The organism is Cytobacillus horneckiae (genome assembly GCF_002835735.1).
Lineage (GTDB): Bacteria > Bacillota > Bacilli > Bacillales > Cytobacillaceae > Cytobacillus > Cytobacillus horneckiae.
Genome location: NZ_PISD01000008.1, coordinates 1 through 115,343 on the forward strand (window position 1 = coordinate 1; position 115,343 = coordinate 115,343).

The window sequence follows — 115,343 nt, forward strand, 5'->3', positions numbered from 1 at the left end:
TGTTTTTCTTTTTTTTATTTTCATTCGTCAAAAGAACAAACGCAGCGCTATCAAGCGTTTAATAGAAATACGGTATTAAATCTCTATGATATAATTAGAGAATTGGTTTTCCATGAATAAAAGAAATACTTAGTAAAATGAAGGGAGAGGTCAATGTTTAAGGAAAGTATAAGATTCCCATTAATATATTTTTTAGTATCAACTGTCTGGCATTTCATTTCTAATAAGGAGATAGCCTGGATAGAGAACATAATAATTTGCTTTATAATGTTCTTAATGATTATGTTTTTTCGTTGGGCAAACACACCCTTTGATTGGAAAAAGAATAATACTTAATGTTTAATATGTAAAAAGAGGCAATACTCCAATAGCGATATTGCATATATCTTATTGAACAAAAGTGATTTAGGCAAGTGGTGTATTTATTTTTAAAAATGAATTGTATGTTAACTCACGAGCTTTACCTATACATGTTATAAACTTGATTATTCACCGTTTATAGTACCGGCACTTTATATGGCATCAAAATTAGCGATAGGCAGCACTGGCTTTAATCATCTATACTCGCCTCAAATCAAGCGAAGGGGAAAAATATGATTTTTCACTTAAGAGGTTTGGCGAACTCTATAGACTATATTTTTAGCAAAGTCACATAAAGTCATTGCGCGCAGCAACTATAGAGGGTAGCTCTCTAGACAACCGTCCCGCATTTCGGTGTTCCGATTATCAAAGTTTTATAATATATTAGTACCTATATAGGAAATCATGCGAAAATCGGATAGAATAAGTAGTAAATTGATGGGACAAGGGGATTTTTTTATGGTTCAAACAGTGGAACAACAGATAGATCGTATCGAATTATTGCAAAGGGCGACTGCCTTGCATACTTTTTTTGTGAAGAATGGCGATAATCAGGCTGCTGAAAGGGCAAAGGATCTCGTTTTGAAATTGCGTGATTCAGAATTTTCGATCGCCTTTTGCGGCCATTTTTCTGCGGGGAAATCCAGTATGATTAATCAGATTGTCGGCGATGATTTATTGCCGTCCAGTCCTATTCCAACAAGCGCCAATCTTGTAAGAGTTAAAGCAGGGGATGATTATGCAAAGGTTTTCTTTAAAGAAGGAAGGCCAAAATTGTATCCGGCGCCATATGATTACGAACGGATAAAGAAATATAGTAAAGATGGCGACCAAATTCGAACAGTAGAAATTAGCCATTCTCATACAACATTGCCGTTAAATACTGTCATTATGGATACACCAGGCATTGATTCTACTGATGATGCTCACCGGATAGCGACGGAATCCGCTCTTCACCTTGCTGATCTCGTATTTTATGTGATGGATTATAACCATGTTCAATCAGAGTTAAACTTCCTTTTTACAAAGGAATTGACTGCTGCTGGGAAGAAGGTTTATTTGATCATTAACCAAATTGATAAACATCGTGATGACGAGTTAAGTTTTTCACAATTTACAGAGAGTGTTCGTGATTCATTTGCCTCTTGGGGAGTCAACCCAGAACGGATTTTTTACACTTCATTAAAACAGAAAGACCATCGTCATAATGAATTTTCTGCGTTGCAAACATTTATGCAAGAAATGATAAATAACAAGGAAGAGCTGCTGCCGCAGTCTGTTTATCATTCATTGAACAAACTGACAGAAGAGCATCATGTTTATTTGGAAGAACAGCAGGTGGAAAAAGCGGAAAAATACGAATCGATTGTGAGCGTTTTATCGGAGGATGAGCGCGCGCTCGTATTTGAAAATGTGAAAAACTTGCAATCCGAATTGCTGGAGATTAAGCGCCTCATCGATCAAACGGAAATTGGGTTGAATAATGATATTGATGAAATTTTAAAGAATGCTTATTTAATGCCTTTTCAAACGAGAGAACTTGCTGAAAGCTATTTGGCATCACGACAATCAGATTTCAAAATGGGTCTGTTTTTTGCTAAGGCAAAAACAGAACAAGAGAGACAATCCCGCCTCCAAAGTTTATATGAGGATTTTACTGAAAAGGTACAATCCCAGATTGTATGGCATATGAAGGAATTATTCCTAAATAAGTTTAAGGAACATGAAATACATGATCCTGCTCTCATTGCGTCTGCGCAAAATTTGGAAATAAAAGTAGATTCTAAAGTGTTGTCTGACACAGTTAAAGATGGGGCTAGACTTTCTGGTGATTATGTCCTGCAATATACAAATGATGTGTCGGAAGCGGTTAAGAGAATAACGAAAACGACCTTAGCTCCTTTAAAAGAAAAGTTTATGTCCATTTTAAAAGATAAGAAAAAAACGGAGCAATTAAAAATTCAGCAGCAGCTTGAGAAACTTGAACAATATGCTGATGCAATAGTGAAGCTCAACGAACTAGCACAAAAACTTGAAAAATACAAAGTTGAATTACAGCAATTTTTAACAGGAAATTATCAGCATGATTTGTATAAGAGAGAAATGGAGCAGCTGCTTTTAGACACAGCGGAAGAAGTAGATATCGTTCGTCAAGGGGAAGAAGAGACAATTGAACAAACCACAAATGTAATCAGCGATGACACAATAGAGGAAGCCGCAGCTGCCGGAGGAGTGAATGAAGAAACAACAGCTCACTTAATTAGCAAATTAAGATTCACTTCAAAATCAATTAGTGGTATTCCAGGCTTTAAAAAGATTTCTGAGGAGCTGATTGAGAAGGCAGATAGACTGGAGAATCGTCAATTTACTGTTGCCTTATTTGGTGCTTTCAGTGCGGGTAAATCATCGTTTGCTAATGCATTAATTGGGGAGAAGCTATTACCTGTGTCTCCCAATCCTACAACCGCTGCAATAAATAAAATAATGCCAGTAACTGATAATAATCAGCATGGAACTGTGCGCGTCTATGTGAAGGAATCCGCTGTTATGTTTGCAGATCTTAATCGCTCCTTGAGCGTTTTTAACAAGCAGGCTGCAAGCTTTGATGAAGCGAAGGCGAAAATAAAAAGCATTCTTGAGGGCAAACACGATTTTGATGCAAATGAAAAAACGCACTATGCCTTTTTAGCAGCGTTTTCTAGAGGCTATGATGATTTTAAGGATACGCTCGGTACAGTGATTGTAACAGACCTCAAGCAATTCACAGACTATGTTGCCAAAGAGGAAAAGTCATGCTTTGTTGAGATGATTGAAGTGTACTATGATTGTGCGTTAACTAGAAAAGGCATCACTCTTGTTGACACGCCGGGTGCAGATTCAATCAATGCCCGCCATACTGGTGTTGCGTTTGATTATATTAAAAATTCAGATGCGATTTTATTTGTCACCTATTATAATCATGCTTTTTCAAAAGCAGATCGTGAATTTTTAATCCAGTTAGGTCGTGTGAAAGATTCATTCGAGCTCGATAAAATGTTTTTTGTCGTAAATGCGATTGATTTAGCAAATAATGATGATGAAAAAAACGACGTATTACAATATGTGAATGAACAGTTAATTCAATATGGTATAAGAAAGCCCAGCTTATTCGGACTGTCAAGTTTACAAGCGCTCCAGGAAAAATTGGGCAAGGCAAGCGGACAATCGGGCATTCAAGCATTTGAAAACAGCTTCTATTCCTTTATTAATCAAGACTTAATGTCTATATCTGTATCTGCTGCTGAGCTTGAATGGCAGCGTGTGCTTTCTCAGCTGCAAGCCTTTATTATCTCTTCTCAAGAAAGCAAAGAAGAAAAAGAAGCGAAAAGAAGACAGTTATTATTAGAGCAAGATGAAGTGAAGCAATTAATCCAGAAAGATGATGTGAATTTACTTGTTCAAAGCCTTCATCAAGAAGCGGATGAACTCGTTTTTTACATTAAACAGCGTGTGTTTTTACGTTTTGGCGATTTTCTTAAAGAAGCCTTCAACCCTGCACAGCTGAAAGATGATGGCAGAGATTTAAAGAAAGCATTGCAAGTGGCATTAAATGACTTTTTACAAAGCTTTGGCTTTGATTTTGCACAAGAGCTGCGGGCAACGACGCTGCGTCTTGAGGTTTATATTGGCAAACAACAGCAGCAGGCCTATGAGCGATTAACGAATATTGTGCAAGAAGTCAACCGTCAGATTACTTTTAGCAACCACGAGGTTATCCAAGTGGATGTGCTTGAATTTGAGACAGCATTTATCAACGAAAATAGAGCAAATTTCAAAAAAGCCATGTCTTTCTTCAAAAATCCGAAAGCATTTTTTGAGAAAAACGAAAGAAGATTGCTGGCTGAGGAGCTCGAAAAAGCGCTACAGCAGCCTGCTGATGATTATTTGCAAAAAGCCAATATCCTTTTAAAGGATTACTATGAAAGCATGCTGAAACAAGAACATGAAAGATTAATCGCCTCATTCGTCCAGCAATTGGATGAATATTATGAAGGAATGACAGCTGCATTAACGGCTGACTTCCCAATTGAAACGATTATTTCATTAGAAGAACGCTTGAAAGCTTACTAAATAATGGAAGGAGTGTACAGAATGGATACGGATCGTTTCCATGTATGTGCAACCTGTGTAAACTTCCTAGCGGTAAAAAAAGAAAATCGCATGTTTTATTTTTGTGATCGGTTAGGCTATGAAACAAAGCCGAACTATAAGTTTAATTGCTGGACACCGAAAGAACATGTGAAAAATTTGATGCGTAAACGGATGGAGGAGGACATTGATGAAGAATCTAGTTGATGCCGCATGGGTGAAGGAACATATTGAAGAAATTAGAGTAGTTGATTGCCGCTTTAATTTGGCAAATCGTGCAGAAGGGCAAGAAAAGTATAGGCAAGACCATATTCCCGGCGCCGTGTATTTTCATCTTGAAGAGGATTTGTCAGGCACAGTCTCAATACATGGTGGCCGTCATCCCCTTCCATCTGTCGAGCAGCTAACTGCCTCACTACAGAAGGCTGGAATTTCCAATGGTACAACCATTGTGGTATATGACGGCGGAGAAGCTTCATTTGCCTCACGTTTTTGGTGGCTATTAAAATATGTAGGACATGAGAAAGTGTATGTTTTAGATGGGGGCTATAAAGAATGGCTAAAACACGGTTATCCAGTTGACGATATCATCCCTGCATATGATGAATCGAATTATCAGGTACAAGTTGTAAATGATATTTGTGCATCATATGAGGAAGTAAAAGAAGTCTCCTCAAACGAAACAGCTGAAGCTATTTTAATTGATTCCAGAGAAGAGCAGCGATACAAGGGGATCAATGAACCCATCGATAAAAAAGCGGGCCATATTCCTGGTGCGGTGAATAAAGTATGGACAGACGCCCTTTCTGAAGGGCGGTTTAAATCAGGAGAAGAGCAATCTAATAGATTTTCCGAATATGATAAAAATACCCCTTTGATCGTGTACTGCGGTTCAGGTGTGACCGCTTCTCCAAATTTTTTGGCATTAAAGGAAGCGGGCTTTAAAAACGTAAAACTTTATCCGGGAAGCTTCAGCGATTGGATCTCTTACGGTGACAATCCGGTTGGGACAAAAAAATAAAAAAAACTTAGGCTAAAGATAGTCTAATTAATACTTCATTCGATGTGTGGAGCGTACTTAGTCGAAGAAAAGTATTTTATTGCTAATTGTACAATTTTTTGAAGTGCGTCTCTATAAAAGTGGGGGCGCATTTCTTATTTAATTTACGACAGTATGACCCTTACCTCAAAGTTTAGAGGAAACGAAGAAGCAAAGGTGGAGGCTAACTGTCCGTAAAAGCCCGATTGGTTCAACTAACAATCAGTGAAAACCCCCACTGATTGAAGTTTCACTTTATCCTTATGGCTGTCTAAAGCTATAAAGGAAACATTAACCATAGTTGAGCAATTTGTTTAAGGACTAAGTCTACATCTAGCGGAGTCAGGCGAAGCGAGCTCCTCCACTAGGGCAAAAAAGTTCAGCTGACTACGACACAACAAGCAGTTTATTCTAAAATTATCTAGAAAAAGATCTGTGATATAATTTGAGCAATAATAGAATTGGATGAACAGGCGGGGATACATATGAAATTGGAGCGATTGATTTCTATCATCTACAAGCTGCTGAATCACGAAGTTTTGTCTGCCTCCATGCTGGCTGAAGAGTTTCAAGTTTCCCCAAGAACCATCTATCGGGATATCGAAGTGATTTGTGCTGCGGGATTTCCGGTCGTATCGTACCAGGGAACTAATGGCGGATATAGCATGATGGAAGGGTATAAAATGGATAAAAGCCTGCTTGGTTCTTACGATATCAATTCCTTGATTACTGTTCTTAGAAGCCTATCCACTGTCTTTAAAGACGAGCGTGCACAGGGGACCATTGAAAGACTGCAGGCTATTGGTCCGGAGCATCACGTCACGAGTCTGTCTGTGGATTTGGAAACCCGAAGCACGGAGCCAGAAGCGCTTCGTTATTTACGCACAGCCATTAGTGAGCGAAATATCGTCCGCTTTGATTATATCAATGCAAAGAATGAGCGGTCGATCCGTGAAATGGAACCGCTGAGACTTCATTTTAAATATCGTAATTGGTACATTTATGGGTTATGCCGAACACGGCGAGAATATCGGGAGTTCCGGTTGTCTCGGCTGCTGAATTTGTTCGTTACACAGGATACTTTTCAACCACATCAAGAGGTACCGTTAGAAGAGGTTGCCTTATCATGGAAAGATCAGACGGAGGATGTAGTGATTCGGGTAAGGACGGAGGCTTTGGCGGAAGCGATGGATCAATTTCACCTAGTTGAAAAGCAATTTCATGCTGATGGAAGTATGACGATGCGAATTCCTGTTTATAAGCCATTGGAAGCCCGGTGGCTCTGGTCCATTCTGCTAAGCTTTGGAAGTGGGGCCGAAGTTCTGGAGCCCCTACCACTCCGTGTAATCATCAAAGATCAACTTCAAAATGCGCTCAAACTTTATGAAGATGTATGACAGACTGTTGTCATATATCTTTTTTTATTATAAATATAGGAACAAAATCATAAAGTCAAAAGGAGAAGATACGAATGAAGAATTATCCAGTAGAAATGTATAACTACCACATATGGGCCAACCAAACGATACTAGGGAGAATGAAGGAACTTCCGTCCTCTGTGCTAAGCCAAGAAGTGAACAGTTCATTTCCTACTATCGCCCATGCCCTTAGTCATATCTATGCAGTTGATAAGATGTGGTATCTTGTTTTAATAGGCACTGAAATGCCAGAGGCGCTGAAAGCATGCATACCGCTGAATGAACGCATCATGAATACTGTCGATGAATACGACCATATCTTTACCCAATTATCCGAACAATACAGAGAATGGTTCCGAAGCAAGGCCGATTTGGAGCAAACCATTTTGCTTGATAACCCATTCACCGGAATTCGTGAAACACGCTTTTCGGAAATTGTAATGCATCTAGTTAATCACGGGACCTATCACAGAGGCAATGTTTCTACAATGTTGCGTCAGTTGGGCCGAGCATCCATCATGAATGACTATTCTCTTTTTTGGTATCAGGAATGTGATGAATCCATTTAATGCCTGATGCTAAAAGAGGATGAGGCAATGAAATAATCAGTGCAGTTTTCTGTCCTACGGAAGAGAGAGCCTCGATTTAATGAAATAAGGTCATCAGTATTATCTAATGCATCAGTTTGGAATTCGAGATATAGCCTTGGTTATGCACAGGATTTTGCTTTAAATTATTTGATTTTAATAGGTCGATATTTCTAAGAACAGAGAAATCGACCTTTCTATTGATTGTTCATTTTTGGTAAAGTTTATACGCGAACTAAGGTGCTTTTTTTATCATGTATCCTTGCTCATATATTAAATATTGACATAGATTTATATTCATCGTTAGAAAGGAGATGGATTATTATCAATGGAAATTGAAAATCTTATTCGGGTAAAATCGAAAGCCGATTTGAGGACTCGGCTTCATAGAAATGGTAGAAATAAGAAATATTGTTGGGTGGTAGTTAGTGTAACGCCAATTCCTGATACTCTGCTGTATTTGGACGCGGTTGAAGAAGCTTTGTGCTTTGGCTGGATTGATGGGAAACTATCTGAAACCAAACTGGCGCGAGAGACTGTCTCCTAGAAGTTTATGACAGACGAAGGAAGGAGAGTACTTCCTGAAATGGATCATAATTCTTTTAAAATAGATAGGGTTATAGAGCAAAGGCTAAAAATGGACAGGGAAGTATATGAGAATTTTTTGGCTTTTCCAGCTCTTTATAAAAGAGTGCGGATTGATACGATACAAAGCAATAAAAATCAGCAACTATTATTTAATAGCAGACTAGACAAATTTATCGCAAATACTAAGAAAAATAAAATATTCGGCCAATGGAATGATGATGGACGCCTGTTAGATTATTAAGATGCACCGGATGGAGTAAGTGAGGAATTGTTTGTTAAGTTTAATGCTATATGGGTGATAGTTGCCGCACCGATTGGCAGAATAATTACTCATTAGTATAAAGAAATTTGCCCCCCTTCCTCATCATTCACAATTTAAGGGGAGGGGCATCTTATATTTTCATATTCTCAAACTAGCTGGAAAAATAAGGTTGCCGTCTTCATTTAACGAGTGCTTTTCTCATGACTGTGATAACGTCCTTTTGGTATTACTAAAGGAGATTGCGAAATGGGATCTTCTATCACAGTGCAATCAAGCCCAAAAACTTCCTTAACTAGTTTGCTTGTAATTACTTTGGACGGGTTTCCTTCAGCAATGAGCTTTCCTTTTCGGAGTGCAAAAATATGATCTGCGTATCGTGCGGACAAATTTATATCATGAAGAACCATGACAATGGTCGTTCCGTATTTTCGATTAAGGTCTGTCAGCAAGTCTAGTATTTCAACCTGATAGGCAATATCTAGAAATGTGGTCGGTTCATCCAGAAATAATATGTCTGTTTGCTGCGTCAGTGCCATTGCAATCCAGACGCGCTGTCTTTGTCCGCCGGAAAGCTCATCAATATTTCGATTAGCAAGGTCTGTGATATCCATGATTTCCATTGCTTCGGCAACAGCCTCATAATCTTTTTTCGTCCAACTGCTGAACAAGGATTGATGCGGATACCTTCCTCGTCCGACTAAGTCAGTGACTGTAATGCCTTCAGGAACAAGCGGTGACTGAGGGAGAATCCCTAAAACTCGCGCTAGCTTTTTTGGTGGAATTTTGTCAATTGCTTTCCCATCTAAAATAACATTTCCTGATTGTGGCTTAATTAATCTTGCCATCGTTTTGAGCAATGTGGACTTTCCGCATGCGTTTGCCCCAATAATCACGTTCATTCGATTACTAGGAATTTCAACGTTTATACTATGGAGAATCGTTTTATTATCGTATCCGGCTACAATTTCTTCGGTTTGGAACTTATGTGTTGGTTTCATTATAAACTACCCTTTCGATTCATGCGGATAAGTAAGTAGAGCAAATATGGCGCCCCAAGCAAGCCAGTAATGATGCCGACTGGATATCTAACTTCAAAAGCAAATTGCCCAATTAAATCTGCTGCTAAAACTAAATTTACACCAACAAGACCAGCGGGAATAACGTTTGAATAACCAACTCCAACTAATCGTTTTGCGATCGGTCCCGAAAGGAAAGCCACAAATGCGATTGGGCCAGTGGCGGAGGTTGCAATAGCAACCATAAAGACTGAACTTAATATTAGTAATAATCTAGTCAAGCTTGTATTCAGTCCTAGTGAGGTGGCAGATTGTTCTCCTAGCTCCAATATACTTAAGTGTTTTCCTAGCACAATTACAATCGGGGCACAGAGCAACACCGTAATGATCATTGGCAGGAGAGCTGGCATTTGAGCTCCATTAAGGCTACCGCTAAGCCATCTGAGTGCGGTAGGAATATCTTCTTGTGCACCTACCATCAGCAGATAGGAAATCATGGCGCTAAGCATCGCTTGTATACCAATCCCAACGAGAATTAAACGCCCGACAGAAAACGATTTACCTTTCGAGAAGACAAAAATAAGTACGGCTGTAATAAGTCCAGCAATTACCGATGCAATAGAAACGGCCATATTGCTTGTATGCAAAATGAGAATACAAAACAGAGCTGCAACACTTGAACCCGCGGTGATCCCGAGTATATCAGGGTTTGCTAGCGGGTTGCGCAGCATCGTTTGAAACGTATTACCAGCAATCCCAAACGCCAGGCCAGCAAACAGACCTGCAACCAATCTAGGTAACCGTATTGTGTTCACCGCAAAAGACACGCCATTAAGTGATTCTCCCATCAGTGACCTCATCACATCTTGAACGGGGTAAATTGTGCTTCCCAGCATTAGCATTGCGAAACTAAGTATGCAGGCAAGTACCACCAGCAAAGCATTAACAATCATCCATCGACGACGCCTTTGACGTCTGCCATCTTTAATTACTGAAACTAAATTAGTATTATTCATAATGAACGCACTTTCATTTTTATTGCTAGTACTATTAATAAAGGAGCCCCTATAAACGCTGTCACAACACCGGCTTCGAGCTCACCGGGGCTGCCAATCAGCCTGCCGCTAACATCGGATATCGTCAATATGATGGCGCCTGAAATAGCTGACATCGGGATGACAAAGCGAAGATCGGGACCAAGTATGAGCCGTATCACGTGAGTGGCTAATAGCCCAACAAAAGCAATTGGACCCGCCAGTGCAGTTGCAGCTCCGCATAATATAACACCTGCAAAAGCCGCAACAATCCTTAGAATCCCAGTACGAACTCCCTGTCCTGTAGCTACATCATCACCTAATGCCAAAGCATTGAGAGCCGAGGCTGACATAATCGCCAACACGATACCAATGACTAGAAACGGGAGGAAGGTGAGAATGGCATTCCAGTTGGCCGAGCCGACACTGCCCACTTGCCAAAATCTGAATTGATCCATAACGTAGGAACGCGATAGCATAATGGCGCTGACTAATGAGGAAAGAGCTGCGCTTGTGGCTGCTCCGGCTAAAACAAGCTTAAGAGGCGTAGCACCAGCACGCCCCATAGATCCAATTCCGTAAACAAAAATTGCCGTAAGCATCGCTCCTACAATTGCTAACCATATATAATGAGAGGCTGTGCTGATGTTCAAAAACGCAATGCCGCATACTACAAACAATGCCGCACCTGTATTTACACCTAATATACTTGGATCAGCAATGGGGTTTCTGGTGACTGACTGCATAAGCGCTCCAGAAATACCAAGGGCAGCACCGCAAAATAAACTAAAAACGGTTCTTGGAATCCGTTCGCGGACTACACTCGCTCCGTATGATTCAATTTCTGGGTGAAACAAACCGGCTATTAGTTCATCCCATACGACTAATCGAGATCCTAAGGCCAAGGAGGCCAGCATGCATATGCAAAGTAAAACTAAAGAAATAACTAGTACTTTAGTAAAATGCTTTGGCAAATACATGCTTTGCTTTTTGGGCTTTTTAAAAACATTATTCATCAATTTTATCAATTGCATTTGCGATTAATTCAACGTACTCATCAATAGTATAAGAGATTGCAAGTGGATTAGGTGTTCCAGCAGCTGCTAGAGTTGAATTATTGCCTATGAAAACGACAGAACCTCTTTCAATGGCCTTAATTTGACCGAGACGTGAATCCGCTTTAACTGCTTCATATAAACTATCGTCCCCATACCCAATGATTATATCTGCATCGCTGAGCACATCAGCGTTCTCTGCACTTAATTGTAATGAGTAATCAGTATCATTTTCTATCATGTCTGTAATGATTTCAGGGTAATCCATCCCTAATTCTTTTAGAAAAGAAACACGAGGATCAGCAGGTGTATAAAGATGCAGGCCAGACATATCAGTCGCTGAGAAATTCACCCATGCTACTTTTTTGCCTTGCATTTCAGGGTGTTTTTCTGTTTGTTCTTTAATTAGGCTCTCTGTATCTTTAATGAGCTGTTCGCCATCTGCTTTCATGCCCATTCCTGTTGCATTAAGCATCACTTGCTCGCGCCATGAAGTTGTCCAAGGTGAGGTTGGATAAGCTACAACCGGTGCGATTTGGCTTAGAATATCATAGTCTTCCTTTGTTATTCCGGAATAAGAGGCAAGAATTACATCAGGATTGCTGTCTGAGATGGCTTCAAAGTCAAGTCCGTCCGTATCTTGAAACACATTAGGTTTGTCTACACCAAGCTCCTCCAGCTTCTGAGCTGTCCAAGGCAAAAGCCCACTATCATCCTCCACTCCAAAGTTCGCAGCAGAGAAACCTACCGGTACTACACCTAAAGCAAGTACAACATCGTGGTTTGCCCATTGAACGGTAGCTACTCGCTCCGGTTTTTCCTCAATGACCGTTTCGCCAAAAGCATGCTCAATCACAATGGGATATTCGGAGTCTGCTTCTTTAGAAGCAGAAGTCTCTTTCTCTTTCGATTCAGCATCATTTGATGTCGATAACTGGTTTGAACAACCAATTAGTGCAAACATGGCAGTTGAAACAAGTAAAAATAGAAATAAAATCGTCCTCTTTGTATTCATGTTCGTATCCTTTCTTATCTTTATATGATGTGTTTGATATCGTGCTTATGTAGTTAATAACGATAATCATTCTCAATAATTGTATAGCTTCTATGGATTTTTTGTCAATATTTTTTGAATTCTTCCCTTGCTGAATATGTTGCATAGTATAGCCCCGATTTGAGCTATTACATGGTATTATATTGTAAAAAAGTGATTATTAGGCTTTGGTATAAAGGGGGATATGATGTTTTGGCTTAATTTCTTATTATATGTATTGCTAGTTTTTATCTTCATATCATTTGTTAAAACAACTTTAAGCAAAATATTTAATATTGAGAGAGAGAAAAGAAGTTTTTTCTCATATAACCATATAAACCAGTCGCACAAAAAAAACAGCCACCCTTTTTGCTGTACTAGATTATTCAATACGTGCACTATTTGAATGGAAATATTCTCAAAATCCTAAACAATCTATTTTAACAATTAGTGAAATGCTTATATTAATAACTGTTATAGCAATAGTTATTCGATTAGACTTATTAAACATCGTATCTCAGTAGCTGTACATCTCGCATAATTTCAAACTATTAGAGTTAAGATTGTTAGATGATGGAAGCAATAACTGTGTTTATAGCCTAATCTAATTGAAATGAGATGGACTTAAAAATGGAATCTGTAAGAGGATATATTTACGATTTTATAAAAATTAATCAGCATTAAAAAATACTAATAAATATTGAAGCTCGAGGGGATACAATGTTTTGAAGAAGAAAAAGAAAAAATATTCAACTAGAAAAAGTCTGAGTTATTATACTATGATGTTTTTATACCGGAATAAGAGCTTGGTACATCAGGAGCTTTTATTTTTGTAGCACTCATAGGGGAGTAAATAGCACCAAACAAATAACCCGTTATTAGTGTATATTACCTTCTATACAAATGCCGCTTTACTATAAGGTTCATTCATGCAAATTATAAAGTCAAACAGGAAATGTAGTACTTGAATAGGATCAAACAAAGTAAAGTAGAGCTGTGAATATGTTAAAAATAAAGGCATTTCTTCTTTATGAAGAAGTGCCTTATTATTAAATAGTCCTTACAAATTTTATAAAATATAACTCTTCTATATATTTTACACAACAGAAGTTTAAGTTTGTGAGGCCACCTTCATTCCATGGGGTAAGATCTATGACTGGTTTGTATTTTGGATAACTCAAGCACTAACAAAGGTGTTCCTCTATTTTTCTAAAATTACTTTCAGCCCATTTTGAATAAGATTAGATTGAATGTGTGTCTCGCTTGTATGAGCCAATTGTTTTGATAGCTTTGATTTTAGAGGTATTAATTGTTGTTTTACTGCAATCTCTAATAGCTCTAATTGTACTAGCCATTCATCAGGGAACTCATTTAAAATGCGGTCAGTTAATAGTTCAATCTCATGAATAGAAGGCATTTTTTGATTAAGGATAGTCCTCACATCAGCGTATATTTGTTCTAAGGAATTTAATGGTGGAGCTTCTACAGTTTCTACTTCTTCAAGCGTTGCTTCTCCATGAAAATTAGCAAAGTCAGCTACGGTTGGACGAGCTGATAATACCTTTGTTCCTACAATTAAATCGTATGTTCCCCAACTGGTATCAAATAATATTTGTTCATTATACTTTACAAGACATTCTTCTAGCGTAATTAGAACAACCTTGTCGTGATTAAAGACAAAATCAGTAACATGGCCAGCTACTTCGATTCCACTTTCAAAAGTGAATTGAGCGATTTTATTGAATTCTATTCCTAACGCTTTTAATTCCTGTTCAGTTTTATTTTCTAATGAAAGGCCGCCTGTTAAATTTCCAATAGGTGCACTAAATCCATCATGATGAGTAGAAACACCATGTCCTACAATCTCATTGTTTTGAATAGAAAGTGCACTTGGCCCAGATGTTTTAACAAAAATCGCTTCTCCGTTGTCATCCTTCATGACCTCTGAAAAAACGCCAGATAACTGTATGCCAGAATCAAACTCTAAATGTGCTAGCTGACCAGATTGTATCGCTTTTTCAATACCTTCTGTTCCACCTTTTCTAAATGCCATCTTCTGACTAAATGCAGTTACGTCTTTAATCAATTGTTCAAAACTTTCAGCGACAAATAATTGATTTTGCATTGAAGTGACATCGTATTCTGTTGAAATCGCATCTTCAATCGTAAAACGCCGCTTTTTAACTTTATCAGATAAGCTATGCTTACTTTCTCCAACAGAAGATAGTAACCCTGCCCCGAAAATATTAGGATTGTTAACATCACCAATTAGTCCAAATTCGACTGTCCACCAAAAGATTCTAGAGATCAGTTCTGCTTCAGAAATGCCCGTTATTAGTTGCTGTGCTTTTTTCAATTTTTCCTTTGCTAATCTAATATCTTCTTCAGTTGAAGTATCTTTCTCCATCACAATAGATAATTCTCTTGTTGCTTCAAATATTTTATGTTCTTCTTTTGAAGCGAAGGCATTTGCTCCGATGTTTCCAATGATCTTTACAAACTCTGAGTACAATTCATCAAATAAAATAGGAGCATGGCCTGCAGCTTCGTGGATAATATCAGGTGCCGGTGTGTATTCAATATTCGTTTTCTTTCGAATATCGGTTGCTATTGGGAGGATTCCATGGGCTTGAAAGTCAAAAAATGCGGTTCCAGGAATAAGTCCATCAACTATGACAGCTGACCACCCAATACTACTTAACCTGTTCCTCATTTCTTCAACTTCAGGAATCGTATCAATATTAATCCCAGATGATGTTAATCCATCTGTAAATGCTTCATGTGCAACACCTTTAAGAAAATGATGATTCTGCCTCATAACATAACGCCAAACGGCGTGGTCTATTGGACTGTATAAATTGTAATGCTGCTCTGCAACAAATGGTCTCAGGTGTTGAGGTATAAAGGGTTCTTGAATGACTGTTTTCATATTACCTACTCCTTTTATAATTAAACGCTTTTAATCGATAAAGTAATTAGACGCGAAAAAACCTGCTAAATAAAATTATTTAGCAGGGACGAATTAATTTCGCGGTACCACCCTGTTTGTAAGTAAATGTACACTACTTACCACTCATTGAATAACGGTAAAACCGTCTAACTTAAAAAAGTTAGAAGCTCTGGAAACGTAATTCATGATATCTTTTGTACTAGCTCTCAGCACCACTAGCTCTCTTTAACAGGGAAGATGTCACTACTTCAAATCCTTCAAGGCATTTAATATTTTAATGTTCTTTACATCTTAAACGCTTTTAAGCATTAAAGTCAATCCGTTTTTTCTTTAGATTAGGAATGGTTTTTAAGGAACTGCATGCTCTGATGGCAAAAGCAGGAGGTTAAAGCTTCAAAGGACAGCTTGTTTTTTGCTGCTGAAACCTATTTTAATATTGGACTAAAGCAGCAATTAAGCTGAAGAAGGATATCAAACCATATTTGAGAATTAATTAAAATTGAGCTCACAGCCTTTTTGATGGTACGATTTTCCGTTAGTCAATTTTAAATTTAAAAAAGAATGATTGATTGCCTATAATTAATCGAAAATTTCATTAAAAAAAATTGTTAACCTGAATAAATGAGTTGATAACGTGATTGAAATAATTACCAATAAACTTGTAGTATCTTTTCTGCTAGTCCTTTATATGCAGTTCTAATTTGGACATACATCGAAAGTATGTTGTTGGGGAAAAGGTGGATGATACAGGATCCTATGGCCTCTAAGGCTGCAATAAATGATATAAAATCGTAGCAGCAATCAGTTGGTTATGGTCACCTTGTTCCACTTGATCTTTTTGTTTAATTAGATAGTTTTGAAAGAGGAAGTATTAACATCCTTTTATTTTTCTAACCTAAACAATTTGAAATGATTATGCAAATAATTGGATAATAAGGTAATTATTGATGGATAGGGATTGAATGATTGCACTTATGAACTATTTCAAAAGCCTCCCAATTGTGACGGATTACATAAGTTATTAGATATGAAATAAATTGATTACACATTGATATTACCTTACTTTACGTTTATTCAAATTCCTATTAGATGTCAAGTAACACTCTAGAGGAAAGTACTTAAGAGCATTTCTTTTAGACGAGAAATGCATTTTTTTTATTGTGATAAATGAGCATCATTTAGATGGAAATTTCAGAAGAGTTTTACAATATTATAGTTATATAGTTTTAATTTTAAAAAACTTAACACAAACATCCAATTTTTTTGTATAATAACTTTAAATTGAGTATAAATATTTAATTGATTTCTTTTTTAGTATAATATATACTACTAAATAACTGTAACGTATTGGTTATAATTAAGCCCCTTTTAATCAGTTTTTTGCTAAAAACTGAAACGTTAGAGTTTTTTTGTTTTGCTGAAATTTTCTAACAAAAAACTTTTACTAATCATAGAGGTTTAGCAAGATAATCGCATCTATGTATGTATTCTTCCACTAATGGATGAATGTAGCTATTTAGCTACATGCATAATTAGTTGAAGAAGGAAGATGCTAAAGAATGGAAGGGGGGAATTGTAACTATAATAGATTAAATTTTCTCACGATAGTACTTAGTGTTTTAAGTAATAATCTATTAATAATATAAGAATATAGCAATCTATGTTACATCGCTTAATCTTTTATAAGAACGGGGGACCCAATATTTACGGCGGAACTTTCCGCTTGGGGTGAATCCTTAAATGGAAGGGCTTACTGTTTCCCATAGCCCTAACCCGAAAGCTAACCTCGTCAGCGTTTAAGGAAACAAAAGAGTAAATGATATAGTGTGAATTGACACAATCGGTGTCTTTTTTTTGGTCAATTCTCGTTTGTATTCAAATCATCTTTGTTTTCCTTGCCTAAGAACATATGTCTAACTTAAATGAAGGTAGGGTAATTGATGAAAAAATTTAAATTAAGTCTAGCTAATCAAATTTTTATTGGTCTAATTTTAGGTATTATAGTTGGCGGTATTTTCTACGGAAGTGAAACAGCACAAAGTGTGTTACAACCATTTGGTGATCTATTTATTCGTTTGATTAAAATGATTGTTGTGCCAATTGTACTCTCAACGATTATTGTTGCAATTGCTGGTGTGGGGGATTTGAAATCAGTTGGTAAGCTTGGTGGTAAATCATTAGCATATTTTATTGGTATGACAATGGTTGCAATCGTAGTTGGCCTCATTGCTGGTAATGTCATTCAGCCTGGTGCTGGTCTAAATATGGAAAGCCTGCAGCAAGATGATATTTCAAGCTATGTCCAAACAAATGAAGAGCAAGAAGGCAAGTCTATAGTGGATACAATGTTGCATATCGTACCTACAAATCCGGTACAAGCGATGGTTGAAGGCGATATGTTAGCGATCATTTTCTTTGCTGTTGTATTTGGTCTCGGAATTGCAGCAATTGGTGAGAAAGGAAAACCAGTACTGAGATTCTTCGACGGCATGGCAAAGGCTATGTTCTATGTCACAAACCTATTCATGAAATATGCACCAATTGGCGTGTTTGCATTAATTGGTGTAACAATCTCTAAGTACGGTTTTGCATCACTGATTCCTTTAGGTAAGTTAGCTCTTACTGTATATGGGTCAATGATATTTTTTGTTATTGTCATATTAGGTTTAATGGCTAAAATAGTTGGATTTAACATCTTTACATTATTAAAGATGATTAAAGAAGAGCTAATATTGGCATTTTCAACAGCGAGTTCGGAAACAGTGCTTCCAAGAATTATGGACAAAATGGAGAGAGCGGGAAGCCCGAAACACATTGCTTCCTTCGTTATCCCAACGGGTTATTCTTTTAACCTAGATGGGTCGGTTTTATATCAAGCAATTGCATCATTATTTATTGCACAAATGTTTGGTATTGAACTAAGCATCGGACAACAAATTACTTTAATGTTAGTTTTAATGGTTACATCTAAAGGAATGGCTGGCGTACCAGGCGTATCCTTTGTTGTATTACTAGCTACATTTAGTACGATTGGATTACCTGCTGAAGGGTTAGCGTTTATTGCTGGTATCGATCGTATTCTTGATATGGGTCGCACCGCAGTTAACGTGGTAGGGAACTCACTTGCAGCGATTGTTGTTGCTAAGTGGGAAGGTCAATTTAACCCACCATTAAAAGAAAACATTAAACAAGCTTCATAATAAAATTTTATAAACACTAACAAATCTGATGCATTCATTTTTGTTAGTGTTTTTTTTATCCAGATTAACAGGCAGTAAGCCCCCACTTCAAGTTTAGAGGAATCGAAGAAGCATGGGTGGTGGCTAACTGCCCGTAAAAGCCCGATTGGTTCAACTAACAATCAGTGGGGATGAAGGGAAACCAGAACGATTATAAAACTGAGATTGCTCTTTTCGCATTCGACAGGTTAGGTAGCAATAATCTAATATTTGTAAATAAAAATTCATTTTCAAATAACGAAAGCGTAACTTTGTATTTAGAAAACTATACTAATACCCAGATGTTGACTGGACACCGGAAAGTGTCATATAATTATGACACTAAATGGTGACTAATATATAAGAGGGGGGAAGGATTTTGAGCAATACTTACCAAGAGCGTGATGTTTATATAGCCATTGCAGATCCAACAAGACGTAAATTAATACGTTTGTTGGCAGATTCAGAGGAGTTACCCCTTTACGAACTAACTCCTCATTTTCAAATAGGGCGTACGGCTGTTTCTAAACACTTGGCTATTCTTAAGGAAGCTGATTTAGTAACTAACCGTAAAATAGGCAGAGAAACAAGGTATCGACTAAATGCAGCTCCCTTACAGGAAGTTAAAGATTGGTTATCATTTTATGAGAAGTTTTGGAATGAAAGAGCGATATTACTAAAGAATATATTGGAGGAATAAATAATGGCGGATTTATTATTAGATTTTCAATTTAAAAGTCCTATCAATAAGGTATGGAACGCCTTAACCCATTCAGATACTCTTGCACAATGGGTAATGGAAAATAACTTTAAACCAATCGTAGGATACAAATGTCAATTTCGAAATGAAGAAATAGGTTTAATTGTAAATAGTGAAGTATTGGTAGTTGACAAGCCTTATAAGTTATCTTATACGTGGGTAGGTGGCCCGATAAACACAATCGTCACATGGACATTAAAACAGGAGGGTGAAACAACCTACTTACATCTTGAACAATCAGGATTCGCAAAAGAAAATCAAGCGTTCAATGGTGCGAAATATGGCTGGTCAAGTATGGTAGATGAATTAAAAAAATTACTATAAGAACAGTTATACTTGATCAGCTTTGCATCGTAACATCCTAGATCCTATACTGAGCTGTTTATAGTGAAAGACTAATTTTTTTGTTTAAGAGGGAATAAATCAAGATGCCTTTTTACTGAAAGACGAAGCATGCTTTCTAAGTGGGATATTGAAAATGATAAATATTCATGTGGCAGAATATATTTGGAAAATATTTGCCTGTCAGCTGATTGATAAAAGTAAAGAGGTGTGTTCCAAAATGACAAATAGTAGATTGAATCCTAAGGTGGATGAATTTTTAAGTGAAACTAAAAAGTGGAAGGAAGAATTTGAGAACTTGAGAAATATCGTTCTTGAATGTGAGCTGACTGAAGAATTTAAGTGGATGCATCCTTGTTACACGTTTGAGAAAAAAAACATAGTTTTAATACATGGATTTAAAGAATACTGTGCACTACTGTTTCATAAAGGTGAATGGTTAAAGGACCCCAATGGAATTCTAATCCAACAAACGGAGAATGTGCAGGCGGCACGCCAGATTCGGTTCACCAATGTTCAAGAAATAGTTGAACTGGAACCCATCTTGAAAGCCTATATATATGAAGCCATTGAAGTTGAAAAAGCTGGTTTGGAAGTGAAAAAAAAGCATAAAGAAATGATCATTCCGGAAGAACTTCAAAATAAATTCGAAGAAATCCCTGCCTTGAAAACAGCTTTTGAAGCACTGACGCCGGGACGGCAAAGAGCTTACATTCTTTATTTTTCTCAACCGAAACAATCTAAAACTCGAGACTCAAGAATTGAAAAATATATGCAGAAAATTCTCGCTGGAAAGGGATTAAATGATTGCACTTGTGGACTATCTCAAAAGCTGCCCAACTGTGACGGATCGCATAAGTTATTAGATAAGAAAACAAATTAATCAATCTTTAAGTCATCCTTTGCGTTCATTCGACCTCCTGTAAGATGTAAGGCGATACTCTTAATTGGAAAAATAAAAAGTGATTGTTAATGTATAATCAGCCTATCGTATAACAGTCTTACGCATTACGAATTAAGAAAAGAGAAATACTGCATACAAAAGCATGCTCTTTGGCTTTTTGCTGAAGGGTACACTTTTCTATTACTAACGGGGGACATGCATAAAAAAACAGAAGCTCCTTTTCTTCAGATTATCGCTGGCGTTTCTTCATTACGAAGGAACGCTTTTTTTTATGTCATAAACAGTGTCAGGTGACCGCCATTATTATAGAGTTAAAACCGTCAAAGTGTACAATAAGAATCACTAGTATATTTACTAGTTAGTGTGTAGCTTATTATATTAGCGGTGCTCCTTTATTATCAGGAAATGAGGCTGCTAAATTATTTAACGGTATTTATTATAGTAGAATAAAAAAGAGTAAAATGACTGCTACGGATTTTAGTTGTAGGCTCTTAGTTTCTTGTTTTAGGAATAAGTTTAGTTGAACCAGTTGTAGCTCGATCACCTCTTAGCCTTTCGGAGAAAAAAAGATTGTGCTATTATTTAGGAGGTATCTCATTTAGGAGAAGCTTAATCAGAAGGTTCATAAATAAGGAGAAATGATATTTTTCTTTATAACAGTTTTACCTTCATAAATGTAGAAGATAGGCGAGGCGAAATTAAAATGTTAAATGATAAGGTAAGGATTGAAAGCGATTTCTTAGGATCAAAGGAAGTACCTTTAGATGCATATTACGGGGTCCAAACTTTACGTGCAGTCGAAAACTTTCCAATAACAGGCTATCGTATTCATGAAGATTTAATTAAAGCGTTGGCAATTGTTAAAAAAGCAGCTGCATTAGCCAATATGGATACTAAGAGATTGTATGAAGGACTTGGTAAGGTGATCATTCAGGCAGCAGACGAAGTGATTGCTGGCAAATGGCATGACCATTTTATCGTGGATCCAATCCAAGGTGGTGCAGGTACATCCATGAATATGAATGCAAACGAAGTCATTGCAAATCGCGCTTTAGAATTACTTGGGGAAAATAAAGGAGACTATGCTCTCCATTTAAGTCCAAATAGTCATGTGAACATGTCACAATCAACAAACGATGTTTTCCCGACTGCCATTCATATCGCCACACTTAATTTACTCGAAAAATTATTAAATACGATGCAAGATATGCTTGCAACTTTTAAGAAAAAAGCACAACAATTCGACCATGTCATTAAAATGGGTAGGACACATCTCCAAGATGCGGTTCCAATCCGTCTTGGTCAAGAGTTTGAAGCATATAGCCGTGTAATAGCGCGCGATATTAAACGGATACAACAATCTCGCCAGCATTTATATGAAATAAATATGGGCGCAACAGCTGTGGGAACAGGATTGAATGCAGACCCTCGTTATATTGAAAATGTCGTTAAGCATTTGGCGAATATTAGTGGTCTTCCACTCGTTGGGGCAGAGCATCTCGTTGATGCAACACAAAATACAGACGCTTATACAGAAGTCTCTGCTGCATTAAAAGTATGCATGATGAATATGTCTAAAATCGCGAATGACTTGCGTTTAATGGCATCGGGTCCTCGCGCAGGTCTTGCGGAAATTAGCTTGCCTGCTCGTCAGCCAGGCTCATCTATTATGCCAGGGAAAGTCAATCCAGTTATGCCTGAAATGATTAATCAAGTAGCATTCCAAGTCATTGGCAATGATCATACCATATGCCTTGCTTCTGAAGCGGGGCAGCTTGAACTAAATGTTATGGAGCCTGTCCTTGTGTTCAACTTGCTTCAATCAATCAGTATTATGAACAATGCCTTTCGTGCCTTTACAGACTATTGTCTGGCAGGGATTGAAGCTAACGAGGATCGTCTAAAAGATTATGTGGAAAATAGTGCAGGGATTATTACTGCAGTCAATCCGCATATTGGATATGAAGTGGCAGCACGTATCGCAAGGGAAGCGATTATGGAGGGGAAATCCGTACGTGAACTATGCCTGAAGTATGATGTATTAACCGAAGAAGAACTGGACCTTATTTTAAATCCTTATGAAATGACAAATCCTGGTATCTCAGGAGTGTCTCTATTTGACCGGGATTAAATAAGTTTTATCGTAGATTAACGGGCAGTAAGCCTGTATCTAAAAGTTTAGAGGAATCGAAGAAATTTTGGCGGGGGGATAATTGCCCGTAAAAGCCCGCACGTAGCTTAATGATAAAAATTTCTTTTGGAGTCATACTTATATATTTGCTCCTAAAGTTAAAATATCTTATAGAAGTTAATTATAAAGTATTCTCTCCGCTAAGTTTAATGTGTAGACAGTATGGTTACAGAAGAATTATATCTATCTGATAGAGCTGCAGGCAACTGCAGTTCTTTTATGTTAACGTTAGTATTCTTTGTCAGCTTACGCATGTATTTGAATTGAATCAATTTTTTTATTATTCGTCTTTATGGGAGGAGTGAGATAATAGGATACTCTTAAAAGGACTAGAACGAGGGTTCTTCCTTTTTTAGAGTAGCTTAAATGATAAGTGAACGAAAAAACTTATGAAATAACGTTCATTAGTTCATGGTTTTGGTGAAGTGAGACTATTGATTAGAGTTTAGCACCATGCAAATGTGCATTTTTTATGCAGTTTATTCAACATTGACAAGGGTAGGATATAATTGTAGACCAAAAACAAGGAGGATATATTATGGAAAAACAACAATCTTTAGAACAGTGTATCAAATCTTGTTTAGAATGTATGGAGGCATGTAATATTTGCTATGATAGTTGTTTAAAGGAAGAAGACTTAAAAATGATGGTATCTTGTATCCGCTTGGATAGGGAATGTGCAGATATTTGTGCCCTCGCAGTAAAATCTATGCAATCCAATAGTCCATTTGTTAATCAAATTTGTATATTATGTGCTGAAATTTGCGAGGCTTGTGGAAATGAGTGTAAAAATCATCATCATGAACATTGTCAGAAATGTGCTGAAGCTTGCTTTAAATGCGCAGAAGAATGTCGTAAATTTGCTGCTTAATTAGGTGGATTTCATTATATATATTTAGCAAAAACAGACTGCTTTGACTGTTTAAGCTGTAAACACCCCCCATTATGAAATGGGGGGTGTTGGTTTGGTGGAAAAAGATTAAAGGGCATTTTTGCATCATTTCTCGATATTTGTTAACTATGATTATTAAGAGAAATGGATGGCAATGAAAGGAGGTAGCTGTTTTTATTTCTCAGTGAACCTTCAAAGTATTGTTTTATAGCCTGCTGCAACTCTCCATGTTATTTGTTCCTCGCATCAAAGGGGTGTTGCTTTTTTGTCAACTGACTTCGGTTTATCGTAACCAGTCACATCGGTAAGCTTCGAGTTGAACCAGAAATCGGCTATATGTAGGCGCTAACAAAAGAGGAATTCAGAGGATATCTCCTTGGATCATTCTGCTGTATATCAAAGGGTGAAAATATTAAAAGAATATGGTGGGATTTTCATCTGCATTGCGATTACTAACAAGGGAGGAACAAGAAAATGAAAAGAAATATATTGGCAGGAGCAGCCATGTTATTCATATTGACGGGCTGCACAAATTCCGTAAAAGAACAACAATCAGAAGGAGAAACGATGGAGCATGGGGCCATGGAAGGTATGGAGGGGCACATGGACCATGATAATGTCACTCCTCTTCAAGCCTCCGAAGGAACTCAAGAGTTGGTCATTCCGCCTCTATTGGATAAACAGACTGACTCTGACTTCGAATATGAGGTAGTCGCACAAGAGGGCACGACGCAATTCTTTGATGGCTCCATAACCAAAACCTACGGATACAATGGCAATCTGTTGGGACCAACTGTACGGCTGAAGGAAGGGGAGACCGTCAAAGTAAAGGTCCGGAATGAGTTGAACGAACCAACGACTTTCCACTGGCACGGCCTTGAAGTACCGGGATCTGAAGATGGTGGTCCGCATGATGAAATCAAGCCAGGTGAAAGCAAGGTCGTTACCTTAAAGGCTAATCAACCTGCAGCAACACTATGGTACCATCCGCACGCGCATAAGAAGACCTCTGAACAAGTATTCAAAGGACTTGCTGGGATGCTCTATGTGGAAGGAGCGGATCAGGATTCTGCGGGCCTTCCGACAAGCTACGGATTGGATGACATACCACTCATTTTTCAGGACCGTATTTTTGATAAGAACCTTCAACTGAATTATGATGAACTGATGAATAGCGATGGAACCATCGGTGATGTGTCACTCGTAAATGGCACAGTCAATCCGAAACTGACAGTGACTCAACCGGTGATGCGTTTTCGAATCCTTAACGGTGCAAACGCACGAAATTATACTTTACGATTGAGCAATGGTGCCTCATTCACTCAAATTGCTTCGGATGGCGGGTTATTGGAAGAGCCAGTTAAAACGGATGAGATTACACTATCTGCTTCAGAACGTTCAGAAATCCTGATTGATTTCTCCGAAATGGATTCCAATGAGACTGTTGCTATAACCGATGAAGAAGGAACGATTCTGCTTCCATTTGATTTGGCTTTTGAGGGTGAAGCAACGAGAAAATCCGTTGAATCATGGACATCCGATGAACCCTTCCTGACGGAAAAGGAGAAAGACCTCCCAATCTCTAAACAGATTGAATTGTTTGGAATGATGGACATGGTCACAATCAATGGCAAGAAATTCGACCCTGAACGGATTGATTTGAGACAGAAGAAAGGCGTCCCGGAAGTATGGGAAATCTATAATAAACCCGATAATATGGGTGGGATGATTCATCCATTCCATATCCATGGCACTCAGTTCAAAATCATATCACGGGACGGAAAGGAACCGGCACCGAATGAGCAAGGCCTGAAAGACAGTGTACTCATTGAACCGGGCGAACGTGTCAAACTGCTCGTCACCTTTCCTGAAGAAGGCACCTATATGTATCACTGTCATATTTTAGAACATGAAGATAACGGTATGATGGGGCAGGTAGAAGTTTACTAATTTTATCAAAAAAGACTTTACAGAGTGGACAGGCCGAATCCAATAAGACAGCTAACAGAGAGTAAGACCCCACCTCAAAGTTTAGAGGAATCGAAGAAGCTTAGGTGGGGGATAACCATATGCGAATACAGCTATGAATAGGGAACAATGGCTACAACTTGTTAGTCGTCTATGGAAAACGGAGTAGAATTGCCATCATGTATATGTAAATGTAATTACACTAATTAATAAAATTACCCGTCACAAGCAGAAAATGGAGAGCTTACAGCACAGTAAAATGATACTAATGGATATTGATTCGCTAGAAAAGCACCGAAGTAATTTTACTAAAGAGACAACTTAAAAAAATTCAAGTTAAAACAGTTAATAGATGGCGAGAAAAAACAATAGAATGTTATTTTGCCTCTGTGTTAATACTAGAAAAAACTTTTTATGGCATGAAGCCAAGGCTAAAGGTCCGTTGTAATCGGGTATACAAGTATTTTATCTATCAATCCCATTCATACATAACATGATAAACTATAACAGTAGATTTCGTTTTAGGGAGGATTGTATGACAAATCAGCATTGTCCTATTTGTGGTGAACAAAATCGTTGTATGGTAGATAATGAACATCCTTGCTGGTGTTTCGAAGTAGGTGGATTTCCAAAGGAACTATTAAATAAAGTACCTGAAGAAAGTAAAGGAAAACAGTGTATATGTAAAAAATGTCTAGAAGCTTTTAATGAAGGTCAGCCGCAGAGTAAATAATTTATTTACTCCTTTCTTTGTATGTTGGTTTTTGTTGAATTTTCTATCAATTCAGAGTTATTCTTTTGAGTTTAGAGAGTAAACTTGTAGAATAGAAGAGAGGAGTGATAAATGTGGTAGAAAAAATTGCAGGAAATAGCTTATTGGAATCTGTACCTTTTGGTAAAGGTGTGCTCTCTAGCAGAATTGTGATGGCACCAATGACACGAGGTTTTTCACCGGATGGAATACCTGGTGAAAATGTTGCTGAATATTACCGCAAAAGAGCAGAGAATGGTGTTGGTCTGATTATAACAGAGGGGACGGCGATTAATCACCCAGCAGCCGTAGCACACCCTGATATTCCACATTTTTACGGTGAGAAAGCATTAAAGGCATGGTCTAAAGTGGTTAATGATGTCCATCAAGCAGGAGGTAAAATCATTCCGCAATTATGGCATGTGGGGGCAGCGCGAAAAGCTGGCAGTGCTCCAAATGTTGACTCACCCCCTGTAAGTCCTTCAGGTATTACTTTAAAAGGAAAGAAAAATGACAAGATTAAAGCTTTATCGAATCTTGAAGTGAAAGAAATGATCAATGCCTATGCAGAAGCTGCGGCAAATGCAAAGCGAATCGGATTTGATGGTATTGAACTCCATGGTGCACACGGTTATTTAATTGACCAATTTTTATGGGAAGTGACAAATAAGCGCAGTGATGAGTTTGGTGGACATCGCAGTGAGCGTTCAACCTTTGCAGCAGAAATTGTGAGAGCATGTAGAAAAGAAGTGGGCCGTGATTTTCCAATTGTTTTCCGTTTTTCACAGTGGAAGTCAACGGATTACCATGCGAAGCTTGCCAATAATTCAAAGGAGCTTGCAGAAATACTTACACCTTTAGTAGATGCTGGGGTTGATATCTTTCACTGTTCCACTAGAAGAATATGGGAGCCTGAATTTGAGGATGAAGATCCGGCTTTAAATTTAGCAGGATGGACGAAAAAACTTACTAAAAAGCCGACTATTGCTGTTGGGTCAATCGGAATTAATCGTGCATACCTCAGTAATCAGGATAATGGGACTGTCACGATTGAAAAAAACCTAAAAATTGTCGATGACAAAGTTAGAGCAGGTTACTATGACTATGTAGCCGTAGGTCGGGCACTGCTGGCTGACCCTGAGTGGGTTGTAAAATTAAAAGAAGGAAAATTGAACGAGGTAAGGTCATACACGAAAGAGGCTGAAGGTTTTCTTACTTAATTTTAACCTTAAGTGTTAAAAAGCGTAATTGTGAGATGTTTACGATTTTACTTGCTAAAGCTTCATTTATTTTTACCCCCATCTAAAGCAAGACGGGGGTAATTGTATTTTAAGAATTTTTTAGTATGGTAACATCCCTATTACTGCTAGTGACAGCTTTTAATTACGCTCTTCTCCTACACCAAACATTTTAACGAGATAATCTTTTTCTTGTTCTTCACTGGCGATCCCAGTTGCTCTCCCTTCCCAACGTTCTTGCAGCCTCCACATCTCGTTGTGATCATTATCAACTAAATTGAAATTTCCTTCTTTCCATCTGTTTAAAATTGATAAATATTGATCTGCAGTTTCGTATCCATTTTTGTTTTCTTCTACCATTCTAATGAGTGTTTCTATTCTTTCTTGCGTAATCATAATTGATCCTTCTTTTTGATCCGCAATCACCTTTTGATGAGACATTTGTTGTATAACTTCTCGTACTAAATTTTCATGAAATGGTCTTTCTCCGCTTTTCCATTCATCAATCCACCTAGAATGCACAACATTTTCTTCTCCCATTTCTTCATCAATAATTGATTCAAATTCTTTCTTTTTTAATTCAGTTTTAAGTCCATCTATTTCCTTTTTTAGTGTTTCTTTTTCCTCTTGCTCTTTTGCGAATGCTGCTTCATATTCTCCGTTGATTCCTTGAATCCATAGCGCTCCGCTTCCAATGACTACTGCAAAAGCTAATATCCCGCCTATAATTTTATATAGATGCTTTTTTTTCTTCAATTTTATCCCCCCTGTTTTGGATAATATTTGAATTTTTCAAGAGAATATCATAACGATTTGTAAATTGTAAACATTTATTTGTGATAATACCTATCAATAAAAAGCCTCCACCGACAAATTGATAGAAGAACGATAGCTTTCTTCTGGAAAGACATTATTACGTTACCCAATACTTATAGTCAATTGAATGGTGCCTTCTGACTGTTTCTGGTGAGTTTCTTCCTAATTTAAAAAAAATGATAAAAACAACTAACTGAGGAAAACGTAGGATTTTATATTTTTTTTGGCAAAAGTTAATGATTTAAAGTTATGATAAGTAGAGTAATATTCAGAATATACTGTATTTTTTGATATCAAATGAAATCTAGTATTTGTTATAGGGTTATTTCCTTATTCAAATAGATAGAAAGCTTACACAAAAAAATAAGGAGGTGGCTGATCCGCCAATTAGTGAAGAAGTTGTGCTAATTAATATTTTCATATTTAAGGAGGCTATTATGAGAAAAAATCTTTTGAAAAAAATGATGGCATTTGCTGCAATGGTAACGTTATTGCTAATCCCGGTAAGCGGACTGGCTGCTCAAGTCGAGGGGAATAGCAACCATGTGGAGAAGGATTGGATGAGTTACGTAGAACTGGTACAAAAGCTAAATCAAATTAAGGAGGCCAGTTCCGGCAAGGTCGAGGTCGAAGTGATCGGGCAGTCACGCCAAGGACGTGAAATCCACGCTGCCCGTGTAGGGACAGGTGACCAACTGTTGCTGATAAATGGTAACATACACGGTAACGAGAAGAGCGGACCAGAGGCACTTATGCAGATGTTCGAGACCCTAGGAACGAGCGATAGCCCCCTTGCTCAATCTATCCGTGATGAGGTAACCATAGTTGCCGTGCCGCGCCTTAACGTTGATGGTGCCGAGTTAACTCAACGGCAAAACGTATTTCCATGGGACGAGGTTGTTGCAACTTATCCACTACTTGAAGGTGCTGAACCTGCCTGGTACTATCATGCAAGAAACCGCGGCTTTGATATTAACAGAGATTTCAACCCGGATTTGAACTACGAACCATTGCTTGAGGATTTGCCTGGCACTAGTGCTGATCTTGGCTTTTTCCTAACGAATGAGTCACAAATCCTTAGAGACTTATATCTTGATTTAAAGGATGAGTTCGGTGAAGTAGAAGCTTTTGTCGACCTTCATCACATGGGTACGACAAAGACCAATAAAACGGGTGAGGATGTCACGATTGCGATAGACTACCCGCCGCTAGGTCCAGACGACAGCCAAAAATACGCTGATTGGCCGAAATTGGATCAAGATAAGTCCAAGCGCTACGCATTAGCCGCTGCTCTTGGTGTGAAGGAATTGTCGGACAATGAGGAGCCTGGTGTGTCCCAGTATATACACCCGGAGGAACGTGATTTACCTGGTCAGGCTAGGTCGTCATTTGCACTAAATGGAACGGCAACTGTTCTGTTCGAAATGCCCGGTCAACAACCTGCATTTGGCTATGATCAAGAATTGATCGATCGCGTGGAGAACGGGTTATGGGGCATTGCCTCTCGCATGGCAGATGATTCTATCAATCGTCTCAACGGTGATGACTTTCTAAGCCTGCCGAAATATTGGACTGAAAGTGCATCTGACATGAAAGACCTTGTTACGCGCTTCACTAAAGAGGGCATGTTCGAGAGCGATACTGTAGCCAGGTCATTAGCGACTCATTTGACTGTTGTAGAACGTTTTGAAAAGCAGGAGAATGGCGCGAAAGTTGTCAAGCATACTGAAGGCTTTAAATTTTTACTAAATCATTATAAAGAAGAAGGGATGATTGCTCAGGAAGCGTATAACAGGCTCCAGAGCGATGCCAATTATTTGATTGGAAAGTGGTAGAAGTTTTATATCCTTTTAAGATACAGGAATTTGCGGCTATCCAATGTCCTGCATAATGAGTCAATCCTACGAAAACAACTTTATGATTCGTAAAACAAATAGTGGATATGAAAAAAAACAGGATGCGCCATAAAGAGTTTGTCCATTTAGGAAGTCAGCCGGAGTTTTATTCTTACGGGTGGCCTTTTTTTTGTCACTAGCTAATACCCCATGCCCGTTCAATAAGGGAGTTTTTGTAAGGTGTTTCTCCATTCATCAATTCTCAGCTTTTCATGTTATAATATTTCTAGCAAATAGGGATTTTATTGAAATCTATTTAAATGTCACTTGGCATGCGTCAAGTTTTTTAGTGAAATGCGAGGAGGAAATATTTTGAACGAGAAGGAATCGAAGCTACTATTAGTTGATGGAATGGCACTGCTATTTAGAGCCTATTTCGCTACGGCCGTGACAGGGCAATTTATGATAAATTCAAAAGGGGTGCCTACGAACGGTGTTTATGGGTTTGTTAAACACTTTTTGACTGCGGTGAACCACTTTCAGCCAACCCATGTTGCTGTATGCTGGGATATGGGAAGCAAAACGTTTAGAACCGATATGTATGACGGCTATAAATCAAATAGGCCTGAAGCGCCGATTGAGCTAGTTCCTCAATTCGATCTAGTAAAAGAAGTTGTCGAATGCTTTGATATTCCAAATATTGGTCTGCAAGGATATGAAGCAGATGATTGCATCGGCACCATTGCCAAAGCAATGAAGCATGAAACAGAAGTAATGATACTTACTGGTGACCAGGACATTCTCCAATTACTAGAGGACGATATATCGGTTATCCTATTGAAAAAAGGGTTCGGTAATTACTTCGTTCATACACAGCATACCTTTTTTGAAGAAAAAGGGATCACACCGAAACAGATGATTGATCTGAAAGCGTTTATGGGCGATACGAGTGATAATTATCCTGGTGTAAAGGGCATCGGTGAAAAAACAGCATTAAAACTGCTACAAACGTATGAGCATATTGAAGGCGTTCTTGAAAACATAGAGCAGCTTACAAAAGGACAAAAAACTAAAATCGAACAAGATTTAGACATGCTTCATTTAAGCAGGCAGCTCGCTGAAATTAAATGTGATGTTCCAGTCACATGTTCATTAAGTGATTCCATTTTTAATATGAATATCGACAAAGTGATGAAAAAATTTACAGAAGTAGAGCTTCGCGGGATGAGTAAGTTTTTAAGCAACAGCAAAGTAATCGTTTAACGATGTGGAAGAGGTCCGCTGCTTTCATTTAAGCAGCGGGCCTCTTATTTTTTAGAGGGTTATTTCCATTGTCTTCATATGCTCGCTATTTAAAATTCTCGCTGCCTCAGGCTTTATTTCCATTAAAACATAATTAGGATCATCTGCTCCGTTAAACCAGTTGTGAAAAGAATCGTTCCAAAATTCTTCCTTTAAATCTTTGTCTTCACTTATACTGCAAATCCCAGTAACTTCTACATATTCATCATTAGAGCCTTTTTCTACATAGCCTAATAAGGCTGCTACATGAGGGTTATTTTTAATTTCTTCTATTTTCTCTGTATTCTTTTTCGTTGGTGTATAAAGAATAAAGTCTTTCATAAAGAATGTCATGTAGCGCACATGCGGCTTGCTATTTTCTACTGATGAAAGAACGCCGATTTGGTGATTGGAAATAATCTTTTGAACGAGTTTTTTTAAATCTTCCTTATCCATTTGAGTCCACCTTCCTTAATGAAGAGTACCGAATTCCTTCATACAATCCCGAACAACTGTCACACCTTGGCTAAGAGCAGCTCCTCCGCCAAACGCTGCACTGACTGCAACAGCTTCCAAAATTTCTTGTTCGGTGCAGCCTTGGTCAAGGCATCCCTTTGTATGGTAAATCATGCAGTATTCATCCTGTGCCTGGATACTGATGCCTAAAGCAATTAATTGCTTTTGTTTTTGCGATAGTGATCCTTCTTTAAAACACTCTTCTGTAAAAGAATTAAATTTCTCCGCAAAATCTGGCAACGTTGTTGAAAGTTCGCCTAGCCCTTCTTTAAATCTAATTAATGAATTCTCACCATTTGTTTGATATTGATTATCCATAGCATTCTCTCCATTTCGTATTTTTTCGCACATTTTATTATGACCTTAAGTCAATCCTTCTATTTTTCCATAAAAAAAGAATTATATTATCGAATACATTTACACAAAATTTAATTATTAAAAGAATAGAGGTGGCAAGATGGATTACCATGCTGGAGACATTGTTTATGTATTTTATAGAAACCCCCATACTCAGGATGTGGCGAACATCCAAGCAGCTGCAGTCGTCAACAATCCTGAAAATCCTGGTGAGTTAGCGCTATTTTTATACGAAACATATTATCCATTATCGAATGATATGGCGATATACACTTCTGAAGAAGAAGCGAATGAGGCATATTCATACTATTATGGTGATGTGACTGAAGGGATGTTGAACGATTGAAGCCCTTTAATCCGAAATTAGTCTATATTGAGCCTAAAGCGCTCGAATACCCATTAGGTCAAGCTTTAAAAGAAAAGTTTGAAAAGTTGGATGTGGAAATACGCTATACGACATCTCATAACCAAGTCAGAAACTTGCCAGGCGATAATGATTTTCAGAAATATCGCGTAGCTAAATCCACGTTAGTTGTAGGAATCAGGAAAACATTGAAATTTGATACTTCTAAACCTTCGGCAGAGTATGCCATCCCATTTGCAACAGGCTGCATGGGGCATTGTCATTATTGCTATCTTCAAACGACAATGGGAAGCAAGCCATATATTCGCACCTATGTTAATGTAGATGAAATATTGGAGGCCGCAGATCAGTACATGACTGAACGTGCACCGGAAATGACAAGATTTGAAGCTTCATGTACATCTGATATTGTAGGAATTGATCATATTACCCATACATTGAAACGAGCAATTGAACATTTTGGAGAAACCGAATATGGGAAGCTGCGTTTTGTAACGAAGTTCCATCATGTAGACCATTTGCTAGATGCAAAGCATAACGGTAAGACGAGGTTTCGTTTTAGTGTCAATGCGGATTATGTCATTAAAAACTTTGAACCAGGTACTTCCCCATTAGTGAAAAGAATTGAAGCCGCAGGCAAGGTTGCCAGAGCTGGCTACCCTTTAGGATTCATTGTTGCGCCGATTTATTTGCATGAAGGCTGGGAAGAAGGATATTATCAAATGTTTGAGCGCCTTGAAGCAGAGCTGCCTCCTGAAGCAAAGAAAGATTTAACATTTGAATTTATCCAACATCGTTTTACTAAGCCGGCGAAAAGGGTAATAGAGAAGAATTATCCGATGACTAAGCTGGAACTAGACGAAGAAAAAAGAAGAAATAAATGGGGGAAATATGGCATAGGTAAATATATTTATCAAAAGGATGAAGAAGAGAAGATGAAAGCGCATTTATACAGTTATATGGAGAAGTTTTTTCCGGAAGCCAAGTTAGAATATTTCACATAGAATCTAAGTCTTTAGAAGGAGAAAAAAGGTGGAAAGTTGTCGAATAATACGATAAAATTAGACCAAAATGATTGTTGAGGAGAGGAATGGGGCAATCTGTGAAAACGGTAGAGGAATTTTTACTCCATTTACAGGGGAAAGGCTTTCAATTCGAAGAGGATAGCGTAGGGTTTATATACTTTGGGAAGCATTATACGAACGCCCCAGATGAGCTTGTGAACGTGGCCATTGAAGTGACCTTAAAAGCACAGAAGACTTTTGATGGAAGTTTTTACGTTTCGTTTTTGGAAAATCTGATGTCAAATAAAATTATTGGCCGTAAAGCTGCCATTAAATATGCGAAGGAAACATTGCTGATTTCAATATAAAAAGCTGCTTACAAAGCTAAAGGTTATTTGATTAATGTTTTATAGTGACAAATATGGCGCAGTTAGAGTGATTCGTCATTTTAACTGAGGTTTAAAGTGATGAATAATGCCCGAGAAGAGCGATTTGTCACTTTAATTGGGATTTAAAGTGACAAACAGTACCAGCATAGAGTAATTCGTCATTTTAACTGAAGTTTAAAGTGACAAACAAGACCAGCAAAGAACAATCTGTTATTTTAACTAATAATTAAAGTGACAAACAGTATCCGTATAAGCATTCGGAAACTCCATTCATAGGCAATTTGCCATCAGGCTAAGACGTGTAATGTTATACACGTCTTTTTCTAACTCAGATAGCTGATATCCTTTTTCTAGAAGGCAATTCTGCAAGAACCATTCCGATAAAAATAAAAGCACATCCTAAAACAGCACTATACGAAAGGCGGTCACCTGCCCAAGCAAAGCCTGTGATGGCGGCAAATACTGGCTCCATGGCAAATATGAGAGCGACCCTTGTAGGAGAAGTGTATTTTTGAAAATAGGTTTGTGCTAAGAAGGCAAGAGCTGTTGCAAAAACGGAAGTAATGATGAGTGCCATGATTACCTCACTGGAAAATAAAATCTCTTGCCGCACAGCTGCTTGCCAATCTTCCAATAAGAATGCAAAGGTGGTCGATAACACAGCGACGGTTGTAACTTGAATGACTGTTAATAGCAAGGCTGGGTATTTAGAAGCGTATTTGCCAGTAAAAATAATATGTAAAGCAAAACCAAAAGCGCACACAAATACAAAAGCATCGCCTTTATTAAGAGAAACCATATCAGTCATAGTTAATAAATATAATCCTATTGTTGCAATGCTCACGCCGATTATTGCGTTTAAGCGTAATCTTACTTTTAAAAATAGCAGGGCAATAAGCGGCACAAGTATGACGCTTAAACCAGTGATGAATCCAGCCTTTGATGAAGAAGTATATAAAAGCCCCAATGTTTGAAATGCATAGCCGATAAATAACCATACGCCGATTAAAATACCGGCAAGTAATATTTTTATATTTAATTGCTTTAGTTGTCCTTTTTGGAAGATGATTAAAAAGCTGCCTAAAAGGATGGCTGCAATAAAAAAGCGAAACCCGTTAAAAGAGAATGGTTCAAGAAATGCAATCGCATTTTGTACAAGGACAAAGGTGACTCCCCAAGTAAAGGCAATAAATAGAAGGCTGATATCAGCTAGAAGTTTCGATTTATTCATTGTATGATTCCTTTTCTATCGGTTTTTTCTGATGGCTGCTCGAGCCAGTTCATCTGCTGCTTTATTTTCAGAACTTGGTATCCACTTCATAAAAAATAGATCTAGCTGCTGACTAAGAGTCAATGCTTCTGAAAGGAGTGGAGCAAACTTTTTATTCTTTGCAAATTCCTTTTCAACTGCAGAATTGACAGCCTGTGAATCTGTGCGAAAAGATGCGGTTTTATATCCTTTGTCAATACAAATATGAAGTCCATGAATGAGTGCGCGATATTCCGCTTCGTGATTTTCCATTATTCCAAGTGGAATGGAGTGACGTTCTACTTCTCCGTTGATTTTTATAAAAATACCGGCACCGCTAGGACCAGGGTTGCCTGCACTTGCTCCATCTATATACACTTCAATCATTGTCAGCCTCCTTATTCATATATAATTTAATTGTTTTCTACATATCATGAAGGAAATAAACTAAAAGTAAGTGTATCATAATTATAAAAAGATGCGGTACATAATTATACATTTAGGAAGGTTGTAAAAACATGAAATATAAACTGGAATGGAATTATAAACTAAAAGGAAAAGAAGAAATTAGTGTTTCTTCTGACTGGATAGATGGGGAGTTAGCTATTCTCCTTGGGGAAGATATCGAAATGTCAGGCAAATCAAAGGAGCTTATATACTACGACGAAACAGGAACCTCATGGACTTTAAAGGAAATGAAGAAGCTTCTTACTGAAATTGAAGAAGAGCCTCATGATATAATTGTTTTCTTTGATGGCGGTTATAATAATACGAATCAACAATCAGGACTTGGAGCGGTTGTCTATTATAAACAAGGAAAGAAAAAGTTTAGAATTCGAGCAAATGAAGTTTTCCATGAGCTTGAATCAAATAATGAAGCGGAATATGCAGCGATGTATTTTGCTGTCGGTTTATTAGAAGAATTAGGAATTGGACGTATGACTTGTGAATTTAAAGGAGATGCCCAAGGGGTTTTAAAGCAGATTGCAGGAGAGTGGCCTTGCTATGAAGAAACCTTGAGTAATTGGCTGGACAAAATAGAAGAAAAAATCGAGGCATTAAGAATTCACGCGACGTTTACACCTATTCCGAGAAATGATAATAAGGAAGCGCATAAGCTAGCTGCTCAAAGCTTAGAAGGAAAGAGGATTCATAGTAAAATGCAGTTGTTATAAGGAAAGGGAGTCGGTAATGGAGAAGAAAAAAATAGTGCAGGAAGTAGAGAGCATAATGGATCAATATTGTGACGAATGCTTTTTATATAAATACCACCGCAAAGAAAAAGGAAGAAATTTTGCCCATCGGTTTTGTATTACTCAGTGTACAGTCGGCTTAAAAATAAAATCAATTGGTAAAGAGCTAAATTAAACAAATAAAAGGCTGGCATTTGCCAGCCTTGTTTATTATAGGATTAAAGTTTTACAACGTTTGCAGCTTGTGGTCCGCGGTTTCCTTCAACGATTTCAAAAGAAACTTCTTGACCTTCTTCTAAAGATTTGAAGCCTTCGCCAGTGATAGCTGTGAAGTGTACGAATACATCGTCTCCACCTTCAACTTCGATAAAACCGAAACCTTTTTCATTGTTAAACCATTTTACTTTACCGTTTTGCATATTAACTTATCCTCCTAAACCTTTGAAGACCATTTGCCTTCAGAAAAAATTTTCATCCAACATAAACATACTGCAATATTATTATGGAATATAGGAAATATATTCTGTTAAATGATGTTTATAATATACAATAACGACATCATTCAGTCAAGAAATCTGAATGTTTTTTCTATAAATATTGTAAAAATTATAATAAAGAGGATTTCTAGTATCATAATTTTCTGCTTTTTTCCAAATGACTGGATAATGAAAAGCGTACATAATTATCGTTATTTTTCATAATTATATGTAAATTGAAGAAAGGGTGAGAATATGTATCGATTCTCAATCAATCATCATGAATGGATTCTTCGATTTTCAGTCAATGTAATAATTGAAAAACAAGAGAGGCAAAGGATATGTAAAGCAATCATTCAAATGGGAAAAGAGCTTATCCATTACTCGCATGGAGATTCATTTATTATTTTAGACAATGAACAAGGCATCATCGTTTTTAATATAGAAACAATACCTTCATTTATATTAACCGTCTCCAATGTCATTCCAAAAGAGGACTGGTACTCATATGACGGATTCAATATTTCACAGCATGATGGGTAGTGAATGGAATTTCCTTTATTAGGGAAATGCTGACGATTGCGTCGAGCTGCTTTGTCACTTATTTCTGCTTGTCTTTTGAATGACTCGCATCTCCATCAGGATCCGAGGGACATCTCTCTGAACTTATTTTTTACTTTCTCAACACTCTGCGAAGCTAAATATGATTAGCTTCTTTTTTTGTTTCAAAATTTCTATATAAAATATGTTGACGAATTTTTTTATTAAGTATAAAATGTTGCACAAGGGAAACTTTTATTGCTCGGTATAAAAAACATGTCCGAAGGTAACATATATGCATCATTCAAAAAAAGGTGCATATACTCACTTTAAAGGACTATCTTTTGAGGAGATGGTAATGAAATGAAAAAATGGTTTGTTCTCTTTACAATTTTGCCTTTACTTTTATTAACAGCTTGTTCTAATGAAAGCTCATCGGCAAATAATGAAAATGAAAAACTAAAAGTAACAACAACGATCGCGCAAATCGCGGACGGAGTTAACAATATTGGCGGCGAGATGGTTGAAGTTCAAAGTTTGATGGGTCCGGGAACTGACCCCCATTTGTATAAAGCGACCCAAAGTGATATCGCTAAATTACAAGATGCAGATGTGATTTTTTATAACGGTTTAAATTTGGAAGGCAAGATGCACGATATTTTGGATAAAATGAATGATCAAAAACCAACATATGCGATTTCCGAATCCATTAAAGAAGAAGACTTGTTAGATGATGAAGATGATAAAAACGCAGTGGACCCCCACGTTTGGTTCGATATCGATTTATGGAAGCATGCTTTGGAAGAGGTTAAATCTGGACTCATTGAGGCAGATCCAGCTAACAAAGAGTACTATGAGAAAAATGCAGACGAATATTTTAAGAAGTTAGATGATCTTAAAGTTTATGCAAGTGAGCAGCTGAAAACGATTCCGGAAGATCAGCGTGTACTTGTAACCGCACATGATGCATTTGGATATTTCGGCGCAGCTTATGAGATGGAAGTGTTAGGACTACAAGGGTTAAGCACAGATGCAGAATATGGATTAGGAGATGTTCAACATCTAGTAGATACACTTGTAAACAGGGAGATTAAAGCAGTATTTGTAGAATCAAGTATTTCAGAACGATCAATCAATGCAGTGATAGAAGGAGCTCAGCAAAAGGGGCATGAAGTGGGCATTGGCGGCGAACTATACTCTGACGCAATGGGCGAAGAAGGAACAGAGGAAGGCACCTATATCGGAATGTATAAGCATAATATAGATACGGTTACAAAAGCATTAAAGTAACAAAGTGAGGTGGCTCTAGCATCGGTTTATAACCAAGATGCTTAGTCACCTCGATATTAGTTTTAGGAGTGGTTATGTTGAATCCAGTAGATGTGAAAAACTTAACAGTCGCTTATCAAAAAAAGGCGGTGCTGAAAAATGTCACCTTTACAGTACCTGAAGGGAAGTTAATCGGAATCATAGGACCAAACGGTGCCGGCAAATCGACCTTGATTAAAGCTGTTCTCGGTCTCATTCCAAAGGCATCCGGTGAAGTGAAAATATACAATAAAAAGTATCGGGCAAAGGATAGAATTGTTGGATATGTTCCACAAAGAGGTTCAGTAGATTGGGATTTTCCTACAAGTGCCTTAGATGTTGTGCTTATGGGAAGATATGGGCATGTTGGATGGTTTAAGCGACCAAGTAAACAAGATAACCAGATTGCAAGAGAGTGTTTGGAGAAAGTTGGCATGGAGGGGTATGCTGACCGCCAAATAAGCCAATTATCCGGAGGCCAGCAGCAACGTGTTTTCCTTGCAAGAGCTTTAGCGCAGGATGCTAAAGTGTATTTCATGGATGAACCTTTTGTTGGTGTGGATGCAGCAACAGAGAGAGCGATAATTGATCTTCTTAATGAGCTGAAAAGCCAAGGGAAAACAGTCCTTGTCGTCCATCATGATTTACAAACAGTTAAAGATTATTTTGATGATTGCCTATTATTAAATGTTGAGACCATCGCCTCAGGTCCAACTGAACAAGTATTTACTATGGAAAATTTGCATCAAACATACGGTGGGAAACTTGCCTTCTTAGAGCAAGGTAAAATGATGGTTGAACAAAAATGAGGTGATTGAAATGAATAGCATTATGCTGATGCTTAGTGATGCAAATACGCAATGGGTTTTGGTCGGGACCCTTTTATTAGGGCTAGCTAGCGGTGTTTTGGGCAGCTTTGCCCTATTAAGAAAACAAAGCTTGATTGGCGATGCTGTTGCCCATGCGGCTTTACCTGGAATATGCATTGCGTTTTTATTAACAGGTGAGAGGTCATTGATTGTTCTCCTAATTGGCGCAACGATTACAGGGCTACTGTCAGCCTACTGTATTCAATACATCGTATCTTCGACAATCATAAAGGAAGATACAGCAATCTGTTTGATTTTATCTGTTTTCTTTGGGTTTGGTATTGTACTATTAACAAAAGTACAGCAGCTACCTTCAGGAAATAAAAGCGGTTTGGATGCATTTATTTTTGGGCAGGCTGCCTCAATTGTCGGCAGTGATGTCAAAGTAATGGCTGGTGCTGCAGCCATATTAGTGTTCATCACCGCGATATTATTTAAAGAATTTAAAGTGATCACATTTGATCCAGAATTCGCAAAGGGCCTCGGATTGCCTATTGGATTTTTAAACTTTTTGTTTATATCATTGCTTGTAGGTGTCGTTGTAGTTGGCATCCAGGCAGTTGGCGTCATCTTGATGGCTGCACTTCTAATTACACCAGCCATTGCAGCACGTTATTGGACAAATTCGCTCAGCAAAATGATAGTGATTTCGGGAATGTTTGGAGCGTTTTCAGGTGTCGTCGGGACGATGATAAGCGCACTAGGGCAAGGATTGCCGACAGGTCCATTTATTGTTGTAACAGCAACCGCTATTTTCGTAATTTCTATGCTATTTGCACCGGAAAGAGGAATCATTGCGAAGAAAATCAAGCAGAAAATTTATTATAAACAATTAAATGAAGCTGGAACAAAGGGGAGGGTGTCATGAGTTATGAAGCGTGGATTCTAATCATCGGTTCAATGGCTGGAATTACTTGTGGAGTGGTAGGCTGCTTTTTAATTTTAAGAAAGCTTTCTATGCTTGCCGATGCGATTAGCCATACTGTACTCCTAGGAATTGTTCTTGCCTTTCTTATAAGCCAAAGCATGAACGGCCTGTATATGTTAATCGGTGCCGCAGCAGTGGGGTTGTTAACAGCAGTTTTCGTACAATTGCTTCATAGCTCCGGAATACAGGAAGATGCCTCCATTGGTGTTGTGTTTACTTTCTTATTTGCAATAGGTGTTATTTTAATAACCATATTTGCTGATAATGTTCACCTTGATGTGGACCATGCTTTAATGGGCGAAATTGCCTTTGTCCCATTTGATCTTGTGCAAATAGGATTCCTACCGCCATTACCGAAAGCATTTCTCATGCTCGCATCAGTATTGATCATTAATTTAGTCATCATCGTTCTTTTTTATAAGGAATTCAAGATTACTTCTTTTGATCCGCAAATGGCTGCTGCAATCGGTATTCCGGTGTTATTGATCCACTATTTATTAATGGGGATGGTATCCATTACGACAGTAGCCTCATTTGACAGTGTTGGCGCAATCCTTGTTGTTGCTATGCTGATTGCACCTGGGGCATCAGCGTATCTATTGACAAATAAATTAAGTGTCATGCTGTTATTAAGCGCTGTATTCGGTGTTATAGCTGCCGTGGTAGGCTATTATGCTGCATCATATATTGATGCATCTATCTCAGGTTGTATGGCAATGATGAATGGAATCATATTTTTGCTTGTATTTCTATTCTCGCCATCTAAAGGCATTCTTTCTAAGAGGCTCCCGCAGAAAAAACTGCATGAACAGATTGGAAAATAAGATCAAAGAACTTTGCCAGCTAAACTTGGCGAAGTTCTTTTTTTATCCCAATAATATAAGCATGATTATAAGTTTTTATTTATATAAATAAAAAAAATTCATTTAAAGCTATTGTTTTTATAAAAAAAACTATATAATTAATATTTATAATTAATAGATTTTTATAATAACTAAAAGATTTCTCTTGATTGTAAATGAAATACGTTATTTAACAGTTATAGGAATATAAGAAATTAATTTTATCATTATAGTTTTGTATGGAGGTAAATGAATGGAATATACACTGCAGCCGTTAGGTGATCAAGCTGTCATTATTGAGCTTGGCGATGAAATCTCAAATGACATTCAAAAAAAAATTCATTTAGTGACAGCTTATTTAGATGCTGAAGCACCCTCTTGGATAATAGAATATATCCCTGCTTTTACGACAATTACAATTTTTTATGAACCTGTGATGCTAGCAAGACTTTGCAATCATCAAGTCTTGCCATATGAATATGCTTGCAAATTAATTGATGACTTGCTTAAGACAATAACGGGCAATAAAGCAGCTGAACCACGTGTGATCAAAATTCCTGTTTGCTACGGTGGAGAATTCGGTCCTGATCTAGAAACAGTAGCAAAGATAAATGGACTGACAACAGATGAAGTAATCCATATTCATGCAGGTGGGGATTATTCTGTTTTTATGATAGGGTTTGCGCCTGGTTTTCCTTTTATCGGGGGAATGTCAGAAAGCATTGCTGCGCCGCGAAGGGATACACCGCGATTAAAAATTCCGGCTAGAACGGTTGGTATTGCAGGTATGCAAACGGGTGTATATCCAATTGAAACGCCAGGTGGATGGCAGCTCATTGGCCGTACGCCGATTGAGCTTTTCCGGCCTGACGATGAAATACCAAGTCTATTGCATGCCGGAGATAAAGTACAATTTTTCCCTATTAGTCTTGAAGAATATAAAGAATGGGAGAATGATAACAATGATAACCATCATTAAACCCGGCCTTCTAACGAGCATTCAAGATTTGGGCAGGTACGGATTTCAAAAATATGGTGTGATTGCAAGCGGGGTTATGGATCAAATCGCTCATCGAGTGGCTAATCTTCTAGTCGGCAATAAGGAAAGCGAATCAACAATCGAAATGACTTTAATAGGACCGACTATACAATTTCATGAAAATACATTAATCGCAATTACCGGGGGAGATCTTTCGCCGGCTATTAATGGCAAGGCGATAGGGACGTGGAAACCAATCTTTGTAAAAAAAGGCAGTGTACTCTCATTTGGCAAGTGCCAAGCAGGCTGTCGTGCTTATCTTGCAGCAGCAGGTGGATTTTCGGTGCCATTTATCATGGGGAGCAAGTCAACCTATTTACGAGCGAAAATCGGCGGAAATGAGGGACGGGCATTAAAGAAACATGATGCTATTCATATAGGAAATCCAAGTAGCATAGCCGTAAAGATGATCCATTTCTATCAGCCTCAATTATCCTCCGATTTCGTTTCAGGGAGATGGGCGGTAGATGCTAGCCTCATTCCTATATATCAAAAAAGAAAGTCTATAAGAGTGTTAAAGGGTAGGCATTACCATTTGTTTACGAAACAGAGCCAACAAAAATTGTATGAAGAAGGCTTTGAAGTTTCATCGCAATCTGACCGCATGGGCTATCGGCTAACAGGGCCAGCCCTTGCTTTGGAAAAACCTGAGGAAATGATTTCTGAAGCAGTCGCATTTGGCACCATTCAAGTTCCGCCCGGAGGAGACCCCATTATATTGCTCGCTGATAGACAAACGACCGGTGGGTATCCAAAGATTGCTCAAATTGCATCAGTTGATTTACCTTTTCTTGCACAGGCAAAGCCGGGAGATACACTTCATTTTACAGAAATCACTCATGATGAAGCTCAGCGTTTAATTCTTGAAAAAGAGAAGGTGCTTCAGGAGCTGAAAGTTGGAATCAAACATAAATTTGCATAGGAGGAGTTAGAGATGGCGATCATTGATTTGAATTGTGATATGGGAGAGAGCTTTGGCGCTTATAAGATGGGGCGTGATGAGGAGATTCTAGATTATGTGACAAGCGCAAATATTGCCTGCGGGTTCCATGCAGGCGACCCCGCAACGATGAGGAAAACAGTGCGCCTCGCTTTAGATAAAAATGTAGCGATTGGCGCACACCCTGGTTTCCAGGACTTAGTAGGCTTTGGAAGAAGAGAAATGAAAGTAACTCCGATGGAGGCATATGACTTAGTAGTCTATCAAATTGGTGCGCTATCGGCTTTTGTGAAATCTGAAGGAGGCAAGCTCCAGCATGTGAAACCGCATGGTGCACTCTTTAATATGGCTGCAAAAGATGCACCTCTTTCTGAAGCAATTGCTGAGGCTGTCTATAAAGTGGATCCGGAACTTATTCTCTTTGGACTGGCAGGTGGAGAATTAGTAAAAGCAGGAGAGAAGATTGGCATACGTTCAGCCAGTGAAGTTTTTTCTGACCGTACTTATCAGGCGGATGGCACATTAACCTCTAGACGTGAAGAGAACGCGCTTATAAAGAATCACGAAACAGCGGTCAATCAAGTCATTCGAATGGTGAAAGAGGGACAAGTATTATCACTTCAAGGAGTAGATGTTTCCATCAAGGCAGATACCGTATGCATTCACGGCGACGGTGCAAACGCGCTGGAATTTGCTAAATATATTTTAACAGCATTGCAGAGAGCAAATATTAAGGTCGCTAAAATCGGTGACTTTCTATAAAACAACCATAAAATCAGGGGGCATTTATGAAAACTCAATCAACTAGAAGCATTATTTTAGGTGCCGCGTTCTTGATGGCAACGTCCGCCATTGGACCGGGATTTCTAACACAGACAACTGTATTCACTGACAAGCTTTTAGCGAGCTTTGGCTTTGTTATTTTAATATCCATTATTATTGATATTGGTGCCCAAACAAATATTTGGCGAATTCTTGCGGTTTCAGAGAAAAAAGCACAAGACATAGCAAATGAAGTTCTCCCTGGTCTAGGCTATTTTTTGGCAGCTCTCATCGTAATGGGAGGCCTGGCCTTTAATATCGGAAATATTGCCGGAGCTGGATTAGGAACAAATGTATTATTTGGTGTATCTCCCGAGCTTGGGGCTCTATTGAGTGGTATTGTTGCAATATGTATCTTTTTAGTGCGAGAAGCAGGTAAAGTAATGGACCGTTTCGCACAAGTAATGGGCTTTGTCATGATCGCTTTAATGGTGTATGTCATGTTTACTGCTCAGCCTCCTTATGGTGAAGCAGTCGTTAAATCATTTGTTCCGGATACTATTGATCTTTTAGCCATAGTTACTTTAGTTGGCGGAACTGTCGGCGGTTATATTACTTTTGCTGGTGGTCACCGATTATTAGATGCTGGAATTAAAGGAAAATCAGCGCTTCCGCAAGTTACGAAAAGTTCAGTGAGTGCAATTGGTATTGCATCCATCATGAGGATATTCTTATTCCTTGCTGCATTAGGAATTGTTTCCCAAGGGCTGGCACTTAACCCTGATAACCCAGCTGCATCAGTTTTCCAACATGCTGCTGGCAATGTTGGCTATAAAATTTTTGGTGTGATTATGTGGGCTGCAGCCGTAACATCTGTAGTAGGAGCAGCTTATACGTCCGTTTCGTTTATTCGTACCTTTAGTTCGTTTATTGATAAAAATGCAAAATGGTTTATTGTTGGTTTCATTGCAGTATCAACAATTATATTTGTATCTATCGGCCAGCCGGTTAAGATTCTAGTGTTGGTTGGATCAGTAAATGGTTTAATCTTGCCAGTCGCACTTGGTGTTATGCTTGTGGCTGCACATAAAGTGAAAATTGTCGGTGACTATAAGCACCCTGTTTGGATGACGATTTTCGGAATCATAATCGTCATTGCAATGGCCATAATGGGAGGATATACATTATTTAATGGCATTCCGCAATTATTCGAATAGATTGGAGGAAATAACAATGTCTGCTCCCGCATTATATAGCCCTGACTTAGCGAGGGATATGATTCGCAAAGGAGAATGGCTAAAGCCCACTTCAGGCGTTTCAAATGGATTTATCCAAGCGAATCTAGCAGTTATTCCTAAAGAGCTAGCTTTTGATTTTTTGCTATTTTGTCAGCGTAACCCAAAGCCTTGTCCAATTATTGACGTTACAGAGCCTGGTTCAGGCATACCTGAACTGGCTGCTCCTACAGGAAATATAAAAACCGATATTCCTAAATATAGAATCTACAGGCATGGTGAATTTGTTGAAGAAAAAACAGATGTAACGGATGTGTGGGATGACAATATGGTCGGATTTTTAATCGGCTGCAGCTTTACGTTTGAGGATGCTCTACTAACTAACGGTGTGCCAATCAGACATATTGAAGAAAATTGCAATGTGCCAATGTATCAAACAAATATCCCTTGTGTAAAAGCGGGGGCATTTGAAGGTCCTATGGTAGTCAGCATGAGACCTATGTCTGAAAAGGATGCAATCAGGGCCGTTCAAGTAACGAGCCGCTTCCCATCTGTCCATGGTGCGCCGATTCATATCGGCAATCCAAGAGCAATTGGAATTAAAAACATCCATCAACCTGAATTTGGAGACCCAGTAACGATAAAAGACGGCGAAGTACCTGTTTTTTGGGCGTGTGGTGTGACACCACAAGCAGTTGCCATGAACGTAAAGCCGGAAATAATGATCACCCATGCTCCGGGTCATATGTTTATAACTGATTTGAAAAACGAACACTTTGCAATCATCTAATCACAGCTGGTTAAGCTCAGCTATAGAGAATCGGATTTTCAGACGCATACCTTTCGCTTCCTGAGCGATGGGAGCGTTAAGCCGCTTCGTCGCTGCGAGCTGAAGATATATTATTTATGCAACAGTAGACTGAGTTTGGTATTTTACCAGACTCAGTCCTTTTAATTTTAGCTTAATCCTTTTATTGATATAGGGAAACCAAAATTTGGTGTACTGGGACCAAAATGAGGTGCGGTCGCGCAGAAAAGGGTCATAGATAGTATAACTGGAACCAAAATGAGTGCGTTCGGGTAGAAAATGGTCATAGAAAGTGTAACTGGAACCAAAAAGGGGTGCAGTCGCGCAGGAAATGGTCATAGAAAGTGTAACTGGAACCAAAATGAGGTGCGTTCGCGCAGAAAAGGGTCATAGAAAGTGTAACTGGAACCAAAATGGGGTGCAGTCAAACAGAAACTGGTTATAGATTGTATAACTGGAACCAAAATAAGGTGCGGTCCCGCAAAAAATGGTCATAGTACGTGTAACTGGAACCAAAATGAGGTGCAGTCAAACAGAAACTGGCCTTCTCATATAATCAGTTTTCATCGTCATCACCGGTAATCGGTCTATTCTTCCAAATGCAACCAGCTCATTTACCGATATAATCTGGACAGCTCTATCTTTTCATTCATAAATCGAGCTACAAAATGAACGTACTTACATAACGCGAAACTCTGCTATATAATATAAGGAGCTCTGGATAAAGATTTGTGTTTTTACCGATAATCGACCTTAATCATCCAACAATTAAATAAAACATTGATAAATAGACATTTATAGAGGAGGGCTAACCATAAATGGGACTTGCATTAATCATTGCAGAAAAGCCGGACCAAGGCTTGACGCTTGCGTCCATTTTTAAAATAAAGAAGCATCAAGGATATGTCGAGATTCTGCCAAATGATGTGTTTCAGGATGGAGCGTATGTGACTTGGGCAGTCGGTCATCTGTGCCAGCTTTCCTCTCCGGAAAAATATGAAGCGAAGTGGAAGAAATGGTCGCTTGAAACATTGCCGATGATTCCGCAGCAGTTTACATACGAAGTGACAAAAGACAAAGCGAAACAATTTCATGTGATAAAAAAGCTTCTAGCTACGCCCGGACTGACAAAAGTCATTCATGCAGGGGATGCAGGGCGAGAAGGGGAATTAATCATTCGGAATATATTAAGATTAACCAATTGTCGCCTTCCAATGAAAAGAATGTGGATTTCTTCCTTAACACCGCATGCCATTAAGGAAGGATTTTTGAATTTATTGGAAGAGGAGAAAACCCGTAATTTATATTATGAAGCATATACGAGAGCCTGTGCTGATTGGATTGTAGGCATGAATGCATCAAGGTTATATAGCTTACTGCTGCAGCAAAAGGGATTCTCAGACGTATTTTCAGTTGGAAGAGTACAGACACCGACACTTGCGCTCATTGTAAAGCGGGAAAATGAAATTGATCAATTTGTATCAGAGCCGTTTTGGGAAGTGCTTGCCAAATTCTCAGTTCAAGGCAAAAAATATACTGGGAAATGGGAAAACAACGGGGAAACAAGGATTAAAACAAAAGAACTTGCAGAAAAAATTGCAGCCTTTTGCAATGGGAAACAGGCAGAAGTAGCTGAGGTACAAAGTGAGAAAAAAGAATATTTACCTCCCCTCTTTTATAATCTGTCTGCGCTGCAGGCTGATGCTAACCGCCGATATAAATTCCCACCTAAAAAAACGTTGGATGTTCTTCAGCAGCTTTACCAGAAAGGGATGGTGTCGTATCCTCGTTCGGATTCAAGACATGTGACCCCAGGGGAAGCGGAAAGTTTTTCACTTATACTGAATAAATTATCACAGCAAGCGGACTATGCAAGCTTTTTTCCGATGCCGATTGAGTCCATTCAGCAAAATAAACGTTATGTGAATGAGAAAAAGGTAACTGATCATTACGCAATTATTCCGACAGAACAAGTGCCTCGATTAGATAAGCTGTCTGCAGACGAGAAAAAAATATATGATATGGTTGCGAAAAGCTTAATCGCTGCACATTATGAAAAAGCGGTGACAGAGTATACAACAGTTAAAACAAAAGTGGATGGCAGAGCTGTATTTATTTCAAAAGGGAAAGTACAGCTGGAAGAAGGGTTTAGAAAGGTGATTCCTCAAGTTGAAAAGGATAAGGAAGACATTCTTCCTATTTTGACCGTTGGGGAAGTCGGCAATACTGATAAAGTGGATGTTAAAGAAAGTAAAACACAGCCACCTAAACGCTATACTGAAGGACAGCTTATTACACTCATGAAAACAGCTGGAAAATATATAGAAGATAAAGAGCTTGAAAAAGTGTTGATGAAGACGGAAGGATTAGGTACGGAAGCAACTAGAGCCGGCATTATCACAATGTTAAAAGATCGCAAATACATTGAAATTCGTAAAAATGTTGTTTTTGCAACATCTAAGGCAAAAATTTTGATAGGTGCAATCGGTGAAGAAATTTTAGCTTCACCGGAAATGACCGCTAAATGGGAGAGACGGTTAAAAGAGATTTCTGAAGGAACGGCTTCACCTAAACAATTTATGGATCAAACGAATAAGATGATATCATATCTTGTACAATCAACAGGGCAAAATGCGGAGGCTTGGTCATTTTCCATAGAAGATCAAGAGAATTTCACACCTAGGGAATATAAAAAGAAACGAACAACCTATTTGGGCAGTTGCATGTTATGTGATGGAAAAGTAATGGATAAAGGCGAGTTTTATGGTTGTTCAAATTATAAAAACGCGAATTGCCGCTTTACATTATCAAAAAAAATGATGGGTAAAAGCATTACTCAAAAACTGATTAAACAACTGCTAAAAGACGGAAAAACAGACATGATTGAAGGCTTTAAGAGCAAAGACAAATCATTTTCAGCCCAGCTTACATGGGATAGAAAAGAAAAAAAGTTGAAATTTCATTTCCCGGACAAGCAATTTTTACCATAGTTCCCAAGTCTACCTTGTCTCCTTCAGTGAATTATAGTATCATTTTTAATGATGGTTAAAAACCAAGTGAATGAATGTGATTAATGATAGGTTTAGCCTATTTTAGAAATAAGATATGTTTAGCAAAGGTACCAATAGGATAAAACATTGGGGAAAGAACCCTTCCGTCTTATGTTTTACCATTTCAGGTTGGTACTTATGCTTTTCTTTATGGGAGGGTCCTCATGCCAACACCAAGTATGGAAGATTATATTGAACAAATTTACTTGTTGATAGAAGAAAAAGGTTATGCCCGAGTATCGGATATTGCGGAAGCGCTATCAGTCCATCCATCTTCGGTTACGAAAATGGTTCAAAAACTGGATAAAGACGAATATCTCGTATATGAGAAATACCGGGGCCTTGTTCTTACTGCAAAAGGGAAGAAAATTGGCAAGAGGCTAGTTTATCGACATGAGTTATTGGAACAAATGCTTAAAATTATCGGTGTAAAAGATGAGCATATTTATGAAGATGTCGAAGGAATAGAGCATCACCTCAGCTGGGATGCGATTGATCGGATTGGAGATTTAGTCCAATATTTTGAAGAAGATAAATCGAGAATAGAAGCGTTAAGAATTGTTCAAAAGAATAATGAAGAATAATAACAGAGCTGTCCAACTAGTCACATGGCTTAATGGATAGCTCTGTTATTGTTTTGTCTATGTTTATGGTTTGACAAAAAAGGTATTTTTATCACAGATTAACGGGCAGTAAGCCCGACCTAAAAGTTTAGAGGGATCGAAGAAGCATAGGTGTGGGATGAAGGAAAACCCCAACTGATTGAAGTTTCACTTTATAAATGTGAAACTTTTTCTTTATAAATATCGTACATATAAAAACGGGAAAATACATAAAGGGTGAAGTTGAATGACACAGTTTGATTGGTCAAAGGCAGCAGAAAAACAATGGGATGAAAGGGCAGATGGCTGGAATGCAAGATCAAGGGAAATGTGGGAAGCCGGCAGCAGAAAGGATATTACTCCACTTTTCTTAAAATACTTAAAACCGCATAGCAAAGTGTGTGATTTAGGGTGCGGGGACGGTTATGGCGCTCTTAAGCTAGCGAAAGCGAATATGGATGTCACCGGAATTGATGTAGCGGAAGAAATGATAGAAAAAGCTAAAGCGATTAATGAAGGATATACAAGTACGTTTTTAAAAGGTGATATTGCTTCCCTGCCTTTTGCGGATGATTGCTTTGATGGTATCTTGGCAATAAATTCGCTTGAATGGACAGAGGATCCTTATCGCGTACTTGAAGAAGTAAAAAGGGTGCTGAAGCGAGATGCATATGCTTGTATTGGCATTTTAGGCCCAACTGCCGGACCAAGGGAAAATAGCTATTCACGGTTATTAGGGAAAAAAGTGATATGCAACACAATGATGCCATGGGAATTTGAAAAGATTTCACTAGCGCTAGGGTTTGAAAAAGTCGATGAATTGGGTGTATATAAAAAGGCAGCAGACCTTCTGCCAAAAGGTGCGTTGCCACTTGAATTAAAACAGTCTTTGTCATTTATGTGGGTGTTTATATTAAAAAATAGAGGGGTGAGGCTATGAACCGCTATTCATTGGAAGAATTTGTTGATGCAACAAGGCAGGAAGATAAAGGGGAAGGATTATTTGAATTAGAAACACCGAGACTGCTAGAGATTAATTTAACGGATCAAATTTGGGCAAAGTCTGGTGCGATGATTTCCTATCAAGGGAACATAAAATTTGCGCGTGAAGGTATTTTGGAACATGGCTTAGGAAAAATGTTCAAAAGAGCATTTTCCGGCGAAGGCTCAGCACTAATGAAGGCTACTGGGAATGGAAAGCTATACGTTGCAGATCAAGGCAAGAAAATTTCAATTATCCGGCTAGCTGGAGAAGCATTTTATGTTAGTGGCAATGACCTGTTAGCTTTTGAGCCTTCGCTTAAATGGGATATTAAACTCATGAGAAAAATTGCTGGCATGTTATCAGGCGGGCTATTTAATATTCGTTTGGAAGGGTATGGAATGGTTGCAATCACGTCGCATTATGAGCCTTTAACATTAGTGGTTTCGCCAAATCAGCCCGTATACACTGATCCAAATGCAACAGTTGCCTGGTCAGGCAATCTTCAGCCTGAATTTGTCGCAGATGTATCTCTTAAGACATTTGTAGGTAGAGGCAGCGGCGACTCGCTGCAAATGAAATTTACAGGTGACGGCTTTGTTGTCGTCCAGCCGTTTGAGGAAGGTTATTTTTCTAACGATTCATAAATAAGTAATCAAAAAAGCAGTGAAGAGCTACTTCACTGCTTTCATTGTATAAGTTAGTCCCATTCAAAAGGTGTTTCCTGATACACATAGTAGTTTAACCAGTTAGAGAAAAGCAGGTGAGCATGAGAGCGCCATGTATTGCGAGGCGTCTTCTCCGGATCATCATTAGGGAAATAGTGGTTTGGGAGTTTAATAGCCAAACCTTTGCTGTGATCACGATAGTATTCCTCTGCAAGTGTCATAGCTTCATATTCAAGATGGCCTGTAATCATAATTTGTTTGCCATTATTTGCACTCATGATAAATGCACCAGCTTCATCCGAAGTTGATAGAACCTTGATTTCAGGATGATTTGTCAGCATTGCCAACGATACATCGGTATGTCTGGAATGCGGCGCAGTATAAAAATCATCAAAGCCCCGCAATAATTTCTCAGACCAGTCATGGACTTTATGGTCAAATACGCCAAAGCATTTATCAGATAATGGATACTTATCAATGCCAAAGTGATGATAAAGAGCAGCCTGAGCTCCCCAGCATATGTGTAAAGTAGAAGTGACATGGCTCTTCGTCCATTCCATAATAGCCATAAGCTCATCCCAGTAATCAACTTGTTCAAATTGAAGAAGCTCAACAGGAGCGCCTGTAATAATCATTCCATCAAATTTACGATCTTTTATTTTCGTAAAGGTGGTATAAAATTGTTCGAGATGAAGCGGACTTGTATTTTTAGATTGATGTGTCTCTGTTTTCAAAAAGGTAATATTGACTTGAAGCGGTGTGTTTCCAAGCAATCTTAATAGATGCGCTTCTGTTTTTTCCTTTTGTGGCATCAAATTTAAAATAAGAATATTTAAAGGGCGGATATCTTGGCATTGTGCACGATTTTCATCCATTATAAATATATTTTCATCCTCCAAAATCTCCCTTGCCGGAAGCCCCTGCGGAATGGTGATAGGCAAATGATCATCTCCTAGTGCGAACTTTCAATAAAGTGAAACTTCCATCAGTGGGGGGTTTCCTTCATCCCCCACTGATGGTTAGTTGAACCAATCGGACTTTTACGGGCAGTTGATCTCCCACTTATCCTTTTTGATTCATTTCCAAAGTCTTCTCGTTAAGAGTCTTACTGCCCGTTAAAGCGGGATAAATTCATTATAAAGACGTTTAACTTATTGGGCAATGATTAAATCTTAAATTTGTTTAATAATTTCCGAATTTAAGCATAATAATATCGCTTTTTTATCATTAGGAAATGATACAATAGGTAATGGTATGAAATTGATTTGTCTACATAGGAGGATAAACCAACATGAATGCAAACTCTGTAAAATCTGATATAGAAATTGCCCAGGCAGCAACCATGAAGCCAATTATGGAAATTGGTGAAAAGGTCGGATTAATGCCAGATGATTTAGAGTTATTTGGAAAATATAAAGCGAAGTTATCAAATGAAGCTTTAAGTCGAATAAATAGAAATGAGAACGGCAAAGTCATTTTAGTCACTGCGATTAATCCTACACCTGCTGGCGAAGGGAAATCTACAGTGACAGTCGGATTAGGTGATGCGCTAAATAGATTAGGTAAAAATGCGATGATTGCCATGCGTGAACCATCTCTTGGTCCTACGATGGGAGTAAAAGGCGGTGCAACCGGCGGCGGTTACGCTCAAGTATTGCCGATGGAGGATATTAATCTTCATTTTACTGGTGATATCCATGCGATTACAACGGCAAACAATGCATTAGCAGCATTAATCGATAATCATCTTCAGCAGGGGAACGAGCTGAAAATTGACCAGCGAAGGATTGTTTGGAAAAGGGTACTGGATTTAAATGACCGTGCGCTACGAAAAGTGATCATCGGTCTTGGAGGCCCTGTTCAGGGAGTGCCAAGGGAGGATGGATTTGATATCACTGTTGCTTCTGAAGTAATGGCTGTTTTATGCTTGGCAAATGATTTACAGGATCTTAAGAAAAAATTAGGTAAGATGGTCATTGCTTATAATATTGATCGTCAGCCTGTCACAGTTTCTGATCTTGGTGCAGAAGGAGCGCTTGCATTACTTTTAAAAGAAGCTGTGAAGCCTAACATAGTCCAAACGCTGGAGCATACGCCAGCTCTCATACATGGCGGTCCGTTTGCAAATATTGCGCATGGCTGCAACAGCGTCATAGCTACGAAAGCTGCGGCTAAGCTGGCGGATTATGTAGTGACCGAAGCTGGTTTTGGCGCAGATTTAGGAGCGGAAAAATTCCTTCATATTAAAGCTAGAAGCGCAGGAATTAAACCAGAAGCAGTTGTTATCGTGGCAACAGTTCGCGCTTTAAAAATGCATGGCGGACTTAGAAAAGATCAATTAGCAACCGAAGATATTGAGGCATTGACAACTGGATTTGCAAACTTGAAAAAGCATGTTGAAACAATCGAAAGCTTTGGTTTGCCGTTTGTTGTCGCAATTAACCGGTTTGTTCATGATACAGACAACGAATTAAAGGTATTGTCGGCATTATGCGACCAATATCAAATTCCTTATGCAATGACAGAAGTATGGGAGCATGGTGGAGAAGGCGGCATTTTACTCGCAGAAAAGGTTTTGAAATTGATTGACAATAAACAATCTAATTTTGAGGCGTTATATAATATTAAGGATTCATTAGAGGAGAAAATTAACGCAATAGCAAAAAAGGTTTACGGTGCTGGACAAGTTGATTTTACCGCAAAAGCAAGAAAGCAAATGCAGGATTTTACTGCCCAAGGATGGAGCAGCTTACCGATCTGTATGGCGAAAACGCAATATTCATTATCTGATGATCCTGCAAAGCTTGGAAGACCGGAAGACTTTTCAATTACTATAAGAGAACTTAAGCCTTCTATTGGTGCAGGATTTATCGTTGCATTGACAGGAGATGTCATGACGATGCCAGGCTTGCCAAAAGCCCCTGCCGCGATGAAAATGGATGTAGATGAAAATGGAAATGCCATTGGATTATTTTAACTAACAATAACTATATTAAAAAGAAGGCATTCGCTAAAAGTACTCGGCGAACGCCTTTTTTAAAAGGATACCAAAGCATAACTTTGAAATTCGAAAACTGTCTAGCTCAAGCGCCATCCCCTCAAGGTCACAAGCCGATACCCTAGAAAGGTAAAGAACGCCTTCACGTAAGGCTCGTGCTTGTCGTGAGTGAGCAAGGCGCTTGCGCTTTTCTTAAAGAGGGAATGAAGCAATGTTTGATCCAACAGCTTTTGAAAATATGAAGGTCGTACTAGAAGGGCATTTATATGATTATGATTTAATTGGAGAAATTAGTATTATTGATAGAAACGATATTGTGAATACATCGAAGTTGTCTCGTCAGTATGAATTAACGTTTATAGAAAGTGATGAGAGACTATATTGTCAGATTGTGTTAAAAGCTGATTTAAAACAATTAGCTGCCGAGCTTTTACCTGTACATAGCAATGAAAATGAAGCGGGCTGCAAGCTGTTCCTCCGCTTTGTCTTGAAGCATAAAGATGACATGAAACTAATGGAAAGCACGAAAGCAGTGGTCTCTAACATTTGGGGAGTATCTAGAACTGTGAACCAAATCATAAAATATAATACGAAAGATAAACATGAAGTTGAAAATGAAATGACTGTTTCATTTAACCGTCTTATCTATGAAGACCAAATGGATGATTTACTTGTGATGGTTGAGCATATGCGCGAAACTTTAAAGCAATTAAGCAAGGTAATCGAATAATCAGTGGTTTAACCAGGTTGCTTGATGTTAAAAATGATATGAGTTTGTCCGCAGTCTAATCTAGGCTGCAGACAAACTCATTCTTTTTAAAAAAGAAGCTCGGATTTTCGCTTCTCTCCCGGAGGAGTCGAGCGGTAAGTCTCTCTAAATTCCATTGAAATTTCGTTCGGTCAATTTGTCAACGGCGCTTTTTTCTGCATTATTAAGATTTAATGAAAATATTCTTCATGTTACAATTAGGTGTTAGAAACAATAAGCAGGTGTTCATGATGAATGAAAAGCAATATATAAAAAGAGCTGAACAGTTTGTGAAAACATTCCACAATCAGGATACAACCGGCCATGATTGGCATCATATCAGCAGGGTGAGAAATTCAGCACTTTACATAAAGGAGCAAGAGCAGAGCGGTAACAAATTTATTATTGAAATGTCTGCATTATTACACGATATTCCTGATGAAAAGCTGAACCAATCGAAAGAGGAAGGGGATCAGCGGCTAAATAATTTTCTTGAATCCCTCCATCTTGAGCAAAAGGTAAAACAGGAAATTATATCTTGTATTTCAACAGTTTCCTTTAAAGGTGGCAAGGCTTATTCTAAGCTAAGCATTGAGGCACAAATCGTTCAAGATGCAGACCGACTGGACGCAATGGGTGCGATAGGGATTGCTAGAGCTTTCGCTTATTCAGGAGCATCAGGTCAAGAGATATATAATCCGGATCTTCCAGTGAGAACTGCAATGAATGAAGCAGAGTACCGGACAGGGAAGTCTTCTGCAATTAATCATTTTTATGAAAAACTTTTAAAGCTAAAAGATTTGCTTCATACAAATACAGCAAAGAGGCTGGCGAATGACCGCCATCTGTTTATGGAAGCTTTTTTAGACGAATTTTTTAAAGAATGGAATGGTCAAAAATGAATATGATCACACTTGAGAATATAGCAAAAACATATGGAGAAAAGGAATTATTCACCGGCATTTCCTTCACGATCGCCGAAAAGGATCGTGTAGGGTTAATTGGTGTAAACGGTACAGGTAAATCCTCGCTATTAAAAATTGTTGCAGGAATAGATACACCTGATTCCGGCGAGATTATTGCTCCAAAAGATTATTCGATTGCTTACTCTGAACAGGAACCTCAATTGGAAGAAAGCTTAACTGTGCTGGAACAGGTTTTTGCCGGGGAAGCGCCAATCCTTGTTTTGCTGAGAGAATATGAACAAACTTTAATTGAGCTTAACACAAATCCAGATCAAAAGAGCATACAAGAAAAGCTATTTGAACTGCAAAAAAAATTGGATGCATCAAATGGCTGGGAAGCAAGTACGAATGCGAAAACAATTCTAACAAAATTGGGCATTACCGATGTGAATAAAAGAATTGGCGAATTGTCTGGTGGACAGAAAAAGCGGGTTGCGCTTGCTCAAAGCTTGATCCAATCGGCTGATCTTCTTATTCTTGATGAGCCTACAAATCATCTTGATTATGAATCGGTGAAATGGCTTGAGGATTACCTGTCAAGATACAGCGGTGCGTTATTGCTAGTAACCCATGATCGCTATTTTCTAGATCGTGTCACTAACCGGATGTTTGAGCTTGATTCCGGCGAGCTGTATAGCTATAAAGGGAATTATGCGGCATTTTTAGAAGCGAAAGCAGTTCGTGAAGAGAATATGGCCGCTACAATCGATAAACAAAGAAACCTATACCGAAGAGAATTAGAATGGATCCGTCGTGGTGCGAAGGCGAGAACGACGAAACAAAAAGCTAGAATTGACAGATTCGAACAATTAGATGATCGCCTCGCAAACGTGAAGCAAGCGGAAAAGCTTGATATGTCTTTAAGCGGAAGCCGATTAGGCAAGCAGGTGTTTGAGTTAAAGGATGCCAATAAAGCGTATCAAAACCAAACGATCCTCGAAGATTATGATTTATTGATTAAGCCTGGAGATCGAATAGGCATCATCGGCCGAAATGGATCAGGCAAATCTACTTTATTGAATATATTAGCAGGGAAAATTCCGCTGGATTCCGGTGAAAGAATTATTGGACAAACAGTCAAGATTGCTTATTACACGCAAGAAAGTGAAGATATGGATGATAATAAGCGAATGATCGAGTATTTAAAAGAGACGGCTGAAGTAGTTGAAACATCAGATGGAAAAACAATCTCTGCAGCGCAAATGCTCGAACGCTTCCTCTTTCCTCCTTATACACACGGCACATTAATAAGAAAGCTGTCAGGAGGAGAAAAACGAAGATTATATTTATTGAAGATTTTAATGTCTTCTCCAAATGTTCTTTTGCTAGATGAGCCGACAAATAATCTGGATACACAGACTCTTACTGTTCTAGAGGATTACTTAGATGATTTTCCCGGAGTAGTCATTACCGTTTCCCATGACCGGTATTTCCTCGATAAAGTGGCAGGCCAGCTTTTAATATTACATGGCGGTGGTAAGATTTCATCATTTTTCGGGAACTATACGGATTATCTGGAGAAGGAAAAGACCGACTCGCAAACTGCTGAGAAAAGTGTCCAGCCTAAACCGGCAAACCAGCCGAAGCAAAAGAAAAAAAGAATGTCCTATAATGAATCACGTGAATGGGAACAGATTGATGAGAAAATATCTTCTGCTGAGGAGAGGCTCGAAGAAATCGCAGCTGAAATGGAGAATATCGGCAGTGATTTTGAAAAAGCGCAAGCATTAATGGATGAGCAAACAAAGCTGAATGAAGAATTGGAACATTTAATCGAGCGCTGGAGTTATCTATCAGATCTGGCAGATGCTTAAAATAAGCTGATTAAATGATACAACGCAACCGGTATGTTAAAATAAGACTATCTTTGAACATATGTAGTAAAGGGTGAGAACAGTGATAATAAAAGCGATAGAGCCTACCCCTAGTCCGAATACGATGAAGGTAATCCTAGATAAGGAATTGCCGATGGGTACAAGCAATAACTATAAAGCGGATAACTGTGAAGGTGCGCCGCAAGTCATTAAAGATATTCTAGAAATTGAAGGAATAAAAGGTGTTTATCACGTTGCTGACTTCCTGGCAGTTGAAAGAAATGCCAGATACGATTGGAAAGAGCTCCTTCCCCAAGTGAGAAGTGCTTTTGGCGAAGATGGAGAAGAAAGCCAAGCCCGTAGTGAAATAGATGAGCACTTTGGAGAAGTGCAAGCTTTTGTGCAAATATATAAAGGTATTCCTATGCAAGTTAAATTAACCGATGGAACAGAAGAGAAACGCTTCGGTTTACCTGACATGTATGTCAAAGCAGTAGCCGAGTCGCAAAACCCTGATGATAATGTGGTCATGGTCAGAAAGTGGAAAGAGCTTGGCGTAAGATATGGAGAGTTTGATCAAGTAGGTAAAGAAGTGATCGATGAATTGTTAGCCGCTTATCCGGAAACTCGGGTAAAAAGCTTAGTTCAAGCAGCAAACAATCCGGAAATTGCTGAAGAAACTAAGCAAAAGCAGCGGTTAAAATTAACTCCTCAAGACTTAGAAGACGAAGACTGGCGCATACGTTATCAAAAGCTTGAACAAATGGACGATCCCACTTTGGAGGATTTGCCCCTGCTTGATAAAGCACTGGAAGATGAAAAAGCTTCAATTAGAAGATTATCAACAGTTTATTTAGGAATGATAGAAGATCCTAAAGTTCTTCCATATCTTTATAAAGCTTTAAAAGATAAAACAGTTACGGTAAGACGTACTGCAGGCGACTGTTTATCTGATTTAGGCTTTAAAGAGGCGATGCCAGAAATGATGGAAGCACTAGCTGATAAAAGCAAACTCGTTCGCTGGAGAGCCGCCATGTTTTTATATGAAGTCGGCGACGAAACCGCTTTGCCAGCATTGAAAGCTGCCGAGAATGATGATGAGTTCGAAGTAAGCCTGCAAATTAAACTGGCTATCGAACGAATCGAACAAGGCGAAGAAGCAAAAGGCTCTGTTTGGAAACAAATGACCGAATCAAGAAAAAACTAAATCATCATGAAGCCCTGCAGGCAAACTGCGGGGTTTTTTACTGTATGGATATATTATTTATGAAAAAAAGTGTATATTCCACTGAACCGAGCATACATCACTCCCAATCGCGTAATAACCCCAATTATTCCGCTGAACCGAGCATCAATCGTTCCCAATCGCGTAATAAACCGCAATTGATTCCACTGAACCGAACACAATCGCTCCCAATCGCAGAATAAAACGGCAATTATTCCGCTGAACAGAACGTCAATCGCCGCCAATTGCCGAATAAAATCAAATACAAGTTTCGACTAAACTAAAACTCTTTCTCCAATCGTATCAACCTATTCAGCATATGACAACGCCGATAAATCCTTTTACAATAAGACGTTTTACCGTTTTAAAGTAAAAAATAATACAAATTTAGCGAAAATTATTGCAAATCACGTAATAAAGGTCTATATTTGAAAGAAAATATTCCGGGGGAGGAACAGATCATGTCGAAAGATTTGAGAACACGCAGCTATGCAATAAGTGAAGATGAAAAAAGAGCACCAAACCGGGCTATGCTAAGAGCGGTAGGTTTTACTGATGAGGATTTCAAGAAGCCTATGATTGGGATTGCAAGCACATGGAGTGAGGTTACACCATGTAATATACATATTAATGAGCTCGCGGTTAAAGCCAAGGAAGGAGCTCGGATTGCCGGCGGGGCACCGATGATTTTCAATACGATTACAGTTTCAGATGGAATTTCCATGGGAACTGAAGGGATGCGCTATTCTTTGCCAAGCCGTGATTTAATTGCTGATTCTATTGAAACAGTTGTCGGGGCGGAATGTCTTGACGGATATGTTGCCATCGGAGGCTGTGATAAAAATATGCCGGGCTGCATGATTGCCATTGCTAGAATGAACTTGCCTTCGTTATTTGTTTATGGAGGGACAATTAAGCCTGGTAAATTAAAAGGAGAAGATATTGATATCGTTTCTGTTTTTGAAGGTGTTGGCCAATATAACGGCGGCAGTATTGACAAGCAAGAATTAACGAAAATAGAATGTCATGCTTGTCCAGGTTCAGGCTCCTGCGGAGGAATGTATACAGCGAATACAATGGCGAGTGCAATTGAAGCGCTTGGCATGAGCTTGCCAGGCAGCTCCTCGAACCCAGCTGAAACAGATGAGAAGCGCAATGACTGCCATGAAGCTGGCAAAGCGGTATATCGCCTAATGGAGCAAGATATAAAGCCACGTGATATATTAACTAAAAAAGCTTTTGAAAATGCCATTACTGTCGTTTACGCACTTGGCGGTTCCACAAATGCTGTTCTACATTTGATGGCCATTGCTCATGCGGCTGAAGTAGATTTGTCACTTGATGACTTTAACCGATTGCAAGAAAAAGTGCCACATTTAGCTGATTTAAAACCAAGCGGTAAATATGTAATGCAGGATCTTCATAATATTGGCGGTGTTCAATCTGTTATGAAAATGCTGCTTAAGGAAGGCTTGCTGCATGGTGATTGCCTAACTGTAACTGGTAAAACACTCGCAGAAAACTTAGAAGAAACGGCTGAACTGCAGGAAGGCCAGGAAATTATTCGTCCAGTTAGCGAGCCGTTAAGAGAAACTGGCCCATTGGTTGTTTTAAAAGGAAACCTTGCACCAAATGGAGCAGTGGCAAAGGTATCGGGATTGAAAGTTAAACGAATGACAGGTCCAGCAAAAGTATTCAACGATGAAGAAACAGCTACAGAAGCGGTGATAAATGGAGAAATTAAAGACGGCGACGTGTTAATCATTAGATATGAAGGGCCAAAAGGCGGGCCGGGTATGCCGGAGATGCTTTCCATCTCAGGAATCTTAGTTGGTAAGGGGCTAGGTGAAACAGTAGCCTTATTAACAGATGGCCGTTTTTCTGGTGGCTCGCACGGCTTTGTAATCGGCCATATTGCACCAGAAGCGCAGGTTGGCGGTCCGATTGCACTGGTCCAGTCAGGAGACAGTGTGACAATTGATAGTGAAACAAAAGAAATTTCAGTTGCGTTATCAGAAGAGGAATTCGCTAAACGACGCGAGGCATGGACACCTCCAGCATTGCCAAGACGAGGCGCATTAGCGAAGTATGCTCGGGTCGTATCATGTGCCTCTAAGGGTGCTGTAACAGATTACTTTGATGATGAAAAAGCAGGTTTACAATCTAACAAAAAAGAATTATTATCTGAGGTTTAATCCTCAGATATTTGCTCCCCTGTTCGATGTAATTGCAAAGCAAGCTTCAATTGTAGTATGCTAACAGTGCAAAAGCTAGAAAGGGAGGTTGATGACGATGTCAATGGCTTATGATGAATATATGAAGCAAGTAGTAAAACCGATGCGTGCGGAGCTAGTTCAAGCTGGCTTTCAGGAGCTGACAACAGATGAAGAAGTTGAACAGTATATGGAAAAAGCAGAAGAGACAACATTAGTTGTTATTAACTCTGTATGTGGCTGTGCGGCAGGATTAGCTAGACCAGCGGTTACTCAAGCGGTGATGAATGCTGAAAAGAAACCTGCTAACCTTGTAACGGTATTTGCCGGTCAAGATAAAGAGGCAACTGCAAAAATGAGAGAGTATTTTGTAGGAATTGAGCCATCTTCTCCATCGATGGCGCTACTTAAAGGCAAAGAAGTTGTTCACTTTATTCCACGTCATGATATTGAAGATCATTCAATGGAAGAAATTATGAACAACTTGCTTGATTCATTTGACAAAAACTTATAAAAACGAAATCAGCTAAGAGTATTTTCTTAGCTGTTTTTTTGTTCAATAAAAGCGATTCTATGATAAACTATCATCAGTCGAATTGAACGAAGTAGGTGTTAATATGTTTGTAACGACATCAGGAAGAACAAATGGAGAGAAAATAAATGAAGCAAAGGAAATCGCACAATCATTTAACGTCCAGTATATAGCGCGCAGAAAAGATTCGATTCTGGAGCTGCAAAGACAACAGGATTCAGACTGCCTTGTCGTAGGAAAAAACCGTCTTGAATTGTATGCTAGGAGAGAGCAGCAGCCGTTCTTTTTTCATCCGAGTTCTGGAATGTTCCGGTTGAAGCGCTTAGAAAGCGGCGGGTATGATCCATTCATTGAAGCCTCAGGTTTAAAAAAGGGGAAGAGTCTGTTGGATTGTACTTTAGGTCTCGCCTCAGATAGTATTGTTGCCAGTTATGCAGTGGGAGCGCAAGGGCTAGTAACAGGAATAGAAGGGAATAAAGTGATTGCTTATATAGTTTCAGAAGGGCTGCAAACATGGGATTGTGGAAATGAAAGCATGAATCAAGCTTTGAGAAGAGTGAATGTGATGAACGCACTTTCCCTTTCATATTTGCAGCAATTGCCTGATCTCAGTTATGATTGTGTATACTTCGATCCTATGTTTGAAACAACGATTACCGAATCTGAAGGAATTCATGCTTTAAGAAGCTATGCGGTTCAAGAAGGCTTAACAGAAAGCATGATGCGGGAAGCAATGCGCGTAGCAAAAGAGCGTGTTGTCTTAAAGGATCATTTTCGCAGCAGCAGATTTGAAAAATTTCCGTTTGAAGTAATAAAAAGAAAATCAGCTAAATTCCATTATGGAATAATAAAAAAAGAATGACGCTATTTAAGCTTCATTCCCAGAATGCCTTCGAAAGTGTTAATAAGAAAATATATTTGGATTTGAAGAGTTGTCCTCTAGCCCCGCGGAAAGCCTCCGAAACTCATATTGTTTTAATATGAGTTTCTCTACAGGCTGAATCATTTTAGCTTCGAAAAGAAGGGTATAGAATTTTTTGAAGCAAAACACTCCAAATCGAACTGAAATGAGCTTTGATAAATGCTCGTTATCATCATATAAGTAATTAAAACCACTCAAGGAAATGACTTGGTGAATCCAAAAGATGTCTAACTTAATCAGCAAATGACAGATAAATAAAGTATGCAAGCAATAAAAGACTTCCAGCAACAACTAACCAGCTTGTATCCACATTCTTCACCATCCTTTACAGTATATATGCCCCAAAAAACATACATTAATCATACTATATTTTAGATAAAATATGGTAGAATAGATGAATAAGAGAGAGAATTGTGAGGAATCGAACATGAATATAAAAATGGCATCGAGAATGCAATCCTTTCAGGAAAGCATCTTTTCAGAACTAGCAGAGATTAAACATTCAAAAATTTCAAAAGGTATTTCAATGATTGACCTAAGTGTAGGTAGTCCTGATCTTCCTCCACCAGCTTTTATTACAGATGCAATGAGCGAAATGGCCGGAAATCCAAGTTTGTATGGTTATACCTTAAAAGGTGTTAATGAATTTCATGAAGCCGTAGCGAAGTATTATCGCCGCAATTATGATGTGAGGCTTGATTCAAAAAAGGAAGTTTCTCTATTAATGGGTTCACAGGATGGGCTCGTGCATCTGCCAATGGTTTTATGTGATCCAGGAGATATTGTCCTCGTGCCTGATCCAGGCTATACAGCATATGAAGCCGGGGTGAATTTAGCAGGCGGGCAATTATATCCCATGCCTTTAAAAGTTGAGAATGACTTTTTGCCAAGGTTTGAAGACATCCCAGCAGAGGTGTGTGCAAAAGCGAAATTAATGGTGCTTAACTATCCCGGTAATCCGGTTCCTGCGCTTGCATCCGCAGCGTTTTTTAAAGAGGCAATTAACTTTGCAAAAGAGCATAATATCGTTATTCTACACGATTTTGCCTACTCAGAATTATATTTTGAGGAAAGGCCGATCAGCTTTCTATCAGTTGAAGGAGCGATCGATGTCGGCATTGAAATGAATTCCTTATCAAAAAGCTTCAATATGGCTGGCTGTCGAGTTGCTTATGCAGCTGGTAATAAAGAAGTGATTTCTCTATTAAGCAACTTAAAATCCAATTTGGATTATGGTGTCTTTTATCCAATCCAGCTTGCTGCTGCGAAAGCGTTAACTGATGAATCGGATTTTTTGGAGAATCTACGGCATGCATATAAAACAAGAAGAGATTTATTTGTAAACGGGCTGAATGAAATCGGCTGGGAAGTTGATATGCCGAAAGGGTCTATGTTTGTTTGGGCGAGACTTCCAGAGGGCTATCAATCAAAACAGTTCGCACTGGATTTAATTGAAAAAGCAAATGTTGTCGTTACTCCAGGAAATGCCTTTGGCGAATGGGGAGAGGGCTACGTGAGAATGGGTATCGTGCAGACAGAAGATACGCTAAGTGAAGTAATTGAGAGAATTAAAGAAAGCGGGATTATAGCAAAGGTATCAAGCTAATTCGTTAAGGGGGTGACTTATATGCCTAAGTGGCTGCGCAAATCAATAGTTGTTATGGTAACCATTTTGACATTTGGAATGGTTACCCCATCACAGGATTTCTTACACGAAAATCAGCAATCAGATAAGTCACCAAAGAAGACAATCTTTGCTGATCATCAATCGGAAAATGAGATCGAAGAAGTTGAACCTTATATTTCCAAGGAGGCATTTATTAGTCAAATGGTAAAAAGTGCAGAGCAGCATTCATTCGATAAATTTGGAATGAAGATTAAGCCAGTAATAGAAGAAGAGTTTAGTGAAGTCATTCTGCCAAATATTGAAAAGGCGATTGAAGAAGTTGCTGTTCAATATCCACAGGAAAGACTAGTAAACTTAAAAATCTCTGAAACTGCAACTGCTGGACTATCTGAAAGAATTTTCCATATTGCGGATGAGACAAAAAATCAAGATGTTATTCGCTTCCATGTAAGAAGGGACAACCCGCCGCAACAAGGGCATTGGTTTAATTTCCATTATCATACTTATTATGACCAATTTCAGGAACATCATAATTTAGGGTCTATATATTGGGATAAAAATACTCCTCCAAAATGGATGAGTTAATAAGTGAAGAAAGTTTTTCTTGAGTAGTGAAACTTTTTATTTTCCATTCCGTATATTACTTATCAAATATATCAATTTCAAAAGTGGCTTCGCTTAAAATACATATAATATGAAAAAAGGGTGGTTTGCCATTCTGTAGATAGTATTTTTGCACATTCGCGAAAAAAAAGTTGTATGAAAGGCAGCCAAAACTTGGTATATTGATATAGATGTTCGAGACAACTGTCTCAGTAAAAATAAATAATCGTGAGCTCAGGAGGAACTTACACGCATGGCAATAATTGATGGTATTATTCATACTTATTCCCAGTTTTTTAATTGGGATATGTGGGTCGAGGCCCTATCTAAGCCAGAAAACTGGTTATTGATCGGGACCTTGGTTATTTTGGAAGGGCTGCTATCAGCAGATAATGCGCTAGTGTTAGCAGTGATGGTTAAGCATCTTCCGCTTGAACAAAGGAAAAAAGCATTATTTTATGGATTAGCAGGCGCTTATTTCTTCCGTTTTCTAGCTATTGGTGTCGGTGTTTATTTAATTAAATTCTGGTGGATTAAAGTATTAGGAGCCGGATATCTAGCATGGCTAGCGATAAAATATTTCATCGATAAGAAGAAAGCAGAAGCAGCAGAAGACGAAGAAGCACTTAAAGGAATTAATCAAAGAGGCCTTCTCATTCGTTTATTCGGAACCTTTTGGGGAACGGTTGTTGCCATTGAATTAATGGACATTGCCTTCTCAATAGATAGTATTCTGGCAGCTCTTGGTGTCAGCCAAGAAATCTGGGTGCTTCTAGTTGGTGGCATGTTAGGTATCATTATGATGCGTGGAGTAGCAGGGGTATTCTTAAAATTAATCGACCGTGTACCTGAATTAGAAACAAGTTCTTATGTGCTCATTTTATTAATTGCACTTAAAATGCTATTAAGTGCTGCAGGCGTTCATATTGATCATATTTATTTCTTTATTGTCCTTGTTATTGTATTTGCAATTACATTTATCATTCATGCAAGAAACAAGAAAAAAGAAGCAACAGGCATTTAATAGGAACATCTTATGGAAAAGGGAACTGACAATTGTCACTCCCTTTTCTTTTATACTAAAGGATATGTTTTTCAGGTAATAAATGGTTCATTAGGAGGGGAGTACGTGAAATTATTCGTTGATCTTTCGGCTGAAGACAAGGAGAAGCTGTTTTTTAAGGAGCCTGAATCATTTGATAAGCATGCTGGTAAAGAGCTATTAGCTTATGCATTGGGCGCGACTCTATATATGCCAGCAACAAGGCCGAACATCCAACAGGATTTAGTGACAAAAAAACATGCTGGATTAACATCAATTGTCATTTGTCTAGAAGACGCCATTGGTGACAATGAGGTGGAAGTAGCTGAGAATCTATTACAAAGTGAATTAAAAAAGCTTGTTTTAGATATTGAAAAAGGCTTCATTACGATTGAGGAGCTGCCGTTATTATTTATCCGCATAAGAGATGGCAGACAATTATTAAGATTGCGCCAGAAATTGGGTGAAGAGTGGAGCTTACTAACTGGTGTAGTCATTCCGAAATTTTCCGCTTCCACAGGAAAATCAATCCTATCTCAACTAATGGAGCTGAAAATGGAGGGCTATCCTCTATATGCGATGCCCATCTTAGAAACAAGAAACGTTATTTATAAAGAAACTAGAATGAAAGAACTCATACATATAAAATCGATACTGGATGAGTTTTACGATATCATTTTAAATGTGAGGATTGGCGCAACCGACTTTTGTGGATTATATGGCATTAGAAGAAATACCGATACAACGGTTTATGATATCGCTATTCTTAATGATTGCATTGCTGACATCTTGAATGTTTTTCTAAGGTCAGATCAACCTTATGTAGTTTCTGGTCCGGTTTGGGAGCATTTTGCTTCAAAAGAAAGAATATTGAAGCCCCAATTAAGAAGAACACCTTTTAGAGAGCATTATGGTGAAGCAGGTGTAAATATTCGTTCGGAATTAATTAATAATCAAATGGACGGTTTAATAAAAGAGATTCTTATGGATATAACGAATGGCATTACCGGAAAAACGATTATTCATCCTACACATATTAAACCGGTTCAGGCGTTAAATGCAGTCTCGTATGAGGAATATCTAGATGCCGCAAATATTATAGAACAGGCCAATGGTGAAAAAGGCGTGTTAAAAAGTGCTTTTCAAAATAAAATGAATGAAATTAAACCGCATTTTTATTGGGCAAATAGAATGATATTAAAATCGAGAATTTATGGGGTGCTTCATGATGAATACACAAACATCGACTTACTACAATCAGTTATATACACTGGACATTCTCAATCAAATGAAAGTTCATATTCAAATTAACGAAAATCCATATGGTATTGATCCTGCGCGACTTTTTAAAATGGCTGCACGAATAAATAAGAAGCGATCCTTCCTTTTTGTTAGTAATGTTTTAGGCAAGCATGTTCCGATTCAACCGCAAAAGGGATTGGCGATCGGACTCATTTTAGCAAGCCGTTATATGGAGGCAGTGCATAACAAAGATACAGACAGAAAGGAACTATTCATACAGTCTCTTTTGAAGGATAATGTTAAATTGAAGGACTCACCTTTTATAGATGAAGAGGTCCATCCTGTCATCATAGGATTTGCAGAAACTGCTACTGCATTAGGCCACTCATTTTATCAATCATTCCACCATGCTGACTTTTTTCATACAACAAGAGAAAATATAAAGGGTTTGCCGTCGATTATAAATTTTGAAGAAGAGCATTCCCATGCCACATCTCACCGTTCATATGTAAATGAGAAATTATTAAATAATCAAAGAGAAATCATCTTAGTGGATGATGAAATCACGACGGGGAAAACAGCAATCAATATCATACGGTCGCTGCATGACAAGTATCCGCGCCAATCGTATACAGTTGTTTCAATCTTAGATTGGCGAACAATGGAACATAAACATCAATTTACATCACTCGAAAAAGAATTAGATATAACCATCAACAATGTAAGCCTGCTTAGCGGAACGATAAAAGTTGACGGTGAGCCGCCAGTAAAAAATCACCACTCCTCATGCAATGAGCCAGCTACCTCTCAGTTAATAGAAGAAATATTTATCGAGTCCGAGTTTCCTCATTTACTGAGTAACGTGAAGTATTCCTCTGAATCACTTAGTGGACAGGAAAATAATATTCCATATTTATATGAAACTGGACGGTTTGGGCTCCATTCCTCTGAGAATCAAATGATACATGAAAAATTAACTGAAATCGCAGCAACATTAAAAGGGCGAAGAAACGGTGGAAAGACGCTATGTCTTGGTACAGGTGAATTCATGTATGTGCCGATGAAACTGGCGGCAATGATGGGAGACGACGTATATTATCAAAGCACGACGAGAAGCCCCATCTACATTGAAGATAAGGCAGGATATGGTGCTAGATTTGGATTATCCTATCCTAATCCAGAAGATGAAGAAATCAGTCATTTTGTTTATAATATTCCTCCTCACGAGTATGAAGACATTTTTATTTTTTTTGAGAGATTCATATCAAAAAGATCCCTTTCCCCTTTATTGGAGGAACTGGCCCATACATTTATCGGTAAAATTAATCTGGTTTATTTTACAGGGGGACCGGCACAATGAATACAATCGGAAAGCAAAAATTCGGATCTTATGACAGGGATGACGTTGTATTCCTGCTTAAGGATTTAAGTGATTACAATCTAGAAGGGGCAACAGAGCAAAGAGAAAAAGCGATTCAAGCTGGTCAGCATTATAGCGAATCGTTGCCGATTGAATATCAGCCGCCTGCTGGGTATCTTCAGCTGTTTTATGAAACACTTCATGAATATAAGCTGAAAGTAGCCTTATGTACTGGAATCGTTTCTGAGCAGATTTACAGGCTGAAAGGTAAAGACACGGTGTTAGTTTCATTAGCACGAGCAGGGACGCCTATTGGCATCATGATCAAGAGGTATATTGCAGCAAAGTATAAAATTGACATTCCACATTACAGTCTTTCTATTATTAGAGATAGAGGAATTGATGAAAATGCCTTATTATATATTTTAAAGAAACATGCTGGAAAGAACATACAATTTGTTGATGGCTGGACCGGAAAAGGGGCTATTTCAATAGAGCTAACTAAAGCATGCAATCGTTTCTATGAAAAACATAAAATATTGCTTGATGATACTTTAGCTGTGCTTGCTGATCCTGGAAATTGTACGTCTCTTTTTGGGACAAGGGAAGACTTTCTTATCCCGAGCGCGTGTTTAAATTCAACGGTCTCAGGTTTAATTAGCCGTACAGTATTAAATGACAGGATGATTTCTGAGCACGATTTTCATGGCGCAAAATTTTATAAGAATTTACAAAAAAATGATGTTTCGAATGAGTTTCTAGATATCATTACACAAGAATTTTCTGGCGTCTATGAGCTAGCAGAAGAAGGGGCTGAGAATCTAATCAATGCTGAACAAATCATATCATTCAAAGGTATGGAAGAAGTGAAAAAAATTCAACATGATTTTTCCATCGAATCTTCTCATTATGTTAAACCTGGCGTGGGTGAGACAACTAGAGTATTGCTTAGAAGAGTTCCATGGAAGATCTTGATGAAGGATGAAAATAGCCCATATGTCCGTCATATAAAGGCGCTTGCTGGGGAGCGTGGAGTCGAAATTGTGCACTATCCAGACATGTCTTATACATGCTGCGGCTTGATTAAAAAGGTGAATAGCTGATGAAGAATTTATTTGCAGCAGATTTAGATAGGACGTTGATTTATTCAAAACGTGCGATAGCAGAATTTAATGAGGATAAGCATGCATTTCTTACTTCTGTGGAATATAAAGACGGACAAGTGATGGCTTATATGACAAATAAATCAATAGAAGCATTGCATCATATTGCTAAACAGGCACTATTCGTTCCAGTTACTACGCGAACGCCTGAACAGTTTAATCGGATTAATTTAAGGATTCCTTTAAAATATGCAATTACTACAAATGGGGCAAATATTTTCTATAAAGGAGACATACTTAAGGAATGGCAGGAAACTGTGATAAATAGAATGAAGAAAGAGAGTGCAAGTATTCAGGAAATAAAGCTTGCGGTGCAGCCGCTAACGATTAACGGAAGGCAAAAAGATGCGGATGATTTATTTTTTTATTATTTGTTAGATGAAAGATTAGCGGAACATCAGCTAGAAGAAGCTTCAAGTATGGCAAATAATATCGGATGGCGTACATCTCTGCAGGGAAGAAAGCTATATTTTATTCCTTATTCAGTTAGTAAAGGGGAAGCGGTAAATTTTATAAAGGAAAGAGAAAATATCGACATTTCCTTCGGTGCCGGCGATTCATTGCTGGACCATGACTTTTTAAAGGCGTGTGATTTTTCCTTTGTTCCAAGTCATGGAGAATTGGCCAATCATCCTCATTTAAACAAAGCCTATCAATTGACGAATGAAAAAGGGTTTAAGGCAACAGAGGAAATGCTTGGCAGGATAGAACAGCTTATCGCTTTTCAGAGTCAGCAATCAGTACATGAAGCAAAATGAATAGTGCAATACCGAATAGGAAAAATCCTCCGAAAACGATGAAAAATGTGAACACCGATTGGTGAACAGTTAAAGAAAATAAAGAGATAAATAACGACCAAAAAAACAAATCAAAAAAAACAAAGAAATAAGAACTTAATACAGACTGCAGTTCCTCTAATTCGTATTCAATATTAGGGAGCTTTGATCTTTTATATAATAACCTCATAATATAATCCATCCTTTTCTCCGGCAAGCCAATATTAGATATTGAAACTATATGCATGCGTGAGGAGATTGGTGAAAAGCTTGAAACCTTTTCAATCGTTAAAACGTATTATTAAACAAAGAAGAAATTAGTTAATTCGTATGATATGATTAAGGGAACTATTGTAATATTATAAGCTTTTCTTAATTGCCATTTTTTATACAAATGTCAATTGCAAAGAAAATCTTTCGCTTTAAAAGGGAAGGGATAAGATTATGAACGCTCCATATAGTCATTTGAAAAATCATCTTATGCCAGTTACATTCGAAACATATCGACAACAGCTGGATATGCCTAATAGTAAAAGACCGATGTTCGAAGTAAAAGATCGTACATTACACTTTAGTCAAGTAAATGTCAGATTGTTAGGCCTTCCTTTTGATGAGGATGAATACTTTAATGCATTATTTGATCTCGTTAATAATGAGGTGAATTTCGTTGAATTGTTAAGTGAAGATCATTTAGATAAAACAATGGATAATAAACATTTTCAATCCATTCAAAAAGTGTTGAATATTAATAGTGAACAAAATTTATCTATTAATCGCTTTGTTGCTTTTCTAGAAGGAGATGGATTATTGTTAAAGTCCGATAATCCAGGCATTCACAGAAAAATTAGAGAAGCGCTTATGGATATGTTAAAACTATTTGAAGATAAAGAGGCAGGGGGGCTGAAAAGCCACGAATTACGCAGAGTTTTAACGGATACAATTAAATGGTCACAAAACCATCTTGGTGAACAGTTAACATCAGCGAATCTTGATCATGCATTGCCGAAGTTCCTATGGTATGGCCATTTCAAAAAAACTCATTTTTATTTTTTATTTTATTTACAAAGGCTTGGCTGTGATTTAATTGTGGTTTCTCCTAATGGTAAAGATGTCTTTTCCGATTCAATGCTAACCATGGAAAACTCGCTTCTGCATGTTTTTCCAAATAAAAAGGAAGCTGACCCTTTTCCAACAGAGAGAAGGCGGAGGCAGGCAACTGTTGCCTATAGAGCTTCAAGAGAGATTGAAACCATATTGAATCATGAAGGGTCAGGCTTATATAAGCCGTGGCAGCTAAGAGACTACACTCCTGAATCGGTAACATTAAAAACAACGTACGACGAACTGTTTCTTCTACTTAAAGAAAAAGCGATGATTCGCCCCAATTTTGAAGTAAAAGATGGAACTGTGAAGATTCCTGCCATTTTTTCTAAAATTCAAGGTGTGAGTAAAAATCGTAAAGAGTATTGGGACCGATTACATACAATTGTAGAATATGAAAATTGCTTAATGGTACAGCGGTTCCCTTTTTCAAACAGCATCAACAATGACTTTAGGTATCACTATCGGAACTCTCTTGATAGGGATGGCTTGCCAGACCCGCAAAAAATGCTTGCGGCACATTATTGGAAATTTAATCATTTACCAAATGGTTTGCAAAATGGAATTGCCATGGCAATTAGGCATATGTGTGAAAAGCCGTTGTTAAAGGCGCTGAGCAGCGAGACAGAAGAGGATTTGAAAACTTATTTATTTGCTCAAAGCATGCAAATTCCGCCAAAAATGATTCAGCTATTTCAAAAGTTTGATTACTCACAGGAAGTCCCTAAATTCATCATTTACAATAATGAGTTGGACGGTATAATGGCTAGAACGGATGCTGTGTTGCTGCTGTTACTAAATCAATTTGGAGTGGATATCATCATTTATAATCCTGCTGGCCATAATGATGTGGAGAATTATCTTGATGAACGGCTATATGATACTCATTGGCTGGAGGACGTTGTATTTGAACAAAACTATAAAGAACCTTCCATCCTTAAAAACGCGATAACGAAAATATTTAAAAAATTTTAAAGGAGTCAGGTAGATGAATACTGCAGAAACAAATATAGAATTAATGAAAACAAATCCTGAAGATAAGCTGACAGAAGCAAGTGCAAGTGAAATAAAGCTGGCACTTCGTCAAAATACTGAAGTTCAATCATTAGCTAAATCGATTGACGAAAGAGATCAAATACAAATACTTGAATTTGGTAAAGAACCGGCTGAGCAAATTTCTCGTTTTTCCGATCAAATCCTAAGCAATATGAGAACGACGAAGGTAGAAGATTCTGGGGAGCTTCTCAATCAGCTTGGAAAAATTATGGATAAGTTTGATGCCAAGGATTTTGAAAAAGAAAAACCGGGATTGTTTGGCAAATTATTTAAAAAAGGAGAAAAGCTTGTAGAGAAATTGTTTGGCAAATATCAAACAATGGGTCAGGAAATTGATAAAATTTATATTGAGATTTCTAAATATCAAAGTGAAATGGTTGAAGCTACAACAACACTTGACCGCATGTATGAGGAGAACTATGAGTTCTATATTTCGCTGGAGAAATATGCTGTTGCTGGCCAATTAAAGTCAGATGAACTAAAAGCAAATCAGTTGCCTCAGCTGGAATCACGTGCAGCTGCAGGAGATCAAATGGCTACTATGCAGCTGGATACATTAAGGAATGCAGTCGAACTGTTAGATCAAAGGGTTTATGATTTAGAGATGGCAAAAATGGTTTCCTTGCAGACAGCTCCGCAAATCCGAATGCTGCAAAGAGGAAACACGAAGCTGATTGGGAAGATCAATTCTGCATTCGTCACAACGATTCCGATCTTTAAAAATGGTCTGATTCAAGCGATGGCAGCAAAACGTCAAAAGCTTGTTGCCGATTCAATGAGTGAGCTTGATCGCAGAACAAATGAAATGCTCTTAAAGAACGCTCAAAATATTTCTCAGCAAAGTACTGATATCGCGCGCTTAGCCGGAGGGCCGAGCATTAAAATTGAAACGATTGAGCAGTCCTGGGATATTATCATGAAAGGCATGCAAGAAACGAAATCAATAGAAGATGAAAATCGCCGCCTTCGTGAAGAAGGAACAAAAAAATTGGAACAGCTTCAAGATAACTTTAGAAAAATGAAGAATCAAGGATAATAAGAGAAAAAAATAGATGAGGTGGAATGAGGATGGCTATTAATCTGCAAAAAGGACAAAGAGTAGATTTAACAAAAGGAAATCCTGGCTTATCAAAAATAATGGTCGGTTTAGGCTGGGATCCTGTACAAGCAAAAGGTGGCGGCGGCTTTTTAAGCTCAATATTCGGAGGCGGAGGCGGTCAAAATGTTGACTGTGATGCTTCTGTGCTCTTGCTTGGCGAGGGAGATAAATTAAAAAGCAATAAAGATGTTGTCTATTTTGGTAATTTAAAGAGCAATGATGGAAGCATTCAACATACTGGTGATAATTTAACTGGTGATGGTGATGGTGATGATGAACAAATTTTAATAGATTTGAGTAGAGTGCCTGCACATATTCAAAAGCTTGTTTTTGTCGTTAATATTTATGATTGTGTTAAACGTAATCAGCATTTCGGCATGATACAAAACGCATTTATCCGTATAGTTAATTCAGCAAATAAACAAGAAATGATTCAATTTAATTTAACAGAAGATTATAGCGGCAAAACGAGTCTTGTTGTCGGCGAAATTTACCGCCACGGCAATGATTGGAAGTTTGCAGCTGTTGGAACTGGCACGACAGCACCTGGCTTAAGCGAAATTGTTCGTTCCTACGCATAAGATTTGAAAGGCTAGCTATTTGCTTAAATAGCTAGTTTTTTTTTTGCGTTTATAATATTTTTCCATTTCCCGAAATCGCATTTTCCTATGTTATAATTTTATAGAATAATAATTACATAGGAAAATCAGCGAAGGGGAGTGCAGCAGGAATGAAAAAAATGATATCGATCTTAAGTATATTAACTGCTTCTCTTGCGTTGATGGGTAGTTCACAAGCGGATATTGGCGCTGTACGCTATAAGGATTTTCCTGTATCGTCCATATTGAAATCAGATGCTGTTTTACGTTCAGCTAAAGAAATCGGAAATATTATACTGCTACCGGTAGATGCATTTGATGAAGAGGAAGCGGCAAAAATTGTGAGCACAATTGACCATTTGCCACAAGAGCTTCTGGCAAAAGTAGTAGATGAAAATATTAAAGTTAAATTATTCTCTGGCAGATTAACTGAAAATTCGACTGCACGCCATCTTGCGGGAATTATTCCGAGAGGATATGAATCTGCTCTTACATGGGATGAAGTGCCTGGAATAGGTGGCGGGAAAACGGTATTAGTGAAGATTGGATTTAGTGAGAAAGGCATGGGGCATGGTTCTGTCAACCTGGAACTTCATGAACTTGCTCATTCAATTGAACGCCATGTTTATAAGGAAATCAGATATAATCATCAATTTCAATCAATCTGGAAGGAAGAGCATGGATTGCTGTTTCCTGGCCATGCTTATTTTGCAACGTTCCCAGAAGAATACTTTGCAGAATCATTTGCGCTTTATTTTTACAACGCTGCGAGCAGGAGCCATCTGTATGAAAATGCACCAAAAACGTTTAACTTCATAAAAAATCTACAGTAAGCAATTTAAATAATCATCAAATTGGATAAGGTTATTTACGTTATTAGGTTAATTAAGTTAAACTTTTAACAAACAAGTACTTTTAGTAAAGGTTGTGTAAATGATGAAACAATACCTACAGCTATGTGAGCATGTTTTACAAAATGGAGTAAAAAAGGAAGATCGAACAGGGACAGGAACAATCAGCACATTTGGCTACCAAATGCGTTTTGATTTACAAGAAGGCTTTCCACTTGTAACAACGAAAAAATTGCATTTAAAATCAATTATTCATGAGTTGCTCTGGTTCTTAAATGGAGATACAAATGTTAAATATCTTCAAGATAATGGCGTGAGAATTTGGAATGAGTGGGCGGATGAGAACGGCGATTTAGGTCCTGTATATGGCCATCAATGGAGATCATGGACTGGAGCAGACGGTCAAACGATTGACCAGATTTCCGAGCTAATTCATCAAATAAAAACCAATCCGGATTCCAGACGTCTTATTATAAATGCCTGGAATGTTGGTGATTTAGATAAAATGGCTCTTTCTCCTTGCCATTGTTTATTTCAGTTCTATGTAGCAGATGGTAAATTATCGTGCCAATTATACCAAAGATCTGCAGATGTTTTTCTCGGTGTGCCATTTAATATAGCGTCTTATGCAATTTTAACGCATATGATTGCACAAGTATGTGATCTCGAAGTCGGTGAATTTGTTCATTCATTTGGCGATGTTCATATTTATCAAAACCATATTGAACAAGTGAATCTCCAATTAACAAGAGACCCTCGTCCATTACCGAAACTGAAAATGAATCCGGAAGTTAAAGATATCTTTAGCTTTAGTTTTGACGATTTTGAATTAGTATCATATGACCCACATCCGCATATTAAAGGAGTTGTCAGTGTATGATTTCCTTAATCTGGGCAATGGGTGAAAACAGAGTAATCGGGAAGAACAATAAGCTTCCATGGCATCTGCCTGAAGATTTAAAGTTTTTTAAAAGAACAACGCTTGGCCATCCAGTGGCAATGGGCCGCAAAACATGGCTATCTCTTGGAAAACCGTTGCCAGGAAGAGAAAATATTGTGATTACAAGGAATACAGAGTTTTCTCCTTCTGGAGCAACAGTGTTAAACTCCATTCATCAATTAATCACATACAGTCAAGAAAAACATGAAGAGGTATTTGTAATCGGCGGAGCTGAAATTTATGAGGCTGTCCTGCCATATGCAGATAGGCTCTATATGACTGTCATCCATGAAGAATTTGATGGCGATACTTATTTTCCAGAAATTGATGTAAGTCAGTGGAAAAACATTTCAAATGAAAAAGGGATTAAGGACGAAAAGAACCCTTATGATTATGAGTTTAAAATATACGAAAGAAATTAATTCATCTATAAAACAGCTATTCATAAAGAATAGCTGTTTTTTTTTTTTTTTTGATCCTTTAAAGAAGTGGTTATATTTTAAGAATATTTTGATTATTATATAAAAAGAAAATTGGTATACCGTCGACCAAGTTGAGGAGGTGAAAGCAATCGCTCGGTTAATTCAAAAGGGAAAAACCTTAAAAGAACAAGTATATGCCTATCTAAAGGATGAAATAATAGTCGGAAACTTAAAGCCTGGTGAGAGATTGATCGAAGGAAAGATTGCCGAAGAACTCCATATTAGCCGCAGTCCGATTCGAGAAGCGATAAGAATGTTGGAGAAGGATGGATTATTGCATGTCCATCCTTCTGGTGGGGTTAATGTTGTAAAGCCTTCTATTGATGATTTTCGACTGTTATATGAGTGCAGAGTTGAAATGGAACCGCTTGCTGCCTTCTATGCTGCTAAGCGCCGAACAGAGGAGCAGCTCGAGCAAATACAGCTAAATCTTGAACAAATGGCAGCACGATCAAGTCAGGCGAATAAAAAGATGATACATGAAATAAATGTAAATTTTCATGAATCAATTGTAAAGGCGAGCGGAAATCCATTTTTAATTTCACTGATTACTCAATTTAGAGGCATCAATAGTTTTTATCGGCAGTCCATTTTAGATGAAAACCCTCATCATATGAATCATGCATTGCACGAGCACCAGATTATCTACGAATTTATTTTAAATCAGGACTCCAACAAAGCACATGAATGGATGAAAAAGCATATAGAAAACGATTTTCAAATTTTCATGAAACAAAGCCATATAACAGCGGGGGAGAGCGATGAATAAAAAAAAACCACTTGAAGGAATTACCGTTTTAGAATTGGGGAATTTAGTTGCAGCTCCTTATGCAGGAAAAATATTTTCGGAATTTGGAGCTGAAGTTATTAAGGTGGAAGAGCCGTCTAAGGGAGATCCATTAAGAAACTGGCGTGTCATGCATCATGATACCTCCCTCTGGTGGTATGTTCAATCGAGAAATAAGAAATCAATCACCGTAAATTTGCGTGAAGAGGAAGGGCAGGAAATCATAAAGCAGGTGGCCGCGCATGTCGATGTTGTACTGGAAAACTTCAAACCTGGGACATTGGAGAAGTGGGGATTAGGGTTAGATGAGTTAAAAAAAGTCAATCCGGATATTATCATGTCAAGGATTTCAGGATACGGTCAAACTGGACCGTATCGTGAGAAAGCAGGCTTTGGCAGCGTGGCCGAAGCAATCGGAGGCCTCCGCTATTTAACAGGATATCCTGACCTGCCCCCAGTAAGGGTTGGAATTGCGCTAGGTGATATCGTAGCAGGACTATATGCAGTTATTGGCACATTGATGGCCATTTATGCGCGTGATCATTCGAAAAATCCAACAGGTCAAATTGTGGATGTTGCTCTATATGAGTCTGTTTTTAGTCTGCTTGAGGGAATTCTGCCTGAATATGATTTAACAGGTTCAGTGCGAGAGCGTACAGGGAGTACTTTGCCAGGAATTGCACCTTCAAATTCATATAAATGCGGCGATGGCAGCTACATTGTCATTGGCGGCAATGGAGATCGTATTTTCGAAAGGTTAATGACAGCAATTGGAAGAGAAGACTTAGCTAAGGACCCAGTATATTCCACTAATCAAGGAAGAGCAGATAATGTTGAGTTTATTGATCAAGTCATTGAGGATTGGACGATGCAGCATTCTTTAACTGAAGCACAAAATATATTAGATCAAGCATCTGTTCCTGTAGCACCTATCTATGGCATAAAAGAGATTGTAAAGGATGAGCAGTATCATTCCAGAGGCATGCTTCAAAAAGTAACTTTGCCAGACGGAGAGAAAGTATTAGTTCCCGGAATCGTACCAAAGCTAACGGAAACGCCGGGAAAAATAGAATGGGTAGGACCAACACTTGGAGAACATACAGAAGAGATTTTGCGAGACTATCTCAATTTTAGCCAAGAAAAAATCATTCAACTGAAAAAAAACGGAGTGCTGTAGGAGATTTATAGTTTTGTAAGCGTTTTCTTAATTGGGAGGGAAAGACGGATGAAGACTAAAGGGTTAATGATGTTGATGCTAATTATTTGTTTAGCTATGACAGCTTGCGGTAAAGAAAGCAGCTCAAATTCAGCTGGTGAAGAAAATAGTGCCGGCTATGAGAAAGCAACGATTCGTCTCGCCTATAACTTGCCGCAGGACCACCATGTAGCAAAGGGTGTAGAACAATTTGCGAAAGATGTCATGGAAAAATCAGGCGGAGCGATAGAGATTCAAGTCTTTCCGGCAGGACAGCTGCTCAGTGATAAAGATATGAACCAATCTATTCTTACCGGCGGTGTAGAAATGGGTGTGAATTCTTCTACTTTATGGGCAAGTACGGTGCCGGCAATGGGGATTTTTGATGTACCATATGTATTTACTACCTATGAAGAGGCTGGAAAAGCCTTAAATGGAGAGTTGGGCGACAAGCTGAGAGACGCAATGGAAGAAAAGGGGGCAAAAGTATTAATGTTCGCAGATTACGGCTTTGCCCAATTTGCCAATAATAAGCGACCATTAGAATCTCCTGAAGATTTTAACGGACTGAAGATTCGCAGCATAGGCGATATCCCTTCCGAAATGATAAAAGCCTATGGCGCATCTCCTGTTTTTATGGGTGGCGGAGAGGTGTATATGGCATTGCAAAGACATACTGTAGATGGAGCTACATCAGGTACAACTGCAATGGTTCAAAGAAAGTATGATGAAGTGACAAAATATTTAACAATTAATAACTATGCCTACTTACAATTTTTATTAGCGGTAAATAATGATTTTTGGAATCGACTGCCTGAAAAAAGTCAGACACTTTTAATGGAGACAGCGAAGGACACAGAAGAATGGATTCGTTCACAAGCCGAAATCGAGGATAGTGAAACAGCTAAGCAGTTAGCAGATAAAGGAATGGAGGTCTATGTTGTTCCTGAAGAGGATATTCCGCTGTGGAAGGAAGCTGCACGGCCTGCTTGGAATGCTTTTGCAGAAAATGCCGGTGACCTTGGAGAAGAGTTATTAGAGATGGTAGATTAGGAGGAAGGTAATATGAAAAAAATGTATCAATTTACCGATCGTCTAATAAATGCAGGTGCTTATTTATCTGGTCTGTTTATAATACTAACAACATTGATGATTTTTTATGAAATAATTTCAAGGGTCATTTTCGGGCAACCGACAATCTGGGCAACTGAACTATCTATATACGCCATAATTGGAAGCTGCTTTTTAGGAAGTGCATATGGGGTTAGAAACTACTCACATATAACGGTCGATTTGCTAGTGAATAATGTAAATGACCGTTACAAGACCGTTCTTGCTTATTTATCTAACGCATTAGGTTTAGTCTTTAGCATTATTTTTACCTTCTACGGGTTTCATCATGTCGCAAAAACATATGAATTAGGCATAAAATCGGCTTCTTTGCTCCGAATACCAATGTATTTGCCTGAACTATTTTTGCCAATCGGAGGCATCCTATTATGTCTTGCTTTTATTATGCAAATAATTGATGGCGGAATTCATGAAGGCGGTGAACATATTTGAACTTTTTCTTTGCTGGAGGTCTAGGTGCACTGCTGCTAATCGGGCTGCCTGTCGCTTTTTCACTTTCTTTAATTGCGATTGCAGGAATGTATTTCTTTAATGGAGGTACCTTCGCATTTATGCAAATTCCGATTATATCCTATAAAGCGCTAGATGATTTCTCACTAACTTCCTTGCCGATGTATGTATTAATGAGTCAAATATTATTAGTATGCGGTGTCGGAAAAGATTTGTATGAGATGGCCAGCAGGTGGTTTCGGCATTTTCCCGGAGGCTTGGCTATCGCAACATTATTTTGCTGTGCAATATTCTCAGCGATATCCGGCTCAAGTGTCGCGACAGCGGTGACAGTTGGTGCGGTAGCATTACCTGAGATGGTGAAGCGCGGATATAATAAAAGAAATGTGCTTGGCCTCTTGGCGGCAGGCGGTACGCTCGGAATTCTTATTCCGCCAAGCGTGCCGATGATTATATACGGTTCTGTAACTGGGGAATCTATCGGAAAGTTATTTATTGCTGGAGTGATACCTGGTATTCTATTAACATTGATTTTTATGCTGTTTTCATCCTACCAGTTTCGCAAAATGAAAGATGCACCTGCTACGTGGCCAGAGCGCTTTGAAGCTTCGAGGAAAGCGATATGGGGGCTGTTATTGCCGTTGATTGTCATTGGTGGCATATATACGGGTTTATTTACTCCAACAGAAGCTGCAGCTGTAGGTGTAGTAGCCAGCTTTCTCATTGCGGCTTTAATTTATCGAAACTTGAATATGAACAGCTTCAAACAAATTATTATTTCCACAGTAAAAACGAATGCAATGATTCTTCTTATTATTGTCGGTGCGATGTTGCTTGGATATATTATGACAGTGCTGCAAATCCCACAAACAATTACTGGATATGCAACAGAACATAATATTTCTCCTTGGGTTATTTTTATCTTAATTAATGTCGCACTCTTAATTTTGGGGATGTTCCTTGAGACAATTTCGATATTGGTTATTACCCTGCCAATTCTTTACCCAATTATTATGGCGCTTGGCTTTGATCCAATCTGGTTTGCGATTATTATGGTTATAAATATGGAGCTAGCTCTAATTACTCCTCCAGTTGGGCTGAATTTATTCGTTTTAAAAGGGCTTGATAGGAACAATACTATTAGTGAAATTGTTAAAGGAGTGGTCCCATATATTATTATATTGGCACTCTTCATCGTATTATTATCATTCTTCCCAGAAATCGCGACATTCCTTGTCCATGATGTAACTTGATTTTTAGAAAATCGCCTGCTCGAACTGAACGGGCGGTTTTATTTATCGTAGATCAACGGAAAGTAAGTCCTCCACCTCAAAGTTTAGAGGCTTAGGTGAGTGATAACTGCCCTGCCCGTAAATGCCCGATGATTAGCACTCAGACTAAAACGCCACGACCTGCGGATCCAAACTAACCATCTGTGGGGATGAAGAAAAACCCCTACTGATGGAAGTTTCACTTTACTTACTCATAATGGTACATTTGAGCAGATGGCGAGCTAACTGCAATGATATAATTGATTGTTTTAAAAAATAATAATTTTTAAAAAATATAATGGTAATCGTCCATTCTCATGTTATAATGTACAAATTAAACAGGCAAAGGGATGAGGATGACAGATGGGACAAAAAGCAGTGAAAGAAAGAATGGTGCAATTGGAAGATATTTTAATCGCTTATCAGCATCTTAAAGATATTGTTGCCCATACACCGCTGCAAAGAAATAATCGCTTATCAGAGAAATACGGATGCAATGTTTACTTAAAAAGAGAAGACCTTCAGCATGTACGCTCTTTTAAGTTAAGGGGCGCCTATTATTCTTTGATTTCTGTTGAAGAAGAAAAGTTAAAGAACGGTGTAGTATGTGCAAGTGCAGGCAACCATGCCCAGGGAGTTGCTTATGCCTGCAGCAAATTGGGAGTCCATGGAAAAATATTTATGCCGGCAACCACTCCGAGACAAAAGGTAAGCCAAGTGGAGCTGTTCGGAAAAAATTCGATTGAAATTATCTTAGTCGGAGATACATTTGATGATTCTTTTTATGAGGCACAAAAATGCTGTGATGCAGAAGGAAGAGCATTTATTCATCCATTTGAAGATGAACATGTCATCGCCGGTCAAGGAACAGTGGCTGTTGAAATATTAAATGATTGCGATGAACCGCTTGATTACGTGTTTGCTAGCATAGGCGGGGGTGGTCTAATGGCAGGGCTGTCTACATATATAAAAAGTATTTCGCCAATAACCAAAATGATTGGCGTAGAACCTGAGGGTGCATCGTCAATGAAGGAATCTATTCGATTAGATGAAGTAGTCTCGTTGGAAGAAATTGATAAATTCATTGATGGAGCTGCGGTAAAACGTGTTGGCGACATGACCTTTGAGATATGCAAACGACATGTTGAAGATATTATTAGTGTGCCTGAAGGAAAGGTTTGTACGACAATACTGGATTTATATAATGAGCATGCAATCGTTGCTGAACCAGCTGGAGCGCTTCCAATCGCAGCCTTGGATTTATATAAGGAAGAGCTAAAAGGGAAGAATGTCGTTTGTGTAATAAGCGGCGGTAATAATGACATTGAGAGAATGCAAGAAATTAAAGAGCGTTCCTTATTATTTGAAGGGCTATTATATTATTTTATAGTAAACTTCCCACAGCGTGCGGGTGCCTTAAGAGAGTTTTTAGATGAGGTATTGGGACCGACTGATGATATTGTAAGGTTTGAATATACGAAGAAAAACAATAAAGGAAGCGGCCCTGCCCTGGTAGGAATTGAGTTGAAGCATAAAGATGATTATAGCGGACTAATTGAACGAATGAATCATAAAGGATTCTCGTATCAAGAGATTAATAATGATGAAAATCTTTTTCATTTATTAGTATAGGTTTATAAAAAGTAGTCAAATCATTTTAATAATTTGATTTGACTATCCGTTTCCATTAAGCCTATAATGAATATGGTTTAAAGTCACTTTAAGGGGATGTTTTTATGCTATCTAACATCGGGATTCCAGGCCTAATATTAATTTTAGTATTGGCACTAATTATTTTTGGTCCAAAGAAATTGCCTGAAATTGGACGTGCTATGGGAGATACACTGAGAGAGTTTAAAAAATCTACTCGCGACTTGACTAGTGATGTAATAGAAGATATTGAAGATGATAAGAAGAAAAAAGTAGTTAAATAAGGTGTAAGATAAACTGCATGCCTTTGACAGTCTGCGAATAGCAGCTAAGTCGAAAGGCATGTTTCGCTAATGATTGGCTGATTCACCCAATTTTAAGGCGTTTCATCTTGCACTTTTTCTATTTCTATTATTTATTATAAGACAATTAAGATTGCCTGCGGGCCAAAGATCAAGTAATTGGCAGGAGACGGATATGAAAGAAAAAGAATTAAATTATATTGATCATTTAGAGGAGTTAAGAAAAAGACTTATTATTTGTGTCGTTGCATTTATTTTGTTTTTTATTGTCGGCTTTATTTTTGTTGATGATATTTATAGATGGTTTGTCAGAGACTTAGAGGAGCAGCTGATTGTATTAGGACCGAGTGATATCATTTGGGTCTACTTTACGATTGCAACGGTCATTTCATTTGCGGGTACAATTCCAGTAGTCGCTTTACAAATATGGCAATTTGTAAAGCCTGGGCTCGTTCCTAAAGAAAGAAAGGTCACATTAGCCTACATTCCTGCCCTGTTTGTTCTGTTTATTGTCGGTCTATGTTTTGGTTATTTTGTCATCTTGCCGACGATGTTTAACTTCTTAACTGGCCTAAGTTCTGGAATGATGGAATTAAGCTTTACAGTTGATAAATACTTCAAATTTATTTTTCACATGACTTTGCCTTTTGGAATATTATTTGAATTGCCAGTCGTTGCCATGTTTTTGACATCATTAGGGATTATTAATCCTTATGTACTGACAAGCATAAGGAAGTATGCTTATTTTGTGTTAATAGTGATATCTGTTTTAATTTCACCGCCAGATTTAATGTCTGATATCATTGTAAGTATTCCTTTACTCGTTCTTTATGAAATCAGCATCAATCTGTCAAAAGTTGTTTATAGACGTAAGCTGAGAAAAGAAAACAGCAGCGGAGAAGCAAAAGGAACCAGTATATAATGAAATGATGAATATTTTTGTATTGGTGACAAATATATACACAATTTGTCATTGCTATGAGGTATAATATATTTAAACGGGTGAAAAAGAGGATTGATATTTTGATATTCAAAAGCCTAGAGTTCAAAAATGCTGTTGGACAGAAGGTTAAAATTATTGATATACCATTGTTAAATAAAGAGAGTCCTTATTTTTTTCAAGTGCAAGTCCGTTTACAAAAATTTATCACAGCAGTCTTTCATGCTCAGGATAACGGTAGTACCTATTCCTTCAAAGAGCATCTTAAGAAAGTGATGCGATGGCCAGATTATGACCAAATATTTCAAGCGCCAAAACTTAAAAGCAACGCATAATGAATAGACTCCATTAAATGGAGTCTATTTTTTTTGGCATTTGCTCATGAAAAGGACTAAGAAACTGTAATTTCTTTTATTCATAAGCAGAACCATGTATAATAGTGTTGAATTGCTATTATAGGGACGTGAATGAATGAGTAAGATTAAAATAGTGACAGATTCTACTGCTGATTTATCAAGTGAAATAATTGAAAAGTTTAATATTACGGTAGTGCCATTATCCATCCATATTAATGGACAAACCTACCATGACCGAGTGGATATCACTCCGCGGGAATTTATTAAATTGATGAAAGATTCAGATGAGTTGCCAAAAAGCTCCCAGCCATCAGCTGGCGTGTTTGTTGAAAAATATGATCAATTATATGATGAAGGCTTTGAAGAAATTTTATCTATCCATATGACCGGTGGAATGAGCGGAACTGTCCAATCTGCTGAAAGTGCAGCAGGCATGGCAAAAGCAAAAGTATCCGTAATTGATTCTCGCTACATTTCAAAAGCGTTAGCATTTCAAGTAATCGAAGCTGCAATCATGGCTGAAGAAGGCAAACCACTTGATGAGATTATACAAAGAGTCAAGGATATTCAAAAAAATACGAAATTGTATGTAGTCGTTGACACACTGGAAAACTTAATTAAAGGCGGCCGGATTGGGAAAGGTAAAGGCTTAATCGGGTCTCTACTAAACATTAAACCTATTGCATCACTTGATGATGGTGTTTATACGCCAGTATCAAAAGTAAGAAGCCATACACAAGTCGTTAAATATTTAGCAAAGCAATTTGTCGAAGATGCAAAAGGTAAAACCATTAAAAGCGTAGGAATTACCCATGCAAATGGATTAGAGCTAGCAAATAAACTAAAACATTCGATTGAAGAATTAACAGGGTTTCTGCATGTAACGGTTGAAGACACAACGCCGATTATTAGTACGCATACAGGACCTGGCGCAATCGGTTTTTGCTACCATATAGAATAGTAATTGTATTCGTTTTCATTTGAATGAAGACTACAGCCTTCTCATTTTCAAATTTGTATAAATGAGAAGGTTATTTTTAGGTTCCGGATGTGAACTTAATAAAAATGAATTTTAAGTTCACATCTTTGTCAAAATTTTTTCTTTCTTCCATCAATAACGTTTGTTAATATTAACATGCAGCATATGGAAATAGAGAATATACATAATGTTGAAAAAAGTGGTGTTTATTATTAGTAAGCAGGTGAATAAATTGAAGAAAAGTTTTTGGGTACTGATCATTGCTGCAGCAGTTGTTCTTTCTGCCTGTGGGCAAAAAGGAATAGAGAATCCTCTTAATTATACTGTAGGCGATTTTACTTTTACTAATCAAGACAATGAATCAGTCGGTTTAAAAGATCTAGAAGGAAAAGTATGGGTTGCCGATTTTATTTTTACAAATTGTGCAGATGTTTGTATGCCTATGACCTCTAATATGAGTCAGTTACAGGATATGGTTGAAGAAGAAGGAATAGAGAATGTTGAGTTTGTTTCTTTCAGCGTTGATCCAACAGTAGATTCACCGGAAGTGTTAAAAGAGTATGGCGAGCGATATAATGCCGATTTTGGAAATTGGAGCTTTCTCACTGGCTATGAACAAGAGGAGATAGAGAAATTTGCTGCCGATTCATTTAAATCTTTAGTAAAAAAACCTGACAACAGCGATCAAGTTCTGCATTACACAACCTATTATTTAGTAGATCAAGAAGGTAAAGTAATGAAGGATTATGATGGTGTGACAGATGTGCCTTTTGAACAAATTATTAAGGATATAAAAACATTACAATAGACCTGAATAAGGTCTATTTCCTTTTTTAAAGGGTAATAGCAATTAAAGTGACAATTAGCAGAAAAGAGGCGAAGTTTGTCACTTTATTGTGCAATTAAAATGAAAAACAGGAGAAGAAAAGCTAAGCTCGTCACTATAAACGGCAGTTAATATGACAAACGAATCGAGATTACCATAGTTTCGATTGTTAAATTTCCTCTTTGTTTCGTAACTATAATGAATGGTTAAAGATAAATAATGTTCTTTTTTTTAGTATTTTTGTGGGCATGATATAATATGGATACATAATAAAAGCAGGTGATAGAAGATGAAAATAAAACTCACCTTATTACTTTTTGCAATGATGTTGGCAGGCTGCAGTGTGATTTCTTCCAGTCAGAAGGGAGAAGCCGTCTCTGAAAAGAAAAGTGAAATCAATGAGAAGGATAAAATTCCACCAGGGTTTTTCCCAATCGATTTAAAGGTTGTTTCTGTTGGGGATTCGCTAACTCAAGGTGTAGGGGATACGACAGAACAAGGAGGATATATTCCTTATCTTGAGCAGCTGTTAAGTAATCATAAAGGGGTTACAAGCGCAGAATTTCTTAATTATGGCGTAAGAGGGAATCGTTCTAACCAATTGATTAAAAAACTGAAATCTGAAGATGTGATGGAGTCAATTTCAGAAGCAGATATGGTGATAATTACAATAGGCGGCAACGATATTATGAAGGTTGTTCGAGAAAACTTCACTCGCTTAAACTTAGATGCATTTAATAAAGAGCAGCTTGTTTTCGAAGAAAATCTTAGAGATGTTTTAAATAGCATTCGAAAGGGAAATCCAGATAGTACCGTCTTGTTGGTAGGCCTATATAATCCTTTCCTTGAATGGTTTTCTGAAATAACAGAAATGAGTATGATTATGGATGAATGGAATGAATCGAGCAAAAATATTCTCGCTGAATATGAGAACACTTATTTTGTGGATATTGCCGATATCTTTGAACAATCAGACGAGAACCTATTGTATACGGATTACTTTCATCCTAATGATCGCGGATATGAATTAATTGCTGGAAGGATTTATGAAAGGATACAGGAAGATGGACTTGAAGAATTATTACAGAGACAGACGATAGTCCGGTAAGGGGGAAAATAATTGAAAGGAAATAAGTGGAAAACTCTTTTCTTCGTTTTGTTAGGGGCGATAGTAGTTGTACTCGTCAGTTTATTAGTTATGATGAGTATCCCACCTAAAGACGATCAATACAATGGTGCTAATTTGAACGAGGCTGACTATGCTCCCTTCAAAGTATCAACAAATAAGAATGATTTAAACATGCTAATTAATCATTACTTAGAAGAAGAAATTCTTGATGGTGCCATCGATTATCAAGTTATTTTAGATGATGAAGTGAATTTATATGGAACACTGCCAGTCTTTAGTCAAAACCTTCAATTAAAGCTATCATTTGAGCCAGCAGCAATGGAAAATGGAGATATCATGCTGCAGCAAAAAGGGATATCTGTTGGGCAAATGAATTTACCAATTTCTTTTGTAATGAAGCTCATAAGTGATAATTATCATATACCTGATTGGGTAGTCATCCAACCAAATGAAGAAAGAATTTATGTCGCATTAACCGAAATGAAATTAAAAAGTGATGTTAAAGTAAAAGTAGATCAATTTGATTTAGAAAATGATGATATAGACTTTACACTCATGGTTCCAGTAAAATAAAAAGAAATGGCCATTATACATTGATGGCCATTTTTTTTTTTTTTTGGACGGTATTAATTTTCTATAACTAAAACTTCTAATGGCGGGGTGCCTGTAATCGATCCTGTAACAATGAGAGAAAATGCAGTCTGTGGTTTAACGGTCATTTCTCGTAAAGCAAGCAGCACGTTACCACTCTCATTCTCGATAATATTCAGGTTTAAAACCATCGGGGAAAGAGCGAGAAAGCCGCTATTGCCACGATAGTCTGTAGCTGAGAAAACAGTTTCTCCATTATCTAAAGAAACGCCAAGTGGAGGACAATCTGCTGCCAAATGAATAAATTGCATTTTGCTTTCTCCTCGTGGAATAGTTAAATCATCCTTAAAGATAGCAAAGGCGCTATCATTGGATTCACCTGAAAATGCCGCTGAATGAAATGCACCTGCCTCAATGATGATTTTACGGCTTAGGATAGAGGAGACCATCGTATTGGCAGGGTAAATGTCCAATTGATATTTTCCTTCTAGTAAGGATAAGTAATTACTCATCTCTTTATAGGGCAGTTCCTTGAATATTCGCAGTCCGTTCAAGTATATATCAACTTCACCGGCATTTGGAGAACCATGGAAAATACGAAGTTTCCCTTTATTCATTCTTTGCAGTTCTTTGGCTGGATCATTACGTATCCTCATAGACTGATGGACCAAATGTATGTACTGCAAGTGCTTTTGATAATAATAAATATGTATATTAGGATCTATATATTTATAGTATTGTGAAATCATGTCATATGTTAAAGCTTTATTGATATAGTTAGACGTGTTTTGCTCTTTAGCCATTTTCGCCAGCCCCTGTATTAAAATGTATTGCATTATATGCAAGGAACAGATGATGGTGTATGGAAAAAATAGATAGAAAGTATTTACTTTTCTGTCATAAGAGGATATAATTAGAATAATCTTAAAAAGGCGGGGTGATGTATAATGGGAAACTTAAATAAATTATCAACAACAATCTCAAATAAATACACAGCCCACACGGATATGATTGCATAAGCTTCAAATGTGTTTTCCTGACAATCTTCATTCCTAAAGTCATGGGCTGTGTGCCTATGGCTTTTTTGTGTACAAATAAATGGATGAAATAATTTTGGAGGATGGACATTTGAATATTAACCAATTTGGATTTAATGAGTTTTTTCAAGAGCAATTACAAGCGTTTGAAATGAATGATTATATTGCGGGCAGAATTTCACTTGAACATAAAAGATATTACCGGGTATGGACTGATGAGGGAGAATTGCTATGTGAAGTATCTGGAAAGCTTGATTTCCAGGCAGCTAACAGAGAAGATTATCCAGCTGTTGGAGATTGGGTCGTTTTGCAGCGAATGCAAGGTGAAGAGAAAGGCGTTATTCATGCAATTTTAAAAAGGAAAAGCAAATTCTCAAGAAAAATAGCTGGAATTAATACAGAAGAACAAATTGTAGCTGCGAATGTGGATACGGTTTTTCTTGTAAATTCTTTAAATGATGATTTAAATTTGCGAAGAATTGAACGATATTTACTGCTTGCGTGGGAAAGTGGAGCAAATCCGGTCATCATCTTAACTAAAGTAGACTTATGTGCGGATGTAGAGCAGCAATTAGCTTTAGTGGAGAGTGTGGCAATGGGTGTTCCTGTTATTCCTATAAGCGTGTTGAATGAAGTAGGCATGGAATCTATTGCCACTTATTTAAAAGCAGGCGATACGATAGCTTTATTAGGATCATCAGGTGTCGGCAAGTCTACATTAACAAATTATCTATTAGGATATGAGAAGCAAAAAGTGCATCAAATAAGAGAAGATGACGCCAAGGGGAGACATACGACAACTCACCGGGAATTAATTCTTTTACCAAATGGAGCAGTAATGATAGATACTCCAGGTATGAGGGAGCTTCAGCTGTGGGATTCGGATAAAGGAGTATCTGAAAGCTTTGCTGATATTGAAGGATTTGCGGACAATTGTAAATTTAGAGATTGCACACATCATAACGAACCCGGCTGTGCAGTGAAAGAGATGATTGCAGCAGGATTGCTTGAAGAAGCAAGGTTAATAAGCTACAAAAAACTATTAAAAGAACTCGCCTATTTAGAAAGAAGACAGGACTTGAAAAAGCAGTCGGAAGAAAGAAAGCATTGGAAAAAAATAAGCAAAGCTGCGCGCAAATAAAATATAGTTCCAAAAGCCTCTTCATTGTAAGAGGCTTTTTAGATTTATGGATAGACAGTGCTGACCTCTAAAGTTTGCATCTTGCCTCTTTTTTCTTTATCTTAGAAATAGAAGCTGAATTTATTAGGAAAGATAAGGTTGCTTATTAATTGTGAGGTGTTTGTAATGGAAGAAAAAAATATGAGCTCGCTGCATTTGCCGGCGGATGCTTCTGGTGCATGGTAAAACCATTTGATGAACAGCCGGGAATTATTGAAGTGACTTCGGGCTATACAGGAGGAAGCAAAGAAAATCCTACTTATGAAGAAGTTTGTTCTGAAAAGACAGGCCATTATGAAGCTGTGCAAATAAAATTCAATCCTGAAGTCTTCCCATATGAAAAACTTTTGCAAGTTTATTGGCAGCAAATTGATCCAACAGATGAAGGCGGACAATTTTATGATCGCGGACAATCTTATCAAACTGCAATATTTTACTATAATGAAAAACAGAAAGAGCAAGCGGAACAGTCTAAACAGGATCTAGCAGAAAATGGTCCTTTCACGAAGCCGATTGCAACGAAGATATTGCCAGCTGATACCTTTTATCCTGCTGAAGACTATCATCAAGATTATTATAAGAAAAGCCCCCTTCGCTATAATGCCTATCATCAAGGTTCCGGCAGAGCGGCTTTCATTAAAAAACATTGGGGGAATAAATAATGAGTAATAGCGAAGAACTTAAGAAAAAACTCAATCCTATGCAATACGAGGTCACTCAGAATAATGGCACAGAACCCCCATTTCATAATGAATATTGGAATGAGTTTAAAGATGGTATCTATGTTGATATCGTATCTGGAAAGCCTTTGTTCAGCTCGACAGACAAATATGATGCAGGCTGCGGCTGGCCAAGCTTTACGAGACCTATTGTTGAAGAGGAAGTTCTGGAGAAAGAGGATTACAGCCATTTTATGGTTCGTACCGAAGTGCGCAGCAAAACAGCCGATTCTCACTTAGGTCATGTTTTTAATGATGGTCCAGGACCTTCGGGATTGCGATATTGCATTAATTCTGCGGCATTAAGGTTTATTCCGGTTGAAAAATTAGAAGAAGAAGGCTATGGTAAGTATTTTAAGCTGTTTGATAAAACATTAGATTAAATATATTGAAATAATAGTTTCGAAAATAAGAGTGCTAACTTAGTTTAGCACTCTTTTTTTATACTACGGCCATGTTAAAGCGAAAAATTCGTTTGGAGCGCCCGGAGAGGTAAGCAGCCAAATAAAATTAAGCTGCAATGGATTTTTGTACTGGATATTCTTGTTTAATTTATGCTGAGATGGTAGATTTATAATAGTTTTAAAATTGTGTATTCAAGGTATCTCTTTAAGAAGGGGTTAAATAGATGGATAATGACAAATTTAAGAAAAATTATTCTATGCAAACTCTACATAGAGCATTTCAAATACTTAGGTCCTTTTCTGTTGAGAATAAAACGCTCTCTTTAACAGAACTTCATACTCGTACCGGTTTAAGCAAATCAAGTTTGCAAAGGTTACTAAATACAATGGTTTTTGAAGGCATGCTGCATAAAAACGAAGAAACCAAAAAATATCAGTTAGGGTTGGAATTATTATTTTTAGGCAACTTAGTGGAGAAAAATACGAGTCTTTTATCTATTGCGCTGCCTGTAATGGAAGAAATAAGAGTAAATACTGGAGAAAATATAAGCTTAAATGTAATTGAAAATCAAAAGCGAAAGTGCATTGAAAATTTGTCAAGCAGCTATGAACTTCAAACAATGATTTACGTTGGTCAGGAGTCGCCATTGTATGCTGGGGCTTCAGCAAAAGTCTTGTTGGCCTTTTATCCAATGCAGTCACAGAAGGAATATATAGACAGAACAAGTCTTGATCAACTAGCTGAGAATACAATTGTAAATAAAATAAAACTTCATGATGAGCTAGTGGCGATTAGGGAACAGGGATATGCATTTAGTAATGGAGAAAGAGTAAAAGGAGCAGTTTCAATTAGTGCGCCTATTTTCAATCCATTTAATGAAATCTTAGCAAGCATATCGATTACGATTCCTTCTCCTAGATATGAAGAATATGATGAACAGACTCTTGTTCGTTTACTCACAAATGGCGGATTGGCAATCACTAATAAATTGAGGGCGGATAAGCATTAATATATGTCCTGGGAAATGAATACACTATGATTAGAAGGCTATTTATTTTGCTACAAACCATATGAAAAAAGCCTAAAAGATATACAAAATTTGTTTGTAAAAAAGAAGCAATAAAGAATTGGTCACTTTTTCGGAAACCGTCTTTATTGCTTTTCTGTTATGATGGCTGATAGCTGAACTTGCGCTTTATTTGTCACATTGTAGATAGATTTACGATCTGATACAACAAATTGAACATGGTGAACTTTGTTTTCCAGTCCGCTAGTTACATATAAATGTCTTTCTTTCTCTAATGGCCACCATGTCGAGAGGGTTCGTATCGGTTTACCATCAATGAATACATCCACCATTCCACCATATTCATTACTCTTAACTTTGACGCCAAGGAAAGTTCCAGTATATGTAAATTCTATAGAATCTCCCGGAATGTCACTCGACCAATATTCATTAGTAAATAAATGACTGGCTTTCGTATAGGCAGATGTTTGCTGCAAATCAATATCTGTTTTCTCTAGAAGAGGGATTGCCATATTTGCTATGTCTTCGTTTGCAGCTGCTAAATCTTTTGTTGCTTGAAAAATAGTATCTGCATATATCGTATATCCCTTATCATTTGGGTGAATTAGATCAGTTGTTAATTCATAAGTGGATAATTTTGATTCGGCAAATGCCGGTCTTAAATCAATATTCTTCGCATGATAATGGGCAGATATGGATGCAATCGCTTCTGAAAATGCTTTGTTATCTAAAGGACTTTCTGTAAGTGTAATGATCTCGCTATCAGGATAGACGCTTTTTGTTTTTCGTATGAGCGCTTCATAGAAGTAGGCAAATTGTGCTTCATCCATATATTTACGATCATTTTCGCCAAAAACGATAAAGGTCATATCCATTGGCCCTAAATATTCGGTATGAACTAGCTTATTTAAGCCTTCAAATGCAGTAGCCCCGCTTTGTACAATTAGATGCCGCTTTGCTGTTACTCCATATTCATTCTTAAGCTGTTGTTCCCACTTTCTAAACCATGTTTCCTGTTTTGTTGATGCGCCTGAACCTCGGCCAATGCTGTCCCCGATGATTAAATAATTTATATTTTCACCATTAGTTATTTTTTCATATACCGTTTTAGATTGATCGGCGCCTTCAGCCTTTGAAAACTGAAAAACGAGAAAGAGGAACCCAAGCAAAAGGAGAGCGCTCATTGAAACCAGAAGTGGTCTTTTAATCATTTCCATAATCTCCTTTAACTCATTATCCTTATCGTTACCTAACGATAGAAGGAACATTCCATAAATGAATTGTATGCAATGAAAGCGCTGTACGTCTAGCATTATTTACAATAAAATCATTTCTATTTTAAAAAATAGGCGAAAACACATGCGGGACAAGAACCTACTTCATAAGATATCTTGAAAATGCCTAATAAAAACGAGGAGTGGAATTTTATGAATTACGGATATGGATGCGATCCTTGTGCACAACCTTATCACAACTACCCAGTAGCTGGAGCATATGGCGGTGGAGGTTGCTGTGGAAGTCCTTTTAGTGGTTTTGCACTAATTGTTGTCTTATTTATTTTGTTAATTATCATCGGCGCCAGCTGGTGTGGCTGTGGTGACTGGTAAGATATAGAAGGAAAGGCTAAATGCCTTTCTTTTTTATTTTTATCAATGTGAGTATCGACTATAGCTAATTTTTTGGATAAAATTATACTTATTTCAATCAAGAGGTGAATGAAATGCTAGCGGATAGGTTAAAGCCAGGAGATGAAATAAGAATCATTGCTCCTTCAAGAAGCATGGTGATTATGAAATCTGAACAAGTCAGAATTGCTGAAGATCGTTTAAATAGCTTAGGCTTTATCGTTACATATGGGAAAAATGTTGAAGCGCATGACGAGTTTTTTAGTTCTACAATAGAAGAGCGGGTTGAGGATTTACATGATGCCTTTACTGATCCGAATGTAAAGGGAGTAATGACGGTCACCGGCGGATATAATGTAAATCAAATATTAACCTCAATTGATTTTAGCCTAATAAAGAAGAACCCGAAGATATTTTGCGGATATAGTGATATCACTGCTTTAAGTAATGCCATCTACAGTAAGACCGGGCTAATTACATATTCAGGCCCGCATTTTTCCAGCTTCGGTGTTAAACACGGGTTTGATTACACATTAGCTGGTTTTTTAGAAGCGGTGACAACTGACGAACCATATGAAGTTGAAGCTTCAACGCACTGGAGCGATGATCCATGGTACTTAAATCAAGAGGATCGTACATTTAATGAAGATGGAAAGTATATGGTTTTACAGGAAGGTGAAGCAGAAGGGACATTAATTGGCGGTAACTTAAGTACGATTAATCTTCTTCAAGGGACTGAGTTTATGCCTTCATTGAAGGATTGCATTCTCTTTATTGAAGATGATGAGGAATCACATGCGTTAACATTTGACCGTAATCTCCAATCCCTTCTACATCAGCCAGATGCTGATGCAATTAGAGGCATTCTAATTGGAAGATTTCAGGACAATTCGCAAATCACAGAGGCAGCACTAAGAAAAATCATTGCTTCAAAGAAAGAATTAAAAGGCGTGCCAATTATCGCCAATGTTAACTTTGGTCATGTACAGCCCATAGCAACGATTCCACTTGGCGGACATGTATCAATACTTGCAAAGCAAGGAGAAACAGAAATATTTATTGATCAAAGACCTAAATGAAGCAATTCGTTTAGGTTTTTTTTTAGGAACTTTAACAGTTGAGCCGTTTATATTTAAAATGAATTACATATAGAATATTCTTCATTAAGCAGTTATGATAAGGGGGATATAATTCAACCTGAGGTGCAATGATGACAATGATTAGTCAAGTAAAGCATTTAGAAAATAAAAGTGAACATAGCCAAGCATTAAAAATAATTATTTCTGAAATAGATTTAATAAAAAAAATGAGGCTATCTGAGATCAAGGCTTTATTAGAATCAATAGGAACAATTGAAGATTATCAATTGCTTATTAGGCTTCTTGACGAAGGACTCATGTATAAGCATTCGGGTTTTCTTGCCCGCTATACTCATCGACGATACCAGCATTTGCAAACAGCTATTTGGTATTGTGAAGAGCTGATTGGCGAGAACAAAGCAATTGAGGCAATGGAAATGCTCAACCTTGATCTGCAAAATAAACAGCAGGAAGAGCTAGATGAAAAGCTTGTTATTAAAGCAAAAATATGTGAAATTCACTGCTTACTCGAGCTGAAAAGATTGAGTGAAGTAAAGGAAAAGCTAGATGTATTATTAAGTATGACTAATGATCCCCCATTAGATAAGATAGGATATATTTATTGGCAAATAGGTGAAAAAGCCAGAGCGGAGAAAGTGCTTATTTCCGGAATGGCTCATAATGAATATGGCGCTTATTGTTACTGGATTTTATCTGATTTTTATGCAACATCAGGAGATTATAACGAAGCATATAAATGGATACAGGATGGTTTAAAACAATTTCCGCAAACACCAGGGTTGATGCTTAGCAAAATTAAACGTCACGCAGAGATGGAAGATTGGGAAAATATGAAATGGGAAATTAAACAATTAAATGAGCTAACACCACATCATTTTTTCCAAGAATATTTTGTATTCTTGCAATCACTATCATTGTATAGAGAAAATAAGCTGATTGAGCTCAAACAATTGCTTGCTAATAAAAATATAAAAAGCAATCCATTCTTGAATTTCCATGGACTCAATCACAGTATGAAATTTTTAACGATATCACCAGTTATTCAAGAAAGCAATTTTTGTGTGCCAGCCAGCTTGGAAATGATAACGGCATATTATCATTCCCGAAAAACACAAAAGGAAATTGCCGAACATATTTTTGATGTAACCGGCTCTAAATTATCAACTACTGTAAATTTCTTGGAGAATCAAGGCTATCATTGTAAATATTTTTTTGGTAATAACATCCTTTATCGTAAACTAATTGACCTTTCCGTTCCTGTGCTTTTAAGTGTGGATATGGAAAATTACTCACATGTACAAATATTAAAAGGATATGATAATCGCTTCTCGATTTATCATATCCAGGATCCTAATATTATTGAAACATTGTATGTCGAATATGAAGAGTTCAATAAAAAGCAGGCACATACTGCCTTTATGTCCATTGCTATTGTGCCAGAAGAAGAATCTCACTTATTGCAATTTCTAGACAATGATGAAGACCAATACTTTAGAGAATTGCATAGAATCACTGATCTATTGGAAACAGATGAAGGGCATGAGGGTGAGTTCCTGGATTTTATGAAAAATAATATGAAGTACGATTATACACCGATATATATAATGAACACACTTTTTGATTCTGAAAATAAGGAATTTATTCAAGAGTGTGCTTTCAAGGTGATGGAAATTTATCAAGATGATGAATATTATATCCTTCATGCGGTCGAATCATTTATTCGTTTTGATATGTTGGAATTGGCAGAATCATACCTTCAGACAATTAAAAGAAAAACATATAGTCCATATTTTCATTTCTTGTGCGGCCAAATTTACCTTCATCAAAATAATTACCGTGAGGCGATAGCTTCATATAAGCAATCGCTGCAGCTCGATCCAGATCAAATGCAATTATGGAGCTTTATTGCTATTTCTTACTACTATGCAGGAAACTTGACTGAGGCGAGGAAATTTTCAAATATTGCCATCCAATATTTTTCACATGACCGGTTCACTAGGTATAATCATGGGCTCATTCTTTTTGAACAAAATAAAAGTGCTGAGGCACGAACGGTTTTTGATGGATTGATTAAAGAAAATAAAAAAGATAGCCAGTCATGGTTTGAAAGAGCAAGAATCGATGAAATGAAAGGGAAAATGAAAAGGGCTGAACGAGGCTATTTAGTGTGTGCGGCATTAGATTCAAACTTTGCAGATGTATACATTGCTTTATCAAACCTATACGTTAACCACGGAGAAGAACAAAAGGCGATATCTATACTCCTTCAAGGGATAGAACAATGTTCGGATGATCCTAACCAGCTATATTATCATTTAGGAAATTTATATCAAAGTATAGATGCATGGGATAAAGCGGAAAATCTTTATTTGAATTGCATAAAAAAAACTCCTAATGAAGCGTTCCCGGTTATTGGATATGCACAAGTGGTTAAAAGTAATGGTGCAGAAAATGATGTAGTAGAAATGATTAGAAACTTTCACAGCAAATTCGACTGCGATGAGGAGTTTTTAATTAATGGCGGAAAATTACTCGGTGAAATCGGTAAAAATCAGCAAAACGAAGATTTGATTAGAGAGGGCTTATCATATATTGAATCATGCATCCCGACATTAGACATAAATGTAGAGGAAGCGATCGATATATATACTGATTTGGCGATGGATTCCCCTTATGTTGCAGAGGCAAGAACCTACTTGATGCAGTTCGTTACCCCGACTAATTTTACTAATTTATTCCATTGTCAAGCGGGTATTTTATATGAAATCGATGGTTTATATGCTGATGCCATCAGATTATACAACGAAGCCATCGAAATTGAAGAAACGTATTTGCCATTTTATCGTTTAGGAATGACCTATTTTGAGATGAGACAATATCAATTGGCAGCTGAAGCACTTCAGCACAGCCTCCAAATAGATCCGAATATTGCTGGAAGCATTTCCTGTCTTGCAAAAATCGCAGAAATTTGCGATGACAAACTGGAGGAGAAGAGAAATATGCAACGGTTAATCGAGCTATCACCATTATCCGTGAATATGGAATACTTTTTTTCTCAGCTATCTGATGCTGAGGTAATAGACAGCATCAGACAACTAGAAGCACGGCAAGGGAATGTGGATGAATTATGGAGGCTGGAAAGCCTTGCGATTGGCTATAGTGAATTAGGCGATGAAAAACTAGCTTTCCTTATGATAGAAAAAGCATTGGAATTAAGTCCTGATAATGCCCATATAAAATTATGTCAGATTAAGTTGCTAATAAAACAGCAGAAATATAAGGAAGCAAAAAATTTATTGTTGCCTCTTCTAGCTAAATATCCTGATGATGAGGAGCTTTACCACACGCTCATTCTTTTATATAAGTCGAGCGGCAAATGGCTGAAATTAGGGGATGAGGTTGAAAAGTTGGCAAAGGGTTTAAATCAACCGGGCGAAGTGTATTTGTTAGCTGCGAGGGTCCTTCAGTCATATTTAGATGAACAGGTTATACCAGATAAGCAGCCAGGTTTTCAATTGGGAAAAATGTTTGGAAAGTGGAAGGAAAAAACAAAGCATATCTTAATTTATGGTACAATCGTAGCCTTTTATGAAAAAGCAATAAAATTCTGCCAGGATAACCATACTGCAGTCATAGAGCTTGCTTCATTTTATGAAACCGCAGAAATGAATGATAACGCCGAAAAGATATTAAAAAAAGCTATTGATCACTCATGGGGACCGGATTTGTCGCTCCATCTAGGACAGCTTTATTTAAAAAAGGCAGAAATTACAGCGGATATATCCAATTATGAGAAAAGCATTAATGAACTTAAACGTATTAGCAGTGATAGTAGAGTATATGTAGAAGCATTACTAATAAAAGGAAGGGCATTCAGCGGATTGCAAAAGATGAATGCGGCCGAAAAATGCTACAGAAAAGTGCTATACTTGAATGCTTCCAAAGTAGAGGCATATTTTGAGTTAGGACGATTGCTTAATATAGGTGGCATGTATGAAGAAGCAATTAAAATAATGCTAACAGGTCTAGAAATTTTCCCTGAAGATGTGGCAGTAAGATTGGAATTGGGTGTAGCATATAATCACGCGGGGCTGCCGATGCAGGCATTAGAGCTATTTGAGCATGTGATTCACCGTCATCCTGATCTACTAGCTGCCCACTATTTCAAAGCGTGCAGTCTAGCAATTCTGGATCGTGGGAGCGAAGCAAGGAATGTCCTTAAATATGTCTTTGCGAATGATGAGGATGAATATTTTCAAGAAATGGCTGAAAACGAGGAAGCACTATGTCATTTGTTGGCTAAAAATGATTAAGACAAGCAGGTCTCCAAAATTATCTGGAGGCTTGTTTTTTTTCATAGGAAGGTCACTTTAACACTTTAAATCTTGTGCAAATCCTTAAGACCGCTACTCACAAACAACCAGCTACCGCATGTGCGTTCTCCACTTTCGTCTCCTTCAAAGTCCTCTTTACAGACCATTGGAACATCACATTCAAGTCTTTTTTCAATCTTTAAGAAAGTTTTACAATAATCATTCATACAATTGAATTAAATGGACTCTATCTAGATTGTACAGAGCCATTACAGTAAAAAAGGAGAGATTTACGAACGTTTTCCTTCTTCTGCACATACAAAAAGGTCTCGTATTTTCTCATTGTAAAGAATGGTTGAAATGGCAGCATGGTGATTAGAGACAGACGAAGTTGTCATTAGTTCTAACTAAATAAGGCAACAATGCCGCTGTCTTCGCCTCATTTGGGGCTCGCTGTAATGCGGGTTTTCTTTATGATATGCGCATTTTTTGCGTTTATTTAGAGATGGAGGGATCGTGATGGATCGAACCTTTTTAATCAAGCCGGTTTTAGATGCGGAGTACCCGCTGATTGATTATGGAAAAGGTGTGTATTTGTATGATGCAGAAGGGAAAGAGTATCTTGATGCATCATCTGGTGCGATTACAGCAAATATCGGACATGGTGTCCAAGAAATTATTGATGCGATGGAGGAACAGGCGAAGAAGGTGTCTTTCGTCTATCGTTCGCAATTTACAAGTGAACCGGCAGAAAAGCTTGCTCGTAAAATTGCTAACCTTTCAATCGCCAATCTAAACTGGTGCTTTTTTGTTAATAGCGGCTCAGAAGCAACAGAAACTGCGATGAAAATAGCAATTCAATATTGGCAGGAAAAAGGTGTGTATACAAAAACAAAGGTGCTATCAAGGTGGATGAGTTATCACGGAATTACATTAGGAGCACTATCGATGTCAGGACACACTGGCAGAAGAGCCCGCTTTATTCCTTTATTGGAGGACTTCCCGGTCATTCAGCCGCCTTATTGCTATCGCTGTCCATATAATAAAGAAGCACCTGATTGCGGCTATTTATGCGCACATGAATTAGAAGCCATTATTAAAAGAATTGGTGCAGACCATATTGCCGCTTTTATCGCAGAGCCAGTGATTGGAGCAGCAGGCGGTGCGATAACGCCTCCTAAAGAATATTACAAAGTGATTAAGGAAATTTGTGAAAGACATAATATATTGTTCATTGCAGATGAAGTCATGACCGGATTTGGTCGGACTGGAACGATGCTTGCCTGTGAACAATGGGATGTGGAACCAGACATCGTCACACTAGGCAAAGGCATGGGTGCTGGATATACGCCAATTGCCGCTGCCTTAGTAGGAGACCATGTCATGGAACCGATTTTAAATGGATCTAAAACGATAATGGGCGGTCATACATTAAGTGCTAACCCGCAAGCATGTGCAGTATCACTTGCTGTCATAGAATATTTAGAAAAAAATAAAATTATTCCTGAAGTTGAGGAAAAAGGCAATTATTTAAAAAATAAATTAATGTATTTGCAAAAGGTTTACCCATTTATAGGTGATGTGCGCGGTAGGGGGTTAATGATTGGCTTGGAATTTGTCCAGGACCCGATAAAAAAAGAGCCTTTTCCAAGGCGGATGAAGCTGACTGAAACACTTATAAGTGTAGCTCAGGAGAATGGAATACTAGTCTATCCTGCTGGTGCGGGTACAGATGGAATCAATGGAGATGCCGTGATGATTGCACCGCCATTAACAATAACTGTAAAAGAAATGGATGATTTGATTGGAAGATTAGAACGGACTTTTCAACAATATTACGTACAATATGCAAAAAATTTCACAGTTGAGGATGATACGGATGGATAATCGTTTTCAAAAAATCACGACAGTTGAAAAACTGCTAGATTTCTTTCACGACGGAATGACATTAATGTATGGCGGCTTTGGCGGTGTCGGTTCGCCGCCGACTCTTATAGATGCCATTTTACAGATGGGTGTAAAGGATTTAATTTTAATTGGCAATGACACTGGGTTTCCTCATATAGGAATTGGCCAAATTGTCAGCCAAGGGCGGGCAAAGCAAATTACAACTTCACATATTGGCTCAAACCCAGTTGCAGGTGAGCTGATGACTGCTGGAAAAATGAAGGTAGAATTTTGTCCACAAGGTATTTTAGCAGAAAGAATTCGTGCTGGAGGAATGGGGATTCCAGCCATTTTATCTGATATTGGAATGGATAACGAAATTGTTACGAACGGAAAACAGATTTGCACAATTGATGACAAGCAATATTTAATTGAAGCAGCACTAACTGCTGAGGTTTCCATTGTATATGCGAAGAAGGCAGATCCATATGGAAATTTAATTTATGATAAAAGTGCACGCAACACAAATCCTGTTTGCGCAATGGCAGGGGAGATTACGATTGCAGAAGTAGAGGAAATCGTTCCTTTAGGCAGTTTAAATCCTGAAGAAATTGTTACACCTGGCGTGTTTGTCGATTACATTGTACCTTCTCAAGGGGTGAATTGGAAATGGGCATGGGAATAGAAATGAGACATAAAATGGCAAAGCGTGCTGCAGCAGAAATCAAACAGGGAATGGTTGTTAATTTAGGCATAGGTATTCCTTCACTTGTGCCCAATCATTTGCCTGCAGGCCTGCACGTCATGTTTCATGCTGAAAATGGGATTACTGGAATGGGGCCAAATCCGAAAGCTGGCGATGAAGATGAAAATCTATGCAATGCAGGAGGATTTCCCGTTTCGTTAATAGAAGGTGGTTCATATTGTGACAGCACATTGGCCTTTGGAATGATCCGCAGAGGCAGGGTCGATATGACAATACTCGGTTCATTACAGGTGAGTGAAAAAGGAGACTTGGCCAATTGGATTGTACCTGGGAAGAAAGTTCCTGGTATGGGAGGGGCAATGGAGCTTGCGCAAAAAGCTAAAAAGGTCGTTGTGGTAATGAATCAAACAGATAAGTTTGGAGAATCAAAAATTGTTGAAGAGTGCTCATTGCCTTTAACATCCGCTAAATGTGTAGATATGATTATTACTGATATGGCTGTTTTCACAGTAGGGAAAAATGGGCTCGAATTAGCCGAGGTTTTCTTGCCTCATTCGGTAGAAGACGTCATTACTAAAACGAACTGCCGAGTTAAAGTAAGTAATCAACTGACTTTCTCTTAGTTTGCCAATCTTTCATATTCTCGAAATTACATAAATAATTGGAGGATAAAATGAAATGAAAACACCTTCCCGCGCTAAAGGCTCATTATATTAGTCTAGCATACGGAAAGTTATTTTTACTAAAGCAGCTTACTGCCCGTTAATCTGTGTTAATTATATGTTTTTCTTGATATGCAGGTTCTATGGTCTCATCGATAAAATATTTTAAGGAGCTGATTTTGATGAGCGATGAATTGAAAATTAAGGATTGGTTATATGAACACCAAAGCAAAGGTACCCGTTTTTTGCAAAGACTAGTGCAAGAAAATAGCACTCGAGGACAGGAAAGCGGAGCGCAGGCAATTATTATTGAAAAATGCAGGAAGCTTGGATTGAATTTAGATATTTGGGAGATTGGCGATGAGGACCTTATCAATCATTCTGCCTATTGTTCAGACAGAAAAGATTACTCAGGGAATCCTAATGTAGTTGCAGTGTTGAAAGGCAAAGGAGAAGGGAAATCTTTAATACTAAACGGTCATATTGATGTGGTTCCGGAAGGCGATGAAAATGACTGGCTGCACGATCCCTTTAGTGGTCATATAGAAAATGGCAAATTATTTGGCCGTGGAACGACAGATATGAAGGGAGGAACAGTCGCTCTTTTATTAGCGATAGAAGCAATTGTATCCTCTGGCATCAAACTGAAGGGAGATGTGATTTTTCAAAGCGTCATTGAGGAAGAAAGCGGGGGAGCAGGGACATTAGCCGCTGTCCTTAGAGGATATAAGGCTGATGGTGCAATCATCCCTGAACCGACGAATATGAAGATTTTTCCGAAACAGCAAGGATCAATGTGGTTTAGAATTACTGTAAAAGGCCGATCTGCGCACGGCGGCACACGTTATGAAGGCGTTAATGCGATTGAAAAAGGAATAATGATCATTCGCCAGCTGCAAGAGTTAGAGAGTGTAAGAAATGCACGCATCGATGACCCTTTATATGATAATATCCCGATTCCCGTTCCATTAAATATTGGAAAGATTCAAAGTGGACAATGGCCATCATCTGTACCTGACATTGCCGTTATAGAAGGAAGAATAGGGGTTGCTCCCCATGAGCAAATGAAGGATGTAGAAAAAGAGCTTGAGGATTGTGTAAAGGAAGTGTGCAAACTGGATGAATGGCTAAGCAATCATCATCCAACAATAGAATGGTTTGGAGGGCGCTGGCAGCCAGGAAATTTGGATTTAGATCACCCTTTAATCGCTTCAGTTTCGTCATCTTTTGAGAAAGTAAAAAATGAAAAAGCTGTGATTGAAGCTTCGCCGTGGGGAACGGATGGGGGGATTCTCAGCAATGTAGGCAATACTCCTGCTGTCATTATCGGCCCTGGTGTAACGGCATCCGCACATGACGTCAATGAGTATATTCATTTAAATGACGTTTTTGATACAGCCGAAATCATTGCGTTAACGATAATGAATTGGTGCGAAGTATATAAAGAGTAATAAGTTGTTTTAAATGATTTTTCCAGTTATTTTCCTTAGAATAGAAAGTGTATACAATCGGGGATTACTTGACAGCTAAGAGGATCTCTAGAAAAAGTACCATTGAAAGCAAAATAAAAGCGCCTGGTTGTACAGCAGCAGTGGTTAAACGCCACATATAATCTAATAGGAGGGGTTACAGAAAATGCAGCAAAAACTATGGATCAATGGAAAATTTGAAGAGTCACAAGCTTATAAAAGTTTAAAAAGTCCGTACAGTCATGAAGTACTTGCAGACATCGCACAGGCTTCAGCAGAAGATGTGAAAAAGGCGATTGATGCTGCTGAATCTGCTGCAAAGGAGATGAGATCTCTACCTGCATATAAACGGGCAGAAATATTGGAGCGCGTTGTTGAATTATTAAAAGAGAAGCGGACAGAATGCGCTAAAATTATTGCCCGCGAAGCAGCCAAACCGTTGAAAGCGGCGTTAACAGAAGTAGACAGAACAATCCTGACGTATCAATTTGCATCCCAGGAAGCGAGAAAAATTAATGGAGAAACAATTCCTATGGATGGTGCACCAGGTGGAGAAGGCAGGGTTGCGTATACAGTGCGTGAGCCGTTAGGAGTAATCGGCGCAATCACTCCGTTTAATTTTCCTATGAATCTTGTTGCCCATAAAGTTGGTCCGGCTATCGCAGCTGGCAATGCTGTTGTTCTTAAGCCAGCAAGCCAAACCCCGTTATCCTCATATAAAATTGCGGAGTTATTCGCTGAAGCCGGTTTGCCTAGCGGGGCATTAAACATTGTTACTGGGAGCGGCAGCACGGTTGGGGATGTATTAATATCAGATGATCGCGTTGCAATGATCACTTTTACAGGCAGTCCTGAAGTTGGTAAATCGATAAGAGAAAACGCAGGCTTAAAAAGAGTGACACTAGAATTAGGCTCTAATTCAGCCGTTGTCATTGATGAGAACACCGATGTGAGAAAAATTGTCCCTCGCATCGTAGCAGGCGCGTTTAATTTTCAAGGACAGGTATGCATCTCAGTGCAGCGCATATTTGTTCATGAAGCAGTTTTCTCAACCTTCGTAGAAAATTTTGTAGAAGAAGCGAAAAAGCTGAAATTAGGAGACCCATTAGATGAAACAACCGATGTGTCAGCCTTAATTTCGCAAGCGGATGTGGACAGAGCTCAGAGCTGGATTGATGAAGCGGTGAAAAATGGAGCGGAACTTGCACTTGGAGGAAAATCAACAGAAGGAGTACTTCATCCAACTGTCCTCTTAAATGTGGATTTATCAGAGAAAATATCCTGTGAGGAGGCTTTTGCGCCTGTTGTTCATATTAATTCATTTAAAGATTTTGATACCGCCCTGCATTCGGTAAACGATTCGAAATATGGATTACAAGCAGGAGTCTTTACAAATGATTTGCCAAAGGCCTTCCATGCAGCCAATACGCTTCATGTTGGCGGTGTGATGATAAATGACTTTCCAACCTTCCGAGTAGACCATATGCCATATGGAGGCGTAAAACAAAGCGGAACAGGAAGAGAAGGAATTAAATATGCAATCGAAGAAATGACAGAGCTGAAGCTTGTCAGTTTCCATCTTAATTAAGTTAGATAGCCCAGTACGATTACTGGGCTATCAGAGTGTTGAGATAGTAATAATGAAATGGGAGGCGCGAGACAGGCGAGACAGCTAAAGGCGTGTAGCGACGAAGCAGTAACCCTCGGAAAATCTCAAACCCTTCCATCTTATTTTATTATGTTTCTCTACAGCTGATCGCTTGCTTTTTTTACGGGGCTATTCAATTCATCTATTAAAGGAAATGAGGGAGGAAAAGTGACAACAATTAATCAATCCGATTTTAATATGGTTTTAACAATAGATGGCTATAATAAGAGGTTGCGCATTGATGATGTGAATGGCCATTTAAATCATGCGCTTTCTGAAGTTGAGGTGCTGGCAGAAAAGAATCAGGCTGAAAAAGTGATAATTAAAGCAAAAAGGGAGGATTTTTCCAATCTTTTGGAGAAAGGGTTCCTTTGTGAGGCAGTAATTGATCGCTACTTCTTAGGGTCAGATATGTATTTCTTCTGCAAATATTATCAACCAGAAAGGAGAAACAGTACGCAATGGACAACAGAGGATTCGATTGTAGAGAAAGTTGTTCAGCTTCAAAGAGAAGTACATATTGAACAGCCTCCAGAGCATTATCTTTTACGAAAAATAACGACTGATGAAGTTGAGCAGTTAGCAGCCCTTTATAAAAAGGTTTTTCAAATTTATCCAACACCGCTGCATGACCCTCAATATATAAAGAAGACCTTGCAGGAAGGGACTATTTATTATGGGTACTTTTATGACAGTGAGATTGTTAGCGCTGCTTCAGCTGAAGTGAATGGATTTTATAAGAACGCAGAATTAACAGACTGTGCAACATTAGTCGAGCACAGGAAGCATGGCTTAATGAAAGTATTATTACAGCAGCTTGAAGCGGATTTGAAGCAGCAAGGGATATATTGTGCTTATTCCATTGCAAGAGCATTATCCTTTGGTATGAATGCAGCCCTTCATCAGCTAGGATACAATTATAGAGGAAGGCTTGCTAATAACTGTTATATTTTTGATAAGCTGGAAGATATGAATGTATGGGTGAAAAACTTATCACAACCATCTATTTCCACATAATGCCGAATATTAGGCAGTCAATCGACGAACTTTCAGCACTAAATCAACCATCAGTGAGATAGAGGGGGAATGAGGTTGATTCACGACCATGGGATTTCAAAGGAAATTCTTGCAGCGATTTTAAATGGCATTGATGAAGGCATTCATGTTGTCGATTTAAAAGGGCATACCATTTATTACAATGATATTGCCGCTAAGCATGACGGCTTAAATGTAAATGAAGTAATAGGAAAACCGCTATTAACGGTGTTTCCTTCATTGAGTGAGCAAACTAGTACACTGTTAAAAGTAATGAAAACGAATAAGCCGATTTTCAATGAAACCCAAAGCTATGTGAATATTCACGGTGATAAAATTGAAACGATAAATACGACTTTACCGATTATTGTGGATGGTCAAATTGCAGGTGCAGTAGAAATAGCCAAAGATTATTCACGTTTAAAGCTCTTAAGTGAAAGTTTGCTTGATTTACGGAATATGGTAAATAAGCCAAATAAACAAAAGAAGTCCTCACGTCCCACCATTCAGTATACGCTTGAAAGCCTTTTAACAAAGAGTGAAAAAATGAAAGGGATTAAGGAAGAAGCGAAAAAGCTGGCAAAATCAGAATCTCCTATATTAGTGTTTGGCGAGAGCGGTTCAGGCAAGGAACTGTTTGTTCAAGGAATTCATCATGCATCATTGCGGCCCGATGCCCCCTTCATTGCACAAAATTGTGCAGCCATTCCTGAATCCTTATTAGAAAGTGTCCTATTTGGAACAACAAAAGGAAGCTATACAGGCGCATTGGATAGACCTGGATTATTTGAACTAGCAGATGGAGGCACTTTATTCCTTGATGAAATACACGCTATGCCAATTGAACTGCAAGCGAAGCTTTTGCGTGTATTAGAGGATGGCCAGGTTAGAAGAATTGGCAGTACGACAAGCTCTTATGTCAACTTTCGTGTGATTGCTGCAATGAATATTCATCCTCAGCTGGCAATGGAGAGACAGAAAATAAGAACGGATTTATTTTACAGGCTGAATGTTTTAACTTTTGAGCTATTGCCGCTTAGAGACAGAAAGGAAGATATTCTATTTTTAGCAGATCAATTTATTACTAGCTACAATCAACAATTCCATAAATCAATTGCAGGATTGGATGAAGGAGTAAAAGGGTTGTTTTTACAATATAAGTGGCCTGGAAATGTGCGCGAGTTAAAGCATACGATTGAATACATGATGAACGTATGCGAATCAGACATTCTTTGTGAAGAAGACTTGCCATTAATGTTAAAACAGATTTCAGCAAAGGATCGACGGCAAACAGACAAAAAGAAAGTCGAACGATCATTAAGAGAAGCACTATCCAGTCTCGAAAAGGAATTAATCGATGGAGCCATGCAAGATTCTGAAGGAAATATTTTAAAGGCAGCAAAGCTTTTAGGCATACCTAGACAAACTTTACAATATAAACTGCAAAAAATAGAAACAGTGAATGCCGAATAATCGGCATTTTTTTTATGTTTATGATAGAATGACGCTCTCGAAGTACATAGAAGCGCGAACGTGCATATCTTATCGTATTCATATACTTATTTGGCACAGTAATTGCATGTTAATACTTGATGACTACTTTTGAGGGGGAATACATGTGAAATCATTTTTGTATAAGCCGGATCGGCATTGGAAAGATATCGAGCTTTGGAAGGATGTACCAGAAGAAAAATGGAATGATTGGCTTTGGCAATTAACTAATACAATTAGAACATTAGATGATTTAAAGAAAGTGATTAATCTCACTCCAGAGGAAGAAGAAGGAGTGAAAATATCCACTAAAACGATTCCTTTAAATATTACGCCTTACTATGCCTCCTTAATGAACCCAGATGATCCGCGTTGTCCAATTCGGATGCAATCTGTACCTATATCAGAAGAAATCCATAAAACGAAATATGATTTAGAGGATCCGCTTCATGAGGATGAAGATTCGCCTGTAGCTGGTTTGACACACCGTTATCCTGATCGTGTTTTATTTCTTGTAACCAATCAATGCTCAATGTATTGCCGGTACTGTACAAGAAGAAGATTTTCAGGACAAATAGGGATGGGTGTGCCGAAAAAGCAATTGGATGCTGCGATTGAATATATTAGACAAACACCTGAAGTGCGGGATGTATTAATTTCAGGAGGAGACGGCCTTTTAATAAACGATAATATAGTAGAATATATTTTGAAAAACCTCCGTGAAATAGACCATGTAGAAATTATCCGAATTGGTACAAGAGCGCCAGTCGTCTTCCCGCAGAGGATTACAGAAAATTTATGCAATATTTTGAAAAAATATCATCCAGTTTGGCTAAATACTCATTTCAATACTTCGATTGAAATTACTGAGGAATCAAAGAAGGCATGTGAGATGCTGGCCAATGCCGGTGTGCCGGTAGGGAATCAATCAGTTATTCTTGCGGGCATTAATGATAGTGTTCCGATAATGAAAAAGCTGATGCATGATCTCGTTAAAATCCGTGTCAGGCCTTATTATATTTATCAATGTGATTTATCAGAAGGGATTGGACATTTCCGAGCCCCTGTTTCTAAAGGGCTGGAGATTATTGAAGGATTGCGGGGGCACACTTCAGGTTATGCGGTTCCAACGTTCGTCGTAGATGCTCCAGGAGGGGGAGGGAAAATTTCTTTGCAGCCAAACTATTTAATTTCCCAAAGTGCAGAAAAGGTTGTGCTACGTAACTTTGAAGGTGTAATTACAACCTATCCAGAGCCGGAAAGTTATGTGCCAGGCAGAGCGGATGATTATTTCCAAGGCATATATGGTGATATGGATTCGATGAAATCAAAGGTTGGCATTGCTGGATTGATGAATGATGAAGCATTTAATCTTGTACCTGAAGGTTTATCGCGGTTAAATAGACGTGATAATTATGATCATGATCCTGCCCATGCATCGCTTAAGGATAAGCGCGAAAAACGTGATGAATTAAAAGAGAAAAAATATAAAGCAGAACAATTAAAAAGAGCAAACTCTGAATCTGCTGCTACAAATGAATGAGGTGATCAAATTGGCAAAATCTTGTGCTTGGTGTGAAAGTGATGAGGTAGGAGAAGCAAAAAAGAGCGTGTATTGGGAGCTGCCGGATGGAACGCGGGCAATAGAGATTATTGAGACTCCATCAATTATTTGTCATTCATGCAAGATGGAATATCAAACAGAAGAAATGGTAAAAGACATTGAAGATCAATTGTTTTTGATTAATACGAAGGAGATTGGCAAGGCAATATCTTATGTGGACTTAATGGCACAGCCAAAATTGTTAAAAAGAAACTATTTCGACTTTTTAAGTTAAAGCAGGAGAGAATTCTTGATTTATTTTCATCCATCCTTCATGATGAAAAGTATCATTTTATCATAAAGGAAGTCGGTTCCATGTCAAAGTCCTTTTACCATTTTTTAATGAAATATCGCCATCCAGAACCACCAGATAAAATTAGCAGCTTTGCTAATGATGCTTTCAAAGATCATAGTTTTCCTAAAACATCAAAGGATTATCATGAAATCAGCTCTTATTTGGAGTTAAATACAAATTATTTAGAAAGCATGACCATATTTGATGAAGCATGGGATGAGTATTTAATGGCAGAAAGTTAATTTAAACGATTCAAAAGCCCTCTCTGGCGAAGGCTTTTGAATCGTTTTTTGTTTCGCCATTTAAAAGTAACTCATGTTTTTTAATGGAAAGCATGGCGTGAGGGGCGATCATCCGTTAAAAAAATTAAACAGCGCCATTTTATTTAAGCATAGCTTTAACTAATTGATTATAAAGCCTTTTTTAAAAAATTCGATTAACACAGAAGTAGTAACTATGCCGTCAAAGTCACCATCGTTCTTTTGAATGAAGAGTGATGGTTTTGCTGGTGGGGAAGCAGAATGCACATTTGCTTTTCCTCCGTTATATTTCTAATTTGGACTGCCCTGAGTAAGAGCGAATCAACGTGACAATGCATATAATAACGTAATCAATAATCACGACAATCATTGAAAGGATGGGGGTTATGGTTAATCGAAAAAAACCTAAATACAAGATCGGTGATACTGTCGTGATCACAATTTACGGGACGGTAGGAAAAGTCACTGATGTAAAGTGGTTAGATGATATGTATGTCTATGAAGTAAATAAAAGCGAAGGATTATATTTAGAATCCAGCCTTCAGCATCTATCAGAATATGAAGGGGAGCTTATTGAAAAGGAGCAAATTGACATAGAATACAAATACTTTTTTGGTGATCTTGTCCAGGTCAAAGGCTATGGTACGGAGTTATTTAAAATCGTGGGCTTTCGCACTGAAATATGGCGCTATAAAGAAGATGCATGGGAAGATGTGATTTATGAACTTTCAAGAATTAGTGATGGTGAATGGCTTGAAGCTGGAGAGGAAGAGCTGACTTTACTTGCAGATGCCGATAGTGCGGATGCTTTTATCGAAAAACTCGGCCTCCTGTATTTAATTAACAAGAAAGCAAAAATCCAGGAACTGAAAAAAAACAGTTACTCTTTCCGTGAAGCGGAGAAAGAGCTGCTAGAAACTGTGAAAGAAAAAAAAGCACTCATCGATGGCCTCCTTGATATTTATAATGATTATGAAATTTTGTATGTCCTATTTGGTGATGAAGAATATAAAAAGGTAATGAAAATTATCATTCGCAAGTTGAAGCAATTGGTCAATAAAAACGAAGGAAGCGCATCTTCTAGTGAGAAAAAATCAATTGAATAAGTGCAAGCACAGTTGCCGGTATTCCGAATAGCATTGTGATAATAAATAATTTGTTCAATGCCATTTCAAAAAACTTAAGTAAACTACTATTTTCATTGTTGACGCTATTAATAAAGAAGTTTGATAGAGTAGTGATTGATTTCATATGAGCTTCTCCCCTTCATTTTCGATTGGTAGATGTATTTGATAGTTTATAAATATGGTCCTCTACTTAAAAACATGCTTCTTTTTTTTTTCATTTACTTACAAAAAATTCACTCTCTCATTCAAAGTACAAAGAGATGAGTTGAAAGGATTTCCAGCAGTTTAGCTTTTCTTAACTTTTGCTACTATATTTACTTTCTCTTGCATGAATGGTGTATTAAACACATACATTTTGTACAAAGGGGGAGACGCGTGTGAGGGAAATAGAGGTATTTATTGATACAGAGGAGATTGCTGAATTTTTCTTTCATGAGCTGATGAAGCGGGGTTTCGTTCCTAATGAGAGTGAAGTTGACGAGTTAGCAGACATCACATTTGACTACTTATTGAAAAAATGTATTATTGACGAGGAATTAGATGATGAATAAAAATGATTTAAGATTGTAGAAAAACTCATGTAAACCATAAAAAAAGAAATGCATCTATTTCAGAAGAATTTTACGGGGGACTGTCAGGCTGTAGGAGTCAGCTTTACGGCAACTCCTACAGGAGCAGGCGGATCCCTTATAGCAGAAGTTTGCTCATTTTTATATTTGTCTACACTTTAAAATGACGGGGTTCCGTCATTTTTTATTCGTTTTATAATAAAAGTTGAAACTTCAACCAAGTTCCTCCGTATATACTCTAGAAGAATAAATTAGTATGACTGCGGTCATAAGGAGGAAAATGAAATGGCCTTGTTTAATAAGGTGTTGGCAAGTGTTGGTATTGGTGCAGCAAAGGTAGATACTAAATTACATTCTGGTGCTGTTTATCCCGGTAGCAAACTGGAAGGTATTGTTGAAGTAAGAGGCGGGAAAATCGATCAGGAAATTGATGATATTTATCTTAAAGTTCAAACATCCTATGAAACAGAAAAGGATGATCACAAATATTCAGTTAACGGGGAAGTCGCCCGCTTTCGCTTAGCGGAGTCTTTTATCATCAAAGCCAATGAAGCAAAGGACATTCCATTTGCATTTAACTTACCACTAGATACGCCTGTGACTATAGGAAAATCAAGAGTATGGGTATCAACTGAGCTAGATATAAAAAAAGCTTTTGACCCATCAGATAATGATAGCATGAAGGTAGCACCTAACAAATTAATGGAATCTGTCTTGCATTCTATTAATGATTTGGGGTTTAGGATGAGGGAGGTAGAATGTGAGGAAGCGCCAAAGTGGATGCGCCGCCGTCTCCCTTTTGTACAAGAATTTGAATTTGTTGCAGTATCGGGCCAATTTCGAGGAAGGCTCGATGAATTAGAAGTTGTATTCTTCCTTGAATCTGACAACGCAGCGGATTTATTCCTTCAAGTAGATCGTCGAGCGAGAGGATTAAGAGGCTTCCTTTCAGAGGCGCTTTCAATGGATGAATCAACAATTACGATTAAAGTTACAAGTGATGATATACCAAACATGTCATCGAAATTACAATCTGTTATTTCACAGTATATTTAATATTAACATTTCATAGCAGATACGTACCACGATCAAAGAAAACACGTCAGAACTTTTTTCTGACGTGTTTTTCAAATTATACAAAGAAGGTGCGCAGCAATTCCTGACCTTTTATAAATGGCCTGATGAATGCATATAAATGTGAATTCTCATGTTTCATTGGTTCATCAGAAATTATGCCATGAACTCCGATTTTTTGCATGCTATAAAATTGAAACTGATCCTTAATTGTCCATGAATAAATGTCATATCCATAGAACTCTGCTTGCTTAATAAAATTGTTCGTAAGGCTATAATAATTTATGGAAAGAAAGCTGGCAAAATGTCTATAGCTAGTAAGCTGAAATAAGTCGAGGGGATGATTCAGCAGCAATCCTGTTGAAATGTTAGGGGATAGTTGATGAAATTTTTCAACCTCATGGATATTAAAGGATTGGACTTTTAATAACTTTCGCGGGAGTCCCTTTTCAACATAGGCAGTCAAGACAGTGGATAGCGTTTCTGATATTTCAGGATATAAATCAGGGTATTTAATTTCAATGAGCAGTCCTATTTCTCCGCCAAACCTGTCTAAAACTTCTTGTAATAAGGGGATTTTTTCACCTTTAAATGATGATGAAAACCATGAACCGGCGTCTAAAGCTTGTATATCAGCCAAGGTCATATCTTTTATGCTGCCAGTTCCATTTGTCGTTCGATTGACAGTCGCGTCATGAATAACGACCAATTCACCATCTTTACTAAGCTGGATATCGAGTTCAATAAAATCATATTTCAGCTCCGCTGCTCTTTCAAATGCTGCCATTGTATTTTCTGGCGCTTCTTTTGAGGCCCCTCGATGCGCAATTGCCTCAAAAGCTTGAAGCGGCAGAAATAAAATCAGAATGTTGGCTATAAGGAGACTAAAGATAATGAGGAGTGAGAAGCGCCTTTTTATAAATAAATCGTTGTCATTCAAAATATTCACCTCGCCTTTTGTCTAATAAATGGAGTAGTTATAGCATTATATGACTAAGCTTTATAAAATGTAAGCGTTTTCAAACGAATTTTTTTCTCTAATCGACAAAACTAGTAATTTTTCAACGAAGGAAACGACAAGAAAAATCGCCAATTAATCTATTATAAATTACACGAATATGTTGGTTGGAGGAATGATGAATGCTTAAGGAATTAACAGGAAGTAGAAAAAAAGAATATGATGTCACCATTTTCCAAACACCGGTATTTAGAGAGAATAAAGGTTATCGCCAGGTATATCGTCTATCGATTAAAGGGATGAATCATGAGGAATGTTTAACGTCTGTCTTTAGCCAATTCAATGTACCAGATAGAATGCCATGTGATTTTTCCGGAAGATTTCTTTCAACAGGTGATATT

Annotated in this window: 109 protein-coding genes, 1 pseudogene, 1 riboswitch and 1 other annotated feature (1 of these 112 running past the window's edge); of the genes and pseudogenes, 93 read left to right on the forward strand and 17 right to left on the reverse strand. The window is 37.9% G+C overall.

Annotated features, from left to right (window positions below; genetic code table 11):
• Positions 1-819 precede the first annotated feature (819 nt).
• From CWS20_RS03210 to CWS20_RS03235, 6 genes and pseudogenes are all read left to right on the forward strand, one after another.
• Entirely contained in the window at positions 820-4,470 is a 3,651-nt protein-coding gene (locus CWS20_RS03210; RefSeq protein ID WP_066200395.1) for a dynamin family protein, read from the forward strand.
• A gap of 21 nt (positions 4,471-4,491) precedes the next feature.
• A complete protein-coding gene (locus CWS20_RS03215) occupies positions 4,492-4,695 on the forward strand; it encodes a hypothetical protein (protein WP_066200392.1) in 204 nt (67 codons plus the stop codon).
• On the forward strand, positions 4,679-5,509 hold the full coding sequence (locus CWS20_RS03220; protein WP_066200390.1) for a sulfurtransferase: 831 nt from the start codon (positions 4,679-4,681) through the stop codon (positions 5,507-5,509). The genes CWS20_RS03215 and CWS20_RS03220 overlap by 17 nt, the downstream gene beginning before the upstream one ends.
• Before the next feature lie 503 nt (positions 5,510-6,012).
• On the forward strand, positions 6,013-6,924 hold the full coding sequence (locus CWS20_RS03225) for a helix-turn-helix transcriptional regulator (RefSeq protein WP_066200388.1): 912 nt from the start codon (positions 6,013-6,015) through the stop codon (positions 6,922-6,924).
• A gap of 74 nt (positions 6,925-6,998) precedes the next feature.
• Entirely contained in the window at positions 6,999-7,514 is a 516-nt protein-coding gene (locus tag CWS20_RS03230; RefSeq protein WP_066200385.1) for a DinB family protein, read from the forward strand.
• Between the two features lie 346 nt (positions 7,515-7,860).
• Positions 7,861-8,361 (forward strand): annotated as a pseudogene (locus tag CWS20_RS03235) (YdeI/OmpD-associated family protein).
• A gap of 203 nt (positions 8,362-8,564) precedes the next feature.
• Here CWS20_RS03235 and CWS20_RS03240 read toward each other — a convergent pair.
• Genes CWS20_RS03240 through CWS20_RS03255 form a run of 4 tightly spaced genes read right to left on the reverse strand, consistent with a single transcriptional unit; the run spans position 8,565 to position 12,502 of the window.
• Positions 8,565-9,380, reverse strand: a complete 816-nt coding sequence (locus tag CWS20_RS03240; protein WP_066200384.1) for an ABC transporter ATP-binding protein — start codon at positions 9,378-9,380, stop codon at positions 8,565-8,567.
• Positions 9,380-10,414 carry a FecCD family ABC transporter permease gene (locus tag CWS20_RS03245; protein ID WP_083957462.1) on the reverse strand — a complete coding sequence of 345 codons (1,035 nt, stop codon included), beginning with the start codon at positions 10,412-10,414 and terminating at the stop codon, positions 9,380-9,382. The genes CWS20_RS03240 and CWS20_RS03245 overlap by 1 nt, the downstream gene beginning before the upstream one ends.
• On the reverse strand, positions 10,411-11,448 hold the full coding sequence (locus tag CWS20_RS03250; RefSeq protein ID WP_066201840.1) for a FecCD family ABC transporter permease: 1,038 nt from the start codon (positions 11,446-11,448) through the stop codon (positions 10,411-10,413). Before CWS20_RS03250 ends, CWS20_RS03245 begins: the two co-directional genes overlap by 4 nt.
• Positions 11,441-12,502, reverse strand: coding sequence for an iron-siderophore ABC transporter substrate-binding protein (locus CWS20_RS03255; RefSeq protein ID WP_066200379.1), 1,062 nt, complete (start codon positions 12,500-12,502; stop codon positions 11,441-11,443). The genes CWS20_RS03250 and CWS20_RS03255 overlap by 8 nt, the downstream gene beginning before the upstream one ends.
• A 407-nt stretch (positions 12,503-12,909) precedes the next feature.
• Between CWS20_RS03255 and CWS20_RS28555 the strand changes: the two genes are divergently transcribed.
• Positions 12,910-13,044: a DUF4181 domain-containing protein gene (locus CWS20_RS28555; RefSeq protein ID WP_241504140.1), complete on the forward strand. Its 135-nt coding sequence runs from the start codon at positions 12,910-12,912 to the stop codon at positions 13,042-13,044.
• Positions 13,045-13,721: 677 nt separating this feature from the next.
• Here the strand turns inward: CWS20_RS28555 and CWS20_RS03265 are convergent.
• A complete protein-coding gene (locus tag CWS20_RS03265; protein ID WP_066200376.1) occupies positions 13,722-15,449 on the reverse strand; it encodes an aromatic amino acid hydroxylase in 1,728 nt (575 codons plus the stop codon).
• An 81-nt stretch (positions 15,450-15,530) separates the two neighbouring features.
• Positions 15,531-15,740, reverse strand: a binding site (T-box leader).
• 1,389 nt (positions 15,741-17,129) lie between these two features.
• Positions 17,130-17,280: riboswitch (cyclic di-AMP (ydaO/yuaA leader) on the forward strand.
• A 130-nt stretch (positions 17,281-17,410) separates the two neighbouring features.
• Between CWS20_RS03265 and CWS20_RS03270 the strand changes: the two genes are divergently transcribed.
• The 10 genes from CWS20_RS03270 (at position 17,411) to CWS20_RS03315 (ending at position 27,716) form a co-directional block, all read left to right on the forward strand.
• Positions 17,411-18,670: a cation:dicarboxylate symporter family transporter gene (locus CWS20_RS03270; protein ID WP_066200373.1), complete on the forward strand. Its 1,260-nt coding sequence runs from the start codon at positions 17,411-17,413 to the stop codon at positions 18,668-18,670.
• Positions 18,671-19,067: 397 nt separating this feature from the next.
• The gene (locus CWS20_RS03280; RefSeq protein WP_066200370.1) at positions 19,068-19,388 is read left to right on the forward strand and encodes an ArsR/SmtB family transcription factor; all 321 of its coding nucleotides are present in this window, start codon (positions 19,068-19,070) and stop codon (positions 19,386-19,388) included.
• Positions 19,389-19,391: 3 nt separating this feature from the next.
• The gene (locus CWS20_RS03285; RefSeq protein WP_066200367.1) at positions 19,392-19,772 is read left to right on the forward strand and encodes an SRPBCC family protein; all 381 of its coding nucleotides are present in this window, start codon (positions 19,392-19,394) and stop codon (positions 19,770-19,772) included.
• A 238-nt stretch (positions 19,773-20,010) separates the two neighbouring features.
• Positions 20,011-20,673 carry a DUF1801 domain-containing protein gene (locus CWS20_RS03290; protein WP_083957516.1) on the forward strand — a complete coding sequence of 221 codons (663 nt, stop codon included), beginning with the start codon at positions 20,011-20,013 and terminating at the stop codon, positions 20,671-20,673.
• 724 nt (positions 20,674-21,397) lie between these two features.
• Positions 21,398-22,825, forward strand: coding sequence for an aspartate ammonia-lyase (aspA, locus tag CWS20_RS03295; RefSeq protein WP_066200364.1), 1,428 nt, complete (start codon positions 21,398-21,400; stop codon positions 22,823-22,825).
• A gap of 598 nt (positions 22,826-23,423) precedes the next feature.
• The gene (locus CWS20_RS03300) at positions 23,424-23,756 is read left to right on the forward strand and encodes a four-helix bundle copper-binding protein (RefSeq protein WP_066200362.1); all 333 of its coding nucleotides are present in this window, start codon (positions 23,424-23,426) and stop codon (positions 23,754-23,756) included.
• Between the two features lie 464 nt (positions 23,757-24,220).
• Complete coding sequence (locus CWS20_RS28560) at positions 24,221-24,391, forward strand: hypothetical protein (RefSeq protein WP_241504133.1); 171 nt, start codon at positions 24,221-24,223, stop codon at positions 24,389-24,391.
• 40 nt (positions 24,392-24,431) lie between these two features.
• Positions 24,432-25,727, forward strand: a complete 1,296-nt coding sequence (locus tag CWS20_RS03305) for a multicopper oxidase family protein (protein WP_241504134.1) — start codon at positions 24,432-24,434, stop codon at positions 25,725-25,727.
• A gap of 553 nt (positions 25,728-26,280) precedes the next feature.
• Entirely contained in the window at positions 26,281-26,478 is a 198-nt protein-coding gene (locus CWS20_RS03310; RefSeq protein ID WP_066200356.1) for a cysteine-rich CWC family protein, read from the forward strand.
• A 113-nt stretch (positions 26,479-26,591) separates the two neighbouring features.
• The gene (locus CWS20_RS03315; protein ID WP_083957461.1) at positions 26,592-27,716 is read left to right on the forward strand and encodes an NADH:flavin oxidoreductase; all 1,125 of its coding nucleotides are present in this window, start codon (positions 26,592-26,594) and stop codon (positions 27,714-27,716) included.
• A 159-nt stretch (positions 27,717-27,875) separates the two neighbouring features.
• On the opposite strand, the gene CWS20_RS03320 is transcribed toward CWS20_RS03315, so the two are convergent.
• Entirely contained in the window at positions 27,876-28,490 is a 615-nt protein-coding gene (locus CWS20_RS03320) for a DUF6241 domain-containing protein (protein WP_066200354.1), read from the reverse strand.
• Between the two features lie 620 nt (positions 28,491-29,110).
• On the opposite strand from CWS20_RS03320, the gene CWS20_RS03325 reads away from it, so the two are divergent.
• Both CWS20_RS03325 and CWS20_RS03330 read left to right on the forward strand, forming a co-directional pair.
• Positions 29,111-30,385: an FIMAH domain-containing protein gene (locus CWS20_RS03325; RefSeq protein WP_241504141.1), complete on the forward strand. Its 1,275-nt coding sequence runs from the start codon at positions 29,111-29,113 to the stop codon at positions 30,383-30,385.
• A gap of 372 nt (positions 30,386-30,757) precedes the next feature.
• The gene (locus tag CWS20_RS03330; protein WP_066200349.1) at positions 30,758-31,648 is read left to right on the forward strand and encodes a 5'-3' exonuclease; all 891 of its coding nucleotides are present in this window, start codon (positions 30,758-30,760) and stop codon (positions 31,646-31,648) included.
• 51 nt (positions 31,649-31,699) lie between these two features.
• Here CWS20_RS03330 and CWS20_RS03335 read toward each other — a convergent pair whose 3' ends face one another.
• Together CWS20_RS03335 and CWS20_RS03340 are read right to left on the reverse strand one after the other, a co-directional pair.
• Positions 31,700-32,122 (reverse strand): pyridoxamine 5'-phosphate oxidase family protein, encoded by a 423-nt coding sequence (locus tag CWS20_RS03335; RefSeq protein ID WP_066200347.1) that lies wholly within the window; start codon positions 32,120-32,122, stop codon positions 31,700-31,702.
• A gap of 15 nt (positions 32,123-32,137) precedes the next feature.
• Positions 32,138-32,500 carry a carboxymuconolactone decarboxylase family protein gene (locus CWS20_RS03340; protein ID WP_066200345.1) on the reverse strand — a complete coding sequence of 121 codons (363 nt, stop codon included), beginning with the start codon at positions 32,498-32,500 and terminating at the stop codon, positions 32,138-32,140.
• Positions 32,501-32,639: 139 nt separating this feature from the next.
• Between CWS20_RS03340 and CWS20_RS03345 the strand changes: the two genes are divergently transcribed.
• The 3 genes from CWS20_RS03345 (at position 32,640) to CWS20_RS03355 (ending at position 34,275) form a co-directional block, all read left to right on the forward strand.
• Complete coding sequence (locus CWS20_RS03345) at positions 32,640-32,885, forward strand: transcriptional regulator SplA domain-containing protein (RefSeq protein ID WP_066200342.1); 246 nt, start codon at positions 32,640-32,642, stop codon at positions 32,883-32,885.
• Positions 32,882-33,907, forward strand: a complete 1,026-nt coding sequence (gene splB, locus CWS20_RS03350) for a spore photoproduct lyase (RefSeq protein WP_066200339.1) — start codon at positions 32,882-32,884, stop codon at positions 33,905-33,907. Before CWS20_RS03345 ends, splB begins: the two co-directional genes overlap by 4 nt.
• Before the next feature lie 86 nt (positions 33,908-33,993).
• On the forward strand, positions 33,994-34,275 hold the full coding sequence (locus CWS20_RS03355; protein WP_066200336.1) for a DUF6123 family protein: 282 nt from the start codon (positions 33,994-33,996) through the stop codon (positions 34,273-34,275).
• Between the two features lie 349 nt (positions 34,276-34,624).
• Here the strand turns inward: CWS20_RS03355 and CWS20_RS03360 are convergent, their stop codons facing one another.
• Both CWS20_RS03360 and CWS20_RS03365 read right to left on the reverse strand, forming a co-directional pair.
• Positions 34,625-35,527: a DMT family transporter gene (locus CWS20_RS03360; RefSeq protein WP_066200333.1), complete on the reverse strand. Its 903-nt coding sequence runs from the start codon at positions 35,525-35,527 to the stop codon at positions 34,625-34,627.
• Between the two features lie 15 nt (positions 35,528-35,542).
• A complete protein-coding gene (locus CWS20_RS03365) occupies positions 35,543-35,932 on the reverse strand; it encodes a reverse transcriptase-like protein (RefSeq protein WP_066200330.1) in 390 nt (129 codons plus the stop codon).
• 131 nt (positions 35,933-36,063) lie between these two features.
• Here CWS20_RS03365 and CWS20_RS03370 point away from each other — a divergent pair, with 131 nt between their 5' ends.
• Entirely contained in the window at positions 36,064-36,720 is a 657-nt protein-coding gene (locus tag CWS20_RS03370; protein WP_066200328.1) for a reverse transcriptase-like protein, read from the forward strand.
• Positions 36,721-36,736: 16 nt separating this feature from the next.
• On the forward strand, positions 36,737-36,913 hold the full coding sequence (locus CWS20_RS03375) for a zinc-finger domain-containing protein (protein WP_083957460.1): 177 nt from the start codon (positions 36,737-36,739) through the stop codon (positions 36,911-36,913).
• Between the two features lie 43 nt (positions 36,914-36,956).
• Here the strand turns inward: CWS20_RS03375 and cspD are convergent, their stop codons facing one another.
• Positions 36,957-37,157: a cold-shock protein CspD gene (gene cspD, locus CWS20_RS03380; RefSeq protein WP_053476725.1), complete on the reverse strand. Its 201-nt coding sequence runs from the start codon at positions 37,155-37,157 to the stop codon at positions 36,957-36,959.
• Positions 37,158-37,469: 312 nt separating this feature from the next.
• On the opposite strand from cspD, the gene CWS20_RS03385 reads away from it, so the two are divergent.
• The 14 genes from CWS20_RS03385 (at position 37,470) to CWS20_RS03450 (ending at position 51,766) form a co-directional block, all read left to right on the forward strand.
• A complete protein-coding gene (locus CWS20_RS03385; protein WP_066200327.1) occupies positions 37,470-37,757 on the forward strand; it encodes a hypothetical protein in 288 nt (95 codons plus the stop codon).
• A gap of 360 nt (positions 37,758-38,117) precedes the next feature.
• On the forward strand, positions 38,118-39,044 hold the full coding sequence (locus tag CWS20_RS03390) for a metal ABC transporter solute-binding protein, Zn/Mn family (RefSeq protein ID WP_066200324.1): 927 nt from the start codon (positions 38,118-38,120) through the stop codon (positions 39,042-39,044).
• A 77-nt stretch (positions 39,045-39,121) separates the two neighbouring features.
• A complete protein-coding gene (locus CWS20_RS03395; RefSeq protein WP_066200321.1) occupies positions 39,122-39,871 on the forward strand; it encodes a metal ABC transporter ATP-binding protein in 750 nt (249 codons plus the stop codon).
• Positions 39,872-39,881: 10 nt separating this feature from the next.
• Entirely contained in the window at positions 39,882-40,799 is a 918-nt protein-coding gene (locus CWS20_RS03400) for a metal ABC transporter permease (protein ID WP_066201833.1), read from the forward strand.
• Positions 40,796-41,683, forward strand: coding sequence for a metal ABC transporter permease (locus CWS20_RS03405; protein WP_066200317.1), 888 nt, complete (start codon positions 40,796-40,798; stop codon positions 41,681-41,683). The genes CWS20_RS03400 and CWS20_RS03405 overlap by 4 nt, the downstream gene beginning before the upstream one ends.
• Positions 41,684-41,954: 271 nt before the next feature.
• A complete protein-coding gene (gene pxpB / locus CWS20_RS03410) occupies positions 41,955-42,680 on the forward strand; it encodes a 5-oxoprolinase subunit PxpB (protein ID WP_066200314.1) in 726 nt (241 codons plus the stop codon).
• Positions 42,664-43,662: a 5-oxoprolinase subunit C family protein gene (locus CWS20_RS03415; RefSeq protein WP_066200311.1), complete on the forward strand. Its 999-nt coding sequence runs from the start codon at positions 42,664-42,666 to the stop codon at positions 43,660-43,662. Before pxpB ends, CWS20_RS03415 begins: the two co-directional genes overlap by 17 nt.
• Before the next feature lie 12 nt (positions 43,663-43,674).
• Entirely contained in the window at positions 43,675-44,442 is a 768-nt protein-coding gene (locus CWS20_RS03420; RefSeq protein WP_066200308.1) for a LamB/YcsF family protein, read from the forward strand.
• Between the two features lie 26 nt (positions 44,443-44,468).
• Positions 44,469-45,659 (forward strand): NRAMP family divalent metal transporter, encoded by a 1,191-nt coding sequence (locus CWS20_RS03425; protein ID WP_066200305.1) that lies wholly within the window; start codon positions 44,469-44,471, stop codon positions 45,657-45,659.
• A 16-nt stretch (positions 45,660-45,675) separates the two neighbouring features.
• On the forward strand, positions 45,676-46,467 hold the full coding sequence (locus tag CWS20_RS03430) for a putative hydro-lyase (protein ID WP_066200302.1): 792 nt from the start codon (positions 45,676-45,678) through the stop codon (positions 46,465-46,467).
• A gap of 836 nt (positions 46,468-47,303) precedes the next feature.
• The gene (locus tag CWS20_RS03435) at positions 47,304-49,475 is read left to right on the forward strand and encodes a DNA topoisomerase III (RefSeq protein WP_066200300.1); all 2,172 of its coding nucleotides are present in this window, start codon (positions 47,304-47,306) and stop codon (positions 49,473-49,475) included.
• Between the two features lie 224 nt (positions 49,476-49,699).
• A complete protein-coding gene (gene mntR / locus CWS20_RS03440; RefSeq protein WP_066200296.1) occupies positions 49,700-50,119 on the forward strand; it encodes a transcriptional regulator MntR in 420 nt (139 codons plus the stop codon).
• A 265-nt stretch (positions 50,120-50,384) separates the two neighbouring features.
• The gene (locus tag CWS20_RS03445) at positions 50,385-51,077 is read left to right on the forward strand and encodes a class I SAM-dependent methyltransferase (RefSeq protein WP_066200292.1); all 693 of its coding nucleotides are present in this window, start codon (positions 50,385-50,387) and stop codon (positions 51,075-51,077) included.
• Complete coding sequence (locus CWS20_RS03450; protein WP_066200291.1) at positions 51,074-51,766, forward strand: AIM24 family protein; 693 nt, start codon at positions 51,074-51,076, stop codon at positions 51,764-51,766. The genes CWS20_RS03445 and CWS20_RS03450 overlap by 4 nt, the downstream gene beginning before the upstream one ends.
• 53 nt (positions 51,767-51,819) lie before the next feature.
• Here CWS20_RS03450 and metA read toward each other — a convergent pair whose 3' ends face one another.
• The gene (metA, locus tag CWS20_RS03455) at positions 51,820-52,728 is read right to left on the reverse strand and encodes a homoserine O-acetyltransferase MetA (protein WP_066200288.1); all 909 of its coding nucleotides are present in this window, start codon (positions 52,726-52,728) and stop codon (positions 51,820-51,822) included.
• 350 nt (positions 52,729-53,078) lie between these two features.
• Between metA and CWS20_RS03460 the strand changes: the two genes are divergently transcribed.
• The 15 genes from CWS20_RS03460 to CWS20_RS03530 all read left to right on the forward strand — a co-directional run bounded on the left by CWS20_RS03460 (position 53,079) and on the right by CWS20_RS03530 (position 70,999).
• Positions 53,079-54,764 (forward strand): formate--tetrahydrofolate ligase, encoded by a 1,686-nt coding sequence (locus CWS20_RS03460; protein WP_066200285.1) that lies wholly within the window; start codon positions 53,079-53,081, stop codon positions 54,762-54,764.
• A 232-nt stretch (positions 54,765-54,996) separates the two neighbouring features.
• Positions 54,997-55,515: a hypothetical protein gene (locus CWS20_RS03465; RefSeq protein WP_066200283.1), complete on the forward strand. Its 519-nt coding sequence runs from the start codon at positions 54,997-54,999 to the stop codon at positions 55,513-55,515.
• Between the two features lie 266 nt (positions 55,516-55,781).
• A complete protein-coding gene (locus tag CWS20_RS03470) occupies positions 55,782-56,435 on the forward strand; it encodes an HD domain-containing protein (RefSeq protein ID WP_326135067.1) in 654 nt (217 codons plus the stop codon).
• Positions 56,432-58,312, forward strand: a complete 1,881-nt coding sequence (locus CWS20_RS03475; RefSeq protein WP_066200279.1) for an ABC-F family ATP-binding cassette domain-containing protein — start codon at positions 56,432-56,434, stop codon at positions 58,310-58,312. The genes CWS20_RS03470 and CWS20_RS03475 overlap by 4 nt, the downstream gene beginning before the upstream one ends.
• A gap of 82 nt (positions 58,313-58,394) precedes the next feature.
• Complete coding sequence (locus CWS20_RS03480; protein ID WP_066200273.1) at positions 58,395-59,519, forward strand: conserved virulence factor C family protein; 1,125 nt, start codon at positions 58,395-58,397, stop codon at positions 59,517-59,519.
• Between the two features lie 479 nt (positions 59,520-59,998).
• The gene (gene ilvD, locus CWS20_RS03485; protein WP_066200270.1) at positions 59,999-61,732 is read left to right on the forward strand and encodes a dihydroxy-acid dehydratase; all 1,734 of its coding nucleotides are present in this window, start codon (positions 59,999-60,001) and stop codon (positions 61,730-61,732) included.
• Between the two features lie 97 nt (positions 61,733-61,829).
• Entirely contained in the window at positions 61,830-62,264 is a 435-nt protein-coding gene (locus CWS20_RS03490) for a BrxA/BrxB family bacilliredoxin (RefSeq protein ID WP_066200267.1), read from the forward strand.
• 103 nt (positions 62,265-62,367) lie between these two features.
• Positions 62,368-63,144: a class I SAM-dependent methyltransferase gene (locus CWS20_RS03495; protein ID WP_066200265.1), complete on the forward strand. Its 777-nt coding sequence runs from the start codon at positions 62,368-62,370 to the stop codon at positions 63,142-63,144.
• A 487-nt stretch (positions 63,145-63,631) separates the two neighbouring features.
• Complete coding sequence (locus tag CWS20_RS03500; protein WP_066200262.1) at positions 63,632-64,810, forward strand: LL-diaminopimelate aminotransferase; 1,179 nt, start codon at positions 63,632-63,634, stop codon at positions 64,808-64,810.
• Positions 64,811-64,831: 21 nt separating this feature from the next.
• Complete coding sequence (locus CWS20_RS03505) at positions 64,832-65,416, forward strand: YpjP family protein (RefSeq protein ID WP_066200259.1); 585 nt, start codon at positions 64,832-64,834, stop codon at positions 65,414-65,416.
• Between the two features lie 271 nt (positions 65,417-65,687).
• Positions 65,688-66,458 (forward strand): TerC family protein, encoded by a 771-nt coding sequence (locus CWS20_RS03510; protein ID WP_066200258.1) that lies wholly within the window; start codon positions 65,688-65,690, stop codon positions 66,456-66,458.
• A 105-nt stretch (positions 66,459-66,563) separates the two neighbouring features.
• Positions 66,564-67,787, forward strand: coding sequence for an HpcH/HpaI aldolase/citrate lyase family protein (locus CWS20_RS03515; RefSeq protein ID WP_066200255.1), 1,224 nt, complete (start codon positions 66,564-66,566; stop codon positions 67,785-67,787).
• Entirely contained in the window at positions 67,702-69,078 is a 1,377-nt protein-coding gene (locus CWS20_RS03520; RefSeq protein WP_083957459.1) for a phosphoribosyltransferase family protein, read from the forward strand. The genes CWS20_RS03515 and CWS20_RS03520 overlap by 86 nt, the downstream gene beginning before the upstream one ends.
• Positions 69,075-70,181 (forward strand): cysteine protease StiP family protein, encoded by a 1,107-nt coding sequence (locus CWS20_RS03525; protein ID WP_066200246.1) that lies wholly within the window; start codon positions 69,075-69,077, stop codon positions 70,179-70,181. The genes CWS20_RS03520 and CWS20_RS03525 overlap by 4 nt, the downstream gene beginning before the upstream one ends.
• Positions 70,181-70,999: an HAD family hydrolase gene (locus CWS20_RS03530; RefSeq protein WP_066200244.1), complete on the forward strand. Its 819-nt coding sequence runs from the start codon at positions 70,181-70,183 to the stop codon at positions 70,997-70,999. Before CWS20_RS03525 ends, CWS20_RS03530 begins: the two co-directional genes overlap by 1 nt.
• Here the strand turns inward: CWS20_RS03530 and CWS20_RS27690 are convergent.
• Positions 70,956-71,207: a hypothetical protein gene (locus CWS20_RS27690; protein WP_142385361.1), complete on the reverse strand. Its 252-nt coding sequence runs from the start codon at positions 71,205-71,207 to the stop codon at positions 70,956-70,958. The two genes, CWS20_RS03530 and CWS20_RS27690, sit on opposite strands and share 44 nt — an antisense overlap.
• A 254-nt stretch (positions 71,208-71,461) precedes the next feature.
• Between CWS20_RS27690 and CWS20_RS03535 the strand changes: the two genes are divergently transcribed.
• From CWS20_RS03535 to CWS20_RS03625, 19 genes are all read left to right on the forward strand, one after another.
• On the forward strand, positions 71,462-73,093 hold the full coding sequence (locus CWS20_RS03535; RefSeq protein WP_066200238.1) for a YceG family protein: 1,632 nt from the start codon (positions 71,462-71,464) through the stop codon (positions 73,091-73,093).
• 13 nt (positions 73,094-73,106) lie between these two features.
• Positions 73,107-74,210, forward strand: coding sequence for a toxic anion resistance protein (locus CWS20_RS03540; protein ID WP_066200235.1), 1,104 nt, complete (start codon positions 73,107-73,109; stop codon positions 74,208-74,210).
• Between the two features lie 32 nt (positions 74,211-74,242).
• The gene (locus tag CWS20_RS03545; RefSeq protein WP_066200231.1) at positions 74,243-74,854 is read left to right on the forward strand and encodes a TerD family protein; all 612 of its coding nucleotides are present in this window, start codon (positions 74,243-74,245) and stop codon (positions 74,852-74,854) included.
• Between the two features lie 149 nt (positions 74,855-75,003).
• Positions 75,004-75,705, forward strand: coding sequence for an anthrax toxin lethal factor-related metalloendopeptidase (locus CWS20_RS03550; RefSeq protein ID WP_066200228.1), 702 nt, complete (start codon positions 75,004-75,006; stop codon positions 75,703-75,705).
• A gap of 103 nt (positions 75,706-75,808) precedes the next feature.
• Positions 75,809-76,603 carry a thymidylate synthase gene (locus tag CWS20_RS03555; RefSeq protein ID WP_066200225.1) on the forward strand — a complete coding sequence of 265 codons (795 nt, stop codon included), beginning with the start codon at positions 75,809-75,811 and terminating at the stop codon, positions 76,601-76,603.
• On the forward strand, positions 76,600-77,085 hold the full coding sequence (locus CWS20_RS03560) for a dihydrofolate reductase (protein WP_066200223.1): 486 nt from the start codon (positions 76,600-76,602) through the stop codon (positions 77,083-77,085). The genes CWS20_RS03555 and CWS20_RS03560 overlap by 4 nt, the downstream gene beginning before the upstream one ends.
• Before the next feature lie 139 nt (positions 77,086-77,224).
• A complete protein-coding gene (locus CWS20_RS03565; protein ID WP_241504135.1) occupies positions 77,225-77,914 on the forward strand; it encodes a GntR family transcriptional regulator in 690 nt (229 codons plus the stop codon).
• Positions 77,907-79,109 (forward strand): CaiB/BaiF CoA transferase family protein, encoded by a 1,203-nt coding sequence (locus tag CWS20_RS03570; RefSeq protein WP_066200221.1) that lies wholly within the window; start codon positions 77,907-77,909, stop codon positions 79,107-79,109. Before CWS20_RS03565 ends, CWS20_RS03570 begins: the two co-directional genes overlap by 8 nt.
• A 48-nt stretch (positions 79,110-79,157) precedes the next feature.
• The gene (locus tag CWS20_RS03575; RefSeq protein WP_066200219.1) at positions 79,158-80,180 is read left to right on the forward strand and encodes a TRAP transporter substrate-binding protein; all 1,023 of its coding nucleotides are present in this window, start codon (positions 79,158-79,160) and stop codon (positions 80,178-80,180) included.
• Between the two features lie 12 nt (positions 80,181-80,192).
• Positions 80,193-80,690, forward strand: coding sequence for a TRAP transporter small permease (locus tag CWS20_RS03580; RefSeq protein WP_066200214.1), 498 nt, complete (start codon positions 80,193-80,195; stop codon positions 80,688-80,690).
• The gene (locus CWS20_RS03585; protein WP_066200212.1) at positions 80,687-81,961 is read left to right on the forward strand and encodes a TRAP transporter large permease; all 1,275 of its coding nucleotides are present in this window, start codon (positions 80,687-80,689) and stop codon (positions 81,959-81,961) included. Before CWS20_RS03580 ends, CWS20_RS03585 begins: the two co-directional genes overlap by 4 nt.
• A gap of 381 nt (positions 81,962-82,342) precedes the next feature.
• Entirely contained in the window at positions 82,343-83,611 is a 1,269-nt protein-coding gene (gene ilvA / locus CWS20_RS03590) for a threonine ammonia-lyase IlvA (protein ID WP_066200208.1), read from the forward strand.
• Between the two features lie 104 nt (positions 83,612-83,715).
• A complete protein-coding gene (gene tatA, locus CWS20_RS03595) occupies positions 83,716-83,913 on the forward strand; it encodes a twin-arginine translocase TatA/TatE family subunit (protein WP_066200207.1) in 198 nt (65 codons plus the stop codon).
• Positions 83,914-84,106: 193 nt separating this feature from the next.
• The gene (gene tatC, locus CWS20_RS03600) at positions 84,107-84,853 is read left to right on the forward strand and encodes a twin-arginine translocase subunit TatC (RefSeq protein WP_066200204.1); all 747 of its coding nucleotides are present in this window, start codon (positions 84,107-84,109) and stop codon (positions 84,851-84,853) included.
• Between the two features lie 101 nt (positions 84,854-84,954).
• On the forward strand, positions 84,955-85,206 hold the full coding sequence (locus tag CWS20_RS03605; RefSeq protein WP_066200201.1) for a DUF2535 family protein: 252 nt from the start codon (positions 84,955-84,957) through the stop codon (positions 85,204-85,206).
• A gap of 136 nt (positions 85,207-85,342) precedes the next feature.
• Positions 85,343-86,188: a DegV family protein gene (locus tag CWS20_RS03610; protein WP_066200198.1), complete on the forward strand. Its 846-nt coding sequence runs from the start codon at positions 85,343-85,345 to the stop codon at positions 86,186-86,188.
• 250 nt (positions 86,189-86,438) lie between these two features.
• A complete protein-coding gene (locus CWS20_RS03615; RefSeq protein ID WP_066201828.1) occupies positions 86,439-87,014 on the forward strand; it encodes an SCO family protein in 576 nt (191 codons plus the stop codon).
• A 307-nt stretch (positions 87,015-87,321) separates the two neighbouring features.
• The gene (locus tag CWS20_RS03620; protein ID WP_066200196.1) at positions 87,322-88,140 is read left to right on the forward strand and encodes an SGNH/GDSL hydrolase family protein; all 819 of its coding nucleotides are present in this window, start codon (positions 87,322-87,324) and stop codon (positions 88,138-88,140) included.
• Positions 88,141-88,152: 12 nt separating this feature from the next.
• Positions 88,153-88,734, forward strand: a complete 582-nt coding sequence (locus CWS20_RS03625) for a YpmS family protein (protein ID WP_066200193.1) — start codon at positions 88,153-88,155, stop codon at positions 88,732-88,734.
• A 53-nt stretch (positions 88,735-88,787) separates the two neighbouring features.
• Here CWS20_RS03625 and CWS20_RS03630 read toward each other — a convergent pair whose 3' ends face one another.
• Positions 88,788-89,555 carry a DUF4397 domain-containing protein gene (locus CWS20_RS03630; RefSeq protein WP_066200191.1) on the reverse strand — a complete coding sequence of 256 codons (768 nt, stop codon included), beginning with the start codon at positions 89,553-89,555 and terminating at the stop codon, positions 88,788-88,790.
• Positions 89,556-89,880: 325 nt separating this feature from the next.
• Between CWS20_RS03630 and rsgA the strand changes: the two genes are divergently transcribed.
• The 4 genes from rsgA (at position 89,881) to CWS20_RS03650 (ending at position 93,102) form a co-directional block, all read left to right on the forward strand.
• Positions 89,881-90,930, forward strand: coding sequence for a ribosome small subunit-dependent GTPase A (gene rsgA, locus CWS20_RS03635; protein ID WP_066200187.1), 1,050 nt, complete (start codon positions 89,881-89,883; stop codon positions 90,928-90,930).
• Positions 90,931-91,148: 218 nt separating this feature from the next.
• A complete protein-coding gene (msrA, locus tag CWS20_RS03640; RefSeq protein ID WP_066200185.1) occupies positions 91,149-91,631 on the forward strand; it encodes a peptide-methionine (S)-S-oxide reductase MsrA in 483 nt (160 codons plus the stop codon).
• The gene (msrB, locus tag CWS20_RS03645; RefSeq protein ID WP_066200180.1) at positions 91,631-92,071 is read left to right on the forward strand and encodes a peptide-methionine (R)-S-oxide reductase MsrB; all 441 of its coding nucleotides are present in this window, start codon (positions 91,631-91,633) and stop codon (positions 92,069-92,071) included. The genes msrA and msrB overlap by 1 nt, the downstream gene beginning before the upstream one ends.
• Before the next feature lie 245 nt (positions 92,072-92,316).
• Positions 92,317-93,102, forward strand: coding sequence for an IclR family transcriptional regulator (locus tag CWS20_RS03650; protein ID WP_066200178.1), 786 nt, complete (start codon positions 92,317-92,319; stop codon positions 93,100-93,102).
• Between the two features lie 143 nt (positions 93,103-93,245).
• Here CWS20_RS03650 and CWS20_RS03655 read toward each other — a convergent pair whose 3' ends face one another.
• Positions 93,246-94,331: an SGNH/GDSL hydrolase family protein gene (locus CWS20_RS03655; RefSeq protein ID WP_066200175.1), complete on the reverse strand. Its 1,086-nt coding sequence runs from the start codon at positions 94,329-94,331 to the stop codon at positions 93,246-93,248.
• Positions 94,332-94,547: 216 nt separating this feature from the next.
• Here CWS20_RS03655 and CWS20_RS03660 point away from each other — a divergent pair, with 216 nt between their 5' ends.
• The 14 genes from CWS20_RS03660 (at position 94,548) to yodN (ending at position 112,320) form a co-directional block, all read left to right on the forward strand.
• On the forward strand, positions 94,548-94,727 hold the full coding sequence (locus CWS20_RS03660; protein WP_066200172.1) for a YjcZ family sporulation protein: 180 nt from the start codon (positions 94,548-94,550) through the stop codon (positions 94,725-94,727).
• A 113-nt stretch (positions 94,728-94,840) separates the two neighbouring features.
• A complete protein-coding gene (locus tag CWS20_RS03665; protein ID WP_066200170.1) occupies positions 94,841-95,824 on the forward strand; it encodes a S66 family peptidase in 984 nt (327 codons plus the stop codon).
• Positions 95,825-95,961: 137 nt separating this feature from the next.
• Positions 95,962-100,158, forward strand: a complete 4,197-nt coding sequence (locus CWS20_RS03670; protein WP_158236992.1) for a tetratricopeptide repeat protein — start codon at positions 95,962-95,964, stop codon at positions 100,156-100,158.
• A 519-nt stretch (positions 100,159-100,677) separates the two neighbouring features.
• Entirely contained in the window at positions 100,678-102,045 is a 1,368-nt protein-coding gene (locus tag CWS20_RS03675) for an aspartate aminotransferase family protein (RefSeq protein WP_066200164.1), read from the forward strand.
• Positions 102,029-102,730, forward strand: coding sequence for a CoA transferase subunit A (locus CWS20_RS03680; RefSeq protein ID WP_162840984.1), 702 nt, complete (start codon positions 102,029-102,031; stop codon positions 102,728-102,730). Before CWS20_RS03675 ends, CWS20_RS03680 begins: the two co-directional genes overlap by 17 nt.
• A complete protein-coding gene (locus tag CWS20_RS03685) occupies positions 102,715-103,374 on the forward strand; it encodes a 3-oxoacid CoA-transferase subunit B (protein ID WP_066200158.1) in 660 nt (219 codons plus the stop codon). Before CWS20_RS03680 ends, CWS20_RS03685 begins: the two co-directional genes overlap by 16 nt.
• 221 nt (positions 103,375-103,595) lie before the next feature.
• On the forward strand, positions 103,596-104,864 hold the full coding sequence (locus tag CWS20_RS03690; RefSeq protein WP_066200155.1) for a peptidase: 1,269 nt from the start codon (positions 103,596-103,598) through the stop codon (positions 104,862-104,864).
• A 184-nt stretch (positions 104,865-105,048) separates the two neighbouring features.
• A complete protein-coding gene (locus tag CWS20_RS03695) occupies positions 105,049-106,470 on the forward strand; it encodes an aldehyde dehydrogenase family protein (protein WP_066200152.1) in 1,422 nt (473 codons plus the stop codon).
• 258 nt (positions 106,471-106,728) lie between these two features.
• Complete coding sequence (ablB, locus tag CWS20_RS03700; protein WP_066201826.1) at positions 106,729-107,547, forward strand: putative beta-lysine N-acetyltransferase; 819 nt, start codon at positions 106,729-106,731, stop codon at positions 107,545-107,547.
• Between the two features lie 75 nt (positions 107,548-107,622).
• The gene (locus CWS20_RS03705) at positions 107,623-109,038 is read left to right on the forward strand and encodes a sigma-54 interaction domain-containing protein (protein WP_241198629.1); all 1,416 of its coding nucleotides are present in this window, start codon (positions 107,623-107,625) and stop codon (positions 109,036-109,038) included.
• 145 nt (positions 109,039-109,183) lie between these two features.
• Entirely contained in the window at positions 109,184-110,599 is a 1,416-nt protein-coding gene (gene kamA, locus CWS20_RS03710; protein WP_066200145.1) for a lysine 2,3-aminomutase, read from the forward strand.
• Positions 110,592-110,894: a YokU family protein gene (locus tag CWS20_RS03715; protein ID WP_066200143.1), complete on the forward strand. Its 303-nt coding sequence runs from the start codon at positions 110,592-110,594 to the stop codon at positions 110,892-110,894. The genes kamA and CWS20_RS03715 overlap by 8 nt, the downstream gene beginning before the upstream one ends.
• 80 nt (positions 110,895-110,974) lie before the next feature.
• Positions 110,975-111,196, forward strand: a complete 222-nt coding sequence (locus CWS20_RS03720) for a YozE family protein (protein WP_066200139.1) — start codon at positions 110,975-110,977, stop codon at positions 111,194-111,196.
• 404 nt (positions 111,197-111,600) lie between these two features.
• Positions 111,601-112,320, forward strand: a complete 720-nt coding sequence (gene yodN, locus CWS20_RS03725) for a germination protein YodN (protein ID WP_066200134.1) — start codon at positions 111,601-111,603, stop codon at positions 112,318-112,320.
• Here yodN and CWS20_RS27885 read toward each other — a convergent pair.
• Positions 112,295-112,465: a hypothetical protein gene (locus CWS20_RS27885; RefSeq protein WP_157090553.1), complete on the reverse strand. Its 171-nt coding sequence runs from the start codon at positions 112,463-112,465 to the stop codon at positions 112,295-112,297. The genes yodN and CWS20_RS27885 overlap by 26 nt on opposite strands.
• A 253-nt stretch (positions 112,466-112,718) precedes the next feature.
• Between CWS20_RS27885 and CWS20_RS03730 the strand changes: the two genes are divergently transcribed.
• Both CWS20_RS03730 and CWS20_RS03735 read left to right on the forward strand, forming a co-directional pair.
• Complete coding sequence (locus CWS20_RS03730) at positions 112,719-112,892, forward strand: YozD family protein (RefSeq protein ID WP_066200131.1); 174 nt, start codon at positions 112,719-112,721, stop codon at positions 112,890-112,892.
• Positions 112,893-113,195: 303 nt separating this feature from the next.
• Positions 113,196-113,966 (forward strand): sporulation protein, encoded by a 771-nt coding sequence (locus tag CWS20_RS03735; protein WP_066200128.1) that lies wholly within the window; start codon positions 113,196-113,198, stop codon positions 113,964-113,966.
• 76 nt (positions 113,967-114,042) lie between these two features.
• Here the strand turns inward: CWS20_RS03735 and CWS20_RS03740 are convergent, their stop codons facing one another.
• Positions 114,043-114,924, reverse strand: a complete 882-nt coding sequence (locus CWS20_RS03740; RefSeq protein ID WP_066200125.1) for a glycerophosphodiester phosphodiesterase — start codon at positions 114,922-114,924, stop codon at positions 114,043-114,045.
• A 200-nt stretch (positions 114,925-115,124) separates the two neighbouring features.
• Between CWS20_RS03740 and CWS20_RS03745 the strand changes: the two genes are divergently transcribed.
• Positions 115,125-115,343: the 5' portion of a YodL domain-containing protein gene (locus tag CWS20_RS03745; protein ID WP_066200123.1), read on the forward strand. 90 nt of this gene lie beyond the right edge of the window; only the first 219 of its 309 coding nucleotides appear in the window; it begins with the start codon at positions 115,125-115,127; the stop codon falls past the right edge of the window.

Bases quoted from the DNA above. Each gene is read 5' to 3' on its own strand.
- CWS20_RS03210 (WP_066200395.1), top strand. From the start codon at position 820: ATGGTTCAAACAGTGGAACAACAGATAGATCGTATCGAATTATTGCAA.
- CWS20_RS03215 (WP_066200392.1), top strand. From the start codon at position 4,492: ATGGATACGGATCGTTTCCATGTATGTGCAACCTGTGTAAACTTCCTA.
- CWS20_RS03220 (WP_066200390.1), top strand. From the start codon at position 4,679: ATGAAGAATCTAGTTGATGCCGCATGGGTGAAGGAACATATTGAAGAA.
- CWS20_RS03225 (WP_066200388.1), top strand. From the start codon at position 6,013: ATGAAATTGGAGCGATTGATTTCTATCATCTACAAGCTGCTGAATCAC.
- CWS20_RS03230 (WP_066200385.1), top strand. From the start codon at position 6,999: ATGAAGAATTATCCAGTAGAAATGTATAACTACCACATATGGGCCAAC.
- CWS20_RS03240 (WP_066200384.1), bottom strand. From the start codon at position 9,380: ATGAAACCAACACATAAGTTCCAAACCGAAGAAATTGTAGCCGGATAC.
- CWS20_RS03245 (WP_083957462.1), bottom strand. From the start codon at position 10,414: ATGAATAATACTAATTTAGTTTCAGTAATTAAAGATGGCAGACGTCAA.
- CWS20_RS03250 (WP_066201840.1), bottom strand. From the start codon at position 11,448: ATGAATAATGTTTTTAAAAAGCCCAAAAAGCAAAGCATGTATTTGCCA.
- CWS20_RS03255 (WP_066200379.1), bottom strand. From the start codon at position 12,502: ATGAATACAAAGAGGACGATTTTATTTCTATTTTTACTTGTTTCAACT.
- CWS20_RS03265 (WP_066200376.1), bottom strand. From the start codon at position 15,449: ATGAAAACAGTCATTCAAGAACCCTTTATACCTCAACACCTGAGACCA.
- CWS20_RS03270 (WP_066200373.1), top strand. From the start codon at position 17,411: ATGAAAAAATTTAAATTAAGTCTAGCTAATCAAATTTTTATTGGTCTA.
- CWS20_RS03285 (WP_066200367.1), top strand. From the start codon at position 19,392: ATGGCGGATTTATTATTAGATTTTCAATTTAAAAGTCCTATCAATAAG.
- CWS20_RS03290 (WP_083957516.1), top strand. From the start codon at position 20,011: ATGACAAATAGTAGATTGAATCCTAAGGTGGATGAATTTTTAAGTGAA.
- aspA (WP_066200364.1), top strand. From the start codon at position 21,398: ATGTTAAATGATAAGGTAAGGATTGAAAGCGATTTCTTAGGATCAAAG.
- CWS20_RS03300 (WP_066200362.1), top strand. From the start codon at position 23,424: ATGGAAAAACAACAATCTTTAGAACAGTGTATCAAATCTTGTTTAGAA.
- CWS20_RS03310 (WP_066200356.1), top strand. From the start codon at position 26,281: ATGACAAATCAGCATTGTCCTATTTGTGGTGAACAAAATCGTTGTATG.
- CWS20_RS03325 (WP_241504141.1), top strand. From the start codon at position 29,111: ATGAGTTACGTAGAACTGGTACAAAAGCTAAATCAAATTAAGGAGGCC.
- CWS20_RS03335 (WP_066200347.1), bottom strand. From the start codon at position 32,122: ATGGATAAGGAAGATTTAAAAAAACTCGTTCAAAAGATTATTTCCAAT.
- CWS20_RS03340 (WP_066200345.1), bottom strand. From the start codon at position 32,500: ATGGATAATCAATATCAAACAAATGGTGAGAATTCATTAATTAGATTT.
- CWS20_RS03345 (WP_066200342.1), top strand. From the start codon at position 32,640: ATGGATTACCATGCTGGAGACATTGTTTATGTATTTTATAGAAACCCC.
- CWS20_RS03355 (WP_066200336.1), top strand. From the start codon at position 33,994: ATGGGGCAATCTGTGAAAACGGTAGAGGAATTTTTACTCCATTTACAG.
- CWS20_RS03360 (WP_066200333.1), bottom strand. From the start codon at position 35,527: ATGAATAAATCGAAACTTCTAGCTGATATCAGCCTTCTATTTATTGCC.
- CWS20_RS03365 (WP_066200330.1), bottom strand. From the start codon at position 35,932: ATGATTGAAGTGTATATAGATGGAGCAAGTGCAGGCAACCCTGGTCCT.
- CWS20_RS03370 (WP_066200328.1), top strand. From the start codon at position 36,064: ATGAAATATAAACTGGAATGGAATTATAAACTAAAAGGAAAAGAAGAA.
- CWS20_RS03375 (WP_083957460.1), top strand. From the start codon at position 36,737: ATGGAGAAGAAAAAAATAGTGCAGGAAGTAGAGAGCATAATGGATCAA.
- cspD (WP_053476725.1), bottom strand. From the start codon at position 37,157: ATGCAAAACGGTAAAGTAAAATGGTTTAACAATGAAAAAGGTTTCGGT.
- CWS20_RS03385 (WP_066200327.1), top strand. From the start codon at position 37,470: ATGTATCGATTCTCAATCAATCATCATGAATGGATTCTTCGATTTTCA.
- CWS20_RS03390 (WP_066200324.1), top strand. From the start codon at position 38,118: ATGAAAAAATGGTTTGTTCTCTTTACAATTTTGCCTTTACTTTTATTA.
- CWS20_RS03400 (WP_066201833.1), top strand. From the start codon at position 39,882: ATGAATAGCATTATGCTGATGCTTAGTGATGCAAATACGCAATGGGTT.
- CWS20_RS03405 (WP_066200317.1), top strand. From the start codon at position 40,796: ATGAGTTATGAAGCGTGGATTCTAATCATCGGTTCAATGGCTGGAATT.
- pxpB (WP_066200314.1), top strand. From the start codon at position 41,955: ATGGAATATACACTGCAGCCGTTAGGTGATCAAGCTGTCATTATTGAG.
- CWS20_RS03415 (WP_066200311.1), top strand. From the start codon at position 42,664: ATGATAACCATCATTAAACCCGGCCTTCTAACGAGCATTCAAGATTTG.
- CWS20_RS03420 (WP_066200308.1), top strand. From the start codon at position 43,675: ATGGCGATCATTGATTTGAATTGTGATATGGGAGAGAGCTTTGGCGCT.
- CWS20_RS03425 (WP_066200305.1), top strand. From the start codon at position 44,469: ATGAAAACTCAATCAACTAGAAGCATTATTTTAGGTGCCGCGTTCTTG.
- CWS20_RS03430 (WP_066200302.1), top strand. From the start codon at position 45,676: ATGTCTGCTCCCGCATTATATAGCCCTGACTTAGCGAGGGATATGATT.
- CWS20_RS03435 (WP_066200300.1), top strand. From the start codon at position 47,304: ATGGGACTTGCATTAATCATTGCAGAAAAGCCGGACCAAGGCTTGACG.
- mntR (WP_066200296.1), top strand. From the start codon at position 49,700: ATGCCAACACCAAGTATGGAAGATTATATTGAACAAATTTACTTGTTG.
- CWS20_RS03445 (WP_066200292.1), top strand. From the start codon at position 50,385: ATGACACAGTTTGATTGGTCAAAGGCAGCAGAAAAACAATGGGATGAA.
- CWS20_RS03450 (WP_066200291.1), top strand. From the start codon at position 51,074: ATGAACCGCTATTCATTGGAAGAATTTGTTGATGCAACAAGGCAGGAA.
- CWS20_RS03460 (WP_066200285.1), top strand. From the start codon at position 53,079: ATGAATGCAAACTCTGTAAAATCTGATATAGAAATTGCCCAGGCAGCA.
- CWS20_RS03465 (WP_066200283.1), top strand. From the start codon at position 54,997: ATGTTTGATCCAACAGCTTTTGAAAATATGAAGGTCGTACTAGAAGGG.
- CWS20_RS03470 (WP_326135067.1), top strand. From the start codon at position 55,782: ATGATGAATGAAAAGCAATATATAAAAAGAGCTGAACAGTTTGTGAAA.
- CWS20_RS03475 (WP_066200279.1), top strand. From the start codon at position 56,432: ATGAATATGATCACACTTGAGAATATAGCAAAAACATATGGAGAAAAG.
- ilvD (WP_066200270.1), top strand. From the start codon at position 59,999: ATGTCGAAAGATTTGAGAACACGCAGCTATGCAATAAGTGAAGATGAA.
- CWS20_RS03490 (WP_066200267.1), top strand. From the start codon at position 61,830: ATGTCAATGGCTTATGATGAATATATGAAGCAAGTAGTAAAACCGATG.
- CWS20_RS03495 (WP_066200265.1), top strand. From the start codon at position 62,368: ATGTTTGTAACGACATCAGGAAGAACAAATGGAGAGAAAATAAATGAA.
- CWS20_RS03500 (WP_066200262.1), top strand. From the start codon at position 63,632: ATGAATATAAAAATGGCATCGAGAATGCAATCCTTTCAGGAAAGCATC.
- CWS20_RS03505 (WP_066200259.1), top strand. From the start codon at position 64,832: ATGCCTAAGTGGCTGCGCAAATCAATAGTTGTTATGGTAACCATTTTG.
- CWS20_RS03510 (WP_066200258.1), top strand. From the start codon at position 65,688: ATGGCAATAATTGATGGTATTATTCATACTTATTCCCAGTTTTTTAAT.
- CWS20_RS03520 (WP_083957459.1), top strand. From the start codon at position 67,702: ATGATGAATACACAAACATCGACTTACTACAATCAGTTATATACACTG.
- CWS20_RS03525 (WP_066200246.1), top strand. From the start codon at position 69,075: ATGAATACAATCGGAAAGCAAAAATTCGGATCTTATGACAGGGATGAC.
- CWS20_RS03530 (WP_066200244.1), top strand. From the start codon at position 70,181: ATGAAGAATTTATTTGCAGCAGATTTAGATAGGACGTTGATTTATTCA.
- CWS20_RS27690 (WP_142385361.1), bottom strand. From the start codon at position 71,207: ATGAGGTTATTATATAAAAGATCAAAGCTCCCTAATATTGAATACGAA.
- CWS20_RS03535 (WP_066200238.1), top strand. From the start codon at position 71,462: ATGAACGCTCCATATAGTCATTTGAAAAATCATCTTATGCCAGTTACA.
- CWS20_RS03540 (WP_066200235.1), top strand. From the start codon at position 73,107: ATGAATACTGCAGAAACAAATATAGAATTAATGAAAACAAATCCTGAA.
- CWS20_RS03545 (WP_066200231.1), top strand. From the start codon at position 74,243: ATGGCTATTAATCTGCAAAAAGGACAAAGAGTAGATTTAACAAAAGGA.
- CWS20_RS03550 (WP_066200228.1), top strand. From the start codon at position 75,004: ATGAAAAAAATGATATCGATCTTAAGTATATTAACTGCTTCTCTTGCG.
- CWS20_RS03555 (WP_066200225.1), top strand. From the start codon at position 75,809: ATGAAACAATACCTACAGCTATGTGAGCATGTTTTACAAAATGGAGTA.
- CWS20_RS03560 (WP_066200223.1), top strand. From the start codon at position 76,600: ATGATTTCCTTAATCTGGGCAATGGGTGAAAACAGAGTAATCGGGAAG.
- CWS20_RS03570 (WP_066200221.1), top strand. From the start codon at position 77,907: ATGAATAAAAAAAAACCACTTGAAGGAATTACCGTTTTAGAATTGGGG.
- CWS20_RS03575 (WP_066200219.1), top strand. From the start codon at position 79,158: ATGAAGACTAAAGGGTTAATGATGTTGATGCTAATTATTTGTTTAGCT.
- CWS20_RS03580 (WP_066200214.1), top strand. From the start codon at position 80,193: ATGAAAAAAATGTATCAATTTACCGATCGTCTAATAAATGCAGGTGCT.
- ilvA (WP_066200208.1), top strand. From the start codon at position 82,343: ATGGGACAAAAAGCAGTGAAAGAAAGAATGGTGCAATTGGAAGATATT.
- tatA (WP_066200207.1), top strand. From the start codon at position 83,716: ATGCTATCTAACATCGGGATTCCAGGCCTAATATTAATTTTAGTATTG.
- tatC (WP_066200204.1), top strand. From the start codon at position 84,107: ATGAAAGAAAAAGAATTAAATTATATTGATCATTTAGAGGAGTTAAGA.
- CWS20_RS03610 (WP_066200198.1), top strand. From the start codon at position 85,343: ATGAGTAAGATTAAAATAGTGACAGATTCTACTGCTGATTTATCAAGT.
- CWS20_RS03620 (WP_066200196.1), top strand. From the start codon at position 87,322: ATGAAAATAAAACTCACCTTATTACTTTTTGCAATGATGTTGGCAGGC.
- CWS20_RS03630 (WP_066200191.1), bottom strand. From the start codon at position 89,555: ATGGCTAAAGAGCAAAACACGTCTAACTATATCAATAAAGCTTTAACA.
- msrA (WP_066200185.1), top strand. From the start codon at position 91,149: ATGGTAAAACCATTTGATGAACAGCCGGGAATTATTGAAGTGACTTCG.
- msrB (WP_066200180.1), top strand. From the start codon at position 91,631: ATGAGTAATAGCGAAGAACTTAAGAAAAAACTCAATCCTATGCAATAC.
- CWS20_RS03650 (WP_066200178.1), top strand. From the start codon at position 92,317: ATGGATAATGACAAATTTAAGAAAAATTATTCTATGCAAACTCTACAT.
- CWS20_RS03655 (WP_066200175.1), bottom strand. From the start codon at position 94,331: ATGATTAAAAGACCACTTCTGGTTTCAATGAGCGCTCTCCTTTTGCTT.
- CWS20_RS03660 (WP_066200172.1), top strand. From the start codon at position 94,548: ATGAATTACGGATATGGATGCGATCCTTGTGCACAACCTTATCACAAC.
- CWS20_RS03665 (WP_066200170.1), top strand. From the start codon at position 94,841: ATGCTAGCGGATAGGTTAAAGCCAGGAGATGAAATAAGAATCATTGCT.
- CWS20_RS03670 (WP_158236992.1), top strand. From the start codon at position 95,962: ATGATTAGTCAAGTAAAGCATTTAGAAAATAAAAGTGAACATAGCCAA.
- CWS20_RS03675 (WP_066200164.1), top strand. From the start codon at position 100,678: ATGGATCGAACCTTTTTAATCAAGCCGGTTTTAGATGCGGAGTACCCG.
- CWS20_RS03680 (WP_162840984.1), top strand. From the start codon at position 102,029: ATGATACGGATGGATAATCGTTTTCAAAAAATCACGACAGTTGAAAAA.
- CWS20_RS03685 (WP_066200158.1), top strand. From the start codon at position 102,715: ATGGGCATGGGAATAGAAATGAGACATAAAATGGCAAAGCGTGCTGCA.
- CWS20_RS03690 (WP_066200155.1), top strand. From the start codon at position 103,596: ATGAGCGATGAATTGAAAATTAAGGATTGGTTATATGAACACCAAAGC.
- CWS20_RS03695 (WP_066200152.1), top strand. From the start codon at position 105,049: ATGCAGCAAAAACTATGGATCAATGGAAAATTTGAAGAGTCACAAGCT.
- ablB (WP_066201826.1), top strand. From the start codon at position 106,729: ATGGTTTTAACAATAGATGGCTATAATAAGAGGTTGCGCATTGATGAT.
- CWS20_RS03715 (WP_066200143.1), top strand. From the start codon at position 110,592: ATGAATGAGGTGATCAAATTGGCAAAATCTTGTGCTTGGTGTGAAAGT.
- CWS20_RS03720 (WP_066200139.1), top strand. From the start codon at position 110,975: ATGTCAAAGTCCTTTTACCATTTTTTAATGAAATATCGCCATCCAGAA.
- yodN (WP_066200134.1), top strand. From the start codon at position 111,601: ATGGTTAATCGAAAAAAACCTAAATACAAGATCGGTGATACTGTCGTG.
- CWS20_RS27885 (WP_157090553.1), bottom strand. From the start codon at position 112,465: ATGAAATCAATCACTACTCTATCAAACTTCTTTATTAATAGCGTCAAC.
- CWS20_RS03735 (WP_066200128.1), top strand. From the start codon at position 113,196: ATGGCCTTGTTTAATAAGGTGTTGGCAAGTGTTGGTATTGGTGCAGCA.